General features: G+C 64.2%; 114 protein-coding genes, 1 tRNA gene, 1 other RNA gene and 1 other annotated feature (2 of these 117 only partly in view). Of the genes, 51 read left to right on the forward strand and 65 right to left on the reverse strand.

Features of this window, described 5'->3' with window-relative positions; translation table 11 throughout:
* The 8 genes from M9955_11050 to M9955_11085 all read right to left on the reverse strand — a co-directional run.
* Positions 1-1,030 carry the 5' portion of an ABC transporter ATP-binding protein gene (locus tag M9955_11050; protein ID MCO5082180.1) on the reverse strand. Its footprint begins 599 nt before the window's first position, so only the first 1,030 of its 1,629 coding nucleotides appear in the window; the start codon lies at positions 1,028-1,030; its stop codon lies beyond the left edge, outside the window.
* Positions 1,027-1,416: a type II toxin-antitoxin system VapC family toxin gene (locus M9955_11055; protein ID MCO5082181.1), complete on the reverse strand. Its 390-nt coding sequence runs from the start codon at positions 1,414-1,416 to the stop codon at positions 1,027-1,029. The genes M9955_11050 and M9955_11055 overlap by 4 nt, the downstream gene beginning before the upstream one ends.
* Positions 1,413-1,661 carry a type II toxin-antitoxin system VapB family antitoxin gene (locus M9955_11060; GenBank protein ID MCO5082182.1) on the reverse strand — a complete coding sequence of 83 codons (249 nt, stop codon included), beginning with the start codon at positions 1,659-1,661 and terminating at the stop codon, positions 1,413-1,415. Before M9955_11060 ends, M9955_11055 begins: the two co-directional genes overlap by 4 nt.
* Before the next feature lie 49 nt (positions 1,662-1,710).
* Complete coding sequence (locus M9955_11065) at positions 1,711-2,862, reverse strand: ABC transporter permease (protein MCO5082183.1); 1,152 nt, start codon at positions 2,860-2,862, stop codon at positions 1,711-1,713.
* Positions 2,859-3,956, reverse strand: coding sequence for a microcin C ABC transporter permease YejB (locus tag M9955_11070; protein ID MCO5082184.1), 1,098 nt, complete (start codon positions 3,954-3,956; stop codon positions 2,859-2,861). The genes M9955_11065 and M9955_11070 overlap by 4 nt, the downstream gene beginning before the upstream one ends.
* Positions 3,957-4,052: 96 nt before the next feature.
* Complete coding sequence (locus M9955_11075; GenBank protein MCO5082185.1) at positions 4,053-5,921, reverse strand: extracellular solute-binding protein; 1,869 nt, start codon at positions 5,919-5,921, stop codon at positions 4,053-4,055.
* Positions 5,921-7,837: an extracellular solute-binding protein gene (locus M9955_11080; protein MCO5082186.1), complete on the reverse strand. Its 1,917-nt coding sequence runs from the start codon at positions 7,835-7,837 to the stop codon at positions 5,921-5,923. Before M9955_11080 ends, M9955_11075 begins: the two co-directional genes overlap by 1 nt.
* Before the next feature lie 113 nt (positions 7,838-7,950).
* The gene (locus tag M9955_11085; protein ID MCO5082187.1) at positions 7,951-8,703 is read right to left on the reverse strand and encodes a cytochrome c family protein; all 753 of its coding nucleotides are present in this window, start codon (positions 8,701-8,703) and stop codon (positions 7,951-7,953) included.
* Between the two features lie 204 nt (positions 8,704-8,907).
* Between M9955_11085 and M9955_11090 the strand changes: the two genes are divergently transcribed.
* The 3 genes from M9955_11090 (at position 8,908) to M9955_11100 (ending at position 11,154) form a co-directional block, all read left to right on the forward strand.
* The gene (locus M9955_11090) at positions 8,908-9,636 is read left to right on the forward strand and encodes a 3-deoxy-manno-octulosonate cytidylyltransferase (protein ID MCO5082188.1); all 729 of its coding nucleotides are present in this window, start codon (positions 8,908-8,910) and stop codon (positions 9,634-9,636) included.
* A gap of 19 nt (positions 9,637-9,655) precedes the next feature.
* The gene (locus M9955_11095; protein MCO5082189.1) at positions 9,656-10,519 is read left to right on the forward strand and encodes a prephenate dehydratase; all 864 of its coding nucleotides are present in this window, start codon (positions 9,656-9,658) and stop codon (positions 10,517-10,519) included.
* 86 nt (positions 10,520-10,605) lie between these two features.
* Entirely contained in the window at positions 10,606-11,154 is a 549-nt protein-coding gene (locus tag M9955_11100; protein MCO5082190.1) for a dihydrofolate reductase family protein, read from the forward strand.
* A gap of 7 nt (positions 11,155-11,161) precedes the next feature.
* Here M9955_11100 and M9955_11105 read toward each other — a convergent pair whose 3' ends face one another.
* From M9955_11105 to M9955_11115, 3 genes are read right to left on the reverse strand one after another with little or no spacing between them, the layout of a single operon-like run.
* Positions 11,162-11,503 (reverse strand): Dabb family protein, encoded by a 342-nt coding sequence (locus tag M9955_11105; protein MCO5082191.1) that lies wholly within the window; start codon positions 11,501-11,503, stop codon positions 11,162-11,164.
* Between the two features lie 13 nt (positions 11,504-11,516).
* Positions 11,517-12,458, reverse strand: a complete 942-nt coding sequence (gene nudC / locus M9955_11110; protein MCO5082192.1) for an NAD(+) diphosphatase — start codon at positions 12,456-12,458, stop codon at positions 11,517-11,519.
* Positions 12,459-12,485: 27 nt separating this feature from the next.
* Positions 12,486-12,905 (reverse strand): HIT family protein, encoded by a 420-nt coding sequence (locus M9955_11115; GenBank protein ID MCO5082193.1) that lies wholly within the window; start codon positions 12,903-12,905, stop codon positions 12,486-12,488.
* Between the two features lie 167 nt (positions 12,906-13,072).
* On the opposite strand from M9955_11115, the gene ffs reads away from it, so the two are divergent.
* The 6 genes from ffs to M9955_11145 all read left to right on the forward strand — a co-directional run bounded on the left by ffs (position 13,073) and on the right by M9955_11145 (position 18,826).
* An RNA gene (ffs, locus tag M9955_11120) (signal recognition particle sRNA small type) lies at positions 13,073-13,170 on the forward strand.
* A 144-nt stretch (positions 13,171-13,314) separates the two neighbouring features.
* The gene (locus M9955_11125) at positions 13,315-15,186 is read left to right on the forward strand and encodes a DNA polymerase III subunit gamma/tau (GenBank protein ID MCO5082194.1); all 1,872 of its coding nucleotides are present in this window, start codon (positions 13,315-13,317) and stop codon (positions 15,184-15,186) included.
* A 9-nt stretch (positions 15,187-15,195) separates the two neighbouring features.
* The gene (locus M9955_11130) at positions 15,196-15,519 is read left to right on the forward strand and encodes a YbaB/EbfC family nucleoid-associated protein (protein ID MCO5082195.1); all 324 of its coding nucleotides are present in this window, start codon (positions 15,196-15,198) and stop codon (positions 15,517-15,519) included.
* Positions 15,520-15,862: 343 nt separating this feature from the next.
* Positions 15,863-16,858 carry a cell wall hydrolase gene (locus M9955_11135; GenBank protein ID MCO5082196.1) on the forward strand — a complete coding sequence of 332 codons (996 nt, stop codon included), beginning with the start codon at positions 15,863-15,865 and terminating at the stop codon, positions 16,856-16,858.
* A 98-nt stretch (positions 16,859-16,956) separates the two neighbouring features.
* Positions 16,957-17,562: a recombination mediator RecR gene (recR, locus tag M9955_11140; GenBank protein MCO5082197.1), complete on the forward strand. Its 606-nt coding sequence runs from the start codon at positions 16,957-16,959 to the stop codon at positions 17,560-17,562.
* A 58-nt stretch (positions 17,563-17,620) separates the two neighbouring features.
* Positions 17,621-18,826: a lytic murein transglycosylase gene (locus M9955_11145; GenBank protein MCO5082198.1), complete on the forward strand. Its 1,206-nt coding sequence runs from the start codon at positions 17,621-17,623 to the stop codon at positions 18,824-18,826.
* A gap of 4 nt (positions 18,827-18,830) precedes the next feature.
* Here M9955_11145 and M9955_11150 read toward each other — a convergent pair whose 3' ends face one another.
* Positions 18,831-19,832 carry an LLM class flavin-dependent oxidoreductase gene (locus M9955_11150; GenBank protein ID MCO5082199.1) on the reverse strand — a complete coding sequence of 334 codons (1,002 nt, stop codon included), beginning with the start codon at positions 19,830-19,832 and terminating at the stop codon, positions 18,831-18,833.
* 190 nt (positions 19,833-20,022) lie between these two features.
* Here M9955_11150 and M9955_11155 point away from each other — a divergent pair, with 190 nt between their 5' ends.
* Positions 20,023-20,448, forward strand: a complete 426-nt coding sequence (locus tag M9955_11155) for a DUF6481 family protein (protein ID MCO5082200.1) — start codon at positions 20,023-20,025, stop codon at positions 20,446-20,448.
* Positions 20,449-20,602: 154 nt separating this feature from the next.
* Here M9955_11155 and sugE read toward each other — a convergent pair whose 3' ends face one another.
* Positions 20,603-20,917 carry a quaternary ammonium compound efflux SMR transporter SugE gene (sugE, locus tag M9955_11160; protein MCO5082201.1) on the reverse strand — a complete coding sequence of 105 codons (315 nt, stop codon included), beginning with the start codon at positions 20,915-20,917 and terminating at the stop codon, positions 20,603-20,605.
* Positions 20,918-21,261: 344 nt separating this feature from the next.
* On the reverse strand, positions 21,262-22,506 hold the full coding sequence (locus tag M9955_11165; protein MCO5082202.1) for a DNA recombination protein RmuC: 1,245 nt from the start codon (positions 22,504-22,506) through the stop codon (positions 21,262-21,264).
* Between the two features lie 104 nt (positions 22,507-22,610).
* Here M9955_11165 and def point away from each other — a divergent pair, with 104 nt between their 5' ends.
* The 4 genes from def to truA all read left to right on the forward strand — a co-directional run bounded on the left by def (position 22,611) and on the right by truA (position 25,443).
* A complete protein-coding gene (gene def / locus M9955_11170; GenBank protein MCO5082203.1) occupies positions 22,611-23,141 on the forward strand; it encodes a peptide deformylase in 531 nt (176 codons plus the stop codon).
* Positions 23,142-23,255: 114 nt separating this feature from the next.
* The gene (gene fmt, locus M9955_11175) at positions 23,256-24,191 is read left to right on the forward strand and encodes a methionyl-tRNA formyltransferase (protein ID MCO5082204.1); all 936 of its coding nucleotides are present in this window, start codon (positions 23,256-23,258) and stop codon (positions 24,189-24,191) included.
* The gene (locus M9955_11180) at positions 24,188-24,688 is read left to right on the forward strand and encodes an N-acetyltransferase (protein ID MCO5082205.1); all 501 of its coding nucleotides are present in this window, start codon (positions 24,188-24,190) and stop codon (positions 24,686-24,688) included. The genes fmt and M9955_11180 overlap by 4 nt, the downstream gene beginning before the upstream one ends.
* A 2-nt stretch (positions 24,689-24,690) precedes the next feature.
* Positions 24,691-25,443 carry a tRNA pseudouridine(38-40) synthase TruA gene (truA, locus tag M9955_11185; GenBank protein MCO5082206.1) on the forward strand — a complete coding sequence of 251 codons (753 nt, stop codon included), beginning with the start codon at positions 24,691-24,693 and terminating at the stop codon, positions 25,441-25,443.
* Here the strand turns inward: truA and M9955_11190 are convergent.
* The 5 genes from M9955_11190 to dapD all read right to left on the reverse strand — a co-directional run bounded on the left by M9955_11190 (position 25,428) and on the right by dapD (position 28,930).
* Positions 25,428-26,033, reverse strand: coding sequence for a transporter (locus tag M9955_11190; protein MCO5082207.1), 606 nt, complete (start codon positions 26,031-26,033; stop codon positions 25,428-25,430). The genes truA and M9955_11190 overlap by 16 nt on opposite strands.
* A gap of 5 nt (positions 26,034-26,038) precedes the next feature.
* Positions 26,039-27,226, reverse strand: coding sequence for a succinyl-diaminopimelate desuccinylase (gene dapE / locus M9955_11195; GenBank protein ID MCO5082208.1), 1,188 nt, complete (start codon positions 27,224-27,226; stop codon positions 26,039-26,041).
* Between the two features lie 60 nt (positions 27,227-27,286).
* Positions 27,287-27,658, reverse strand: a complete 372-nt coding sequence (locus tag M9955_11200) for a DUF805 domain-containing protein (GenBank protein MCO5082209.1) — start codon at positions 27,656-27,658, stop codon at positions 27,287-27,289.
* A complete protein-coding gene (locus M9955_11205) occupies positions 27,651-28,007 on the reverse strand; it encodes a DUF805 domain-containing protein (protein MCO5082210.1) in 357 nt (118 codons plus the stop codon). Before M9955_11205 ends, M9955_11200 begins: the two co-directional genes overlap by 8 nt.
* 68 nt (positions 28,008-28,075) lie before the next feature.
* Entirely contained in the window at positions 28,076-28,930 is an 855-nt protein-coding gene (gene dapD, locus M9955_11210; protein ID MCO5082211.1) for a 2,3,4,5-tetrahydropyridine-2,6-dicarboxylate N-succinyltransferase, read from the reverse strand.
* A gap of 145 nt (positions 28,931-29,075) precedes the next feature.
* Here dapD and M9955_11215 point away from each other — a divergent pair, with 145 nt between their 5' ends.
* Positions 29,076-29,927, forward strand: a complete 852-nt coding sequence (locus M9955_11215) for an LOG family protein (GenBank protein MCO5082212.1) — start codon at positions 29,076-29,078, stop codon at positions 29,925-29,927.
* Positions 29,928-29,948: 21 nt separating this feature from the next.
* Here M9955_11215 and M9955_11220 read toward each other — a convergent pair whose 3' ends face one another.
* Entirely contained in the window at positions 29,949-30,656 is a 708-nt protein-coding gene (locus tag M9955_11220) for a pyrimidine 5'-nucleotidase (protein ID MCO5082213.1), read from the reverse strand.
* Positions 30,657-30,789: 133 nt separating this feature from the next.
* Between M9955_11220 and M9955_11225 the strand changes: the two genes are divergently transcribed.
* The gene (locus tag M9955_11225; protein ID MCO5082214.1) at positions 30,790-31,548 is read left to right on the forward strand and encodes a GGDEF domain-containing protein; all 759 of its coding nucleotides are present in this window, start codon (positions 30,790-30,792) and stop codon (positions 31,546-31,548) included.
* Here M9955_11225 and M9955_11230 read toward each other — a convergent pair.
* From M9955_11230 to hrcA, 4 genes are all read right to left on the reverse strand, one after another.
* The gene (locus M9955_11230) at positions 31,545-32,177 is read right to left on the reverse strand and encodes a trimeric intracellular cation channel family protein (protein ID MCO5082215.1); all 633 of its coding nucleotides are present in this window, start codon (positions 32,175-32,177) and stop codon (positions 31,545-31,547) included. The two genes, M9955_11225 and M9955_11230, sit on opposite strands and share 4 nt — an antisense overlap.
* Positions 32,178-32,253: 76 nt before the next feature.
* Entirely contained in the window at positions 32,254-32,895 is a 642-nt protein-coding gene (gene grpE / locus M9955_11235) for a nucleotide exchange factor GrpE (protein MCO5082216.1), read from the reverse strand.
* A gap of 85 nt (positions 32,896-32,980) precedes the next feature.
* Positions 32,981-33,319, reverse strand: coding sequence for an MmcQ/YjbR family DNA-binding protein (locus tag M9955_11240; GenBank protein MCO5082217.1), 339 nt, complete (start codon positions 33,317-33,319; stop codon positions 32,981-32,983).
* A 4-nt stretch (positions 33,320-33,323) separates the two neighbouring features.
* Complete coding sequence (gene hrcA / locus M9955_11245) at positions 33,324-34,394, reverse strand: heat-inducible transcriptional repressor HrcA (GenBank protein ID MCO5082218.1); 1,071 nt, start codon at positions 34,392-34,394, stop codon at positions 33,324-33,326.
* Between the two features lie 137 nt (positions 34,395-34,531).
* On the opposite strand from hrcA, the gene rph reads away from it, so the two are divergent.
* From rph to M9955_11270, 5 genes are all read left to right on the forward strand, one after another.
* Positions 34,532-35,248 carry a ribonuclease PH gene (rph, locus tag M9955_11250; GenBank protein ID MCO5082219.1) on the forward strand — a complete coding sequence of 239 codons (717 nt, stop codon included), beginning with the start codon at positions 34,532-34,534 and terminating at the stop codon, positions 35,246-35,248.
* Between the two features lie 13 nt (positions 35,249-35,261).
* Positions 35,262-35,672, forward strand: a complete 411-nt coding sequence (locus tag M9955_11255) for a VOC family protein (GenBank protein ID MCO5082220.1) — start codon at positions 35,262-35,264, stop codon at positions 35,670-35,672.
* On the forward strand, positions 35,673-36,320 hold the full coding sequence (gene rdgB / locus M9955_11260; protein MCO5082221.1) for an RdgB/HAM1 family non-canonical purine NTP pyrophosphatase: 648 nt from the start codon (positions 35,673-35,675) through the stop codon (positions 36,318-36,320). It abuts the gene before it with no gap.
* The gene (gene hemW / locus M9955_11265) at positions 36,317-37,486 is read left to right on the forward strand and encodes a radical SAM family heme chaperone HemW (GenBank protein MCO5082222.1); all 1,170 of its coding nucleotides are present in this window, start codon (positions 36,317-36,319) and stop codon (positions 37,484-37,486) included. Before rdgB ends, hemW begins: the two co-directional genes overlap by 4 nt.
* Positions 37,487-37,636: 150 nt before the next feature.
* Positions 37,637-38,068 (forward strand): EamA family transporter, encoded by a 432-nt coding sequence (locus M9955_11270; protein MCO5082223.1) that lies wholly within the window; start codon positions 37,637-37,639, stop codon positions 38,066-38,068.
* 4 nt (positions 38,069-38,072) lie between these two features.
* On the opposite strand, the gene M9955_11275 is transcribed toward M9955_11270, so the two are convergent.
* Together M9955_11275 and M9955_11280 are read right to left on the reverse strand one after the other, a co-directional pair.
* A complete protein-coding gene (locus M9955_11275) occupies positions 38,073-38,267 on the reverse strand; it encodes a hypothetical protein (protein ID MCO5082224.1) in 195 nt (64 codons plus the stop codon).
* 118 nt (positions 38,268-38,385) lie between these two features.
* Positions 38,386-39,597, reverse strand: coding sequence for a penicillin-binding protein activator (locus M9955_11280; GenBank protein MCO5082225.1), 1,212 nt, complete (start codon positions 39,595-39,597; stop codon positions 38,386-38,388).
* Between the two features lie 124 nt (positions 39,598-39,721).
* Here M9955_11280 and rsmI point away from each other — a divergent pair, with 124 nt between their 5' ends.
* The 4 genes from rsmI to M9955_11300 all read left to right on the forward strand — a co-directional run bounded on the left by rsmI (position 39,722) and on the right by M9955_11300 (position 42,605).
* Positions 39,722-40,588 carry a 16S rRNA (cytidine(1402)-2'-O)-methyltransferase gene (rsmI, locus tag M9955_11285; GenBank protein ID MCO5082226.1) on the forward strand — a complete coding sequence of 289 codons (867 nt, stop codon included), beginning with the start codon at positions 39,722-39,724 and terminating at the stop codon, positions 40,586-40,588.
* Complete coding sequence (locus M9955_11290) at positions 40,585-40,989, forward strand: YraN family protein (GenBank protein ID MCO5082227.1); 405 nt, start codon at positions 40,585-40,587, stop codon at positions 40,987-40,989. The genes rsmI and M9955_11290 overlap by 4 nt, the downstream gene beginning before the upstream one ends.
* Positions 40,990-41,069: 80 nt before the next feature.
* Entirely contained in the window at positions 41,070-41,888 is an 819-nt protein-coding gene (locus M9955_11295) for a cyclase family protein (protein MCO5082228.1), read from the forward strand.
* Positions 41,889-41,945: 57 nt separating this feature from the next.
* On the forward strand, positions 41,946-42,605 hold the full coding sequence (locus M9955_11300) for a peroxiredoxin (protein MCO5082229.1): 660 nt from the start codon (positions 41,946-41,948) through the stop codon (positions 42,603-42,605).
* A 49-nt stretch (positions 42,606-42,654) separates the two neighbouring features.
* On the opposite strand, the gene M9955_11305 is transcribed toward M9955_11300, so the two are convergent.
* Positions 42,655-44,028 carry a cytochrome P450 gene (locus M9955_11305; protein ID MCO5082230.1) on the reverse strand — a complete coding sequence of 458 codons (1,374 nt, stop codon included), beginning with the start codon at positions 44,026-44,028 and terminating at the stop codon, positions 42,655-42,657.
* 101 nt (positions 44,029-44,129) lie between these two features.
* On the opposite strand from M9955_11305, the gene M9955_11310 reads away from it, so the two are divergent.
* A complete protein-coding gene (locus M9955_11310) occupies positions 44,130-46,751 on the forward strand; it encodes a caspase domain-containing protein (GenBank protein MCO5082231.1) in 2,622 nt (873 codons plus the stop codon).
* A 146-nt stretch (positions 46,752-46,897) separates the two neighbouring features.
* Positions 46,898-49,372: a DNA topoisomerase (ATP-hydrolyzing) subunit B gene (gene gyrB / locus M9955_11315; protein ID MCO5082232.1), complete on the forward strand. Its 2,475-nt coding sequence runs from the start codon at positions 46,898-46,900 to the stop codon at positions 49,370-49,372.
* A 61-nt stretch (positions 49,373-49,433) separates the two neighbouring features.
* On the opposite strand, the gene M9955_11320 is transcribed toward gyrB, so the two are convergent.
* The 7 genes from M9955_11320 to mutS all read right to left on the reverse strand — a co-directional run bounded on the left by M9955_11320 (position 49,434) and on the right by mutS (position 62,096).
* Entirely contained in the window at positions 49,434-50,522 is a 1,089-nt protein-coding gene (locus M9955_11320) for a 3-deoxy-7-phosphoheptulonate synthase (protein ID MCO5082233.1), read from the reverse strand.
* 221 nt (positions 50,523-50,743) lie between these two features.
* Positions 50,744-51,613: a DMT family transporter gene (locus tag M9955_11325; protein ID MCO5082234.1), complete on the reverse strand. Its 870-nt coding sequence runs from the start codon at positions 51,611-51,613 to the stop codon at positions 50,744-50,746.
* A complete protein-coding gene (locus M9955_11330) occupies positions 51,610-51,936 on the reverse strand; it encodes a hypothetical protein (protein MCO5082235.1) in 327 nt (108 codons plus the stop codon). Before M9955_11330 ends, M9955_11325 begins: the two co-directional genes overlap by 4 nt.
* 93 nt (positions 51,937-52,029) lie before the next feature.
* Entirely contained in the window at positions 52,030-53,637 is a 1,608-nt protein-coding gene (murJ, locus tag M9955_11335) for a murein biosynthesis integral membrane protein MurJ (protein MCO5082236.1), read from the reverse strand.
* Positions 53,634-56,435, reverse strand: a complete 2,802-nt coding sequence (locus M9955_11340) for a [protein-PII] uridylyltransferase (GenBank protein MCO5082237.1) — start codon at positions 56,433-56,435, stop codon at positions 53,634-53,636. Before M9955_11340 ends, murJ begins: the two co-directional genes overlap by 4 nt.
* A 109-nt stretch (positions 56,436-56,544) precedes the next feature.
* Positions 56,545-59,238: an EAL domain-containing protein gene (locus tag M9955_11345; GenBank protein ID MCO5082238.1), complete on the reverse strand. Its 2,694-nt coding sequence runs from the start codon at positions 59,236-59,238 to the stop codon at positions 56,545-56,547.
* Between the two features lie 197 nt (positions 59,239-59,435).
* Entirely contained in the window at positions 59,436-62,096 is a 2,661-nt protein-coding gene (mutS, locus tag M9955_11350) for a DNA mismatch repair protein MutS (GenBank protein ID MCO5082239.1), read from the reverse strand.
* A 218-nt stretch (positions 62,097-62,314) separates the two neighbouring features.
* On the opposite strand from mutS, the gene M9955_11355 reads away from it, so the two are divergent.
* Both M9955_11355 and M9955_11360 read left to right on the forward strand, forming a co-directional pair.
* Positions 62,315-64,603, forward strand: a complete 2,289-nt coding sequence (locus tag M9955_11355) for an NADP-dependent malic enzyme (GenBank protein MCO5082240.1) — start codon at positions 62,315-62,317, stop codon at positions 64,601-64,603.
* A gap of 8 nt (positions 64,604-64,611) precedes the next feature.
* Complete coding sequence (locus M9955_11360) at positions 64,612-65,205, forward strand: class I SAM-dependent methyltransferase (GenBank protein MCO5082241.1); 594 nt, start codon at positions 64,612-64,614, stop codon at positions 65,203-65,205.
* A 57-nt stretch (positions 65,206-65,262) separates the two neighbouring features.
* Here the strand turns inward: M9955_11360 and M9955_11365 are convergent, their stop codons facing one another.
* From M9955_11365 to M9955_11395, 7 genes are all read right to left on the reverse strand, one after another.
* Positions 65,263-65,940 (reverse strand): MBL fold metallo-hydrolase, encoded by a 678-nt coding sequence (locus M9955_11365; GenBank protein MCO5082242.1) that lies wholly within the window; start codon positions 65,938-65,940, stop codon positions 65,263-65,265.
* A 244-nt stretch (positions 65,941-66,184) separates the two neighbouring features.
* Complete coding sequence (locus tag M9955_11370; GenBank protein ID MCO5082243.1) at positions 66,185-67,036, reverse strand: GNAT family N-acetyltransferase; 852 nt, start codon at positions 67,034-67,036, stop codon at positions 66,185-66,187.
* A gap of 139 nt (positions 67,037-67,175) precedes the next feature.
* Entirely contained in the window at positions 67,176-69,479 is a 2,304-nt protein-coding gene (locus tag M9955_11375; protein MCO5082244.1) for an ATP-binding protein, read from the reverse strand.
* A 90-nt stretch (positions 69,480-69,569) separates the two neighbouring features.
* On the reverse strand, positions 69,570-70,559 hold the full coding sequence (locus M9955_11380) for an oxidoreductase (protein MCO5082245.1): 990 nt from the start codon (positions 70,557-70,559) through the stop codon (positions 69,570-69,572).
* A gap of 59 nt (positions 70,560-70,618) precedes the next feature.
* Positions 70,619-71,107 carry a signal peptidase II gene (lspA, locus tag M9955_11385; protein MCO5082246.1) on the reverse strand — a complete coding sequence of 163 codons (489 nt, stop codon included), beginning with the start codon at positions 71,105-71,107 and terminating at the stop codon, positions 70,619-70,621.
* Positions 71,104-71,952, reverse strand: coding sequence for an RNA methyltransferase (locus tag M9955_11390; GenBank protein ID MCO5082247.1), 849 nt, complete (start codon positions 71,950-71,952; stop codon positions 71,104-71,106). The genes lspA and M9955_11390 overlap by 4 nt, the downstream gene beginning before the upstream one ends.
* On the reverse strand, positions 71,949-73,007 hold the full coding sequence (locus tag M9955_11395; protein ID MCO5082248.1) for a class I SAM-dependent rRNA methyltransferase: 1,059 nt from the start codon (positions 73,005-73,007) through the stop codon (positions 71,949-71,951). Before M9955_11395 ends, M9955_11390 begins: the two co-directional genes overlap by 4 nt.
* 128 nt (positions 73,008-73,135) lie before the next feature.
* Between M9955_11395 and M9955_11400 the strand changes: the two genes are divergently transcribed.
* Entirely contained in the window at positions 73,136-74,905 is a 1,770-nt protein-coding gene (locus tag M9955_11400) for a caspase family protein (GenBank protein ID MCO5082249.1), read from the forward strand.
* Between the two features lie 51 nt (positions 74,906-74,956).
* Here M9955_11400 and M9955_11405 read toward each other — a convergent pair whose 3' ends face one another.
* The 5 genes from M9955_11405 to sppA form a co-directional block, all read right to left on the reverse strand.
* Positions 74,957-75,367: a cupin domain-containing protein gene (locus M9955_11405; protein ID MCO5082250.1), complete on the reverse strand. Its 411-nt coding sequence runs from the start codon at positions 75,365-75,367 to the stop codon at positions 74,957-74,959.
* Between the two features lie 27 nt (positions 75,368-75,394).
* On the reverse strand, positions 75,395-76,360 hold the full coding sequence (locus M9955_11410; GenBank protein ID MCO5082251.1) for an ornithine cyclodeaminase family protein: 966 nt from the start codon (positions 76,358-76,360) through the stop codon (positions 75,395-75,397).
* A gap of 23 nt (positions 76,361-76,383) precedes the next feature.
* A complete protein-coding gene (locus M9955_11415) occupies positions 76,384-76,722 on the reverse strand; it encodes a DUF1049 domain-containing protein (protein MCO5082252.1) in 339 nt (112 codons plus the stop codon).
* A gap of 39 nt (positions 76,723-76,761) precedes the next feature.
* Positions 76,762-77,046 (reverse strand): integration host factor subunit beta, encoded by a 285-nt coding sequence (locus M9955_11420; GenBank protein MCO5082253.1) that lies wholly within the window; start codon positions 77,044-77,046, stop codon positions 76,762-76,764.
* A 78-nt stretch (positions 77,047-77,124) separates the two neighbouring features.
* Positions 77,125-78,078, reverse strand: coding sequence for a signal peptide peptidase SppA (gene sppA, locus M9955_11425; GenBank protein MCO5082254.1), 954 nt, complete (start codon positions 78,076-78,078; stop codon positions 77,125-77,127).
* 301 nt (positions 78,079-78,379) lie between these two features.
* Between sppA and lptC the strand changes: the two genes are divergently transcribed.
* From lptC to ptsN, 6 genes are all read left to right on the forward strand, one after another.
* Positions 78,380-79,093 carry an LPS export ABC transporter periplasmic protein LptC gene (gene lptC, locus M9955_11430; protein MCO5082255.1) on the forward strand — a complete coding sequence of 238 codons (714 nt, stop codon included), beginning with the start codon at positions 78,380-78,382 and terminating at the stop codon, positions 79,091-79,093.
* Positions 79,080-79,616: an LPS ABC transporter substrate-binding protein LptA gene (locus M9955_11435; GenBank protein MCO5082256.1), complete on the forward strand. Its 537-nt coding sequence runs from the start codon at positions 79,080-79,082 to the stop codon at positions 79,614-79,616. The genes lptC and M9955_11435 overlap by 14 nt, the downstream gene beginning before the upstream one ends.
* A 77-nt stretch (positions 79,617-79,693) precedes the next feature.
* Positions 79,694-80,431 carry an LPS export ABC transporter ATP-binding protein gene (gene lptB / locus M9955_11440; GenBank protein MCO5082257.1) on the forward strand — a complete coding sequence of 246 codons (738 nt, stop codon included), beginning with the start codon at positions 79,694-79,696 and terminating at the stop codon, positions 80,429-80,431.
* A 176-nt stretch (positions 80,432-80,607) separates the two neighbouring features.
* The gene (gene rpoN / locus M9955_11445; GenBank protein ID MCO5082258.1) at positions 80,608-82,119 is read left to right on the forward strand and encodes an RNA polymerase factor sigma-54; all 1,512 of its coding nucleotides are present in this window, start codon (positions 80,608-80,610) and stop codon (positions 82,117-82,119) included.
* A gap of 251 nt (positions 82,120-82,370) precedes the next feature.
* Positions 82,371-82,952 carry a ribosome-associated translation inhibitor RaiA gene (gene raiA / locus M9955_11450; protein ID MCO5082259.1) on the forward strand — a complete coding sequence of 194 codons (582 nt, stop codon included), beginning with the start codon at positions 82,371-82,373 and terminating at the stop codon, positions 82,950-82,952.
* A 61-nt stretch (positions 82,953-83,013) separates the two neighbouring features.
* Positions 83,014-83,478, forward strand: coding sequence for a PTS IIA-like nitrogen regulatory protein PtsN (gene ptsN, locus M9955_11455; GenBank protein MCO5082260.1), 465 nt, complete (start codon positions 83,014-83,016; stop codon positions 83,476-83,478).
* A 173-nt stretch (positions 83,479-83,651) separates the two neighbouring features.
* On the opposite strand, the gene M9955_11460 is transcribed toward ptsN, so the two are convergent.
* Both M9955_11460 and M9955_11465 read right to left on the reverse strand, forming a co-directional pair.
* Positions 83,652-83,906, reverse strand: a complete 255-nt coding sequence (locus M9955_11460; GenBank protein MCO5082261.1) for a DUF1150 family protein — start codon at positions 83,904-83,906, stop codon at positions 83,652-83,654.
* 73 nt (positions 83,907-83,979) lie between these two features.
* Positions 83,980-84,405 carry an Hsp20 family protein gene (locus M9955_11465; protein ID MCO5082262.1) on the reverse strand — a complete coding sequence of 142 codons (426 nt, stop codon included), beginning with the start codon at positions 84,403-84,405 and terminating at the stop codon, positions 83,980-83,982.
* A gap of 130 nt (positions 84,406-84,535) precedes the next feature.
* On the opposite strand from M9955_11465, the gene M9955_11470 reads away from it, so the two are divergent.
* Positions 84,536-85,480, forward strand: a complete 945-nt coding sequence (locus M9955_11470) for a nucleoside hydrolase (GenBank protein ID MCO5082263.1) — start codon at positions 84,536-84,538, stop codon at positions 85,478-85,480.
* A gap of 6 nt (positions 85,481-85,486) precedes the next feature.
* Here M9955_11470 and M9955_11475 read toward each other — a convergent pair whose 3' ends face one another.
* The 5 genes from M9955_11475 to M9955_11495 form a co-directional block, all read right to left on the reverse strand.
* Entirely contained in the window at positions 85,487-86,098 is a 612-nt protein-coding gene (locus M9955_11475) for a LysE family translocator (protein ID MCO5082264.1), read from the reverse strand.
* Between the two features lie 19 nt (positions 86,099-86,117).
* Positions 86,118-87,575 (reverse strand): amidase, encoded by a 1,458-nt coding sequence (locus tag M9955_11480; protein ID MCO5082265.1) that lies wholly within the window; start codon positions 87,573-87,575, stop codon positions 86,118-86,120.
* Positions 87,576-87,584: 9 nt separating this feature from the next.
* On the reverse strand, positions 87,585-88,487 hold the full coding sequence (locus tag M9955_11485) for a ribokinase (protein ID MCO5082266.1): 903 nt from the start codon (positions 88,485-88,487) through the stop codon (positions 87,585-87,587).
* A 56-nt stretch (positions 88,488-88,543) separates the two neighbouring features.
* On the reverse strand, positions 88,544-89,440 hold the full coding sequence (locus M9955_11490) for a bifunctional helix-turn-helix domain-containing protein/methylated-DNA--[protein]-cysteine S-methyltransferase (protein ID MCO5082267.1): 897 nt from the start codon (positions 89,438-89,440) through the stop codon (positions 88,544-88,546).
* 73 nt (positions 89,441-89,513) lie between these two features.
* Positions 89,514-90,005 carry a DUF2244 domain-containing protein gene (locus M9955_11495; GenBank protein MCO5082268.1) on the reverse strand — a complete coding sequence of 164 codons (492 nt, stop codon included), beginning with the start codon at positions 90,003-90,005 and terminating at the stop codon, positions 89,514-89,516.
* Between the two features lie 22 nt (positions 90,006-90,027).
* On the opposite strand from M9955_11495, the gene nth reads away from it, so the two are divergent.
* Together nth and M9955_11505 are read left to right on the forward strand one after the other, a co-directional pair.
* Entirely contained in the window at positions 90,028-90,813 is a 786-nt protein-coding gene (gene nth, locus M9955_11500) for an endonuclease III (GenBank protein ID MCO5082269.1), read from the forward strand.
* A 37-nt stretch (positions 90,814-90,850) separates the two neighbouring features.
* Positions 90,851-91,084, forward strand: coding sequence for a YdeI/OmpD-associated family protein (locus M9955_11505; protein ID MCO5082270.1), 234 nt, complete (start codon positions 90,851-90,853; stop codon positions 91,082-91,084).
* A gap of 7 nt (positions 91,085-91,091) precedes the next feature.
* Here the strand turns inward: M9955_11505 and M9955_11510 are convergent, their stop codons facing one another.
* On the reverse strand, positions 91,092-91,805 hold the full coding sequence (locus M9955_11510; protein MCO5082271.1) for a sulfate transporter family protein: 714 nt from the start codon (positions 91,803-91,805) through the stop codon (positions 91,092-91,094).
* A gap of 156 nt (positions 91,806-91,961) precedes the next feature.
* Between M9955_11510 and M9955_11515 the strand changes: the two genes are divergently transcribed.
* On the forward strand, positions 91,962-92,954 hold the full coding sequence (locus tag M9955_11515; GenBank protein MCO5082272.1) for an adenosine kinase: 993 nt from the start codon (positions 91,962-91,964) through the stop codon (positions 92,952-92,954).
* A 154-nt stretch (positions 92,955-93,108) separates the two neighbouring features.
* Positions 93,109-94,665 carry a magnesium-protoporphyrin IX monomethyl ester anaerobic oxidative cyclase gene (gene bchE / locus M9955_11520; protein ID MCO5082273.1) on the forward strand — a complete coding sequence of 519 codons (1,557 nt, stop codon included), beginning with the start codon at positions 93,109-93,111 and terminating at the stop codon, positions 94,663-94,665.
* Positions 94,666-94,676: 11 nt separating this feature from the next.
* Here bchE and M9955_11525 read toward each other — a convergent pair whose 3' ends face one another.
* From M9955_11525 to yihA, 4 genes are all read right to left on the reverse strand, one after another.
* Complete coding sequence (locus M9955_11525; GenBank protein MCO5082274.1) at positions 94,677-94,937, reverse strand: DUF2442 domain-containing protein; 261 nt, start codon at positions 94,935-94,937, stop codon at positions 94,677-94,679.
* Positions 94,921-95,163: a DUF4160 domain-containing protein gene (locus M9955_11530; protein MCO5082275.1), complete on the reverse strand. Its 243-nt coding sequence runs from the start codon at positions 95,161-95,163 to the stop codon at positions 94,921-94,923. Before M9955_11530 ends, M9955_11525 begins: the two co-directional genes overlap by 17 nt.
* 9 nt (positions 95,164-95,172) lie before the next feature.
* Positions 95,173-96,066, reverse strand: coding sequence for an acetylglutamate kinase (argB, locus tag M9955_11535; protein MCO5082276.1), 894 nt, complete (start codon positions 96,064-96,066; stop codon positions 95,173-95,175).
* Between the two features lie 88 nt (positions 96,067-96,154).
* The gene (gene yihA, locus M9955_11540; GenBank protein MCO5082277.1) at positions 96,155-96,736 is read right to left on the reverse strand and encodes a ribosome biogenesis GTP-binding protein YihA/YsxC; all 582 of its coding nucleotides are present in this window, start codon (positions 96,734-96,736) and stop codon (positions 96,155-96,157) included.
* Between the two features lie 612 nt (positions 96,737-97,348).
* Here yihA and M9955_11545 point away from each other — a divergent pair.
* Positions 97,349-97,963, forward strand: coding sequence for a hypothetical protein (locus M9955_11545; protein MCO5082278.1), 615 nt, complete (start codon positions 97,349-97,351; stop codon positions 97,961-97,963).
* A 15-nt stretch (positions 97,964-97,978) separates the two neighbouring features.
* A protein-coding gene (locus tag M9955_11550; protein MCO5082279.1) for an IS3 family transposase occupies positions 97,979-99,207 on the forward strand; the annotation gives its coding sequence in 2 pieces (ribosomal slippage) (positions 97,979-98,267 and positions 98,267-99,207; 1,230 coding nt in all).
* Positions 98,260-98,376: a sequence feature (AL1L pseudoknot), on the forward strand. (Overlaps the previous gene by 117 nt.)
* Positions 99,208-99,243: 36 nt before the next feature.
* Here M9955_11550 and M9955_11555 read toward each other — a convergent pair.
* The 3 genes from M9955_11555 to M9955_11565 all read right to left on the reverse strand — a co-directional run bounded on the left by M9955_11555 (position 99,244) and on the right by M9955_11565 (position 101,940).
* The gene (locus M9955_11555; GenBank protein MCO5082280.1) at positions 99,244-99,711 is read right to left on the reverse strand and encodes a hypothetical protein; all 468 of its coding nucleotides are present in this window, start codon (positions 99,709-99,711) and stop codon (positions 99,244-99,246) included.
* Between the two features lie 429 nt (positions 99,712-100,140).
* Positions 100,141-101,288, reverse strand: a protein-coding gene (locus tag M9955_11560; GenBank protein MCO5082281.1) for an IS3 family transposase whose coding sequence is annotated in 2 segments (ribosomal slippage) — positions 100,141-101,039 and positions 101,039-101,288 — 1,149 coding nt in all. Because the reading frame shifts where the segments join, the coding sequence is not laid out codon by codon here.
* 412 nt (positions 101,289-101,700) lie between these two features.
* Complete coding sequence (locus M9955_11565) at positions 101,701-101,940, reverse strand: DUF6471 domain-containing protein (protein MCO5082282.1); 240 nt, start codon at positions 101,938-101,940, stop codon at positions 101,701-101,703.
* Positions 101,941-102,042: 102 nt separating this feature from the next.
* Between M9955_11565 and M9955_11570 the strand changes: the two genes are divergently transcribed.
* The gene (locus M9955_11570) at positions 102,043-103,011 is read left to right on the forward strand and encodes an IS1595 family transposase (protein MCO5082283.1); all 969 of its coding nucleotides are present in this window, start codon (positions 102,043-102,045) and stop codon (positions 103,009-103,011) included.
* 1,102 nt (positions 103,012-104,113) lie between these two features.
* Here M9955_11570 and M9955_11575 read toward each other — a convergent pair.
* From M9955_11575 to rpmH, 4 genes are all read right to left on the reverse strand, one after another.
* Entirely contained in the window at positions 104,114-104,506 is a 393-nt protein-coding gene (locus tag M9955_11575; protein MCO5082284.1) for a PPOX class F420-dependent oxidoreductase, read from the reverse strand.
* Positions 104,507-104,577: 71 nt separating this feature from the next.
* Entirely contained in the window at positions 104,578-106,380 is a 1,803-nt protein-coding gene (gene yidC / locus M9955_11580) for a membrane protein insertase YidC (GenBank protein MCO5082285.1), read from the reverse strand.
* Positions 106,381-106,398: 18 nt separating this feature from the next.
* Positions 106,399-106,752 (reverse strand): ribonuclease P protein component, encoded by a 354-nt coding sequence (gene rnpA, locus M9955_11585; protein MCO5082286.1) that lies wholly within the window; start codon positions 106,750-106,752, stop codon positions 106,399-106,401.
* A gap of 13 nt (positions 106,753-106,765) precedes the next feature.
* Positions 106,766-106,900 (reverse strand): 50S ribosomal protein L34, encoded by a 135-nt coding sequence (gene rpmH, locus M9955_11590; protein ID MCO5082287.1) that lies wholly within the window; start codon positions 106,898-106,900, stop codon positions 106,766-106,768.
* Between the two features lie 288 nt (positions 106,901-107,188).
* Here rpmH and M9955_11595 point away from each other — a divergent pair, with 288 nt between their 5' ends.
* From M9955_11595 to M9955_11625, 7 genes are all read left to right on the forward strand, one after another.
* Positions 107,189-108,679 carry a HAMP domain-containing histidine kinase gene (locus tag M9955_11595; GenBank protein MCO5082288.1) on the forward strand — a complete coding sequence of 497 codons (1,491 nt, stop codon included), beginning with the start codon at positions 107,189-107,191 and terminating at the stop codon, positions 108,677-108,679.
* A gap of 209 nt (positions 108,680-108,888) precedes the next feature.
* A tRNA-Arg gene (locus M9955_11600) sits at positions 108,889-108,965 on the forward strand.
* Between the two features lie 195 nt (positions 108,966-109,160).
* Positions 109,161-109,517 (forward strand): phage tail assembly protein, encoded by a 357-nt coding sequence (locus M9955_11605; protein ID MCO5082289.1) that lies wholly within the window; start codon positions 109,161-109,163, stop codon positions 109,515-109,517.
* Positions 109,518-109,664: 147 nt separating this feature from the next.
* Positions 109,665-111,578 (forward strand): hypothetical protein, encoded by a 1,914-nt coding sequence (locus tag M9955_11610; GenBank protein ID MCO5082290.1) that lies wholly within the window; start codon positions 109,665-109,667, stop codon positions 111,576-111,578.
* A gap of 74 nt (positions 111,579-111,652) precedes the next feature.
* Positions 111,653-111,892 carry a hypothetical protein gene (locus M9955_11615; GenBank protein ID MCO5082291.1) on the forward strand — a complete coding sequence of 80 codons (240 nt, stop codon included), beginning with the start codon at positions 111,653-111,655 and terminating at the stop codon, positions 111,890-111,892.
* Positions 111,889-112,062, forward strand: a complete 174-nt coding sequence (locus tag M9955_11620; GenBank protein MCO5082292.1) for a hypothetical protein — start codon at positions 111,889-111,891, stop codon at positions 112,060-112,062. Before M9955_11615 ends, M9955_11620 begins: the two co-directional genes overlap by 4 nt.
* 71 nt (positions 112,063-112,133) lie before the next feature.
* On the forward strand, positions 112,134-112,401 hold the start of the coding sequence (locus tag M9955_11625) for a S49 family peptidase (protein ID MCO5082293.1). The gene runs 797 nt beyond the window's last position; 268 of the gene's 1,065 nt are visible here — the first part of the coding sequence; the start codon lies at positions 112,134-112,136; its stop codon lies off the right edge, out of view.

Raw genomic sequence — 112,401 nt, forward strand, 5'->3', positions numbered from 1 at the left:
AGTGGATCTCGCCGGTGGACGAGATCATGCGGCAGAGCGCCAGCCCGAGCGTGGTCTTGCCGGAGCCGGACTCGCCGACCACGCCGAGCGTCTGCCCAGCCTCGACATGCACGTCGATGCCGTCGACTGCCTTCACGTGGCCGACGGTCTTGCGCAGGAATCCGCGCTTGATCGGGAACCATACCTTGACGTCATGGCCTTTCATCACGGTTTCGGCGTTGGGATCAGGAGCCGGCGGGCGCCCCTTCGGCTCGGCGGCGAGCAGGTGGCGCGTGTATTCGTGCGTCGGATTCCTGAAAAGCTGTTCCGTCGGTCCGCTTTCCACGATCTTGCCATGGGTCATGACGCAGACGCGGTCGGCGATCTTGCGGACGATGCCGAGGTCGTGGGTGATGAACAGCATGGACATGCCGTTCCTCTTCTTCAAACCGTCGAGCAGTTCGAGGATCTGCGCCTGAACCGTGACGTCGAGCGCCGTTGTCGGCTCGTCCGCGATCAGGAGCTGCGGCTCGTTGGCCAGCGCCATGGCGATCATGACGCGCTGGCGCTGGCCGCCGGAAAGCTGGTGCGGATAGGCGCCGAGCCGGCTCTCTGGGTCGCGTATGCCGACTTCCTTCAGGAGTTCCAATGTACGCGCACGGGCGGCGCGGTCGCTCATCGCCTGATGCAGCTTCAGCACCTCGACGATCTGCTGCTCGATCGTGTGCAGCGGATTGAGCGAGGTCATCGGCTCCTGGAAGATCATGGTGATCTTGTTGCCGCGCACCTTGCGCAGGTCGCGCTCGTCGAGCGCCATCAGGTCCTTGCCGTCGAAGAAAATCTGCCCCGATGGATGACTCGCGGCCGGATATTGCAGGAGCTTGAGCACCGAGAGCGCCGACACGGATTTGCCGGAGCCGGATTCGCCGACCAGCGCCACCGTCTCGCCCTTGCCTATGTCGAAGGAGATATGGTCGACCGCCGTCGTCGTCCGGCCGCCCTGCGTGAAAGCGACGGAGAGATCGCGGACGGAGAGGAGGGGAGCCGTCAAAGGGCCGCCTCGACGTCGGTCTGCCGGAAATCGTCGCCCTTGAAGAGCAAAGGTTCGTTGCGCGCCTTGGAGAGAGCGTAGGCGAAACAATCGCCGAGATTTAGCCTGGCAGGGTGATTGCCCTTGCCGAACGTCTTGTAGGCCTCCCGGGCGAGGCGCGTCTGATGGACAGAGGGTGGAGAGACTTTGATGCCGCTAACACGGATGATTTCGTCAAAGGCCGCCGACACCGTCTCGCCTTGCTTGTCCGCCCGAATTGCAGCTTCCACAAAGTTGATCGGCGAGATCAGAAGATCCTCAAGCTCGTCCGCGATCGCGCGACTGAACTTGTCCGCATCGCTTTCGTTCAGAAGGATGGCGAGCAATGCAGATGCGTCGATTATCATGCAGGCAACCCGTCATCGTCGTAGAGATCGGAATGATCACTCGTCACACCCTGAGGTACCGGCGGCAGGCTGGAGACGATTTCTCTGATGCGCTGATAGCGATATTCGCGCTCCGCATGTCGATGTATCCGCATCAATTGATCTTCCAAGGCTTTCTCGACGGCGGAGGTCATGCTCATTCCGGTTTCGCGGGCCAGTTCGCGGGCCAGTTCGTGGGCGCGTTCGCTCTTTATGTTCAGGCTCATCGCAGCCTCCGTGGTAGAAAATCAGAAAAATTTATACCACGGCCCCCCTCTACCGAAAAGTCTTCCGCGGATCGAAGGCGTCGCGCGTCGCCTCGCCGATGAAGATCAGCAGGGAGAGCATCAGCGAAATCACCACGAAGCCCGAAATGCCGAGCCACGGCGCGTTGAGGTTGCGCTGGCCCTGCCGGAGCAGCTCGCCGAGCGAGGCGGAGCCGGGCGGCAGGCCGAAGCCGAGGAAGTCGAGCGATGTCAGCGTGGTGATCGAGCCGTTGAGGATGAAGGGCAGGAAGGTGAGCGTCGCCACCATGGCGTTGGGCAGGAGGTGTCGGAACATGATGGTGCGATTCGGCACGCCGAGCGCCCGCGCCGCATTCACATACTCGAAGTTGCGGGCGCGCAGGAATTCCGCCCGCACCACGCCGACGAAGCCGACCCACGAGAACAGAAGCATGATGCCGAGCAGGATGAAGAAGCCCGGCGGCAGCACGGCGGCGATGATGAGGATGAGGTAGAGGACCGGAATAGAGGTCCAGATCTCGATGAAACGCTGGAAGAGAAGATCAGTCCAGCCGCCGAAATAGCCCTGGACCGCGCCGGCCGATACGCCGATGACCGCCGATGCGACGGTGAGCACGAGGCCGAACAGCACCGAGATGCGGAAGCCGTAGATGACGCGCGCCATGACGTCGCGCGCCTGGTCGTCGGTGCCGAGCCAGTTCCAGTTGCCGACGACGCAGTTGGGATCGTCGGCGCCCATCGGATAGCGTTGGCAGCGCTCTTCCTTGGTGAAGCGCCAGCTCGGCCTTGCGGGCGCGGCCTCCGGTATCTCGTTGTTGACGGTGCGATAGGAATAGCGGATCGGCGGCCAGATCATCCAGCCATTAGCGTTGATCTCGTCCTGGATCACCGGATCGCGATAGTCGGTGACGGCATAGAAGCCGCCGAACTTCTCCTCCGGATAGTCGATCAGGACTGGGAAAAGGATTTCGCCCTTGTAGGAGGCGAGGATCGGCTTGTCGTTGGCGATGAACTCGGAGAGCATCGAGAGCAGAAACAGGACGAGAAAGATCCAGAGCGACCAGTAGCCGCGCCGGTTTGCCTTGAAATTCTGCCAGCGGCGCTGGTTGAGCGGCGACAGCCATGGCCGCGCGGTCCGCTCCCGCACCTGCTCCACCTCGGCCTTGAGCTGGATCTCGCTCAAACGTCTCTCCGGTCGAAGTCGATGCGCGGATCGATCCACGTATAGGTGAGATCGGAGATCAGGCTGACGAACAGCCCGAGCAGTGAGAAGATGTAGAGATTGGCGAAGACCACGGGGTAGTCGCGGTCGAGCACCGAGCGGAAGCCGAGCAGCCCGAGCCCGTCGAGCGAGAAGATGTTCTCGATCAGCAGCGATCCGGTGAAGAAGGCAGAGATGAAGGCGCCCGGAAAGCCGGCGATGACGATCAGCATGGCGTTCCGGAAGACGTGGCCGTAGAGCACGCGATGCTCGGAAAGCCCCTTGGCGCGGGCCGTCACGACATATTGCTTGCGGATTTCGTCGAGGAACGAGTTCTTGGTCAGCAGCGTCGTCGTCGCGAAGGCCGACAGCACCATGGCTGTCAGCGGCAGCGTCAGGTGCCAGAAATAGTCGAGGATGCGGTCCGGCCACGACATTTGCGACCAGTTCTCCGAGGTCAGGCCGCGCAGCGGGAACCAGTCCCAGAAGGAACCGCCCGCGAACAGCACCATCAGCAGGATGGCGAAGAGGAAGCCGGGGATGGCGTAGCCGATGATGACCACGCCGCTCGTCCAGATATCGAAGGCGGAGCCGTCCTTCACCGCCTTGCGAATGCCGAGCGGGATGGAGATCGCGTAGGAGATCAGAGTGATCCAGAGACCGAGCGAGATCGACACCGGCATCTTCTCGACGATGAGGTCGAGTACCGAGATGTCGCGGAAATAGCTCTCGCCGAAATCGAAGCGCAGATAGTCCCACAGCATCTTGCCGAACCGTTCGAGCGGCGGCTTGTCGAAGCCGAACTGCTTTTCCAGCTTGGCGATGAATTCGGGGTCGAGTCCCTGCGCCCCGCGATATTTCGAGCCTTCGCCGCCGGCGTCGAAATTCTGGCCGGCATCGCTGCCGCCACCGCCCGATATGCGCTCGCCGGCATCGCCGCCCTGTCCGGTGATCCTGGCGATCACCTGCTCCACCGGGCCGCCGGGCGCGAACTGGATGACGGCGAAGGAGATCGCCATGATCCCGAGGATGGTCGGGATCATCAGCAGGATGCGGCGCAGGATATAGGCGGCCATCAGGCGCGAACCTGCATCACGGGTCGCCCGGCCCTACGCCTGCGCTTCGGGCGTTCATCGCTCGAAAAGCCGGATCGTTGGCCTTTCGTCCCCTTTTCACCCCTTCCCAATCGCCGTCGCCTTGTCCCTGTCGAACCACCACAGCGTTTCGGTCGCGAAGCCGTAGTCTGGTTTCGGCTCCCTGAAGCCGAACATGTCCCAGAACGCCACGCGGTGATTCGCCGAGTACCAACTTGGAATCCAGTCCAGCCGCGCGCGCAAGACCCTGTCGAGCGCGTTGAGCACCGTGACCAGCTCCGCGCGGCTCGATGCGCCGGCAATCGCCCCTACCAGCGCGTCGACGGCGGGATCGGCGGTGCCCGGCAGGTTGCGCGAGCCCTGCAGACTGGCGGACTTCGAGTGGAAGATGCCGTCCATGCCCTCGCGCGTCGGCGTCGGGCTGAACAGCAGCGCCATGCCGATCATGTCGAAGTCGAAACTCGACTGCCGGGCCTGATGCTGCGCGGAATCGACCATGCGCAGCGAGGCGTCGAAGCCGATCGCCTTGAGACTCTCGATCCAGGGCGAATAGATGCGCACGAAACCCTCGTCGTCGACGAGGATTTCCAGCCTGAACGTCTCGCCCTTGTCGTTGCGAAAAACGCCGCCCTCAGGCTTCCAGCCCGCTTCGGTCATCAGCTTGCGCGCTTCGCCGAGCAGTTTTCGGTCGCGGCCGCTGCCGTCGGAGGATGGCAGCGAATAAGGTTCGCCGAAGACCTCCGGCGGCAGCTTGTCCCGAAGGGGCTCCAGCAGCGCCAGTTCGGCCGGCGACGGCGCGCCCGCCGCCTTGAACTCCGAACGCTCGAAAGAGGATTGCGAGCGGTCGTAGAGACCGTAGAACAGCGACTTGTTCGTCCATTCGAAGTCGAAACAGAGCGCGATGGCGCGGCGCACGCGCACGTCCCGGAACCGCTCGCGCCGCAGATTGACGGCCATGGCCTGCATCGCCGGCCGCTTTTCGGACGGGAACTCGCGCTTCACGACCTTGCCGTCGTTGATCGCCGGAAAATCATAGCCTGTCGCCCAGATGCGCGACGTCGCCTCCTCGCGGAACAGCACCTCGCCTTTCTTGAACGCCTCGAACGCCGCCTGCCGGTCGCCGTAGAACTCGATCCGCAGCCGGTCGAAATTGTAGATGCCCCGGTTCACGGGAAGATCGCGGCCCCAATAGTCGGCGACGCGTTCATATTCGATGGTCTGTCCTGGCCGCACGAGCCCGACCTTGTACGGGCCGGAGCCCAGCGGCTGCTCCATGCGCGAACTGTCGAACGGCACCTTGTCGAAATAGGCTTTGGACAGGATCGGGAAGGTCGCGGCGTCGAGGATTGTGCGGTCGGACTGTTTTCCGGAAAAGGTGAGGCGCAGCGTGTGATCGTCGACGGCGACGGCTTCGCTGAGTTCCGTCAGCGTCAGCAGAAGGTCAGGATAGCCCTTGTCCTTGAGCAGAAGATAGCTGAAGGCCGCGTCATGCGCCGTCAGCGGCGAGCCGTCATGGAAGCGCGCTTCGGGCCGCATGGCAAAGGTGAAGCTGTGCCTGTCCTCCGAAATGGTGACGCTTTCCGCCGCGAGCCCGTAGATCGAATCCGGCTCGTCCATCGCCCCGGTCATCAGCGAATCGAAACAGATCTCCATGCGCGGCGGCGCGTCGCCCTTGGCGACGAAGCTGTTCAGCGTGTTGAAGGTGTAGGGGTTCTGATTGTATAGCCACTGCGACGGCCCGTAGTTGAACGTGCCGCCCTTCGGCGCGTCGATATTCACATAGTCGAAATGTTTGAAATCAGCCGGGTATTTCAGCTCGCCGAAAGCCGAGAGCCCGTGCAGCGGCACGCCGGCCGGGGTGGAGGCGAACGCCGCTCCCCGAACGAACGGGGCAGCAACCGCTGCGCCGGCTCCCGCGAGAAAATGGCGTCGCGAGAGCGCCGCCATCAATTGGCGCCTTTGTATTTGGCGGCCAGCGCGGCTTCCTTCTCCGGATCGATCCACCAGGAATCGATGTCCGGGCCGACATAATCCGGCTGTTTCTCCGGGATGCCGAACTTGTTCCAGTAGGCGAGCCAGACCACGGCCCGGTGGTATTGCGGCACGGCATAGAAGTTCCACAGAAGCACGCGGTCGAGCGCATTCGTCGCGGCGACGAGATCCTCGCGGTCGGTGGCGAAGATGACGCGGTCGATCAGCGCGTCCACCACCGGGTTCTTGATGCCGGAGAGGTTGCGCGAGCCGGGCGAGTCGGCTGCTCTCGACGACCAGAAATCGCGCTGCTCGTTGCCCGGCGAATCCGACTGGGCCAGCACCGTGGTCAGCATGTCGAAATCGAAATTGTTGACCCGGTTCACATACTGGCTCGGATCGACGATCCGCAGCGTCGCCGTCACGCCGATCTTCTTCAACTGGTTGATATAGGGGTTGGCGATGACCTCGTCCGTATCGTTGTTGCCGAGGATCTCGATGGTGAAGGGCTCGCCCTTCTCGTTCGTCATCCTGCCGTTCTGGATCTTCCAGCCGGCTTCCCCGAACAGCCTTATCACCTCGCGCAGGATGGCGCGTTCCGGTTGCGGCGGGCTGGCCGGGGCCTTCGCATCCGCCTGATCCCCGGTCTTGGGCTGCTCGTAGACCGGCAGCTTGTATTCCGTGGTGAAGACTTCCGGCGGCAACTGATCCTTGTACTGGTTCAGAATCTCCAGTTCCTTGCCTTGCGGCAGTCCGTGCGCGGCGAGTTCGCTGCCTTCGAAGAAGCTGTCCGTGCGCGTGTTGAAACCGTAGAAGATCGTGCGGTTCATCGTCTCGAAGTCGAAGGCGTAGGTCAGCGCCTGCCGCACTTTCCGGTCATGGAACAGCGGTCGGCGGGTATTCATGACGAAACCCTGGAACGAGGCGCGGGAGGTGGCCGGGAACTCCTTCGTCACGACGTCGCCGGCCTGGAACGCCGGAAAATTGTAATAGGTGGCCCAGCGTCGCGAGCTGTTTTCCGAATGTATGTCCTCGAAACCGCCCTTGGTGAAGGCCTGCCACGCGGCGTTGTCGTCCTGGATGTAGACATACCGGCGCTTGTCGAAATTCTCGCGGCCGATCTTCACCGCCAGCCCGGCGCCCCAATAGTCCGGCACGCGTTCCCAGACGATTTCCTGCCCGGGCTTGAAGCTGGCGATCCTGTAGGCGGCGGACCCGAGCGGCGGCTCCAGCGTCGGCTGCGTGATGTCGCGCTTCTTGCCCTTGGCGTCCGTACCCTCCCACCAGTGCCTGGGCAGGACGACGAGGTCGCCCATGATCTTGGGCAATTCGCGGTTGCCCTTCTGGTCGAAGCGGAACTCGACTTCGCGGTCGTTCAGCGCCACCGCTTCCGTCACGTTCTCGTAGTAGCGGTTGTACATCGGGCTGTTGGCCTTCAGAACGTTGAAGGACCAGATCACGTCGTCGACCGTGATGGGCTGGCCGTCATGCCACCGCGCGGCGGGATCGAGCCTGTAGGTCGCGGAGGAATAGTCTTCGGGGAACTTGTAGGCATTCGCGATGAGCGGATGGCTGACGCTCGGCTCGTCAATCGATTGCTCCATCAGCGTGTCGTAGAGCAGGCCGCCGCCAAAGGAACCGAATCCCGCCGCCGGACTGCCCCGCACGATATAGGGGTTGAAACTGTCGAACGTGCTGCCGGCGACGCTGTTCAGCGTACCGCCCTTCGGGGCGTCGGGATTGACGTAGTCGTAGCGCTGGAAGTTTTCGCCGTATTTCGACTCGCCCATGAGGGAGGAAGTCGTGTGCCACTCCTGGGCGGAGGCCTGGCCGATCGCGAGGGTGGCTGCGAGACTGAAGGCTAGACCGGTCACCCTGAATGAAATCGACATCCTGCTCCTCGTGGCTGGTCGCAATTCCGGCGTTTCGCCGTCATCCAGATGCCTCATAGCAAAAAAGCCGGGGAGAACCCGGCTTTTTCGTGAAATGCGAGATTACTTTTTTGTCACTGAGCCGGTGCGGGTTCGGCGGGCGCTGCCGGTGCAGGCTCGGCCGGTGCCGCCGGCGTCTGCTCGGCAGGCGCGGGGGCCTGCTCGGCGGGAGCCGCCTCTCCGGACGGGGCCTCTTCTGCGGGCGCCGCACCGCCTTCTGCCGGCGTCGCGGTTTCGCCGCCCGTGGCCGATGCGTTCTCGGGCGCCGGAGCGGCAGCTTCCGGCAGCGGGGCCGGATTGTCGGACAGGGTGCGCAGATAGGCGATCAGGTCGGCGCGTTCCTGCGTCTTCTTCACGCCGGCGAAGCCCATCGCCGTGCCCTTGATGAAGCCTTTCGGCGAGGTCAGGAACTTGTCGAGATGCTCGTAGTCCCACTTCACGGAGCCGCCCTGCGAGAATTCCTTCATCGCGGCCGAGTAGCCGAAGCCTTCATGAGAAGCGAGCGGACGGTTCACCACGTCCCAGAGGTTCGGGCCGGTCTTGTTGGCGCCGCCCTTCTCCGTCGTGTGGCAGGCGACGCACTTCTTGTGCACGGCCTCGCCGGCCTGGACATTGGCGCCGGCGAGCAGCGGCAGGACGGATTCCTCGGCGGCCGGGCCACCGGCTTCAGCGCCGCCCCCGGACCCTTCTGCGGCTTCGATGGCATAGCCGGGTTTCTCCGGATGCGGCGCGGCGAAGATCGAATCGGAGACGATCGCGATGGACATCACGACGAAGCAGGTCCCCAGGAACCCTGCCAGATATTTGTTCAGTTCAGACGAATCCATACGCCCCCGAGGCTCCATGTTCCGGCGAAACCGGATGAAAAGTGCCGCCTATCGTACTGCCCCAATCGTACGGCTGGGGCATCCGTGGTCAAGGCGCGGCAAACCGCGCGGAAACTAGGTCTTTTGCCCAATCCTTGCAACACCTATAAGGGCGCTTTCCTGTGAGACGTTTTGACACCTTTTGACGCCCTTCCGCCCGCTTCGATGACCACGCTGATCCTGATTCCCGCCCGCCTGGCGTCAACGCGCCTGCCGAACAAGCCGCTGGCCGACATCGCCGGGGTGCCGATGATCGTTCATGTCGTGCGGCGGGCGGCTGAAAGCGGCCTCGGCAGGGCGGTGGTCGCGACCGATGCGCCGGAAGTCGCCGCTGCCGTCACGGATCATGGATTCGAGGCGGTTATGACCGGTGCGCACCACCAGTCCGGCTCCGACCGCATCTTCGAGGCGTTGCAGGCGCTCGACCCGGAGGGCAGGGTCACGACGGTCGTCAATGTGCAGGGCGACCTGCCCACGATCGAGCCGCAGCTCATCCGCGCCGCCGTCGAGCCTCTCGCGGACAGGACGGTGGACATCGCCACGCTGGGCGTCGAGATCGTCCGCGAGGAGGAAAAGGCCAATCCGAACGTCGTCAAGATCGTCGGTTCGCCGCTGTCGTCCTCCCGGCTGCGGGCGCTTTATTTCACGCGCGCGACCGCGCCCTGGGGCGAGGGGCCGCTCTATCACCACATCGGGCTTTATGCGTACCGGCGTTCCGCGCTCGAGCGCTTCGTTTCGCTGAAGCCGTCCGTCCTCGAGCTGCGCGAAAGGCTGGAACAGCTGCGCGCGCTCGAAGCCGGAATGCGCATCGACGCCGAAATCGTCCATTCCGTCCCGCTCGGCGTCGATACGCCCGAAGACCTCGAACGCGCCCGCGCCATGCTGGCCCGCTGAATCCACGAAACGAAGCAACATGATCCAGAAGACGAACCGCATCTCCTTCCAGGGCGAGCCCGGCGCCAATTCCGACACGGCCTGCCGCAACATGTTCCCGGACATGGAGCCGCTGCCGTGCCCGACTTTCGAGGATGCCTTCAACGCGGTTGAGGCGGGCAAGGCCGACCTCGCCATGATCCCGATCGAGAACACGATCGCCGGGCGGGTGGCCGATATCCACCATCTTCTGCCGGAGTCGAAGCTCAGCATCATCGGCGAGTATTTCCTGCCGATCCACTTCCAGCTCATGGTTCTGCCCGGCGTGGCGCGCAAGGAAATCAAGACCGTCCACAGCCACATCCACGCGCTCGGCCAGTGCCGCAAATACATCCGCAAGAACGGCTGGAAGCCGATCGTGGCCGGCGATACGGCCGGCGCCGCCAAGCTCGTCTCCGAGATCGGCGATCGCACCATGGCGGCGCTCGCGCCGAAGCTGGCCGCCAGCCTCTACGGCCTCGATATTCTGGAGGAGAATGTCGAGGACACCGATACCAACGTCACCCGCTTCGTCGTGCTGACGAAGGAGAAGCGCTGGGCTGAACGCCCTTCGCCAGAGGCGAAGATGATGACGACCTTCATCTTCCGCGTCCGCAACGTGCCGGCCGCGCTCTACAAGGCCATGGGCGGCTTCGCCACCAACGGCGTCAACATGACCAAGCTGGAAAGCTACCAGCTCGGCGCCTTCACCGCGACGCTCTTCTACGCCGACATTGAGGGGCACCCAGAGGACCCCAACGTCAAGCTGGCGCTGGAGGAACTGCGCTTCTTCTCCAAGGAGATGCGCATCGTCGGCGTCTATCCGCGCAGCGATTCGCGCGAGGAATGGAAGCTGGCGGATTAGGATACGCGCCGCACCGCTTGCAATTCGATAGCGGTTTCGATATATGTTGAAACCGGTTCAGAAATGCAATCGGTTGGAGAAGAGCGATGTCGAAACTGATCGTCTGGAACCTCATGACGCTGGATGGCTATTTCGAGGGCGGACAGCCCTGGGACCTTTCCTTTCATGAAAAGGTCTGGGGGCCTGAGCTGGAGGAGCTCAGCAACACCTTCGGCGAAAAGGCCGATACGCTGGTTTTCGGACGGCGCACATACGAGGGCATGGCCTCGTACTGGAAAACGGCCGAACCGGGCACGATTACGACCTACATGAACGCGCTGCCGAAGCTGGTGGCGTCACGCACCTTGACGGAGCCCGACTGGAACAACACGCGCATCGTGGCGGACATCGCCGGCGCCATCCGCCAGCGAGAGGCGGAGGCCGACAAGGACCTCTATGTCTTTGGCAGCGCCGAACTCGTCGATTCGCTGATGGACAACGGGCTGGTGGACGAGATCATGCTCTGCGTCGTGCCCGCCGCGATCGGCGACGGCACGCCTCTCTTCAAGAAGGGCCGAGTCGCGGATTTCCGCTTGCTCGAAACACGCCCGCTGCAGAACGGCGCCGTGATCCTGAGGTACGAGGTCGCCGCGTAGGCGAAGCTCAGGCTGTCCGACCGGGCAGGCCCTGCCGGGGTTTCCGCACAGGCTGGCGGCCGAGCGGGACGTAGTCGATCTCCATGAACGCCTCGACCTCGGGCACCCAGCGGTCGCGCACGAAAGCGACATGGTCCGGATGGCCATTGTAGCCGTCATAGGCGGCCTGGTCGCTGAATTCCATGGAGAAGCCGAACGTGTAGTCGTTCTTCGGGCTCACCTGTTTCAGTTGCTCGAACTTCCTCACGCCCGGAATGTCGGCCAGCGCCTTAGCGGCATCGAGGAAGCCCTTTTCGGCGGCGGAGTAACGTTCGTGCCTCAGCCGGAAGACGACGGTGTGGCGGATCATCGAAAGACTCCTTTCAGCCGTTCTCTGCCCAGTTCCGGATCAGGAGGCTTGCGATTGCCGCCGTGGGCGGCACGAAGATGCCGTCGGGGTGCCTGCCTTCGATCATCGCAAAGACTTCGTCGCGCGTGAACCAGCGGCAGGCTTCCAGTTCGGCCGTATCGGCCGTGATGTCCTCGTTCAGCGCCTCGCCATAGCAGCCGATCATCAGCGAATAGGGGAACGGCCACGGCTGGCTGGCATGATAGACGACGCGGCCGAGCCGGATGCCGGACTCTTCGAGGGTTTCGCGCCGCACAGCATTCTCGATCGTCTCGCCGGGCTCGATGAAGCCCGCGAGCGCCGAGAACATGCCCGGCGCGAAATGCCGTCCGCGTCCGAGCAGGCAGCGCTCGCGCGTCACCGCCAGCATGATCGCCACCGGATCGGTGCGCGGAAAATGCTCCGCGTCGCAACTCGGACAGGCGCGCTTGTAGCCGCCGATCCGCATCTCGCTCTTCGTGCCGCACCGGCTGCAATAGGCGTGGCTGGCGTGCCATGCGAGCAGCGCGGCGCCCTGCGCGAGCGCGCCGGCGGCCGCAGGATCGATCAGACCCTGAACGTTGATCGAGCGATAGTCGATCGCCTTGATGCCGTCGGGCAGGGCCTCGGGTTCGAGCCCGCCGGGCGCCGCCACCACCGGCCCGTCAGCATCGACGCCGAGCAGCACCGCTTCGGAAAGCACGGCTCCCAGGGTCTCGGCTTCGGCGAGGCTGAAATAGGGCTGGAACGTCTCGCCGGCCAGTTTCAGGTAGCAACGGCCGCCGCGCATCAGCATGAGGCGCGCGGAAGGTTGCGCCAGCGCCCTGACGGTGACGTCGTCGCTGCGGTGCTCGGCCTGCCGGTCGATCATGTTGCCGCCGAAGCCGACGAACCGGCTCGGCTCCTGCTGGGGCGCGTCGAAAAGAGGGAAGGTCATGAGATCCGTAGGCTGATGAACGATATACTACAGTGCGGCGCGGATGGTGTCCGCGACGCGATTGAGTTCCGAGGGTCGATAGGGCACGCGCGGACCGTGGCCCCATACCGGTCCCGGCCATGCGGAATCGCCCTCGTTGCGCGCCACCACATGGACATGAAGCTGCCGGACGATGTTGCCCAGCGCGCCGGTGTTGATCTTGGTGCAGCCGGTGGATTTCTTGAGGCCCTGCGCGACGAGGTTGGTCTCGAAGGTCAGCATCGCCTGGTCGAGCGGCGTCAGGTCGTGCATTTCCTCGATTCCCGGCCGCTGCGGCACGAGGATGAGCCATGTCCAGCGGCTGTCGTTCATGAGGCGCAATTCGCACAGGCCGAGCCACATGACGTGCTCGCTGTCGGTTTCGAGCCGCACATCGAGTTCGAACCCGGCCTTCGTGCCCGGCAGCATGGCGTTTCCAGTCCGAAAATTTTGGTGCGGATGCACTTTCTGCTGAAGCTAAAGGGCGGTTTCGCAGCCTGCAAGCGATTCGTTGCGATTGTTCGCATCGGGCCGTCGCCCGCGCCGGCGCGGCGAAGCCCTTGCATTTCCCTCCCGGATTGCCGATATGGATCGCGGGAGGTTGGTGGTGGACGATCCACTCGCCAACCGGGTCAGGTCCGGAAGGAAGCAGCCCTAACGAGCCACGGAACGGGTCATTGTTCCAGCCTCCCGCCTCATCGTCCTTCATGCGGCTTCGTCGCCTCCGTCGGAAGGCATGCTGCCGCGTTGACGGCCTGTCGGGTCATGGGCGACACTCGGTCCCGAACGCAAGGACGGGACCTCGGATGGGTCGTGCCGTAGGGAACAGATCGGGCGAATGAACGACGCCGGCAGCATCGACAAGGGCAAGGCGGCCGGCGCCTACCGGGTTCTGGCGCGAAAATACCGTCCGTCGAATTTCTCGGAACTGATCGGCCAGGAGCCGATGGTCCGCACCCTCACCAACGCCTTCTCCACCGGGCGCATCGCTCAGGCATGGATGCTGACCGGCGTGCGCGGCGTCGGCAAGACGACGACCGCGCGCATCCTCGCGCGGGCGCTCAACTACAGGACCGAGAGCGTCAACCAGCCCTCGGTGGACCTGACCGTCCCGGGGGAGCATTGCCAGGCCATCATGGAAGGCCGCCACGTCGACGTCATCGAGATGGACGCGGCCTCCCACACCGGCATCGACGACATCCGCGAGATCATCGAGCAGGTGCGCTATGCACCGGTCGCCGCGCGCTACAAGGTCTATATCATCGACGAGGTCCACATGCTGTCGACGCAGGCCTTCAACGGCCTGCTGAAGACGCTGGAAGAACCGCCGCCGCACGTCAAATTCATCTTCGCCACCACCGAGATCCGCAAGGTTCCGATCACCATCCTGTCGCGCTGCCAGCGCTTCGACCTGCGCCGCATTTCGGCGGACGCGCTGGTCGGGCATCTGCGCCGCATCGCCGATCTCGAGGCGATCGACGTGGAGGACGAGGCGCTGGCCATGATCGCGCGGGCGGGCGAGGGCTCGGCGCGCGATTCGCTTTCCATCTTCGATCAGGCGATAGCCCATGGCGGCGGCGCCGTTGCCGCCGAGGCGGTTCGCGCAATGCTCGGACTGGCCGACCGCGCGCGCATCGTCGACCTTTTCGAGAAGCTCATGGCCGGCGACATAGCGGCCGCGCTCGGCGAGTATCGCGCGCAATACGATGTCGGCGCCGATCCGGCCGCCGTGCTCACGGACCTCGCCGAGTTCAACCATCTGGTCACGCGGCTGAAATTCGTGCCTGCGGCGGTGGAGGATGCCTCCATATCGGAGGAGGAGCGCCGACGGGGCGCGGAACTGGCGCAGAAGCTTTCCGTCCGCGTTCTTTCGCGGACCTGGCAGATGCTGCTCAAGGGCATTCCCGAGGTGCAGACCTCGAACCGCCCGGTCAGCGCCGGCGAGATGGTGCTGATCCGCATCGCCCATGCGGCCGAGCTGCCGACGCTCGACGAGGCGCTGAAGGCGCTGGCCGACGCGCCGTCCTCCGCCTCCAGCGGCGGCGGTCGTCCGGCTGCTTCGTCTGCAAACGGCGCGCCTCCCGTTTCTGCGTCGGGCGTTTCGGCCATCTCGCAGACGCGTATGGCGCCGGGCGGTCAGGGTGCGGCGACAATGCGGCTGGTGCAGGCTGAGGCAGCCGCGCTGCCTGACGCTGTTTCCGCGCCGGCCCCGGTTGCCGATGAGGAAGCCCGCGCCGAGACGCAGCCGGCTCCGGTCAAACCCGCGCCGGACGTCCAGAAGCCGGCGATCCGTTCGCTGGAGGATATCGTCGCTCTCGCCGACAGGCATCGCGACGGCCTGATGAAGGCGCAGATCAGGCGTTCCGTCCGGCCGGTGCGGATCGAGTCGGGACGCCTCGACGTCAGCCTTACCGACGATGCGCCGCGCACGCTGCTCAACGATCTTGCCACCCGGCTTCAGACCTGGACCGGCATGCGATGGGTGGTGTCGCTGTCCCGCGAGGAAGGCGGCAGGACGCTGGCGGAAGAGGAAGCCAGCCGTCGCGAGACGGCTTTCATGGATGCGCGCAACGATCCGGCGGTCGCCGCCATCCTGTCGCGTTTCCCCGGTGCGAAGATCATCGACGTGCGTCTCCCCGGCGCGCCCGATGTCGACGAGGCAGAGACTGAGACGCCGCCGGACCCGGTGGCAGATGACGATGACGAATAGGAGAGTTCGATGAAGGATCTTCTCGGCCTGATGGGCAAGGCGAAGGAGATGCAGGCCAAGTTCGAGGCCATGAAAGAAGAAATGGCCGGAATCGAGGCCATGGGCCAGTCCGGCGGCGGCCTCGTGAAGGTGACGCTGAACGGCAAATTCGACATGAAGAAGCTTGACATCGATCCCTCGCTTTTCAAGGAGGACGACGTCGAGATTCTGGAAGACCTCATCCTTGCCGCCCACAACGACGCCAAGGCCAAGGTCGAGGAGACGATGCAGGAAAAGACGAAAGCGCTGACTGCGGGTCTTTCGCTGCCGCCCGGTCTGAAACTGCCATTTTGACGCAGGCGTGCTGAAATCCTGCAGATCGGCGCCTGATTTGGCAACCATCCGTTAACCATAGAACGAAGATGGTTAATCGAAAATAGCATTTTGAAAACAAATATTTAAGTTGATTTGAACGATGTTCGGCCGGCTTGCGTCCGCCGGTCGTGAAAAGCGTTAACCACGATCAGGCCATGATTTCGCCCGAAAGCGGCACAATCCTGCCGCCAGGGGAAATCGGAAGTTTCGGATGCGGATCTTGACGCGCGGCCCTGTGCCGATTGCCGCCATGTTCGTCGCGCTTGCTGCGGCGGCGGGTTGCAGCCAGAGCACCTCCAGCGTGAGCAGCAGCTTCAGCAGCATGAAGTCCATGGTCATGCCGACCCGGGCTGGTCATGCCCACGGCTATCGCGCCAGCGAGCGCGAGCGGGAATGTCTCGCCCGCGCCATGTTCTTCGAATCCAACCGTTCCAGCCGCGACGGCCTTGTCGCCGTCGGTTCGGTGGTGATGAACCGCCGCGACAGCGGCAAGTGGGGCGACGACATCTGCGACGTGGTCGGCGCGAAGCGCCAGTTCGCACCCGGCGTGCTCAGCCGCCCGATGAATTCCAAGGCCTTGCCCGACGTGATGGACGCCGCCGACGCGGTGCTGAAGGGCGAGCGGCATCCGAAGGTGTCGAAGGATGTGATGTTCTTCCACACGGCGGGCCTGAAGTTTCCCTACAAGAACATGCGTTACACGACCGTGGCCGGCGGCAATGCCTTCTACTACAAGGCCGGGCGCAAGCAGGATCGCCTGCCGGTGAAGCAGGATGACGCGCTGCCCGGCATGCAGCCGGTGATGGTGGCGCAGGTCGAACAGCCAAGAGCGCAAGCGAAGGAACTGCCGGGCGTCGCTGCCGAAACCGCGCAGCCGTTCGAGCCCGTGCAGGTGGCGTATGCCGGCGACACGCCGGCCAAGCCGCAGCGCACCAGCCTGTTCGGCAAGCGCAAGGCGCAACCCGTCGAACAACCGGCGATCCGCTCGCTCGCCGCCGAGGAAGCGCTCCAGCAAGACGACAATGTGCAGGTCGCACTGGCCGACGAGGCGCCGATCCCCATGGCCGCACCCTCGGAACAGGTGGCGTTCGCCGCCGTGCCAGAACCGGATGAATCGGTTCCGGCGCGTCAGACCAGAAAACTCAAGGTGAAGCGTCCTCAGGCTGAAATCGTTCAGGAAGCGTCATATGAGGCGCCTTCCGAGGAGCGCTTCGGCGGCGCCATGCCGGCCTATGCCGGCGGCAGCGACACCGGCCTTTCCGCCGGCGACGACATAGGCACCGGCGTGCTCGGCCAGTTGCTGATCCAGAACGACTAGCGACTGCCTGCTGGATCAGCAACTCTGCCTTCCGCCGGGTGGCATGCCTGCGGCGGATCACTCTACTCGCCATTCCCCATTCGCTTTATAGGACTCCCATGTCCAAGCGAATCGCCGGTCCGGAGATCGAACGCCTGATCCAGCTTCTGGCCAAGGTGCCGGGCCTCGGGCCCCGTTCGGCGCGCCGTGCGGCGCTGCACCTCATCAAGAAGAAGGAAGCGCTGCTCCAGCCCCTGTCGACGGCGATGGCGGATGCGGTGGAGCATGTGACGGTCTGCTCCACCTGCGGCAATATCGACACCGTCGATCCCTGCACCATCTGCACCGATCCGCGCCGCGACGATGCCACGCTGATCGTGGTGGAGGATGTCGGCGACCTCTGGGCGCTGGAGCGGGCCGGCGCCATGAATGCGCGCTTCCATGTGCTGGGCGGCACGCTGTCGCCGCTGGACGGCATCGGGCCGGACCAGCTCAACATCCGCCGGCTGGTCGAACGTGTGGCGGAAGGCGGCATTCGCGAGGTGATTCTGGCCGTCAATGCGACGGTCGAAGGCCAGACGACGGCGCACTACATCACCGACCAGCTCGCCGATTTTGAGGTGAAGGTGACGCGGCTTGCGCATGGCGTGCCGGTCGGCGGCGAACTCGACTATCTGGACGAGGGAACGCTGTCGGCCGCGCTGAAATCGCGGACGGAGTTTTGACGAGATTGGAGGGCAAGCAGCGAAGATGATCGATGCTCGGAGTTGCCTTTTGTTTCTCATGCTGCTGCTCGTGCTGCAGGCATCTCCTGTTTCCGCCGCTTCCATCGATAAACAGTTTCGCGACTGGCTTGAAACCTCGCTCTGGCCGGAAGCGAAGTCGAACGGCATTTCGCGAAAAACCTTCGATGCGGCTTTTGACGGCGTGAAGCCGAATCTCAAGCTGCCCGACCTCGTCATGCCGGGCGAGAGACCGAAGACGCCGAAGAAGCAGCATCAGGCGGAGTTCAATTCGCCATCAGGCTATTTCGCCGACAAGACGCTCAATCCGGTGATCGCGGGCGGTCGCAGCCGCGCGGCGAAATACGCAAAGACGCTCGCCGCGGTCGAAAAGCGCTTCGGCGTGCCGGGGGAGATCGTGCTTGCAATATGGGGTCGCGAGTCGGGCTATGGCGCTGCGAAAATCCCCTATGACGCTTTCGAGGTGCTCGGCACCAAGGCGTTTCTCGCCACCCGCAAGGAGATGTTCCGCAACGAGGTTTTGGCCGCGCTCGAAATGGCGGAACGCGGGCTCGCCACGCCGGACCAGATGAAATCCTCCTGGGCCGGCGCGCTCGGCCAGCCGCAGTTCCTGCCGTCGTCCTTCCTCAAGCATGCGGTCGATTTCGACGGCGACGGCCGCGTGGACATCTGGAACTCGATGCCGGATGTGCTGGGCTCCATCGCCAACTATCTCGACCATTATGGCTGGCAGAAGGGCCGCGACTGGGGCTTTGAGGTGGCCGTGCCGGAAAGCGTGTCCTGCGCGCTGGAAGGACCGGATCGCGGCAAGAAGATTTCCGACTGGGCCAAGCTCGGCATAGAGCGCGTGACCGGCAAGGCGTTTCCGGCGAAGGAGGCGAAGGCCGAGGGCTTTCTGCTCATGCCTGCCGGTCGCAGCGGCCCGGCCTTCATCGTCACGCCGAATTTCTACGTGCTCAAGGAGTATAATGAGAGCGACCTCTATGCTCTCTTCATCGGCCACGGCGCGGACCGCATCGCCGGTAGCGAAATGGCCTTTGCCGGCCAGTGGGGCAAGGTCGGCGGGCTCTACCGCTCCGATGTCGCCGCGATGCAGCGCGGACTGGAAAAGCTCGGCTACGACGTCGGCGGCGCGGACGGGCTGCCGGGCTTCAAGACGCGGCGCTCGATCGGCGAATGGCAGGCGAAGAACGGCGCGACGCCGACCTGCTATCCGAGCCGCGCCATCGTCGACGCGCTCGGCTGAGGTGTCAGGCCGCCTTGCTCAAAGCCTGCTGCGCGGCCATCAGGATCTCGAAGGAGCGCTTGCGCTTGCCGTGATCGAACACCTGAGCCGTGACCATCAGCTCGTCCGCGCCGGTGCGGCGCACGAAGGCATCAAGCTCGCGCTCCACGCGTTGCGGTGAGCCGACGATGGCGCAGGACAGCGCGTGGTCGAGCATTGCCCTCGCCTGTGGATCGAGCGTGGCCTCGAAATTCTCGACCGGCGCCGGCAGGCGGCCCGGACGGCCGGTGCGCAGGTTCACGAAGGCCTGCTGCAGCGAGGAGAACAGGAAGCGCGCTTCCTCGTCGGTTTCCGCCGCCACGACGTTCAGCCCGAGCATCAGATGCGGCTTCGGCATGGCTTCGGTCGGCTGGAACCGGGAGCGATAGATGTCGATGGCGTGCTCCATTTCCGCCGGCGCGAAATGCGACGCGAAGGCGTAGGGCAGGCCGAGCATGGCGGCCAGTTGCGCGCCGTAGGTGCTCGATCCGAGCACCCAGACCTCGACCTGTTCGCCTTCGCCCGGCACCGCGCGGATGCGCTGGCCGGGTTCGGCGGGCGCGAAGTAATTGATGAGCTCGATGACGTCCTGCGGGAAAGTGTCGACGCCCGCGTCGAGATTGCGGCGCAGCGCCCGCGCCGTCAGCATGTCGGTGCCCGGCGCGCGGCCGAGGCCGAGATCGATGCGCCCCGGATGCAGCGCGGCCAGCGTGCCGAATTGCTCGGCAATGACCAGCGGCGCGTGATTGGGCAGCATGATGCCGCCGGCGCCGATCCGCATGCGGGACGTCGCCGTCGCGACATGCGCGATCACCACCGCGGTCGCGGCGCTGGCGATGCCCGGCATGTTGTGATGCTCCGCCAGCCAGTAGCGGTGATAGCCGAGAGCCTCGGCATGCTGCGCCAGATCGATCGTGTTGCGCAGGGCCTGGCCGGCCGTGGCTCCCTGCGGCACCGGCGCGAGATCGAGGACGGAAAGCACGGCCATGAAGACACCTTGGAGGAAACGGCAGGGCACCGGATATAGGAACGGCGCGCCGCGGCCGCAATCGCCGGCCCGGGAATGGACGCGTATCGCGCAACGCTGTCGAAAATTGGCGTTTCCTGCCGCGCGACGACTTGAACTCTGTCTCTCGATGAGTATCTAAGCGACGCGGAATCACAGCAAGGACGCAACTTTGGCAATATACAGGGAAAAGGACTTCGCGGAGCGTCGCAACGCCGCCAGCGACGCGAAACAGGCACTACTGGCGAAGTTCAAGTCAAGACCGAACGCCGACGATCCGTCGGTGTTGGCGCGGCAGGCAGAACGCAAGGCAATTCTGGAAGCCCGCGCGATTCGCGAGGCCGAGAAAGCCCGTCTCAAGCAGGAGCGGCTCGCCCGCGAGGCCGCCGAGGCAGAGACCCGGCGCAAGGCCGAGGAAGAGGCACGGCTGAAGGCCGAGGCCGAAGCGGCTGAATTGGCGCGCATCAAGGCGGCCGAAGAGGAAGAGATGCTGTCGGCGAAGATGGCGCTCGAAGCCGCCCAGAAGGCGAAGCGCGACGCGCGCTATGCGGCGCGCAAGGCGCGCGGCGGCCGGCTGCCGCCCGGCTTTAAGGCCTGAGCGGCATTCGCTTCAAGGATTGACGACCGGCAGGGTCTCGCAAGCGAGGCTCCGCACGGTCGTTTCTGCGCGTCCAGATTCCGGCGCGCGCCAAGGCGGCAACCTATACGGCGTCTGTCTTCTTTCTCATGCGGCGCAAGGTTGTCTGGACCGCCTACGCCAGCACCTTGAGCCCGACGATGCCGCAGACGATCAGCGCGATGCAGGCGAGTCTGAGCGCGGTCGCCGGTTCGCCGAGCAGCAGGATGCCGAGCAGCGCAGTGCCGACGGTGCCTATTCCGGTCCATACCGCATAGGCGGTTCCGACCGGCAGCGTCTTCAGGGCCAGCCCCAGCAGGCCTAGGCTGACGATCATCGAGGCAAGGGTGAGGATGGTCGGAACCGGCCGCGAAAAGCCGTCCGTATATTTCAGGCCGATTGCCCAACCGATCTCGAAAAGGCCTGCGAAGAAGAGAAAAATCCACGACATCGAACGCTCCGTCCAAGGCGGGTCGTCCCGGCCGCAAGATTTTCAGCTGAAGGCAAGGTCGTCCTTGCCGCCCTCAAATAGGCGCGCATCATCCGGCAGGCAAGCCCGTTCGGCCGAGCCGCCCGACCGGAACGACGCCACGGCGCTCCTATTTTTCCTTGATGCGGATCGCCTGAACCGGGGTCGCCTTGATCGTCGGCGCGGCGGCCGGCTTCTTGGCGTCCTTCTTCGGCTTGCGGGCCTCCTTGCCCGGTCTCATCGCGCCTTTTGCCATCGTCTGTTCCTCCAGAAGCAGAGTCTTATCAAACAACAGATTCGGGCGAGCGCAAGGCCTGTCGCGACCTTCAGTCGCCTTCATCGACAACCCGCAGGCGCAGATGTCCCGTCTTGGAATCCACCACCCGCATCGTGTCGCGAGCCGGCGCTTCTTCCGCCTCCGGAGCCTCGTCGTCGCCGAACTCCAGCGATTCGATCTTGCGGCTGCGTTTCGTCACCTTGTCGGTGGAGGTCAGGATCTGCTCTATGTCCTTCTGCGTCAGCGAGAAGTGCCCCTGCAGCTTGCGCACGCGGTCGTCGAGACGGTTGACGTCGTCGAGCAGCCTGATCACCTCGCCCTGGATGACATGCGCCTGCTCCCGCATGCGGGCGTCCTTGAGGATTGCCTGCACCACCTGGATCGACAGCATCAGCAGAGACGGAGAGACGATCACGATGCGGGCGCGGTGCGCCTTCTGCACCACGGCTTCGAAATTCTCGTGGATCTCAGCGAAGACCGATTCGGACGGCACGAACATGAACGCCGTGTCCTGCGTCTCGCCGGTGATCAGGTATTTTTCCGAGATGTCGCGGATATGCAGCTCGATATCCCGCCGGAACGCCTGCGCGGCGTATTTCTGGGCGTCCGCGCCTTCCGCCGCGCGAATGGCGTTCCACGCCTCCAGCGGAAACTTCGCGTCGACGACGAGGCCCGGCGCGCCGTTCGGCATGCGGATCACGCAGTCGGGTCGGTAGCCGTTCGACAGCGTCGCCTGGAATTCGAACGCGCCGGGCGGCAGCCCGTCCGCGACGATCGCTTCCATCCGCGACTGGCCGAAGGCGCCCCGCGTCTGCTTGTTGGAAAGGATCGCCTGGAGTTCCACCACCTGCCCGGCAAGCGACTGGATGTTGCCTTGCGCCTTGTCGATGACCGCAAGGCGCTCCTGCAGCTTCGTCAGGCTCTCATGGGTGGAGCGGGTCTGCTCCGTCATGGTCTGGCCGATGCGGCCGGTCATGGCGTCGAGACGCTGGCCGATGGACTGGTTGAGTTCCGCCTGCCGCGCGCCGAACACCTCGGCGATGGTGCCGAGCCTGCCCTGCATTTCCGACTGGGCGCTGAGGATGCCCATCAACCGCTCGTCGGCCTGCCGCGCTCGCTCCGCAGCTTCGGCTGCCAGCGCCCGCCTTGCCCGTGCGGCTCGCAGCAAGCCGATGCAGAGGAGGCCGACGATAAAGGCAACCGCCAGACCGGCGGCGACCACCGCCTGCCCGAGCGTGACCGTCGTCGCGCCGAACTGCGCGACGGGCTGCGCGAGAAGTGTTGAGGCATCCATGGCGGCGACCATACGCGATTCTCGTCGTGATGGAAGATCAAAACGTGAACGTCGGCGCAGCCTTCCTGTTGACGCTTGGGGGGCGAGCGCATAGGTGAAGCGCTATGTCGATCAAGCCGCTCGTCATCCTTCCCGATCCGATCCTTCGCCAGGTTTCGAAGCCGGTGGAAAGGATCGACGATTCGCTTCGCAAGTTCGCCGACGACATGTTCGAGACCATGTATGACGCGCTTGGCATCGGCCTTGCCGCCATTCAGGTCGGCGAACCGCTGCGCATGCTTGTCATGGATCTCGCCAAGGAAGGCGAGACGCCTGCGCCGCAGGTCTTCATCAATCCCGAACTTGTCGAAAGCGGCGATGAGCGCTCCGTCTATGAGGAGGGCTGCCTCTCCATTCCCGACTATTATGCCGAGGTCGAGCGCCCCGCGAGCGTGCGGGTGCGTTATCTCGACCAGTTCGGAAAGCAGCATGAAGTGCTTGCCGAAGGACTGCTCGCGATCTGCCTCCAGCACGAGATGGATCATCTGAACGGCGTGCTGTTCATCGACCATATCTCGAAGCTGAAGCGCGACATGGTGGTGCGCAAGTTCAGGAAGCTGGCGAAGGAAAAGGCCCCAAGCCGTCTGGCGGTGTGATCCGCGCGGCTGTTCTCGTTGGCGCACTTGACCTGAAGCCGCTGAACCCGTTTTGAGACGTGGACTCGCGTTGTCCTGACCAGACCCCCGAATGCTGCCTTTGGCGGAGACCGCATGCCGTTTCGTGTCATCTTCATGGGAACGCCGGATTTTTCCGTGCCTACCCTGCGCGCGCTTGCTGAGGCAGGCCACGAGATCGTCGCGGTCTACACGCAGCCGCCCCGGCCGGCCGGCCGGCGCGGGCTGGAACTCACGCCGTCGCCGGTGCAGCGTGAGGCCGAACGGCTGGGCGTCGAGGTCAGGACGCCGGTTTCGCTGAAGCCGGAGGCGGAGCAGCAGGCGTTTCGTGATCTTGGGGCGGATGTGGCGGTGGTCGTCGCCTACGGGCTGCTGCTGCCGCGACCGATCCTCGAAGGAACACGCCTCGGCTGCTACAATGGCCATGCCTCATTGCTGCCGCGCTGGCGCGGGGCCGCGCCGATCCAGCGGGCGATCATGGCCGGCGATGCCGAAACGGGCATGATGGTGATGAAGATGGATATGGGGCTGGATACCGGACCCGTCGCGCTGACCGCGCGTGTTCCGATCGAACCCGACATGACCGCCGGTGAACTCCACGACGAACTCATGGGCGTCGGTGCGGATCTGATGGTCGAGGCGCTGGACAGGCTGGAGCGCGGTGGACTCACGCTGACGCCCCAGCCGGAGGAGGGGATTCTCTACGCCGCCAAGATCGACAAGGCCGAGACGCGCATCGACTGGACGCGGCCGGCAGTCGAGATCCACAATCATATACGTGGTCTGTCGCCGTTTCCGGGCGCCTGGTGCGAGGCAGCTGTCGGCGGCAGGGTGGAGCGGTTGAAAATCCTTCGTTCGGTGCTGGTTGCGGGCACGGGCGCGCCCGGCACGGTGCTTGATGACCGGCTGACGGTGGCGTGCGGTGACGGCGCCGTGCGCCTCACCGAAGTGCAGCGGGCTGGCGGCAGGCCTGTCCCGGCCGCAGAGTTTCTGCGTGGGGCGAAGATGGAACCGGGAACGATGCTGGGATGATCGATATTGTCGTCAGGCTCGCAACGCTGGCCGATCACGCGGCGATCAGGCAGATCGAGACGGATGCCTTCGCCGGAACGGGCGAGGCCGATCTGGTCGAGGCGCTGCGTGCATCGGGCAGCGTCGTGCTCGAACTCGTGGCGGTCGCTGGCGGTCGCGCCGTCGGCCATGTCCTCTTCTCCCGCCTTCTGGTCGAAAATCGGGGCGCGCCCTTTCTGGCGGTCGCGCTTGCGCCTCTCGCAGTTGCCGGCGCGATGCAGAGAAAGGGCGTCGGCACGGCGCTGGTCGGCGAAGCGCACCGGTTGCTGAAACCGCGCGAAAACCTGTCGGTGGTCCTCGGCGAGCCCGGATATTATGGCCGCTTCGGCTACGAGCACGCCCGCGCGGCGGGCTTCAGCAGCGCTTACCAGTGCGAGGCCTTGCAGGCGCTGTCATGGAGCGAGGAAGCGCCTTTTGCCGGGCGGCTTGTCTATGCCGCGGCGTTTGCGGGGTTGTGACCGTGCCGCGCTACCGCCTCGACATCGAATATGACGGGACCGCCTATGCCGGCTGGCAGCGGCAGGCGGATCAGCATTCCGTGCAGGCGGCGATCGAGCAGGCGATTCTCGCCTTTTCCGGGGAAACCGTCACGATCCGCGGCGCGGGACGGACCGATGCGGGCGTGCATGCGACCGGACAGGTGGCCCATTGCGATCTGGAGAAGGCTTGGCCGGCGAACACGGTCGCCAACGCGCTGAACGCTCACCTCGCGCAGGTCGGCGAAAGGGTGGGCATCATTGCCGTAGCGGTGGTGGACGAGAATTTCGATGCGCGTTTCTCTGCGACTGCCCGGCATTATCTCTACCGCATCGTCAATCGCCGCGCGCCGCTCGCGCTCGATTTCAACCGGGCCTGGCGCGTGGTCCGGCCGCTGGATGCGGCGATCATGCACGAGGCCGCGCAGCTTCTGCTCGGCCGGCATGATTTCTCGACGTTTCGTTCCGCGCATTGTCAGGCCAGCAGTCCGGTCCGGACGCTTGCCCGCCTCGACGTGACGCGGATCGGCGACCTCATCGAGATCCGGACGTCCGCGCGGTCGTTCCTGCACAATCAGGTGCGCTCCATGGTGGGCAGCCTGAAGCAGGTGGGCGAAGGCAAATGGTCGCCGGCCGATCTGAGGGCCGCGCTCGACGCCCGCGACCGTGCCGCCTGCGGGCAGGTCGCGCCGCCGGACGGGCTCTATCTGATCCGCGTCGACTACGCTGGCATCTGACCGGAGGGCGTGAGCCCCAGCAGGCTCTGCAAAACGATCAGCACCGCGAGCGCGGCGACGAACATGGCCACGAACAGCGCCGTTGCGACGGCCGGCCCCTTGTTCAGCGCGACGTTCGTCTGCCGCCAGGTGAGCACGAGCGATGCAAGGAACAGCAGCAGCGACAGCAGCGTGGCGACGTCGGCCGTCTGCGGAAGCACCAATCTGAGGATGGTTGGCGGCAGCATCATCCAGACGAGCAGCGCCGAGGCCCAGTTCCCCGAAACGACATAGTGCACGTAGCGATCGGCGATGCCCGCGCGGCCGGCGACGAGCGCCAGCCCGACAAGCGGCAATATCCATACCGACATGTCGATCACGGCGAGCCGCAGCATGACGCCGAAGCGAGAGGCGGTCGTTTCATAGGCCACGAAGTCATTGGCGCTGGAGATCCAGCCGATGGCGAGGGCCGGCGCGGCGACTGCGATGGCGAAGAAGGAGTCCCAGAAACCCTCCGCCGTGGTGTCCAGAAGGCGCATGCCATCGGCGCGGCCGGTCATGACGCGCCACGCGCCGGTCATGTTGCGCTGGATTTCGGCGGCGTCGAGCATGGCTGTCAGCCGAACCAGTCTTCGAGGAAACGCTGGTAGATCCGCGTCAGCGTCTCGAGATCGTCGAGCGCCACGCGCTCGTCGATCATGTGCATGGTCTGGCCGACAAGTCCGAACTCGACCACTGGGCAATAATCCTTGATGAAGCGCGCGTCCGACGTGCCGCCGGATGTCGAGAGCTTCGGCTGCCGCCCGGTGACGGCCTCGACGGAGGCGGAAAGGCCGGCGATCAGCTTCTCGTCGCGCGTCAGGAAGACGGGGCTCGGCCGGTCCTTCCAGACAAGATCGAAGCTGACGGGCTCGTCGCGATCCTTGCGGTATCGGTTGCGCGCGGCGGCGCGGTCCAGCCGATTGTGGATCTCGGCCTGCAGGGTCTCGGCCGTCCAGGTGTCGTTGAAACGCACGTTGAAGGTCCCCGTGGCGCGCGCGGGGATCACGTTCGATGCCGGATTGCCGACATCGATGGTTGTGATTTCCAGATTCGAGGGCTGGAAATCCGTCGTTCCGTCGTCGAGCGGCGTGGCGATCAGCGCGTCGGCGAGCGCCATCAGCCCGCGCACGGGATTGTCCGCCAGATGCGGATAGGCGACGTGGCCCTGCCTGCCCTGTACCGTGACGGCGCCGGTGATGGAGCCGCGCCGGCCGATCTTGATCATGTCGCCGAGCGTTTCGGGATTGGTCGGTTCGCCGACGATGGAGGCGTCCCACGTTTCGCCCCGCGCCGCCGCCCATTCGAGCAGCTTGCCCGTGCCGTTGATCGACGGACCTTCCTCGTCGCCCGTGATCAGCAGCGAAATCGATCCTTTTGGCTGGCCCTTGTTCTGGACATGCCGGGCGACCGCCGCGACGAAACAGGCGATGCCGCCCTTCATGTCCACGGCGCCGCGCCCATACATCATGCCGTTGGCGACCTCGGCGGAAAAAGGCGGATGCGTCCAGGACGATTCGTCCCCGGGCGGCACGACGTCGGTATGTCCGGCAAACATCAGATGCGGCCCGTTCCCGGAGATGCGGGCATAGAGGTTTTCCACGTCGGCCGTGCCGTCTTCGCGGAAAACCGGCCTCTCCACCGAGAAGCCGAGCGGCTTCAGCATGGCTTCGAGCGTGGAGAGCGCGCCGCCTTCGGCGGGCGTCACGGAGGGGCAGCGGATGAGGGCGGCGAGATTGGCGGCCGGATCGATGGTCTGCGTCATGGCGCAAGCGATAGTGGAATCCGCGCGGCCTGTCACGACCGGCGTGACGCTTCGCGGCGCTCAGTCAGGCGAATCGGCGAGCCTGCCATACATGTTCGGACCGGCCGTTCCGGGCGTCACGCAGAGATAGATGAACGCGATGATCGAGATCACCGGAATGAACAGGCTCAGGCTCATGAAGCCGGTCCTGCCGAGATCGTGAAACCGCTTCACCGTCATGGCGACGTGCGACCAGAGCGCGGCGAAGAAGGCGATGCCGAAGACCAGCGACCATGCCTGTGCAGCCGGCGCCTCCTCGGGAAAACGCATGAACTGATAGAGCGGAAACGACACCGCTATCATCATGAACAGGAAGCCGAGAAAGTAGGCCGCGCGTCCGACGCGGCCCCTGAGCTTGAAGAAAAACCAGAAAAACGTTTTGGAATCAGCCAAGCGGGTCCGGTCCGAATCTGTTTGCGCCGCGTGTGCCTTCCAGGATGCCGCATTCGACCAGGAACCATATGCCGCCGATGAAGGGCACCAGAATGATCAGTGTCCACCACCCCGACTTGTCGCGGTCGTGCCAGCGCTTCGCATAGAGCGCGAAGGCCGGGTAGAGCATGACAAGCGTGGCAAGCGCATAGAGCCATCCATAAGGGATTTCCGGGCTGAAGTTCAACCCGAGCAGGTTGTCGAGGATCATTGCGACGATCATGACCACGAACATGACGCCGATGCCCGCCCAGAACTTGGCGCGGTTGATGCGTCCGTCAAAGCTGGTGAAAAGCCATTTCCAGTCCATCTTTCACCCCTCCAGAAAGGCGCGTCAGTCTGCGCCCGTGCGGAAGGTGCGTCCGCGCGGCGAAAAGATCAATCTCTGAGCAGTTCGTTGATGGAGGTCTTCGACCGGGTTTTTTCATCGACACGCTTGACGATGACGGCGCAGTAGAGGCTCGGTCCCGGTTCGCCGTTGGGCAGCGGCTTGCCGGGCATTGTACCGGCGACGACGACGGAACCTGCCGGCACCTCGCCATAGAACACCTCGCCCGTGGCGCGGTCGACGATCTTGGTCGACTGGCCGATGAAGACGCCCATGCCGAGCACCGCGCCTTCGCGCACGATGCAGCCTTCCACCACCTCCGAACGCGCGCCGATGAAGCAATTGTCCTCGATGATGGTCGGTCCGGCCTGCAGCGGCTCCAGCACACCGCCGATGCCGACGCCGCCCGACAGGTGCACGTTCTTGCCGATCTGGGCGCAAGAGCCCACCGTCGCCCATGTGTCGACCATGGTGCCGCTGTCGACATGGGCGCCGAGATTGACGAAGGACGGCATCAACACCACGCCCGGCGCGATATAGGCGGAGCGGCGCACCACCGCGCTCGGCACGGCGCGGAAGCCGGCCCGCTCGAAATCCACGGCGCCCCAGCCGCTGAACTTCGAGGGCACCTTGTCCCACCAGGACGCGCCGCCCGGGCCGCCTTCGATGATCTCCATGGCGTTGAGGCGGAAGGAGAGCAGCACGGCTTTCTTCAGCCACTGGTTGACCTTCCACTGGCCGTCCGCCTGCCGCTCCGCGACGCGCGCCTCGCCCCTGTCGAGCAGGTTGAGCGCGGTCTCCACAGCGTCGCGTACCTCGCCACCCGTGGAAGCGGAAATCCCGTCGCGCGCGTCGAATGCCTTTTCGATGGCCTCTTCGAGGCTGGCAAGATCGGGCTTCGCCATGGCAAATACTCCGTTAAAGGTGGCGTTAAGACGCGGACGGGTAAGGTGTTCTGGAACCGCGCGGACCCTAGTATGTCAAGGATCGGAAAGGGTCAATCGCGCCGGCGACACGGGGCGGCGTAAGCTGAACGGACGGGGTAAGAGTATGAAACCAATGGAGAATGCCGGCTGGACGCCGCTGCCGCATTCGGACGAGGATCTGGAGCGCGCGCAAAGCGTGCCGGATACGCCGCAGACGCGCGCGCCGACCTATCGGCTTGCCTGGAACGATGCGGACTTCATGACGCGCCGGGAGACGCGGTCGATCCGGCTGCAACTCGAGCTTCTGAAGCCGGAGATGATCCTGGCCGAACGTGGCATCCGCTCGACGGTCGTGATGTTCGGCGGCGCCCGCCTGCCGGAACCAGGCGGCGCCGCCTGGGCCGCAAAGAACGAGACGCAGAAGCGCAACCTCCTGAAAAACAGCAAGTACTACGACGAGGCGCGCAAGTTCGCGCGGCTCTGCTCGCAGCAGTCCGCGGCGTCCTACTACCGCGAATACGTCGTGGTCACCGGCGGCGGGCCGGGCGTCATGGAGGCGGGAAACCGCGGAGCCGACGATGTCGGAGCGCCGTCGATCGGCTTGAACATCGTGCTGCCGCACGAGCAGGCGCCGAACGAATACGTCACGCCGGACCTCTGCTTCAACTTCCACTACTTCGCCGTCCGCAAGATGCATTTCGTCATGCGCGCCAAGGCGGTCGTGGTTTTTCCCGGCGGCTTCGGCACGCTTGACGAGTTCTTCGAGACACTGACGCTCATCCAGACCGGGCGCATGGAGCGCGTGCCGGTCATCCTCTTCGGCAAGGAATTCTGGCACGGCGCCCTCAATCTCGACTATCTGGCGGAACAGGGCACGATCTCGCCGGGCGATCAGGACGTCATCGACTACGCCGAGACCGCGGACGAAGCGTGGGCCATCATCGCGAAGTTCTACAAGCTCTCGGAAGCCGCCTGAGATCGCATATCACCCGGTGCGTCAGCCCGCCGCCGGCGCGATCGTCCGCAGAAACGCGGTCAGGTCGTCCGTGACATAGTCGACATCGTCGTCCTGCGCGGCGTCGCGCTCCCATATCTCCGCGAATGTCGGCTCGAAATTGCGCGGCACGACCAGCACGGTCTTCATGCCGAGCGCCTTCGGGGCGATCAGGTTGCGCGCCAGATCCTCGAACATGACGGCGTTCGGACCCGCCACCTCGTGCAGCGTCAGGAACTTGTCGTAGGTTTCGCGGGCCGGCTTCGGCGTCAGCCCGGCGGCGACGATGTCGAAGATATCGTCGAAATGGTCGAGGATGCCGAGCTGGCGCGCGGTCCGTTCCGCGTGGCTCCTGCTGCCGTTCGTCAGGATGAATTTTCGCCCGGGCAGGGCCTTGATGGCGTCGCCCAGCGCTTCGTCGGGCTTCAGCCAGGTGTAGTCGATGTCGTGCACCTTTTGCAGGAAGTCGTCGGAATTGATGCCGTGCCGCGCCATCAGGCCGGCGAGCGTCGTGCCGTATTCAAGATAAAGCTCCTTCTGGAGCTTGCGCGCATCCTCGCGCGGCAGCTTGAGCAGGTCCGACACATACGCGGTCATGCGCACGTCGATCTGCGAGAACAAATTCGTGTGATGCGGATAGAGCGTGTTATCGAGGTCGAAGACCCAGTCGGTGACATGGCTGAATTGGTGAGGCTCTGGATGGTTCGTCATCCGGCTCTTATGCCATGAAACGCCACGTATACCACATGGCGAAGCGGCGGCGGCGCAAATATCAGATTTGTTAGAATCTTTCGCGGCACCGTAACGATATGTTTCCTGTCCGGATGCAGTGTCGCCCGACATCATGCAGAAAATCGTTCTTCAGTCGCTGCTGACCACATTGCTTTCCGTGATCGGCTCGGTCCTCGCGGCCGCCTCTGTCGTGCCGGCGTTCGGCGGTTCGCTCGATGGCAACGGCCTGCTCATGTGCATTCTCTGCCCGATCGTCGTCGCCGGACCTGCGAGCGCCTACACGTTCTGGCAGCGCGACCGGTTGAAGATCGCACACGATGCGCTGGAGGAGGCGCATCGACAGCTGGCGAGAACGCATGCCGAGCTGCTGGAGAAGTCGCGGCACGATTTCCAGACCGGTTTCCTCAACCGGGAGAGCTTCCTTGACGAACTCGCCGGACAGGGGGAGATCGGCGGCGGCTCGCTGCTGATCATCGATGCCGATCACTTCAAGCGGATCAACGATCGCTACGGCCATCTGGTTGGCGATGAGGCGTTGCGCGAAATAGCGGCGGCGATCGGGCGGGCCGTGCGCGCCGGCGACATCGTGGGCCGCATCGGCGGCGAGGAGTTCGGGGGAATCCTGATCGGCGCCGGCCGCGACGAGGCGATCGCGATCGCGGAACGCGTCAGGCGGGAAGTCGAGCAGTTGAAGTTCTTCCCGCAGCAGGGCGTCATGCTGCCGTTGACCATCAGCATCGGCGGCGCCGAACTGCGCAGGGGCGCGAGCGTCAGCGATCACATGCGCGCGGCGGATGCCCGGCTCTATGCGGCCAAGAAGGGGGGCCGCAATTGCAGCGTCTTCGATCTCGATGCGAAGGTGGCTGCTTAGGGTATGTCTTCGGGACGTCGGCCGGGGCGCCCCTTGTAGTCCGGCAGGCTCCAGCCGTAGCGCAGCGCGCCGCCGCGTATGCCGAACGCCACGAGGAAAGCCAGCGTCGCGGAGGCGTACATCGGCAGGCCGGCTATCTCCAGCACCGTGTAGACAGCCGCGCCGGCAAGTGCGGCCGTCACATAGATTTCGCGCGTCAACAATACCGAACGCTCGCTGGCCAGCAGGTCGCGCAGCACGCCGCCGAAGGTCGCGGTCAGCATGCCCATGACGATGGCGACGGGAGCCGAGCCGGTGACGGTCAGCCCCTTCGCCGCGCCCATGACGGCGAAGGCCGCCATACCGACGGCATCGAGCCAGAGCAGCAGCTTGTAGCGCGACTCGATACGGTGCGCCGTGAAGAACACCAGCACCGACATGATGACGCAGATGAAGATATAGTCGGTGTTGCCGATCCAGAAGACCGGGATGTTCAGGATCACGTCGCGGAACGTGCCGCCGCCTATGGCCGTCGCGCTGGCGAGAAAGAGAAAGCCGATGATGTCGAGCCGCTTCCGGGAGGCCGCCAATGCGCCGGTCGCCGCGAACACGGCGACACCGGCATAGTCGAGGAGCTGGATCAGCGGCATGGGACGTGAACAGTGATCCGTGAACGCTGATCAGTATTGACGCAGTTTCTCAGCTTTGGCGAGAACCGCTCACCACTCAGGCATCCTTCGCGGCCTCGTCGCTGACAGGCCCCGGCTCCGGCTTGGAATCGTTGGCCGGCGCGTGCTTCGGACCTCCGGTGGAGACGCCGACCATAGCCGGCCTGAGCACGCGGTCGCCGATCGAATAGCCGGGCTGCACCACCTGAAGGACGGTGTTCGCCGGGACGCCCGGATTGGGGATCTCGAACATCGCCTGATGGAAGTTGGGATCGAATTTCTCGCCTTCCGGCGCCAGCTTCTTGACTCCGTGGCGTTCCAGCGCCGCCAGCATGGCGCGCTCGGTCATCTCGACGCCTTCGGCCAGCGCCTTCAGCCCGGCGTCGGCAGCCGCCTTCGCCTCCGCCGGGATCGCCTCCAGCGCGCGGCGCAGATTGTCGGAGACGGAAAGCATGTCGCGGGCGAAATTCGATACCGCATAAGCGCGCGCATCCTGCACATCGCGCGCGGTGCGGCGGCGCAGGTTCTCCATCTCGGCGGCGGCGCGCAGGGCGCGGTCCTTGAGTTCCTCGTTTTCCTTCATCAGGCGCGTCAGCACTTCGAAGTCGCCTTCTGCCGCCTTCGATGTTTCGACGTTCACCGTCTCCGACGTATCGAGCAGGTCTTCGACGGGGCGTTCTTCTTTTGGCATGTCGTTCATCATCTGTCCGTTGGTCCGGGAGCCACGAATTTGCGCCCGATATCGAGGTTCGGAGGGCAAAAATCAAGGCATGACGATGCTTCAATCAGGAGCGCCGGCGAGCCGGCGCCCTTTTCTCGGGCAGCGCATGCCGCCAGGCTATCTGGAGTGCGGCCTGAAGTTCCTCTGACGTCAATTCGGAAAGGATGCCGGTCGTCCAGCCCATTCGGCCCCAGCCCTTCGGCACGGGTGCGAACGCTCCCGGATTGACGAGGCATTTGAGTTCCTGCTCGTCGAGGCTGAACTTGAAATTGGCCGAAAGCCCGTCGGCGGCCAGAGTCGCATAGGTGCGGGCCACCTTGAACGCCCTGCGGTCCATATGCGGGGCTTCCACCGTCCCCTCAAGAGCTAGCGCCGCGCGGCGGAAATCGTCGGCCGTCGCCATGGCGTCAGCGCAGCATGCGGCTGATGAGCTGGGCCGTGTAGTCGACCATCGGCACGATGCGGGCGTAGTTGAGGCGCGTCGGCCCGATCACGCCCAGCGCGCCGACCACCCGCGCGTCCTTGTCGCGGTAGGGCGCGACAACCAGCGACGATCCCGACAGCGAAAACAGCTTGTTTTCCGAGCCGATGAAGATGCGCACGCCCGATCCGCCCTCGGCCAGATCGAGGAGCTGGATCAGGCCGTCCTTCGTCTCCAGATCGTCGAACAGGTGCCGCAGCAGTTCGAGGTCGGCCTGTTCCGTGACGTTTTCGAGCAGGTTGGCGCGTCCCCGCACGATCAGCCGCGCCGGCAATCCGCTTTCGGACCCGGCCCAGACCGCAAGCCCCTTGCTCACCAGTTCCTGCGAGAGCGTGTCGAGGGCCTGCCTCGTCTCGTCCTTGAGCCGCTCGATCTCGCCGCGAGCCTCGGCGAGCGTGCGTCCGCGAATATGCGCGTTGAGGAAATTGGAGGCCTCATGCAGTTGCGACGTCGTCACGCCGGCGGGCAGCTCCACCACCCGGTTCTCGACGTCGCCGTTCTGCGACACCAGCACGACGAGCGCGCGCATCGGGTCGAGCTGGATGAACTCGATGTGCTTCAGCGGCAGTTCGTTCTTGGCGGTCAGGACCAGCCCCGCGCCGCGCGACAGGCCGGAGAGCATCTGGCTTGCCTCGGTCAGCATATGCTCCACCGATGCGCCCGAGCCCGATGCTCTCACCTGCGCGTCGATATTGCGTCTTTCCTCTTCGGTGAGGTCGCCGAACTCCATGAACGCGTCGACGAAGAAGCGTAGCCCGCGCTGTGTGGGCAGCCGTCCGGCCGAGATGTGCGGCGAATAGATGAGCCCCAGATGCTCAAGGTCACTCATCACGTTGCGCACGGTGGCCGGCGACAATGAGGACGGCAGGAGCCGCGACAGATTGCGCGAGCCGACCGGCTCGCCGTCCCTCAGGTAGGATTCGACGATGCGCCGGAAGATGTCGCGCGACCTCAGGTCAAGTGTCTGCAATGTCGGATCGGTGATGGGCTTCGTCATCGCGTCAAAAACCTCGACCGGGAATATAGAGGCCGCAGGCCGGAACACAACATGGCGATGCGCGGGCTTTTCCTTTGCGCCGCCCGCCGCGTACGGTTACAAGCCGGCCAAGAATCCCGCGCCAGACAGAGGCCTTGATGCGTCCTTCCAAACGTCAACCCGACGAGATGCGAGCCATTTCCTTCGAACGCAACGTGTCGAAGCATGCCGAGGGCTCCTGCCTCGTCAAGTTCGGCGACACGCATGTGCTGTGCACGGCGAGCCTTGAGGAGAAGGTGCCGGGCTGGATGCGCAACACCGGCCGGGGCTGGGTCACGGCCGAATACGGCATGCTGCCGCGCGCCACCGGCGAGCGTATGCGCCGCGAGGCCTCCGCCGGCAAGCAGGGCGGCCGCACGCTGGAGATCCAGCGCCTGATCGGCCGATCGCTGCGCGCCGTGGTCGACCTCCAGGCGCTCGGAGAGCAGCAGATCACGGTGGACTGCGACGTCATCCAGGCCGATGGCGGCACGCGCACCGCCTCCATAACCGGCGGCTGGGTCGCGCTCTACGACTGCCTGCGCTGGATGGAGGCGCGGCAGATGACGAGCGTCTCGAAGGTGCTCAAGGATCACGTCGCCGCCATTTCCTGCGGCATCCACAACGGCCAGCCGGTGATCGATCTCGACTATCTGGAGGATTCCTCCGCCGGCACCGACGCCAATTTCGTCATGACCGGCAAGGGCGGCATCGTCGAAATCCAGGGAACGGCCGAGGGCGAGCCGTTTTCCGAGGAGCAGTTCGGCCAGCTTCTGGGGCTCGCCAGAAACGGCATCAAGCGCCTCGTCAGCCTTCAGCAGATGGCGGTGGGATAGTCCCGGCATTCCCATGACCCCCTCTGCCATCCTCGAATCCGCGCTCTACGTCACCGATCTCGATGCGGCCGAGGCGTTCTACGCCGAAATCCTTGGCCTTTCCGTCATCGTCAAGGTGCCCGGCCGGCATGTCTTCTTCCGCTGCGGCGACAGCGTGCTGCTGCTTTTCAACGCCGAAGCCACGAAGATTCCGCCGGCGCCCGATGCGAAGCTGCCGGTTCCGCCGCACGGCACGGTGGGAGAGGGGCATCTGTGCTTTTCCGCGACCGCCGAGGAGATCGGACGCTGGAAGTCGCATCTGGAATCGCACAAGATTGCCATCGAGGCGGATTTCGAATGGCCGAAGGGCGGCCGGTCGATCTACTTCCGCGATCCGTCCGGCAATTCGATCGAGTTCGCCGAACCGCGTATCTGGGGCATCTGAATGCGAGACCTGAAGGGCCGGATGCTTGTCGTCGCCAGCCACAATGCCGGCAAGCTGCGCGAATTCGCGGACCTGCTTGGACCGTTCGGCATCGACGCGAAGTCGGCGAAGGAGTTCGGCCTGCCGGAGCCCGATGAAACCGGAACGACATTCGAGGAGAACGCCTATATCAAGGCCTTCGCGGCGGCCAGCGCGACCGGCCTGCCAGCCATGTCGGACGATTCCGGGCTCGTGGTCGACGCGCTCGATGGCCAACCGGGCGTCTACACCGCCAACTGGGCGGAAAAGGCGGATGGCGCGCGCGACTTCATGATGGCGATGGAAAAGACGGAAAAGCTCCTGCAGGAGCGCGGCGCCACCGATCCTGCTGCGCGGACGGGTCGCTTCGTCGCCGTCATCTGCCTCGCATGGCCGGACGGCGAGGCCGAATATTTCCGTGGCGAGTCGGAGGGCCATCTGGTCTGGCCGCCGCGCGGCACGAGCGGCTTCGGCTACGATCCGGTCTTTCTCCCGGTCGGCCACACCCGCACCTTCGGAGAGATGGCCGCCGAGGAGAAGCACGGCTGGAAACCGGGCCAGCCGGACGCCCTGTCGCATCGTGCCCGTGCCTTCCAGAAATTCGCCCGCGCACGTCTGGGCTCCGCTTGAACCGGCTCCTGCCCATCGACCGCGATCCGGGTTTCGGGATTTATGTCCACTGGCCGTTCTGCGCGGCCAAGTGCCCCTATTGCGACTTCAACAGTCATGTCCGCCATCAGGGCGTCGATCAGGAGCGCTATGCGAAGGCGTTTCTGATCGAGCTGGCGGATCGCCGCCGCCGCACAGGGCCGCGCACCGTCACCTCGATCTTCATCGGCGGCGGCACGCCCTCGCTGATGAAGCCGGAGACGGTGGGCGCTATTCTGGAGGGCATCGCCGCCAACTGGTCGGTGCCCTCCGGCATCGAGGTGACGCTGGAAGCCAATCCGTCATCGGTCGAGACGGAGCGTTTCCGTGGCTACCGCGCAGCCGGCGTCAACCGCGTCTCGCTCGGCGTGCAGGCGCTGAACGACAAGGATTTGCGCTTTCTCAGCCGGCTGCACAATGTTGAGGAGGCGCTCAAGGCCATCGGGCTTGCGCGCGAGATTTTCCCACGCCTGTCCTTCGACCTGATCTACGCTCGCCCCGGCCAGACGCCGGAAGCGTGGGCCGAGGAATTGAAGAGGGCCATCGGCCATGCCGTCGATCACCTGTCGCTCTACCAGTTGACCATCGAGGAAGGCACGCGCTTCCACGATCTCCATGCCGCCGGCAAGTTCGCTATCCCGGACGCCGATGCGGCCGCTGACCTCTACCAGGTCACGCAGGAGGTGACGGCCGCGCATGGCCTGCCGGCCTACGAGATTTCGAACCATGCGAAGCCCGGCTGCGAGAGCCGCCACAACCTCACCTACTGGCGCTATGGCGAATATGTCGGCGTCGGCCCCGGAGCGCATGGACGCTATGTCGAGGACGGCCGGCGGGTCGTCACCTTCACCGAAAAGTTTCCGGAAGCGTGGTTGAAGCTGGTGGAGGAGAAGGGTCACGGCCTTACCGGCGGCGAGGTTCTGACCCGCTCCGAGGAAGCCGACGAATTCCTGATGATGGGATTGCGCCTGGTCGAGGGTATCGACCTGACGCGCTACGAAGCCCTTTCCGGCCACACTCTGCCGTCGCGCCGCGTGTCGATCCTGCGAGAGGAAGGCCTTGTTACGCCGGTCGGCAATTCCGGCCTGCGCGCGACACCGGCAGGCATGGTGGTGCTCGACGCGCTGGTCGCCGATCTTGCGCGGTAACTCGCCCTGCACCACGATAGGATGATTTCTCAAAGCGTGTCGCGTTGAACCGGAATCAGGTGACACGCTTTAAGTTCTTGTTTTTTCGCATGTCGTTGTCCCGAAACCGGTTCCCACTTTCGGGCGACATGCCTTTTCGAGGTTCGCGTGGTGGAATATACGTCTTCCTGGCTGTTCTGGGCGCTGCTATCGGCCGTGTTTGCGGCGCTGACAGCGATCTTCGCCAAGGTCGGGGTGCACGACATCGATTCCGACCTCGCCACGCTTATCCGCACGGTGGTCGTCTTCGCCGTACTCGCGGCGCTGCTCGCCGCGACGGGGCGGCTGCATGCTCCGTCGGCGATTTCCGGCAGGACCTGGCTGTTTCTGGTGTTGTCCGGCCTGGCGACCGGCGCGTCGTGGGTTTGCTATTTTCGTGCGCTGAAGCTTGGCGCCGCCGCCCAGATCGCACCGATCGACAAGCTGAGCGTCGTGCTTGTCGCTGTCTTCGGCGTTGTCTTCCTCGGCGAACGCCTGAGCCTTATCAACTGGCTCGGCGTGCTTCTCATCGGCGGTGGCGCCATCCTTGTAGCCCAACGCTGATAGTTCAGCTGCGAGGTGGAGATTCTTTCAACAATGCGGGCCGCTCCACGGGAGCGGAGGTCTTGAGGCCGGCCACGATCAAGGAGCGTTTGGCCCGCAACCGCCGGATTTCACGACGTTCGACGCGGATCGTGACTTCGATTTCCTTTTCCGGATCGAAATAGGGCGTGAATGTGTCCTGGATTTCGAGCTGACCCATGGCGTCCTCCGCTGTCGGGAAAGAACCGGTAGCTGCCTGTTTTGTTCCCAATGAGTCCAAAAACCGGGCAGGCGCGCACCTTCGCGCCTGACGCCAGCCTTCGCATTCACAAATGATGCTACGCGCCGCCAAAACTCGTCGGCGAAGGGCTGACGATCTTGCGGCCACCTCCCGGCTGCACCTCGTAAACCGTATAGGCGCGCTGGTTGGAGCCGTCCGAGCCGAAGCGGAAGACGCCGCCATAGCCGGTGAAGCCCGCGCGTGCCTCGATCACGGCAGGCGTGAAGCCGACCGGCCCGTAGTGCCGCACGATACCCACGGCTAGCGCCACGCTGTCATAGCCGAGCACGGCATTGGTGGAGGGTTCTGTGCCGAATTTCTGCCTGTAGCGCGCCTTGAACTCGCCGATCCGGGCCTGGTCGACATCGGCGAACCACGCGCCGGTCAAAGCGGGATCGCCCAGCGACGCGCTGTTCCAGAGACCTGTGCCGAGCAGCTTCTTGGTAGCAAGGTCGACGCCGTTGGAGCGTAGCGCCGCTGCGATCGCGTTCGGGCTCGGGCCTCCGTCGGGAATGAAGATCGCCTGCGCCTCGTTGGCCTTGGCGGCGATGGCGGAGGCGGCCGTCTGCACCGAGGCGTCGTTTGGATCGTAGCGCTCGACCTGCAGCAGCGATCCGCCCAGAGTCTGCAAGGTCTGCTGCAACTGGCGCTCCGCAACGGTGCCGGCGGCTCCGTTGGGCACCAGCGCGACGAAGCTCTTGTAGCCCTGTGCGAACGCATAGGCGGCGGTGCGGTCGACCACACCTTGTGGCAGGAAGGAGTTGAGATAGACGCCGCTGCCCGCGACCGACTGGTCCGACGAAAAGGCGATGGCGATCTTGCCGGCCTGCCTGAGCACGGTCGCGGCCTGCGCCACTTCCGGCGCGAAGACGGGACCGAGCACCACCGACGATCCTTCGGCGGTCGCTTCCGTCGCCATGGCTAGCGCGCGCGAGGGCTGTCCGGCGGTGTCCTTGACAACGATCTGGAGCGATTGCTGGCCGAAATCGTCGATGGCGAGTTGTGCGGCATTGCGCAGTTCGAGCCCGATCTTGCCGCCATTGCCGTCGGCGCCCAGCGGCAGCAGCATTGCCACGCGCACCGGCCCGGAACCGATGATCTCGCCATTGGCGGTCGGTAACGCCTCGGTCACGACCGGCATCTGCCCTTCCGGCTGCGGGGACGGCAGACCTCCCGGCACGGATTGGCAGCCGGCCGCCAGCGCCATCGGCGCGAGCGTCATGCTGGAAAGCCCGGCGAGAAGCCGGCGGCGGGTGAGAAGGAGGGTCATAGCCTGTCTTCGCTGCGTGATCGCGCGCTTTGCAACCGGCGGTCTGTCATGTCAATGCTTGCCCGCGCGGATCGATCCGTGCGGCATCGATGGAGAATGCGTGGAAAATCGGGCGGCAAGCTATATGGTCGGCGGGACCGAGATCGCCGCGCGGCCGCTTGAGCCGGCGCTCTATCTGGTGGCGACGCCGATCGGCAACCTCGCCGACATCACGCTGCGGGCGCTGGAGACGCTGGCCGCCTGCGACGTGCTGGCCTGCGAGGACACGCGCGTCACCCGCATCCTGCTCGACCGCTACGGCATTCGCCAGAAGCCCGTCGCCTATCACGAGCACAATGCTGAGGAGGCAGGACCACGCCTGATTTCCGCCATTTCCGAGGGCCGCAGCGTGGCGCTGGTCTCCGATGCCGGCACGCCGCTGGTGTCAGACCCCGGCTATCGTCTGGTCGAGAAGGCGCGGGAAGCCGGCATCCGGGTCGTCCCCGTTCCCGGCCCTTCCGCGGTGCTCGCGGCATTGACCGGGTCCGGCCTGCCCTCCGACGCCTTCCTGTTCGCCGGTTTCCTGCCGGTGAAGGACGGCGCGCGGCGTTCGCGGCTGGAGGAACTGAAGGCGGCCCCGGCGACGTTGATCTTCTTCGAATCGCCGCGCCGCTTGGCCGACACGCTCGCCACGATGTCCGACGTGCTCGGCGACCGCCCGGCGGCGATCGGCCGGGAACTGACCAAGACCTTCGAGGAGTTCCGCACCGAACGCCTCGCCGCGCTGGCCACGCATTATGCCGCTGCCGACACGCCGAAGGGGGAAGTCGTGATCTGCGTCGGCCCGCCGGTGCCGGGCGGGGCCGACGAGCACGACATAGACCGCCTGCTTCTGTCGCTCGCCGCCGAGATGCCGGCCTCCAAGGCGGCCGGCGAGGCGGCGCGCATGACCGGCGCGAAGAAGCCCGACCTTTATCGCCGCCTGCTCGAATTGCGGGAGGAAAAGGGTTGAAGCGTCCGGCCTTGCGTCCCGTATCGACGGATGCCCGGCGCGACCGGCGCTTTGCCGCCTACCGCCTCGGCCATCGCAGCGAATGGCTGGCGGCGCTCGCGCTGATGCTCAAGGGATACCAGATCGTCGCCTGGCGCTACCGCACGAAGCTCGGCGAGATCGACCTGATCGCCCGCCGCCGCGATCTGGTGCTGATCGTCGAGGTGAAGGCGCGGCCGACGCTTGCCGAGGCGATGGAGGCCATCGGGCACATATCGGAACGGCGGATCGACGGCGCGGCGGATCTCTGGCTGGCGCGCCAGCCGGACTATGCCCGGCTTTCGCTGCGTTTCGACATGGTGGCCGTCCTCCCGCGGCGCTGGCCGGTCCATGTGGAAAATATTTTCCAGGGACGGCGGTAAGGCGAAGGAATTTTCTCTTGCCGGCGAAGCGTCGCCGGAACACTCTTCATTCACCACCAATTGGCGAGGGAGTCCCGGCAATGTGCCATCATTGCGTCATCGACAGCGTCAAGCAGAGCATGCTCAGCCGGCGCAGTTTCTTCACCGGCGTCGCCGCTGCGGCTGCGGCGGGCGCCGTCGTTTCGACGGTTTCCTCTCCCGTGCTGGCGCAGTCCGCGACCAAGGCGGAAGATCTCACCCATGATCTGGTCGAGAATTTTCCGACCTATTTCGGCAGCCAGCAGTTCTTCATCGACAAGCTGAACGACTTCGCCAAGGACGGCTTCAACATCTCGCAATGGCGGATTGTCGAGCACACCGGCACCCATATCGACGCGCCATTGCATTTCACCGCTGACGGCAAGGGCGTCGGCGAACTCCCGGTCGAGGATCTGGTCGCGCCGCTCTCCGTGATCGACATCCGCGCCAAGGCGGAGAGCGATCCGGACGCGCAACTGACGCCCGACGACATCAAGGCGTGGACCGACAAGAACGGGCCGCTGCCGGAAGGCGGGGTCGTCGCGCTTCTGTCGGGCTGGGGCGCGCATGTCGCGACGGACAAGTTCCGCAATGTCGGCGGCGACGGCAAGACGCAGCACTATCCGGGCTTCCATGTCGAGGCTGCCCAGCAGCTTCTGGAGACGACCACCAAGGCGATCGCCGTCGACACGCTTTCGCTGGATTTTGGCGCGTCGCCGGACTTCATCGTCCACAAGACCTGGCTGCCGGCCGGCCGCTACGGGATCGAGGGCGTCGCCAATCTCGATCGCCTTCCGGCCAAGGGCGCGACCATCGTTGTCGGCGCGCCCAAGATCAGCAAGGGGAGCGGCGGCCCTGCAAGGATCATTGCGCTCGTATGAGCGTTTTCGCCAGGATGCATGAAGCATCCGGCACTCGAACGAACCAGGAAAGAATCCATGAGCCTCCGCATCAACGACACGGCGCCCGATTTCACCGCCGACACGACCGAAGGGACGATCCACTTCCACGAATGGATCGGTGACGGCTATGCCGTCCTGTTTTCGCATCCAAAGGATTTTACGCCCGTCTGCACGACGGAGCTGGGCCTGATGGCGGGCCTGAAGGGCGAATTCGCCAGGCGCAACGCCAAGATCATCGGCATTTCCGTCGACTCCGTCGAAAGCCACAACAAGTGGAAGGGCGACATCGAGAAGGCGACCGGGCACGCCGTGAACTATCCCATGATCGGCGACGGCGAACTGAAGGTGGCCAAGCTTTACGACATGCTGCCGGCGAGCGCCGGCGATACCTCGGAGGGCCGCACGCCCGCCGACAACCAGACCGTGCGCTCGGTCTTCGTCATCGGACCCGACAAGAAGGTGAAGCTGACGCTGACCTATCCCATGACGACCGGCCGCAACTTCGACGAGATTCTGCGCGCCATCGATTCCATCCAGCTCACCGCCAAACACAAGGTGGCGACGCCTGCGAACTGGAAGCAGGGCGAGGACGTGGTCATCACCGCCGCCTTCTCCGACGACGAGGCAAACGAGAAGTTTGGCGGTTTCGACCGCGTGCTTCCCTATTTGCGCAAGGCAAAACAGCCTCAGGACTGATCGTCGGCAGTGCCGACACAAGCTTTCGAGCCTCTTGTGGCCTCCGCCGCTATCTGCGCGGCGATACCGCCATCGGCAGGCCGCCTTCCGGCTGCGTCGTCAGCCTCTGCACCGGCCAGGGGTTTGTTTCGGCGACGGTGTCGAACCGGTAACGCGAGAGCAGCACGGCCAGCGCTATGATCGCCTCCTGCATGGCGAAGGCCGCGCCGATGCAGACACGCGGTCCCGCTCCGAAGGGCAGATACTGGAAGCGGTCGATCTTCTCGCGGTTTCCCGGATGGAAGCGCGACGGCATGAACGCGTCGGGCTGATCCCACAATTTCCGGTGCCGGTGGATGATCCAGGGCATCACCAGCACAGCCGCGCCCTCGCGGATGTAGAGGTCCTTGTAGGTCTCCGGCACGATCGGCTCACGGTTGATCGACGGGGCGGGCGGATAGAGCCGCAAGGCTTCCTCGAAGGCCGCGCGCGTCAGCGGCATGGCGTCCAGCCATTTTGAAGGATCGCTCTCGCGCGCCAGCACCGCGTCGATCTCGGCCTCGACCTTGTCGCGTTCCCATGGCGCTTCGGCAAGGCAGTAGATCGTCCAGCCGAGCGCACGGGCCGTCGTCTCATGGCCGGCGCCGATGAAGGTGATGATATTGTCCTCGATCTCGGCGCGGGTAAGCCCGTCCGGGCCTTCGGCGCGCAGGAGCAGCGTCAGGAAATCGTTGGGCGCGCTGTCGGGATCGCGTCTCAGCTTTTCGATGCGCATCTCCATCGTGTCGCGCACGATCTGGCGGAAATAGTCGAGCGTTTTCCTCCCCCTCAGCCGCGTGAGGCGCGGCAGCCATGTCGGCGCGCGCAGGAGGTCGAGCGGATCGACCCTTCCCATCGTTTCGAACAGATGCTCGATCTGTTCGGGGAAGGAGCCGGATTCGCCCGCGATCTCTCCCGAGAAAAGGGTTTCGGCGAGGATTTCGTAGGTCAGCGCGGTCATGTCATCGGCGATATCGACCGTTCCCGCCATGTCCTCGTATTTGCGGGCGAAGTCCTCCGAGCGCGTCAGCATCGGCCGGGCGAAGCCGAAGATGTTGCGCGGGGTGAAGACGGGCGCCATCGCCTTGCGCGAGCGCTTCCAGACTTCGCCTTCCGCCGTCAGAAGCCCGTCACGCAGGATCGGCCGCAGGACGAGCTGGCGGACGATCGCCATGCGATAGTTCTTCGCATTATCGACGAGAATGTGGCGGATGAGGCCCGGATCGTTGGCCAGGACCAGCGGTCCGGCAATGCCGGTGACGCTGATCCATGGCTTGTTGTAGGAAGGCTCGCCCCAGAGTTCGAGCGGGTTGCGGCGGATGATCCGCATCAGCTCCAGCGTCGAGGGCGGACTCGTGCGCGGTTTCGGCGCGGGCGGGACGAACGGTGCGGGCGACGTGTCCATGGGAGAAATCTAGGCCTCTGGCCGAACGCCTTCAATGCGGGAGGCTGGTCTTGTGCCCGCCACAAAGCCGTGAAAGCGTGCGGTGGCTTTGGGTTTTGGGCATGCCGAGGTTTCTACTCGTCCTGATGATGGCCTGTCTGGCGGCGTTTCCGGCTTTCGCCGAACGCCGGGTCGCGCTCGTCATGGCGGCGGATGCCTACCGGACGCTCCGGCCGCTGCGCAACGCATTGAATGACGGCCGCGCCGTGGAAGCCGCGCTGCGCGGCCTGGGTTTCGAGGTGATCTCCGAAACCGACCGCGACCTGCGCCGCATGCGTCGCGCGATGGAGGATTTTCGCGAGGATGCGAAAGATGCGGACGTGGTCCTCGTCTATTTCGCCGGCCATGGCGTCGAGATTTCCGGCGACAACCGCCTGCTTCCTGTCGATGGGGACGCGTCGACGCTCGATGCTCTGAAGGCGTCCAGCCTGCCGCTGGAGGAAATCCGCAACGCGGTCGCCAGCGCCGGCCGCATCGGCCTCGTCCTGCTCGACGCCTGTCGCAACGATCCTTTCGGCACGGCGGCAGAAGATGGGCGCGGCGCCGTGGCGCTTTCGGCTGACGTTTCGGATGCGGTCAGGCCCGGCCTCGGCCGTGTCGGGCGCGCGGAAAACATGCTGTTCGCCTTCGCCGCAGCTCCCGGCGAAACGGCTTCCGACGGCGATGACGGCCATTCGCCCTTCGCCGCGGCGCTGGGTAAATATCTGGCGACGGACGGGCTGGAAATCCGCTCGGTGCTCACGCTCGTCCAGCAGGAGGTCTATGAGCGCTCCGGCGGCCGGCAGCTTCCCTATGTGGAAAGCGGCCTGCCGCAACTCTTTTTCGCCTCGAAGACCCGCGCCGACCTTCCCGAGCGCGAACGCCTGCTGCTCGCCATGGCCGATGTGACGCCGGATCTGCGCGCCGAGGTCGAGCAGATCGCGAACGACGCCGACATGCCGCTGGCGCCGCTCTACGGCGCGCTGATCGGCTCCGACGCGGGCGCGCTGGACGAGGCTGAGCGCAGTGCCCGCCTCCGCGAGGCCGCAGCCGCCTTCGTCAAGGTTCGCGACGAGCTGCGGACGCTGGGCGCCGCCGACCCGGAGGTCGCCGCGCTGCGCGACGAGGCCGGAAAATTCCTTGCAGACGGCGCTTTCGAGGCAGCGCGCGAGAGGCTGGCGGCGGCGGCCGACATCGACAGCCGCTCCCGTGAGACCCTGAAAGTCAATGTGAAGGAGCGCACCCTCTCGGAGGCGGCGACCCGCGTGCTCTCCGGTGGCGCTGCCCGCGCCGAGCTGAAATATCGCGAGGCGATTGCCGATCTGGAGCGCGCGCTCGCGCTGTTCGACGAGGCTGGAGGCGTTGCCCTGGGGCGCGAGCAGGCCGAACGCCGCCTCTCCGTTCTGCAGAATCTCGGCGATCTCTATACGACGGTGGGAGACGTCACCGCGGCAGGCCGGTCCTTCGGCAGCTTTGTCGACGGCCTCAAGCAACTGCCCGGTTTCGCCGCAGGCGACCCGGTCGTGCTCCATGATACCGCGGTGGGATACACCCGGCTCGGCGACACCGAGCTTCTGGCCGGCACTCTGGATAAAGCCTTCGCAAGCTATGTGGCTGCCCGGGAGATCTTGCTCGAACTCACAAGGAGCGACCGCAACCCCGAATGGCTGGACTCGCTCGCGCGCCTCTACGACAAGGTCTCCGAACTTCGGATCGCCGCCGGCGAGCTCGACGGGGCTATAGAGGCCACTATGGACGCGCTGGAAATCAAGTTCGGCCTGGCCGAACAGTCGCCGGGCGACGACGCGCGGCAGCGCAGCCTTACCATCACCCACGACGCGCTTGGCGACCTCGCACGGCAGGTCGGTGACCTCGCCATGGCACGGCAGTCTTATGAGAAGAGCCGAGACGCGCGGGAAGGTATCGTCGCGCGTCACCCTTCCGATCCTGAGGCGCTCCGCGACCTGTCGATCAGCCACGACAAGATGGGCGATCTGATGCGCGAGGAAGGCGACCTTGCAGGCGCGCTCGCGTCTTACCGCGCCAGCCTCGCCATCGTCGAGGATCTCGCGCAGCGCGATCCCAACGACTCCAACAAGCTGCGAGACCTTGCGCTGACCCGGGCAAAGATCGGCAATGTCGAGCGCGACGGCGGTGAGATCCAGGCTGCGCTGGTGTCGTACCGGACCTCGCTTGAGATCGTGGAGCAGTTGGCACGCGGCGATCCCAACAACCTCCTCTGGCAGCGCGACCTCTCCATCTCGATCGAGAAGGTGGCTGACATCCACCGCCGCCTCGGCGACGAGCGAGAGGCGCTGGAGCAGTATCAGCGCAGCTTGAAGATCACGGCGTGGCTCGCCCGCGCCGATCCGGCGAATGCGGAATGGCTGCGCGACGTCTCGATCACGCTGGCGGAGATCGGCAATCTCAAACTCCGCGCCAAGGATTACGAGGGCGCCAGGGATGCGCTCGCCTCAAGCCGGAACATACGGCAGCAACTCGCCGCGACCCAGCCCGGCAACATGGTCTGGCAGCGCGACCTGATGCTGGCGCACAACGATTTCGCCTATGTTTCCGACGATCCGAAGCGCGATCTCCGCGAGGCGATTGCGATTGCAGAACGCCTCGCGGCGAAAGGGCTTCTGTCGAGCGGTGACCGCAAGCTGGCCGACCAGATGCGGCGGCAGCTCGCAAAGCTGAAATAAGTCGCCAAAAGCCCGGTTTTCCTGAGAAAAATCAGCCTCCGGATTTGGAGATTCGGGCCGGAAAGCCTATATCTTGGGCATCAGTCAGGGCGCGATTCGGCCGTATTCCGGCTTTATTCGTGCGGGGTTCCCAACGAAAGTTTTGCATGAGCGACGAGATAGAGAACGGCAGCGGCGGCAACGCCGAATATGGCGCCGAATCCATCAAGGTTTTGAAGGGCCTGGACGCCGTCCGCAAGCGGCCCGGCATGTATATCGGCGACACGGATGACGGTTCCGGCCTGCATCATATGGTCTACGAGGTGGTGGACAACGCCATCGACGAGGCGCTTGCCGGCCACGCCGATCTCGTTTCCGTGACGCTCAATCCCGACGGTTCCTGCACGGTTATCGACAACGGTCGCGGCATTCCGACCGATCTGCACCCGACCGAGGGCGTCTCGGCGGCCGAAGTCATCATGACGCAGCTCCATGCCGGCGGAAAATTCGACCAGAACTCCTACAAGGTCTCCGGCGGCCTGCACGGTGTCGGCGTGTCGGTGGTGAACGCGCTTTCCGTCTGGCTCAGGCTGAAGATCCGCCGCGACGGCAAGATCCACGAAATGGCGTTCACGCATGGCGACGCGGATGCGCCGCTTGCCGTCACCGGCACCTACGAGCCGAACCGGCAGCCCGCCACCTATGAGGGTCGTTCGGGCACCGAAGTCACCTTCATGCCGTCGAGCGAGACCTTTTCCATGGTCGAGTTCGACTACAACACGCTGGAACACCGGCTGCGCGAACTCGCCTTCCTGAATTCCGGCGTGCGCATCGTGCTGACCGACAGGCGTCATGCCGACATCAGGCAGGCCGAGCTGATGTATGAAGGCGGGCTGGAAGAGTTCGTCAAATATCTCGACCGCGCCAAGAAGCCGTTGATCGACAAGCCGATCGCCATCCGCGCCGAGCGGGACGGCATCACCGTCGAGGTCGCCATGTGGTGGAACGACAGCTACCACGAAAACGTGCTGTGCTTCACCAACAACATCCCGCAGCGCGACGGCGGCACCCATCTGGCCGGCTTTCGGGGTGCGCTGACGCGGCAGGTCACCGGCTATGCGAACACATCCGGCATCTCCAAGAAGGAGAAGGTGGAACTGACCGGCGACGACTGCCGCGAAGGGCTAACCGCCGTCCTTTCCGTCAAGGTTCCGGACCCCAAATTCTCCTCCCAGACCAAGGACAAGCTGGTGTCGTCCGAGGTTCGCCCGGTGGTGGAAAGCCTCGTCAACGAGGCGCTCGGCTCATGGCTGGAGGAGCATCCGGCCGAGGCGAAGACGCTGGTCGGCAAGGTGGTCGAGGCCGCCGCCGCCCGCGAGGCCGCCCGCAAGGCGCGCGAACTGACGCGCCGCAAGGGCGTGCTCGACATCACTTCGCTCCCCGGAAAACTGGCCGACTGTCAGGAGCGCGACCCGGCGAAATCCGAACTCTTCATCGTCGAGGGCGATTCCGCCGGCGGTTCGGCCAAGGGCGGGCGTTCGCGCCAGAATCAGGCGATCCTGCCGCTGCGCGGCAAGATCCTGAACGTCGAGCGCGCGCGCTTCGACCGCATGCTCTCTTCCGAGATGATCGGCACACTGATCACCGCGCTCGGCACCGGCATCGGCAAGGACGAGTTCAACGTCGAGAAGCTGCGCTATCACAAGATCATCATCATGACGGACGCCGACGTCGACGGTGCCCACATCCGCACGCTGCTGCTCACCTTCTTCTTCCGCCAGATGCCGGCGATCATCGAGGGCGGCTATCTCTACATCGCCCAGCCGCCGCTCTACAAAGTCACGCGTGGGAAGAGCGTGCAGTATGTGAAGGACGAGATGGCTTTCGAGAACTTCCTCATCGAAACCGGCCTGGACGAGGCGTCGCTGGTGCTCGGTTCCGGCGAGGTGCGCGTTGGCCACGATCTGCGCGCGGTGGTCGAGGATGCCCGCGCCGTCCGCCAGCTCATCAACGGCCTGCATTCGCGCTACAACCGCTCCATCGTGGAGCAGGCGGCGATCGCGGGCGCGCTCAATCTTGAAAGCGTCACCGATCTTGCCCGCGCCAATGCCATGGCGGAGGCTATCGCGAAACGCCTCGACGTGATTGCGGAGGAGACCGAGCGCGGCTGGCAGGGCCGGCTGTCGACGTCCAACGAAGGCCCCGGCGGCTATACTTTCGAGCGCACCGTGCGCGGCGTGAAGGAAGTGGCGCAGCTCGACATGGCGCTCATCAATTCCGCCGATGCGCGCGCTCTGGACCGTCACGCGGGCCGTCTGGCAGAGGTCTACAGCACGCCGCCGCTGCTGCGCCGGAAGGATCTCAACGAGACGATCTCCGGGCCGCTGGCGCTGCTCGACACCGTGTTCAACGCCGGCCGCAAGGGTCTCACCATGCAGCGCTACAAGGGTCTCGGCGAGATGAACGCCGAGCAGCTTTGGGAAACCACGCTCGACCCCAACGTCCGTTCGCTGTTGCAGGTGAGGGTCAATGACGCGACCGACGCCGACTCGCTCTTCTCCCGCCTGATGGGCGACGAGGTCGAGCCGCGACGCGAGTTCATCCAGGAAAACGCGCTGTCGGTGGCGAATCTGGACGTTTGAGGAGAGGCGGGAGTGATGTCGCCGTCACTCTCCACCTCGTCGATCCGACTCTCTTCGGCCCCTACGCTGCCCCCTTCTCTCCGACACGCGCCTTCTTCGCCGCACGTCGCTTCTCGACCGCATCCGCCAGCGTACGCAGCACGGCGATCGACGTCTCCCAGTCGATGCAGCCATCGGTGATGCTCTGACCGTAGGTAAGCGGCTTGCCCGGCACGACGTCCTGCCTTCCGGCAACGAGATTGCTCTCGATCATGACGCCGACGATGCGGTCGTCGCCCGCTGCCATCTGCGCGGCGATGTCGTCGACGACCGCCGGCTGGTTCTCCGGCTTCTTCGCGCTGTTGGCGTGGCTGGCGTCGATCATCACCACCGGCGCGATGCCCGCGCCGGACAGTTCCTTGCAGGCCGCGTCGACGCTCGCCGCATCATAGTTCGGGGCCTTGCCGCCGCGAAGGATGATGTGGCAGTCGCCGTTCCCCGCGGTCGCCGCGATCGCCGAGCGGCCGTCCTTGGTCACGGCGAGGAAATGATGCGGCTGCGATGCCGACTTCACCGCATCGGCCGCGATGCGGATGTTGCCGTCCGTGCCGTTCTTGAAGCCGACCGGGCAGGAGAGGCCCGAGGCCAGTTCGCGATGCACCTGGCTTTCGGTCGTGCGCGCGCCGATCGCCCCCCATGAGACGAGATCGGCGAGATATTGCGGCGTCGTCATGTCGAGGAATTCGCAGCCGGCCGGCAGGCCGAGATTGTTGACCGCCGCCAGAACGTTGCGGGCGAGCCGCAATCCCTTGTTGATGTCGAAGCTGCCGTCGAGATCCGGATCGTTGATGAGGCCCTTCCAGCCGACGGTCGTGCGCGGCTTTTCGAAATAGACGCGCATGACGATCTCGAGTCGGTCGGCAAGCTCTTCGCGCAGGGCCGCGAGCCGTGAGGCGTAGTCCATGGCCGCCTTCGGGTCGTGGATCGAACAGGGGCCGATGACGACCAGCAGCCGGTCGTCGGTCCGCTGCAGGATCGACCGGATGGCGTTGCGCGACGCGGTGACGGTTCGCGTCGCGGTCAGGGTGCGCGGAATTTCCCGCGTGACTGCGTTGGGAGGGCTTAGTTCCCGGATTTCCCGGATGCGGAGATCTTCAGTTGTGCTCAACACGGCTTTGGTCCTTTTGGATGGCCGGCGGCACAAAAAAGCCGCCAGGTCTGGCGGCTGTTCGGATGGTCTATCTGGTAACTTCAGATCGAGCGAAATCCTCCCACCGCCGGTGAGCCCGTAAAGCTAAAGTACCAATAGTTGGCGGCGAGGTGGATCATTCCGCCCCTATAGCGCGCCGCTGCTGGCTTGTCACCTCGAATCTGCGCCGGCCGGGTATCGGCCTAGATCGGTTGCGGCGATGCCACACTCCTGCGCGCCCCGGCGACGATATGCGCCATGACGGCGGCGAAGACGATCAGCCCGCCGGCGAGCGTCGCCCGGCCCGGCGCTTCGTGGAAGAAGAGCCACACCCAGAGCGGCGCCAGCGGCGCGTCCAGCGCCCCGATCAAGGCCGTCTCGATGGCCGGCAGCAGCCTTGCGCCGACTGTGAACAACGCCAGCCCCAGCGCCGAATTGACGGCGCCGAAGGCCGCGAGCAGCCAGAGTTCTCCACCGGTAACGGCCATCGGATCGCCGAGCGGCCAGCAGAACAGTCCGGAAACCAGCGCCGACAGGCAGGCAGCCGGCATGGTCGGTATGTCGCGCCAGCGGCGCGCGATGACCATCATCAGCGCCACGCAGACAGTCATGGCGACCGCCAGCAGGTCGCCCAGCAGGCCGCCTTCGATGCTGAGGCCGACCATCACGGCAACGCCGATCAGCGCGAAAAGGCTCGCGGCAAGGGCGCTTTTCGGCGGCTTTTCGCCGAGAAGGAGGACGCCGAAGCCGGCGGCAATGAAGGGGACGGTCGCATAGATAACGGCATTGTGTGCGACTGTCGTATGTCGCAGCGACGTGATGAAGAATACCATGCCCGCCGCGGACACCAGCGCGAAGGCCAGCCCCGGCCAGCCCATGCGGCGGAAGCTCGCAAGGAAATTCCGGCGTTCGATCGCTGCGATCAGCAGTGCGAGAGAGACAGCGCCGAACAGCCCGCGCCAGGCGAGCATCGTCCACGCGTCGAGGTGGATCATGCGCGTGAACAGGCCTGCCGTGCTCCACGCGACCGTGGAGGCGATGACGAGGACGAGGCCGAACCGGTAGCTGGTCATGCCGCCGCCGCGACCGCGAAGGGAGCGCCGGTGGACGCTGCGAAAGTCGACGCAATGCCGACGACACGCCGCACCCTGATTGCCGGGCGCAGGCTTCCCTGGGCGTGGAAGATCACCTGCATGGCGCTGTTCAGCATTGCCGCGTCGTCGGGCAACTGCATGCGGACATCGACGATGTCGGAGCCCGCCGTCCCGCACTGGAAGCGCGCATCTGGCACGGTCGCCGTCACATCCTCCATGATCTCGCGGAGATCGAGGGCGGGAGCACGGAACGTCACGAGAAGCGTCTGTTCCCAGCCGGCTGCACACCGATTCGGTTCCATCACGAGCCCTCTTTGAGACATTCTGTGCTGTCCTTGTAGCACCGTGCTCCTGACAGCACTCTGTCAGCATGTGTCAGGCTGGAGCGAAGGTCTTCAGAACTCGTCGGAAAGGGGTGGAGATGCAGGCTTTCCGCCCTTCGGACGCCTTATGCTGCGCCGGATCACGCCGAGGCTTGCGCCCCCCGTTCCGAAGGCGACGGCGAAGTAGATGAGCATTGCGCCCGACACGATCGCCGCCAGCGCAATGGCTTTGGCCGCGATGGGCGAGCCTGCCGCCAGATAGGGCGCGGCGACGGTGTTCTGGACATACCATATGGCGGCCGCCATCACGGCGGAGGCGAATATCAGACGCGGGATGCGGGTCAGCAACGGCAGGTCGCCGCCCCAATGGCCGCGCTTGATGAGCACGCCGAGCAGCAGCGCCGCATTGACCCAGCCGGCGACGGCCGAGGCGATCGCTATTCCCGGACCGCCCATCGAAGGGAAGATGGCAAGCGCGATGCCGAGATTGATGGCGACCGAGATCGCCGCGAAATACATCGGGGTGCGCGTGTCCTCGCGCGCGAAATATCCCGGCGTGAAGGCCTTGATGAGCACGAAGGCCGGCAGCCCGAGCGCGAAGATCGCGAGGATCGAGGCCACCGTCGGCGTGCTGTTGTCGGCGGCGAACTGGCCGCGCTCATAGAGGAAGCGGATGATCGGTTCGGCCATCACCAGAAGGGCGGCCGAGGCCGGCAATGTCAGGAAGAGCGTGAACTCGACCGACCGGTTCTGAAGGTTCGACGCCTCCTTCGTGTCGCCGGCTTTCAGCGCCCGCGCCAGTTCGGGCAGGAGCACGATTGCGACCGCGATGCCCACAACGCCGAGCGGCAACTGGTAGACCCGGTCAGCGTAGCCCAGCGACGACACGGTGCTGGGCTTACCGGAAGCGATCGCCGTGCCGATCAGCTGGTTGATCTGCGTGATGCCGCCGGTGATCGCCGCAGGAAAGGCCAGCCAGAGCAGGCGCCTCACATTCGGCGTGAAATGCGGCATGCGAAGCTTGATTGTCACGCCTGCGCGACGGACGGCGAACCAGACGATGCCAAGCTGCACCACCCCGGCCGCCAGCACGCCCCAGGCGAGCGCATAGCCGACGCGGCGTCCATCATGCCCCTCGTACCATGCATAGGCCAGCACGCCGATCAGGATGATGTTGAGAAACACGGGCGCGACGGCGGCCGCGAAATATTTCCTGAGCGAGTTGAGCATGCCGCTCATCATGGCGGCGAGCGACATGCACATCAGATAGGGGAACATGATCGTCGCCAGTCCGACGGTCAGCTCGAACTTTTCCGGATTGCTCGAAAAGCCGGGAGCGATCACGGTCGACACCAGGAGCGGCATCGACAATTCCATCAGGATCGTCAGGCCGATCAGTACGGTGAAAAGGACGCCGAACACCTCGGAGGAGAAGTCGCGCGCGCCCTGCAGCCCATTGGCCTCGATCTCCTTGGCGAAGAGCGGCACGAAGGCCGTGTTGAACGCGCCTTCCGCGAAGAGCCGGCGAAACGTGTTCGGGAACTGGAAGGCGGCGTTGAACGCATCCGCCACGGGACCTGTGCCGAGCGCGGCCGCCATGAACATCTCGCGCGCAAATCCGAGCATGCGGCTCATCATCGTGCCCGAGGCGACGGTGGCGAACTTCTTCAGCAGGCTCATTCAGCGGCGGCCTTGTCCTGCTGGTTGCGGTAGTGGCCGTCCGGATCGAGCACGGCAAGCAGCTGGTTCTGGATGGTCTTCTGCCTGCCGGGACTTTCGATCTTCTGCCAGGTGAGATCGGTCACGTAGAACGTGTCGATGACCTTCTCACCGAACGTCGTGATGTGGGCCGAAGCGATGTTGAGCGACAGGTTCGACAGCGTACTGGTGATCTCGGACAGGAGGCCCGGCCGGTCGAGACCCGTCACCTCGATCACGGAGAAGCGGTTCGAGAGCGCATTGCGGATTTCCACGCGGGGCTCGATACGGAAGATCCGTGCCCCCCGCTTCGGCTTGGTGCGCTTTTCGAGGATGTCGGAGAGCCAGGCCTTGCCGGAAAGGGCGTCCTCGATCAGCTTGCCGACGCGTTCGGCCCTGCGCCGCTCGTCTTCGTCGCGGTCGAATTCGCGGCTGATCATGATCGTATCGAGCGCGCGGCTGTCGGACGTGGTGAATATCTGCGCGTCGACGATGTTGCCGCCGGCCGCCGCGCAGGCCCCGCTTATGATGGAGAGTAGGCGGGGATTGTCGGGCGCCAGCACGGTGATCTCGGTCACTGCCTCGAAGGCGCGCGGATTGACCATCGTCGCGAACTTCTTGCCCGCCCTGTCCACCTCGCGGATGAATTCGGCATGGCGGATCTGATCTTCGAGATCGACCGTCAGCATGTAGTTGCTGTAGTGCAGGTCGACGAGCCGTGCGCGTTCCCTTGCCGGCCATTCCGCCAGCGCCTTCTCCAGCCGCTCGCGCGCGACCTTGGTCCGCTCCACACGCGAGACCTCGGAAAAGCCGCCCGTCAGCAGCAGTTCGGTCTCGTAGTAGAGCGTGCGCAGAAGCTGTCCCTTCCAGCCATTCCAGACGCCGGGCCCGACGCCGCGTATGTCGCAGACGGTAAGGATCAGCAGCAGCTTCAGCCGCTCGACCGACTGCACGACGGCGGCGAAGTCGTCGATCGTCTTGCGGTCGTTGAGGTCGCGCATCTGCGCCGTCATCGACATGACCAGATGGTTCTCGACCAGCCATGCCACGGTGTCGGTATCGGCCTTGGACAGCCCGAGATGCGGGCAGATGCGCCGCGCGATCTTCGCCCCGGCTTCCGAATGGTCCTCCGGCCGGCCCTTGGCGATGTCGTGCAGCAGCACGGCGAGATAGAGCAGATCGCGCTGGCCGCGCAGGCTGGGCATCAGCGAATGCGACAGCGGATGCAGCTTCTCGCCGTCGCCATGCTCGATCTCCGACAGTACGCCGATGCAGCGCAGCAGGTGCTCGTCCACCGTGTAGTGGTGGTACATGGAGAACTGCATCATCGCGACGATGCGGCCGAACTCCGGAATGAGCTTGCCGAGAAGCCCGGCCTCGTTCATGCGGCGGAGATTGAGCTCCGGATTGCGGTCCGAGGTGAGGATGTCGAGGAACAGGCGGTTGGCTTCCGGATTGCGCCGCAGCGTCTTGTCGACGAGGCCGAGCGAGCGGGTCAGGAGCTTCAGCGCGTCCGGATGATATTCCAGACCGTGCTTGTCGGCGAACCAGAACAGCCGCAGCATGTTCACGGGGTCGCGTTCAAAAACCTTGTCGTCGGCGATGTTGATGCGATGATTGTCGACGATGAAGTCGCTGGTGCCGGCGAGCTTGCGCTTGCGGCGCGAGAAGCCCGAAAAGAGCCGATTGAAGCCCGGAACTTGCTTGGCCTGCTCTTCTTCCAGCGCCGCGCAGAAGATGCGGGTGAGGTCGCCGACATTCTTGGCGATCAGGAAGTAGTGCTTCATGAAGCGTTCGACCGCGGAGAGGCCCGGATGGCTCGTATAGCCGAGGCGGTCCGCGATATCGCGCTGGATGTCGAAGTGCAGCCGCTCCTCCGCCTTGCCGGTGAGGAAATGCATGTGGCACCTCACCGCCCACAGGAAGTCGTCCGCCTTCACGAACTGGTTGTATTCGGCCCGCGTGAACACGCCTTTGCCGACCAGTTCCTCCGCGGTGCGCACGCGATAGAAATACTTGCCGATCCAGAACAGCGTGTGCAGATCCCGCAGGCCACCCTTGCCGTCCTTGACGTTTGGCTCGACCAGATAGCGGCTTTCGCCGGCCTTGGCGTGGCGGGCGTCGCGTTCGGCGAGCTTCGCCTGCACATATTCCGGTCCCGTGACCTTGACGACTTCCGTGTCGAAACGCTCGATAAGGTCGTCATAGAGACTCTTCTCGCCCCAGATCAGGCGAGCCTCGAGGATGGTCGTGCGGATCGTGATGTCGGCGCGCGCCTGCCTTATGCATTCGTCAATGCTGCGGGTCGCGTGGCCGACCTTCAGCTTCAGGTCCCACAGCACATAGAGGATGTACTCGACGATCTGCTCGCCCCAGGGCGTCTGCTTGTAGGGCAGCACGAACAGGAGATCGATGTCGGAGCCCGGCGCGAGCGTACCGCGCCCATAGCCGCCGACGGCGACGATCGCCATGCGCTCGGCGGCGGAGGGGTTCTTGGAACGGTAGACATGCGTCGCGGCGAAATCGTAGAGCGCGCTGATCACTTCGTCCATCAGGTGCGACAGGCGGTGGGCGCAGGCGAGCCCGCCACCGTCGGCTTTCAGCATCTCCTCGGCGGTCCTGCGGCCGTTCTCCAGTGTTTCGCGCAGAAGGGAGACCGCGGCGGTGCGGATAGCGGAAGAGGAGCCGTCGCCGTCCGTACCGGCGGTGAGCGCCGTCAACGCATGCCGCAGCGCCTTGCCGTCGACAATCCGATCCAGATGCAGTGCGATATGCGCCATTGAAGATAATCTGGCCGCGTGGGGGTTCAGGGCGGGCTCTATAGCCTGATTTCCGGCGGGTGAACACTCTTGGCGACGCCGGCCTTGTCCTGCGCCGGATAGGAACGCTCTACGAGGCCTTGGCGGGCATGCGCGCCTTCATGAAGGCGGTGAAATAGTCGGCGCTCATCGGTCGCGCGAAGGCATGCCCCTGGAGCGCGTTGCAGCCGAGTTCCGCGAGAACGCGCGCGTGCTGCATCGTCTCCACGCCTTCGCCGAGCACGTCGATGCCGAGCGACCGCCCGATCTCGATGATGGAATGCACCAGCTTGCGCTGCGGCGCGGAATGGACCACCGGCATGACGAGCTGCCGGTCGATCTTCAGCCGGTTCGGCTGGAGCTTGAGCAGAGAGACGATCGATGCGTGGCCGGTACCGAAGTCGTCGATCTCGACATCGATGCCGAGGGCCTTGATCTGCTCGACGTTCCAGGTGACCAGCTCGTCATGTTCGTCGAGGAAGATCGATTCCACCAGCTCGAACGCGACGCGGCCCGGCGCGATGTTCAGACGGCGCAGGTTGCGGATGAGTTCGTCGTCGTGAAGCCGCCGCGCCGATACGTTTACGGAGACCTTCGGGACCTTCAGGGAAAGCCCGTCCCATTGTTGCATCTGCGCGAGCGCCTGCTCGAGGATGATGCGGTCGATAGCGGCGAGGACGTTCAGCTCTTCGGCCGTCTTGATGAAAGCCTGCGGCGCGAGCACCCCGCGCGTCGGATGCCGCCATCTCGCCAGCGCCTCCGCTCCGATCACCTCATGCGTGATGGCGTCGAATTGCGGCTGGTAGTAGGCCACGAATTCCTGACGTTCGAGACCTGACAGGATTTCGTCGGCGACGCGCTTGGTGGTGATGATCTCGGCCTGCAGCGCGTCGTTGAAGAACTGGTGGCGGTTCCGTCCGCGGCTCTTGGCGCGGTAGAGCGCGATGTCCGCATGAACCAGCAGGTCGCGCGGGCTGCCGTCGACCTCCATGTTGGTGGCGATGCCGATGCTGACGCCGAAGCGGCATTCGTGGCCCTTGAAGAAGACCGGCTGATGCATCTGGGCGATGATCCCGTCCGCCAGCGCGGCAAGCTCGGCATTCCAGTTTTCCGTCGCCGTGTCCGCAGACGCGGCGCGGATGACGACGAATTCGTCGCCGCCGACGCGAGCCACGAAGTCGTCGCTGCGGAGATTGGCCTTGAGCACCGCGGCCGCATGCACCAGCATGGCGTCGCCGGCCGCGTGGCCGAGCGTGTCGTTGATCTGCTTGAAGCGGTCGAGGTCTATGTGCAGGAGCCCGACGCGCTCGCCGGCGTGGTCGAAGTAACGGGGATGCCTGTCGAGCACGTCGTCTAGGTAGCGACGATTGGGCAGCCCGGTGAGAGAGTCGTGAAGCGCATTGAATTCGATGCGCGCCTTCGCAGCTTCCAGTTCCGAGTTGCGCGCTTCCGTCAACGTGTTCGCCTGCGTCAGGTGCTCGCGCAGCTTGACGTCGTCGGTGACGTCCCAGTTGACGCCGACGATCTTCGTCGGTTCGCCTGGGTCGCGATAGGCTCTCGCGCTTTCCCGTATGTGGCGGACCTCGCCGTTGACGACGAGCCGGTATTCGATCTCGACGTCGCCGTCCTGCGCATCCGGATCGGGTTGCGCCGCGGTGACGCGGGCAATGTCGTCGGGATGGATGTGGCGCGCCCAGTCCTCGTAGGTACGGCGCCCGTCATCGGCCGGGTAGCCGTAGAGTTCGTTCATCCGGTCGTCCCAGAAAAGCTCGTTGGTCTCGACGTTGAGCTCCCATACGCCGATGCTGGAACTGTCGAGCGCCAGTTCGAGCCGCCTCGAAAGCCGGCTGAGATCGCGTTCGCGGCGCTTGAGCTCGGCGACGTTGCGGGTGCGCTCCTCGATCAGCTGCCCGGACAGCAGGATCGGCACGATGATCAGCGCGCCGGCCGCCGAGACGATCAGCCACAGCATCAACGTGTTCGGCGGCCATGCCGGCCATCCGCCCTTGGGGATAGCGGCGATCCTCCACGTGCCGGAAGGCACGATGACGTCCGTCGTGACAGGATTCCGCTTCAGGATCTCGGCGTCGCCATAGAACAGCTCGCCCGCGGTGCCGAGCGCATCGCGGCCGACAATGGCGACATCGACCGGCAGTTCCGTATCCAGCAGTCCGCTTTCCCCGTAGAGCCTTTCCACGTCGATGACCGCGGAGACGATGCCCCAGAAGCGGTCCGCGCCGTCCTGCTTGATGTAGACGGGGAAGCGGCCGATAAACCCCTGACCGCCCTGTACGAGATTGACCGGTCCTGCGAAGACCAGATGGCGGGTGTCGCGGGCGCGGAACGCGGCCTCGCGCTGCTGCGGGTTGTTGCGGAGATCGAACCCCATCACCTGCTCGTTGCCCTTGACGGGATAGAATGCGCGCACGACGAAATCCGGCGCGGCGGCAATGTTGCGGATCTGCGATTGCTCGTTAATCAGCGCCGAGGCCAGTTCGGCAAAGCGCGCCTGGTCCATCTCCGGCTCGGTGGTAATGGTGGCGACCAGACCGCGTATCAGCTGGATGTTGCCGTTGACGTTGCCTTCCAGCTTGGCGCGCAGCACGCTGGCTTCCCGCAGCACGGTGGCGCGGAGATCCTGTTCGTAGACGGTCTGATTCAGGCGATGTGCGTAGATCCCCGCCGCCGTGACCACGGCGAAGGCTACGATCGCGGGAACATTCGTTCGCCGGAAAATGGAGCACGCCAATCGCCACAGGCGGCTTTGGCTACTCTGAACGTGCATTATTTGACCGCGAATCCCTTTCACTGGAGACACAAGGCTATCCGCGGCTGCTTAACTTTGCATTGAGAGCGGAACTAAACCTTGAACACGATGAAGAACCTGCGCCCGCACGCGCAATTGCTTTCTGGTGTGAAAGTAACCTGACGCAACGTCAAATACTGCGCCGCATCGCTGTGATCCGGCGCGTTCGGAAGAAGCTATGAACGGCTTTCCGATGCCATCTTCTTCAGCCTGTAAAGCACGTCCAGCGCCTCACGCGGCGTCATTTCATCCGGGTTGAGCGCCTGCACCTCCCTCGACACTGCGTCGCCGGTGGCCGGCGCGGGCGGCGCCTCCCGCCGGAGCGCAGCCGAGAACAGCGGCAGGTCGTCGATCAGGCGGCTCGCTCTGTTCGACGTTTCGCCGGCCTCAAGCTGCGCCAGCACTTCGCGGGCGCGCGACACCACGGCGTCCGGCAGGCCCGCCAGCCTCGCCACCTGCACGCCATAGGAGCGGTCGGCCGCGCCATTGCCGACCTCGTGCAGGAAGATGACGTCGCCTTCCCATTCCTTGACCCGCATGGTGACGTTGTGGAGGCGCGGCAGCTTACCGGCGAGCGCGGTCATCTCGTGGAAATGCGTGGCGAAGATCGCGCGGCAGCGGTTTTTCTCGTGCAGATACTCCACCGCCGCCCAGGCGATGGACAGGCCGTCGAAGGTCGCCGTGCCGCGTCCGATCTCGTCGAGGATCACCAGCGAGCGCTCGCCCGCCTGGTTGAGGATCGCCGCTGTCTCCACCATTTCGACCATGAAGGTCGAGCGTCCGCGGGCCAGATCGTCGGATGCGCCGACACGGCTGAAAAGCCGGTCGACCACGCCGATACGCGCCGATTTCGCCGGCACGAAGGAGCCCATCTGGGCGAGGATCGCGATCAGCGCGTTCTGGCGCAGGAATGTCGACTTTCCGCCCATGTTCGGGCCGGTCAGCAGCCATATCGCGCCGTTCCTGCCGGTCGGTTCGGGCGACAGGTCGCAATCATTGGCGACGAAGGCGCTGCCGTCCTGCCGCCTGATCGCCTGTTCGACCACCGGATGGCGGCCGCGCTCTATGGCGAAGTTCAGGCTGGCATCGACCGTCGGCCGGGCGAAATTCTCCCCGCCGGCGAGTTGCGCCAGCGCTGCCGATACGTCGATCGCCGCGAGCGCGCTGGCTGCCGCGCGGATCAGTTCGGCATGGCCGGTCACCTCGGCCACCATCAGGTCGAAGATTTCCAGCTCGATCGCCAGCGCGCGGTCGGCGGCGTTGGCGATCTTCGTCTCCAGCCCCGCCAGTTCCGTCGTGGTGAAGCGCATGGCGTTGGCCATGGTCTGGCGATGGATGAAGCGCGCCTTGGCAGCATCCGTCCCGTTCATCACCGCCTGATTGTTGGCGGTCACCTCGATATAGAAGCCGAGCACGTTGTTGTGCCGGATCTTGAGCGACCGGATGCCGGTCTCCTCGATCAGGCTCCGCTCCATCTCCGCGATGACGCGCCGGGATTCTTTCGCCAGCGCCCGCATCTCGTCCAGTTCCGGATCATGACCGCTGCGCACGAAGCCGCCGTCGCGCTTCAGGAGCGGCAGTTCGTCATCCAGCGCCTGGCTCAAATTCTCCAGGAGCCGCGCCGGCAGCGCCTTGAGATCACGCTCGGCCTGCCTCAGCTCCTCCGGCAGTTCGCCCGAGGTCAGCACCTGCGCCATCGTCAGCGAGGCCTGCAGGCCGCCTGCAAGCGCGCCGAGGTCGCGCGGGCCGCCACGGTTGAGCGCCAGCCGCGACAGTGCCCGCATCATGTCCGGCGCGCCCTTCAGTACCTCCCGCGCAGCCTCGCGCAGACGCCCTTCGAGCCGGAAGAAGGAAACAGAATCGAGGCGTTTCGCGATCTGTGCGGGATCGGTCAGGGGCGCGGTGAGGCGGTCGGCCAGGAGACGCGCGCCGGCCCCGGTGACGGTGCGGTCTATTGCCGAGAACAGCGATCCTGTCCGGCTTCCCGACAGCGTCCGCAGGAGTTCGAGATTGGCGCGTGTCGCCGGATCGATGAAGAGCGTCGAGCCGGAATCCTCGCGCTGCGGATGCGAAAGAGGCGGGCGTTCGGCCTTCTGCGTCTTCTCTACATAGGCGATCGCGCCGGAGATCGCCGACAGCTCCGCCCGACTGAACGATCCAAAACTGTCGGGCGTCGCCACGCCGTAGAATCGCGCGATACGGCTGGGCGCGGTGGCGGATTCGAACAGGCTCGGCGGTTGCGGGCCTGCCACGCGCCCGAGGAAATCGAAGGCCGGCTTCAGTTCCTCGTCATGGTATACCGGCTCCGCGACGATCAGTTCCCGCGGGTCGATGCGTGATATATCTGCAAGAAGCCGTTCCGCGGAAGTCTCGCAAACCCTGAAGATTCCTGTTGATATATCAATCCACGCGAGTGCGTAGGCATTGTCGGCTCCGCCCTTCACGCGCCCGAGCGACATCAGGAAGTTGCTTTCGGAAGGCGCGAGAAGCTTGTCCTCGGTGATCGTGCCCGGCGTCACGAGCCGGATCACGTCGCGCTTCACCACGGCCTTGGAACCGCGCTTCTTCGCTTCCGCAGGATCCTCGATCTGTTCGCATACGGCGACACGGAAACCCTGGGCGATCAGCTTCTGCAGATAGTCGTCCGCCGCATGCACCGGCACGCCGCACATCGGAATGTCGGCGCCCTGATGCTTGCCGCGCTTGGTCAGCACGATGCCGAGCGCCTTCGATGCCTGTTCCGCGTCGTCGAAGAACAGTTCGTAGAAATCGCCCATGCGATAGAACAGCAGCGAGTCGGGGTTCGCCGCCTTGATCTCGATGTACTGCTCCATCATCGGCGTGACGGCCGCCCTGGCCTCGGCCTTCGGAGCCGGGTCCGTCCGCTCCTGCGGATCGGCGTCGTCGTCCGGTCGATATGCCGTCTGCTCGTTCAAGGGTCGCTCGACAAAAACACGCACCGCAAGGTCCTTGCCGGTTTACGCGGGCAAATTGTAGCCTTAATCGGAAACACTCCACAAAAGAAGAAACGTCCCCTCAGGAAACGCACCCAGCCATGGCATCCCCTAGCAAGCCGACCCGCACGCGTCCGTCCGTCAGTCCCGACGAGGCGCTCGAATTTCATGCGATGGGCCGGCCCGGCAAGCTGGAGATCAGCCCGACCAAGCCGATGGCGACGCAGCGCGATCTGTCGCTCGCCTATTCTCCCGGCGTAGCGGTGCCGGTCAAGGCGATCGCGGAGGACCCGGCCAAGGCCTTCGACTACACCACGCGCGGCAATATGGTGGCCGTCATCTCCAACGGCACGGCGATCCTCGGTCTTGGCAATCTCGGCGCGCTGGCGTCGAAGCCCGTGATGGAGGGCAAGTCGGTGCTGTTCAAGCGCTTCGCCGATGTCGATTCCATCGATCTCGAGGTGGATACCGAAGACGCCGACGCCTTCATCAACTCGGTGCGCTATCTCGGGCCTTCCTTCGGCGGCATCAATCTGGAAGACATCAAGGCGCCCGAATGCTTCATCATCGAGCAGCGCCTGCGCGAGCTGATGGACATCCCCGTCTTCCATGACGACCAGCACGGGACGGCGATCATCGCCGCCGCCGGCCTGATCAACGCGCTGGAGATCACCGGCCGCGACATGTCCACCACGAAGCTGGTCTGCAACGGCGCCGGCGCCGCCGGCATCGCCTGCATCGAACTGGTGAAGTCGATGGGCTTCGCGCCCGAAAACGTCATCCTGTGCGACACCAAGGGCGTCGTCTACCAGGGGCGCACCGAGGGCATGAACCAGTGGAAGTCGGGCCATGCCGTGAAAACCGACAAGCGCAGCCTCGCCGATGCGATGGAGGGCGCCGACGTCGTCTTCGGCCTGTCGGCGCGTGGCGCTTTCACGACGGCCATGATCCAGTCCATGGCGAAGAACCCGATCATCTTCGCCATGGCCAATCCCGATCCGGAAATCACGCCGGAAGAAGTGGCCGAGATCCGCACCGACGCCATCATGGCGACCGGCCGCTCCGACTACCCGAACCAGGTCAACAACGTTCTGGGTTTTCCCTACATATTCCGGGGCGCGCTCGACGTGCGGGCCACCACCATCAATGACGAGATGAAGATCGCCGCCGCCCGCGCGCTGGCCGACCTTGCCCGCATGGACGTGCCGGACGATGTCGCCGCCGCCTATCAGGGCAACCGCCCGAAATTCGGCCCGAACTACATCATCCCCGTGCCCTTCGACCCGCGTCTCATCTCGGCCGTGCCGGTCGCCGTCGCGAAGGCCGCGATGGATACCGGTGTCGCCCGCCGCACGATCCCGGATCTCGGCAAATACGCCCAGCAGCTTTCCGCCCGGCGCGACCCGATCGCCTCGACGCTGGCGCGCATCTACGACCGCGTCCGCCGCCAGCCCAAGCGCACCGTCTTCGCCGAGGGCGAGGAGGAGCAGGTGATGCGCGCCGCGGTTTCCTATGTGAACCAGAACCTCGGCACCGCGATTCTCGTCGGCCGAGAGGATATCATCCGCGAGAACGCGCAGGCCGTCGGCGTGGACCTCAACCGCCCCGGCATCGAGATCATCAACGCCCGCCTTTCGCGCCGCAACGCCGTTTACGCGGACCATCTCTACGAGCGCATGCAGCGCAAGGGTTTTCTGTTCCGCGACTGCCAGCGCCTCATCAACAATGACCGCAACCACTTCGCGGCGACCATGCTCGCGTTGGGCGACGCCGACGCCATGGTGACGGGGGTCACGCGCAACTATTCGACCGTGCTGGAGGATGTCCGCCGCGTCATCGACGCAAGGCCGGGCCACCGCGTCATCGGCGTGTCGATGGTGCTGTCGCGCGGCCGCACGGTGATCGTCGCCGACACGGCCGTGCATGACATGCCGAACGCCGAGCAGATCGCCGACATCGCCGAGGAAGTGGCCGGCTTTGCGCGCCGCATGGGCTACGAGCCGCGTGTCGCCATGCTGGCCTATTCCACCTTCGGCCACCCGCAGGGCGAGCGTTCCGAGCGCGTGCAGGAGGCGGTGAAGATCCTCGACAAGCGCCGGGTGGATTTCGAGTACGATGGCGAGATGGCGGCCGACGTGGCGCTGAATCATAAGCTGATGCAGCAGCAATACCCTTTCTGCCGCCTGTCCGGCTCGGCCAATGTGCTGGTCATGCCTGCCTTCCACTCGGCGTCGATCTCCACCAAGATGCTGCAGGAACTCGGCGGCTCCACCGTCATCGGGCCATTGCTCGTCGGGCTCAACAAGCCCGTTCAGATCGTCGGGCTGAACGCCAAGGACAGCGATATCGTCAACATGGCCGCGTTGGCGGCGTTCAGCGCGGGAAACTGAGGCCGGATATGTCGGACAAAGGAAGCTTCGCGCTGCCGGTGGAGGAAGGCGGTCGCTTTCACTTCACCAAGGACTACATCACCCCTTACATTCCATTCTACAAAGCCCATCTCGCCGAATTCAAAGGCAAGCCAGACGTGCATTTCCTCGAAGTGGGTACTTATGAGGGCCGTACGGCGTTGTGGTTCCTCGACAATATTCTCACCCATCCGACATCGACGATGACGATCGTCGACTTCTTCGAGGATACCGGATACGAGCCGCGCTTCGATCACAACCGCGCCGTTTCCGGCCATGCCGGTCGCTGGGAGAAGCTCAAGGGCCTTTCGCATGATGTCCTGCCGACGCTGGCCGGCAGGACGTTCGACGCGATCTATATCGATGGCGGCCACACGGCCGACGAGGTCTACAGCGACGCGGTGATGTGCTGGCCGCTGCTCAAGGTCGGCGGCGTGGTCTGTTTCGACGACTACGAATGGCGACTGCATCGGCCGGTCGAAAAGCGTCCGCAGCAGGGCATCGACAAGTTCCTCGACGAACATCGCGACGAATTCGAAATCCTGCACAAGGCCTATACGGTGATGGCGAGGCGCATCCGCTGAGCCGCCGGAAGGTCGGGTCAGGCCGAGAGCCTTGTTTTCCCGAACCCGTGTAGCCGCTCAGCTCTTGTACCACTCGCCCATCACGACCTCCGTGTCCGGCGCGGCAGCCTTCACCTTGTCCGCGAAGGCCTGCGTGTCGCTGCCCTGGTAGTGATAGGGATAGACGAAGGCCGGCTTGAACTCCGCCACGGCCGAGCTCGCCTGCGTCTCGTCCATCGTGTAGGGCAGGTTGATCGGTACGAAGGCGATGTAGATGTCTTTCAACGCCCGCATTTCCGGAATGTCCTCGGTGTCGCCGGCAATGTAGACGCGGCGTCCGTCCACCGACAGCACATAGCCGTTGTCTCGTCCCTGCGGATGATACTTCTTGCGGTCCTCGGTGGTGTTGTAGGCCGGCACCGCCTCGATCTCCAGCGTGCCGACCGTCGTCTTCTCGCCGTTGGCGATTGCCGTGGCCTTCGCCTTCAGATCCTCCGGCAGCTTTTCGAACACGGACGGATTGGTCACCAGTCGCGTTTCCTCGCCGACAATGGCGGCGAGCGTCTCGGGATCGAAATGGTCCTGATGCTCGTGTGTGACGAGGATGAGGCCGGGCGCGGGATGCCCGTCATAGAGTGCCTTGCCTCCGACCGGGTCGTTGTAGACGACGAGGCCGGGAACCCGCATCACGAAGCTCGCATGCGAGATCGGGCTGATGAGGATCTGTCCACTATCGGTCGCGTAGCTGTCGCCCATGTCCTGGCTCCGCGCAGCAAAAGGCATGATCGTCGTCACACCCAGGCTGGCGGTGCCTGCGAGGCCCAGTTGCAAGGCTCCCCGTCGCGTCAAGTGCATGTCGTTTCCTCCGCTCGCTGTTTGTTTGCCGGCATCTCTTGCTGCCGAAGGCAAGTATGCCGGCAGGCTCCGGCGTCAACTCGACTCGCGAATTCGTGTTTGCAGGCACCGGTGGAGGACGTATCGCGCCCCTCCCGTATCGCCGCTAGGCGGCGAAGCGCGTCGCGTCCGGCGAATAGTGGCTCACATAGCGCGCATCGAGGCTTTTCACCGGCAGTACGATGCAGACGTCGACCGTGCCGAATTCATGGTCGATCACGCAGCCTTCGCCGATCCTGGCGCCAAGTCGCAGATAACCCTTGATCAGAGGCGGCATGGCGTTCATCGCAGAACGCAGGCCCACCGCCTCGACCGGCATCAGATCCATCGGCTGATAGCGGCCGGGAACCGCGCGGATCGCCCAGTCTTCCTCCGCGCGGCAGTGATGCGCCAGGAAGGAAAGCGCCTCGGCATGCGCGGCCGGCACCGTGCCCTGAAACGACGCGCAGCCGGTCATCACGTCGATGCCGTAGTGGTTCACGTAAGCCCAGCAGCCCTGCCACAGCACCTCGATGGTGCGCTTGCCGCGATAGGCGAGCAGCACGCAGGACCTCCCCAGTTCGAGAAAATGCGTGCCGGGATGCCGGGCGACGAGCCCGCGCAACTCGAACTCGTCCTCGGAATAGAAGCCGCCTGCGGCCAAGGCCACGTCCTGCCGGAGCAGCCGGTAGGTGCCGACGATCTGATCCTTCTCCGGTCCCGGCAGGGCGGTATCCAGGACCAGAAGGTGGTCGCAGATCGCGTCGAAACGGTCGACGTCGCGGTTCTCGGCATGACGGTCGTCGAGGCGTCTCGCGCCAAGCTCCTCATAGAACACGCGATAGCGGATTTCCTGCGCGGCGCGGATTTCGTCCTCGTCGCGCGCCAGCCGCACTTCGAGCGAGCCTATCCGTCCGAGCACCGCGCCGGGCGCGAGCGGTTCGCGTTCCAGCCGCACGAGTGCGCCGGCTTCACGAATGACGGATGCGGGCGGGGCGTTCACGTTATGATTCTCCTTGCCCTCTCATCGAAGCACATAGGCGGAATCTGCTACACTAATATGACACACTCCCGCGGGTTTGTCTGCAAAGCGCATTCGGGCGGGAATGTGAGCCGGCTCAGGGCAACGCCATGTCGTACCGGATGGTGATCTGGTCCTCGACCGCCCGCACGAGCTGTTCCGGATCGAGCGGCTTCGTCAGGAAGCCGGAGGCGCCGTGCGCCAGCGTCGAGTGCCGCGTCTGCTCCTGACTGTCGGCCGACAGCACCATGATCGGCACGGGTGCGATGCCCGTCTCTTCCTCATGCCTGCGGATCAGCGAGATCGCATCCAGCCCGTCCATCACCGGCATGTGAAGGTCCATCAGCACCACGTCGTAGCGGCGGCGGTGGATGGACGCCTCGAGCGCCTCGACGGCCGCCTTGCCGTTGTTGACCACGTCGACCCTGTAGCCGGCCTTTTGCAACGCGCTGCGCGCCAGGATCGCATTGATCTCGTTGTCCTCCGCCACCAGCACGCTGTGATCGATCCGCGACGGCTGCGATTTCTGCTCCGCCTCGGACGCCGGAGCGCCGATGCTCCTTTTCGACGGCTCGCTGAGCATCACCCTGAGCAGCGTCTCGCCGCGTATGGGACGCGCGAGGAACGTCGCATAGCCGTTGGCGCGGTACTCCGCCAGCAGGCTGCGCTCGCTCGGTGCGATGAGCGTGATCGCCTCGGCCGTCGCCAGGCCGCTGTTGCGCAGCCTGTTGATGAGCCGGCCGTCCGGCGTTTCCAGCGACGCGGAAATCAACACCGTGTTGACGCCGTCCGCGCTGGCGATCGCCTGCTCGGCCGTGGTGACCGTACCGGCGGTTCCGCCGTGGGCGCGGATAGCCTCGGCGAGCGCTTCCGCCTCCACCGCGTTTCTGGAGAGGATCAGGACCTTGCGGTGGCCGAGCACGTTTTCGCGCGATGCTGAAAGGGGCTGGACATCGCGCACGGGCACCTCGAAGCTGAACTCCGAACCCACCCCCGGCGTGCTCTGCACCCAGATCTTGCCTCCCATGGACTGCATGATGCGTCTGGAGATGGCGAGGCCGAGGCCAGCGCCGCCATGCCGGCGCGTTGACGTGCCGTCCGCCTGTTCGAATTCCTCGAAGATGCGCTCGCGATCCTTCTCCAGAAGTCCGGGGCCTGTATCCCTCACAGAAAAGGACAGCACCATCCCGGTCTCCCTGTTGCTTGCCGCCATGCGCACGGTAATGCCGCCGACATCGGTGAACTTGATGGCGTTGCCGATGAGGTTCAGCAGCACCTGCCGGATGCGGCCGGGATCGGTCTTCACCATCTGCGGCACGTCGGGAGCCACGACGCAGGCGAGGTCGATGTCCTTGGCGAAGGCCCGCGCGGCCAGAAGTTCCACGACATTGTCAACGAGCTCGCGCGGCGACACGTCCTGAAACTCGGGTTCGAAACGCCCGGCCTCGATCTTGGAATAGTCGAGCAGGTCGTCGATCAGGGCGAGAAGCGCGCTTGCCGAGGTGGAGACGGCACCGACATAGGTGCGTTGCTCGGGCGTCAGCCTGGTGTCGGCGAGCAGCTTCGCCATGCCCATGATGCCGTTCATGGGCGTGCGGATCTCGTGGCTGACGGTAGCAAGGAACTGCGACTTGGCGCGGCTGGCGAACTCGGCGCGCTCCCGCGATGCGATCAGCGCCGTCTCGGCGCGTTTCCTGCTGGTGATGTCGCGCGCGATGGCCCGGTGCGAGACGTCGGCGCTGAGCTTGTCGCGTACCGACAGCTCGATCCAGGAGAACCAGCGTATGCCGGAGGCCGAGCGGATGGCGACGTCGGTCGAGCTCAGGCACTCGCCGTCGGAGAACGCGGCGTCCGGCACGAGGCCGATCTCGATGCCGAGTTCGCCCAGCGTCTTGCCACGCAACTGGTGCGGCTCCAGCGACATCAGGTTGGCGAAAACCTTGTTCGCATAGACGATGCGGCCTTCGCGGTCGCGATGAATGACGAGGTCGCCCAGCGCGTCGATCAGGCCACGGAACCGTTCCTCGCTTTCCTGCAGCTCCCACAGGCGGTCGGCCAGCGTCTCGATCTTCGCGCGGCTGTCGGCGTCGGTCTCGCTGAACATGGAGACCATGCGTTCTTCGCTGTCGACGGTCCGGTGGAGCATGTAGAGCGCCATCAGCGCACAGCCGAAAAGGCCGGCGGAGATATAGTTCGGCGCGCCCATCATGTGCGCGAGGCCGGTCAGGATGAAGACGGCGAGAATGAGCGGCAGGCCCCAGACGCGCAGGTTGCGGGGGTTGAGACGTTCCCGGCGCGGCGGCGCGTTGAGCGGCATGAAGACGCGCCGCTCGGTCGCAGGATCGATCGTCTGGAACGACGCTGCGTCGACGGCTTGGTTTCGCACAGGCTCCCCGACCATGCCGTTCCATAGCGCAGGAACGCTTAGGGAAGCTTTTGGCCGGTTAGAGCAATTTTAATGAACAGCCGACTTTAGGATCAGGCTCCGACCTTACAGCGTCACGACCACGCGGCCGCGTATCTTGCCGTCGAGAATGTCCTGCCCTGCCTGGATGATGTCGTCGAAACCGATCCTCGTGGAAAGCGCTGCGAGCTTCGAACGGTCGAGTTCCGTTGCGAGACGCCGCCACGCTTCCAGACGCAGCGTTCTCGGCGCCATCACGGAATCGATGCCGAGCAGCGAAACGCCGCGCAGGATGAAGGGGGCGACGCTGGCCGGCAGGTCCATGCCCTGCGCGAGGCCGCAGGCTGCGACGGCGCCGCCATAGGATGTCATCGACAGGACGTTCGCGAGAGTGGTGCTGCCGACGGCGTCGATTCCGCCGGCCCATCTTTCCCTGGCAAGCGGCTTTGCCGGTCCCGACAACTCGCTGCGGTCGATGATTTCGGCTGCACCCAGATCCTTGAGAAATGCGGTTTCGGACACGCGGCCGGTGGAGGCTACGACGTGGTAGCCGAGCCTGGAGAGGAGGGCGATCGCGACGGTGCCGACGCCGCCCGACGCGCCGGTCACGACCACCGGGCCGCGATCCGGCGTGATCTCGTGCCGTTCGAGCGCCATCACGGCGAGCATAGCGGTATAGCCGGCCGTGCCGATCGCCATGGCTTCCCCGGCGCTCATGCCCTCGGGCAGAGGCACCAGCCAGTCGCCCTTGACGCGCGATTTCTCCGCATGGGCGCCGAGATGCGTTTCCCCCGTGCCCCAGCCGTTGAGGATGACCTTGTCGCCCGGTTTCCAGTCGGGATTGTCGGAAGTCAGCACCGTGCCGGCGAAATCGATGCCCGGCACCATGGGAAACCGCCTGACGACGGGCGCCTTGCCGGTGATGGCAAGACCGTCCTTGTAGTTGACGGTCGTGGCCTCCACCTGCACCGTGACGTCCCCGTCCATCAGGTCAGCGTCACTCAGTTCGCCGAAAGCCACGGACTGCACCTTGTCCTCGCCGCGCGTGATGACGATGGCTTTGAACGTGTCGGGCATCGAGGACCTCTGGAGCTTGCGGTACGGGTGCGGGAATGTGTTGCGGCGTGTCCTGCCGGTCAACTGCCTATGGCGCGTTCGTTGCGGTCGCGTCGCCATTGCAGGAATTCTTCGAGGATGACGAGCGCCGCGCCGACCGAGATGAAGACATCGGCCAGATTGAACACGGCGAACGACCAGACCGGCGTGTGGAACAGGAAATAGTCGATCACATAGCCCAGCATCGAGCGATCGATCAGATTGCCGATCGCCCCGCCGACGATCAGCGCGAAGCCGAGGCGTGCGACGATCTGGCCGGGCCGTGAGCGGGACGCGAGAAACAGCACGAAGGCGACGACCGCGATGGAAAGGATGATGAGCGGCAGGTCGCCGGCTTCCGAGAACATCGAGAAGGCGACGCCCGTATTGTAGGTGCGGTAGAGCGCGAAGAAGGGGAGGATATCGATCTGCTCGTGCATGACGAGATTGGCCTCGACCCATATCTTGGCCCACTGGTCGAGCGCCACTGCGGCCGCCGCGATTGCCGAATAGCCGAGCAGCGCCTTCATGCGTCACCGTCGAGCGAAAGGGCGCCGCGCCGGATCTCGAACAGCATCACGCCCGTCGCCACCGCCAGATTGAGCGAATCGGCGCGGCCGGCCTGAGGGATGCGCAGGAGCTTGTCGCAGGTTTTGGCGAGTTCGTCCGGCAATCCCTGCTGCTCGTTGCCCATCAGCAGCAGCACCGGCTTGCCGTCATAGCGCACGGAGCGGTAGTCGACCGCGCCCTTGAGATGGGTCCCGGCCAACAGTCCGGAGAACCCCTTTCGCCAGTCCAGGAATGCGTCGACGCTCGTCTTCACCAGCGGCACGGCGAAGACCGAGCCCATGGTGGCGCGCACGGTTTCCAGCGAGAAGGGGTCGGTGGTGTCGCCGATGAGGATGACGCCTCTGGCGCCCACGGCGTCGGCGGTGCGGATGATCGTGCCCAGATTGCCCGGATCGCGCACGCGGTCGAGGCCGATCCAGACATCGCTGCCTTCAGGCCTGACGGATTTCAGCGGCAGGAAGCGCTGCGTGAACACGCCGACGACGATCTGCGGATTGTCGCGCCGCGTGATGGCCGAAAGCACCTTCTCCGACACTTCGAGCACGGTCCCGCCGGCTGCAACGGTGCGTGCGGCCACCTTCTCCACCGTCGGGTTGCCGATTGCCGACTTGGCGAAGATCAGCGTTCTGATCGTCCAGCCGAGATCGAGCGCGTCGATGACGAGCTTCAACCCTTCCGCCATGAAAGCGTTCTGCTGGTCGCGGAATTTCTTCAGCGCCAGCGCCTTGATGTCCTTTACCAGCGGATTGGCCAGGCTGGTGACTTCCTTGACCTGCCCCACGCGGCCTGTCTCGCGCTGGCTCATGCCGCCACCCACCGGGAGAACAGCGAGGTCGAGAGCGCCCGGCCCGCGGCCTTTTCGCGGATGATGAGTTCGCCCGATTCCACCGTGCCGCCCATGCCGGCGAAGGTGTCGCGCATCAGCGCGTGGATGGAGAAGAACGACGCGCGGATCGAATAGGCCGTCAACACGACTGCCAGTGGTTTCGGCGAAAGGATGGCGCGGCAGAGCGCGGTGAGGCGGGGAAGATCCTCGAACAACTGCCACACCTCGCCCTTGGGGCCACGCCCATAGGCAGGCGGGTCGAAAAGCACGATGTCGTAGCCATTGCCGCGCCGTTCCTCGCGCTCGGCGAACTTCATGGCATCCTCGACGATCCAGCGTATGGGCTTGTCGGAAAGCCGCGCCATTTCCTGGTTCTCCCGCGCCCAGCCGATCGCCTTCTTCGAGGCGTCGACATGCGTCACTTCCGCCCCGGCGCGCGCCGCCACCAGCGACGCGAGGCCGGTATAGCCAAAGAGGTTGAGCACCTTCACCGGACGTTTCGCCGACGCGATGAGGCCCGCCATATGATCCCAGTGGGACGCCTGTTCCGGGAAGACGCCGACATGGCGGAAAGAGGTGAAACGCCCGAGATAGTCGATGCCGTTATGCCGCATCGGCCACGTTTCGCCGAGCGCGGCCTTCGGAAAGCGCCAGCGGCCCATGCCTTCCTCGTCCGTGTCGCCGGTGAAGACGGCATCCGCCTGCCGCCACTCCCGTTCCGGTAGCGCGGGCTGCCAGATCGCCTGACCCTCCGGCCGTACGATGCGGTATGGGCCGTATTGTTCCAGCTTCTGGCCGCCGCCGCTGTCGAGAAGGGCGTAGTCGGCGTTGGGCAGCACTTCGAGGATCAGCGGAACCCGCTCGGCGGGCAGCGCACCCGACGGTCGCGGCAGCGGTGCGGGCTTCGCGGTGTCCGGCTGCAGCCTTTCCGGGCGCCGCGCCGCCTGCTTCTGCTCGTTCCGCAAAGGCCGTTCGCGCCCCGCCTGCGGCCGATCCGGACGCCGGTCGCTCTTCCTGTCGCGAAAGGATTTCAACTTGCTCTGCGGCTCCTGCTCAGGCTGACCTGCTTCTGCCACAGTGACCGGGTAGGGGCAAGTTTGAAGGGTGTGCTCGCCTTGCTCGCCGTCGCCTGCTGGGCTAGCGTTTGCCGGGGCTTGAAACCATGTCTGGCAAGTCGTCGTCTGCATCGTCGCCATTCTGGCGTGTTCTGGCATGCTGCGCCTTTTTTCTCGGCGCGGCGGCGGCGTTTGCGCCGGTATCCTTCGCCGGCGTTGAGCTGCCCGGCGACGAGTTGGCCACCCGGCGCGCAGCCGATCTGGACATGTTGAGGCAGGAGCTTTCGGGGCTGCCTCCAATCATGCCGGGCGCGCCACCGACGGGAAAACGGCGGGCTTTCGTCGTTGGCAACGACGAATATGCGGAAATCGACCGCCTTCAGAAAGCCGAGGGCGACGCTCGTTCCATTGCCGAGGCGCTGAAGGCGCTGGATTTCACGGTATCGCTGCACGAGAACCTGAAGCGCGACGACTTCGACGACGCCCTCGAAGCGTTCTACGGAACGCTGCAGGAAGGCGACACCGCGGTCTTCTTCTATTCCGGACACGGGATCGCGCTCGACGGCGTCAACTACCTGCTGCCGGTGGACATGCCCGCGATCGAGGCGGACGATGCGCGCAAGGTGCGGCGCGAGGCGGTGGATGCGACGGAGATCGTCGGCACGCTTGCCGACCGTGGCGTGCAATTGGCGCTGGTGGTGCTCGACGCCTGCCGCGACGATCCTTTCGCGCGCGACGGCACACGCGGCGCGGCGAAGATCGGCGGACTTGCGCCGATCCAGCCGAACAAGGGCGTCTTTGTCATCTATTCGGCCGGAGTCGGCGAAAAGGCGCTGGATCGTCTCGGCCCCGGCGATGCCGATCCGAATTCCATATTCACGCGGAAATTCATGCCGATCCTCGAGACGCCCGGTCTGCCGCTGGTCGACATCGCCAAGCGCACGCAGGTCGAGGTGCGCGCCCTTGCCCAGCAGGTGCGGCACACCCAGGCGCCGGCCTACTACGATCAGGTCGTCGGCCAGTATTATTTCCAGCCACCGAGCCCCAAGCTCTACGGTATCGCCATCGGCATCGACGAGTATGTCGGCTATCGGTTGCGGGGCGCGGTCAACGATGCCGAGCGGGTCGCGCGCGCCATCGAGGCGCTGGGCGCGGAAAAGATCGTGCGGCTTTTCGACCGCAACGCCAATGTCCAGTTCATCGACTATGTCTGGCGCGATATGCTGGAGGATGCCAATCCCGGCGACACGATCGTGCTGTCCTACGCGGGCGCCAGCCTGCAGATGCCGGACCCGACCGGCGAGGAAGAGGATGGGTGGCAGGAAGCGCTCACGCTCGGCAACTTCGATTTTCCCGCAGCCCGCGCCGACCGCTCCTCGGTCGATCCGGATTCGGTCATTTCCGATGATGAGCTGACGCGCTGGATGGCGCTGGCGGCCGACAGGAACGTCAATGTCGTGCTCTTCGTCGACGGCTGCGACGCCGGCGGTCTGCTCGACCGCGAATTCGCCAATGTTTCCTTCATCGGTTCGAGCGCCGAGGGCGAGGTCGTGAAGGAGTATGAGGTCGAGGGCAGGGCGCACGGCCTTGCCAGCGTCGCCTTCGCGGCTGCTCTGGAAGGCGCGGCCGACTACAATGGCGACGGCTTCATCACCCAGCGCGAACTTTATCACCATGTCGCGGATGGCGTGTTTCAGGGTGCGGGTCTTCAGCAGAATCCGCAATTCCTGCCGGTCCTGAACGGCGAGGCGAAGGACGGAAGCGATCGCGCCACCGACATGGCGCTTTTCCGCCTGCCGGTCGACGTTGCCACGCGCGTCAAGGCTGCCTTAGAGGTGCCGTATCCAGGCGACCGGAACGGCGTCGGGACGCGATAGGGCGGGGACTGCCCCGCCCTGATCCGAGCTCCGGACTCGGCGTTTGACGAATCAGGCTCGTTTCAGACGTGGGGCGCTGCCGACCGGCACGGCCTTGAAATCGGGCAGGTTCTTCAGGTCGCGCTCGGCTCCGCCCGGATTGTAGATGGCGAGCAGCACCAGCGGTTCCCAGCCGGTGTTCACCGTCGAATGGTAGATGGCCGTCGGGATATAGATCGTGTCGCCCGCGCGTACCTCGAACTCCGGCTTGTCGTCCACCATCTGGCGGCCGGTGCCGGAGAGCACGTAGAGGATTTCCTCGGAAGTCGGATGGTTGTGTCGGGTATGGCCTTCGCCCGGCAACAGCACGACCTGACCGAACGTTATGTTGGCGCCCGGCGTGTTGTCGGGGCTCACCAGCCACTTGATGACGCCCCAGTCGAAGGTCTGGGTCTCGTATTTCTTAGGATCGACTGCGCTCAATTTTTCCCTCCCTTTGCCCCGTTGGCGCTACCCGCGCATCTTCTCATAAACGGCGATGCCCGCCGCCAGATCCTCGATCGCGGCTCCGACGGACTTGAACAGCGTGATCTCTTCCGCCGTCTTGCGGCCACTCGCATTGCCGCGCGCGAGATCGTAGAGATCGCCCGCTATATCTTCCGATTTCAGCACGCCGGACGCCAGCGGCTGCACGATGTCGCCGGCCTCCTTGGTGGCGCCGCCGCGCGTATCCACGAACACGGTTGCGCGGCGGATGGCGTCGTCGTCGGCCTCGCGCATCGCCGGTGTGAAGCCGCCGACCAGGTCGAGATGGGCGCCCGGTTTGAGCCGCGCACCCTTGACCAGCGGCGTGCTGGTTATCGTGCAGCACGATATGATATCGGCCTCGGCCACCTCCGCGTCGAGATCGTCGACAGCCTGCGCGGCTATACCTCCGGCGCGCAAGTCGGCCGCCACCTTCTCGGCGTTTTCGGCCGTCCGGTTCCATATGTGGATTGAGGAAATTGGCCGCACCGCCGCATGCGCCTTGGCCAGAAAGCGCGACAAGGCGCCCGCGCCCACGATCAGCAGGCGCGAGGCGTCTTCGCGGGCCAGATAGGTCGCCGCGAGCGCCGAGGCGCAGGCGGTACGCCATTGCGTCAGCCGCTGGCCGTCGATCAGCGCGCAGGGTTCGCCCGTTCTGCCGTCGAGCAGCAGGTAGAGGCCCATGACCGCCGGCTTGCCGATCTGGTTGTTGTCGGGCGACACGGTGACGATCTTGACGCCGACATAGCCGCCCGCAGACGTACCGGCCGCGTTCAAATCGTTCCATGCCGGCATCAGCAGCAGCGTGGAAGCTGCGCCGTCAGGCCGCTCCACCGTATGGTGATGACGCACCGGCTGTACGGCGCCATCACGGAACGCCTTGCGAAGCGTCTCCACCAGACCATCGAAAGTCAGCGCGCGGTCGACATCGGCGGCGGAAAGGGTGAGCATCGTCGCTATGCCGGACGCCGGCCTCAGGCCGCCGGTTTCGGCAGGCTCGGGCCTGTCGCGGAAACCGTCTGCAAATTCTTCTTCTGCGTTGCGCGCAGCGTCTCGGCTTCCGCCCCGCGTTGCCGGGCGAGCTTGCGATAGTGGCCCTGCTTCAGCCAGGTGGCGAAGCTGCCCAGCAGCACCCCGAGAGCCATCGCCGCGAACAGGAAGACGAACAGCGGCAACTGGATGGTCAGCGCCGGATTGCCGGGGTGGAAGGGGTCTAGCGTGAACGGCACCCACGACCGGTTGGCGACCGCCAGCGCGATCAGCACGATGGCGATCGGGACGATGATGGCGATGAGAACGATGCGATTGATCATTGATTCATCATGACGCTTGGAAGCGGCGGCGTGAATGGCCTATTTCGCCGCGTTCAGCCGCTCGCGCAATTCCTTGCCGGTCTTGAAGAACGGCACCCACTTCTCCTCGACATCGACCGTTTCGCCGGTGCGGGGATTGCGTCCTGTGCGTGCCGGTCGGTTCTTGACGGAGAATGCGCCGAAGCCGCGCAGCTCGACCCGGTTGCCGTCGGCCAGGGCTTCCGCGATCTCGTCGAAGATCGCGTTCACGATGTTTTCGACATCCCGCAGGAACAGGTGCGGGTTCCGGTTTGCGATCAGCTGTACAAGTTCGGATTTGATCATTGAGCGCGTTCCCCGCTTGCTTTCGGTAAGCATGACGTAGGCAAATGTTTTTATTGGATTTTCGGTACGCAATCCGGCTCAGTTAGGTTGCCAGACCGACAACAGCCCGTCAAGGAACAACCGCTCCGCGCCGAGTTCCCGGATGATTTCGCCGCTGCCGGCCGGGTAGCCCAGCGCCACCGCGATCCTGTCCAGCGCCGACTGCGAAAAGAACAGGGACCCGTTGGCGTTCCTCGGCTTCCACTCGATAACGTCCAGACCGGTGTCCACGCCTTTCGTACCCAGCCAGTCGATGGCCTTGTCCTCGCCGCCGACCGCGTCGATCAGCCTTTTCTGAAGAGCCTGCCTGCCGGTGAAGACGGAGCCGTCCGCGAGCGTCAGCACTTCCGCCCGCGACATTGCGCGCCGCTCGGCGACCAGGCCGACGAACCAGTCGTAGCTGTCCATGATCATGGTCCGCAGCATGGCGCGCTCGGGCTCCGTGGTCGGGTTGAAGGGCGACGGTTCCGCTTTCAGCGGCGCCGACTTCACCTCGTCCAGCGTCACGCCGATCTTGTCCATCAGGCCCGAGACGTTCGGGAACTGCACCAGCACGCCGATCGACCCGACGATCGAGGACTGGCGTGCGACGATATGATCCGTCGCCGTGGCGATCATGTAGCCCGCCGACGCGGCCAGCGTGCCGACCTGCGCCACCACCGGCTTCTCGGCGGCGAGCTTGCGCAGTTCCTCGTAGAGTGCCTCGCCGCCGACTGTCGTGCCGCCGGGCGAATCGATCGAGACGATGACGCCCTTGACGCTGCCGGCCTTGCGGATGTCCTCCAGCCTTTCGAGCAGCTTGTCGTCCTCCGTGATCGTGCCCTCGATCTTTATTTTGGCGATGTGATCCGCGGAGATTCCGCGGAATTCCTCTCCGCCGGCGAGATAGATAGCCGCGACGATGGCGACCGCCGCCGCCGCGAGCGTCGCAACCCGCCAGAATGTCAGCTTTCGGCGCAATCTCTGCCTTTCGATCAGGTCATCAACTCGCATGGCCGCTCCATCCTCGAAGCCCGGTTTGAAGGGGCGGTTGTAGAGCATGCCACCCCGCCGTGCCACCATGAAGAATTTGCGGTGTCGTCGACCCGCTGGTAACGGATCGAAAAATGACCATATTATTCGTGAATAGCTCCCGCGCATGGTTCCCTGCGGCGCGTTCGGAGCGCAATTGTGCGAATTGAGACTTGGGGTGCTCGCGGTCAAGAGGGCGGTGTCGCGAGCGAATCGACTGCAGCTGTGACAGTCTGCCCGACGCGCCGTTGCGCGTGCAATTCGATCTGGGCATAGGTTTTACATGTTGGCGCCGACCACGACCACGAAAGAAGACGAGCTGATCGCCGACCGCGCGTCGCAGAGCGTACGCTCGCGCGAGGCGGACTTTCAGCGCGCGCAGGCCCATTCGAGCAAGGTGCGCATGCTCAAATGGTCGCTGCCCACACTGGGTCTCGCGCTCGCGCTGGCCTTTGGCGGATACACCTTCCTCTCCCGCGTGCCGCAGCTCACCTACGATATCGCAAGCGTCGCCTACGCCGACGGCAAGCTCGTCATGGCGAATCCGAAGGTCAATGGCGTGACGGCGGAGAACCGCCCTTATTCCATGACGGCGGCGCGCGCCGTCCAGGACCCCGGCAAGCAGCATATCGTGGAGCTCGAGGGCATAGACGCCGTCATCCCGATCGACGTCGAGAATTCGGCCGCCATCGTTGCCGAGCGCGGCGTCTACGACAGCGAGACGAATATCCTCAACATCGACAGCCCGTTTTCGGTGACCGCCAGCAACGGCGTCGCCGCCAAACTCGTCAACGCCACCGTGAGCATAGACGAGGGCACGATGAAGACCGACAAGCCGGTCGAGATCACCCGGAACGGCAGCAAGATCACGGCCGACTCGCTCTCCGTCCTTGAAAATGGGAAGGTGATCGTGTTCGAGAACAGGGTACGTCTCATCATCATGCCGGACGCGCTTCAGCCGGGCGGCAAATCTGGAGAGCAACATGCGGGGAACTGATCTGCTGGCCTTCGCCTTGCTGACCTTGGCGGCGGGCCCGGCATTCGCACAGACGAGCAGCACCGGTATCAAGCTGGACGGCGACAAGCCGATCCAGATCGAAAGCGACAGGCTGGAGGTGCGCGAGCAGGAAAGCAAGGCGATCTTCACCGGCAACGTCACCGTGGTGCAGGGCCCCACGCTTCTCAAGGCCGGCGTCATGACCGTCTTCTACGTCAAGGGCGCCGGGGACAACGCCAACTCGACGGGCTCGCAGCAGATCGACCGGCTCGAAGTCTCCAACAAGGTCTATATCAAGTCGGAAAACCAGGTCGCCACCGGCGACGAGGGCACGTTCGACGTCAAGAGCAGCACCTTCACCTTGAAGGGCAAGGAAGTGGTGCTCACCGACGGCGGCAACGTCGCTCAAGGGTGCAGCCTCACCGTCAACACCACCACCGGCCGCTCGCAGCTCGACAGTTGCGGCAGCGGTTCGGGCGGCCGCGTGAAGGTCCAGCTTGCGCCCGCCAACCAGGGCAATTGATGGTGGATGCTTCGCCCGCACAGCCGGCCGCCTCGCGGTCGGCGCGCAACAACCACGCCGCCTCACGTAGCGCGGCGATGCGCGAGGGCCTCAAGGGCACCCTGATCGCGCGCGACCTGACCAAGAGCTACAAGGGCCGGCAGGTGGTGAAGGGCGTGTCGCTGGGCGTGAGGGCCGGCGAGGCCGTCGGCCTGCTCGGGCCGAACGGCGCAGGCAAGACGACCTGCTTCTACATGGTCACCGGGCTTGTGCCCGTCGACAAGGGGTCGATCGAAATCGACGGCTTCGACGTCACGTCCATGCCGATGTACCGGCGCGCCCGTCTCGGCATAGGCTACCTACCGCAGGAAGCGTCGATCTTCCGTGGCCTCTCCGTCGAAGACAATGTCCGCGCGGTGCTGGAGGTCGTCGAGAAGAGCCGCAAGCAGCGCGAGATCGCGCTCGACGCGCTGCTTGAGGAGTTTCACATCGCGCATCTGCGCAAGGCGCCTTCGGTGTCGCTCTCGGGCGGCGAGCGGCGACGCCTCGAAATCGCCCGCGCCCTCGCCAGCAAGCCGAGCTACATGCTGCTCGACGAGCCCTTCGCCGGCATCGATCCGATCGCCGTGTCGGACATCCAGCGCCTCGTTCGTCACCTGACCGCGCGCGGCATCGGCGTGCTGATCACCGATCACAATGTCCGCGAGACGCTCGGCCTCATCGATCGCGCCTACATCATCCACGCCGGCGAGGTCCTGACCCACGGCACGCCGGCCGAGATCGTCGCCAATGCCGACGTGCGTCGGCTCTACCTCGGCGAAGGCTTCACGCTGTAGTTGCGCCAGTCAGCGCTTGCGCCGGGGCAAGGCCGGCGGAATGCAACCTTTCGTAAGCGACGTTGCATGGCCGGCGCTTGACAGGCAAGAGCCGGGCCAGTTTCATGGAGTGACGGGGCGCAGCGGTCGGAAACGCTATGCCAGGGTGGAGTGGAATTCCGGAGTAGCCGCGGCCTATGGCGCTTGCGACCAAATTGCTGCTGCGTCAGGCCCAGTCTCTGGTGATGACGCCGCAATTGATGCAGTCGATACGGCTGCTGCAGCTCAGCCATCCTGAGCTGGAACGTTTCATCGACGAGGAGATGGAGCGCAATCCTCTTCTGGAGCGCGTCGACCAGCCCGATGATGTCGCCACGCCGCCCTCGCAGCCCGCCGAACCGCAGGATGCCGACGGGATCTGGGTGCAGGACGACGGCAGCTGGACCGCCCAGTCCATGTCCGAACAGCTCGACACATCGCTGGAGAACATCTTTCCGGAGGATACCGGCGCTTCGGAGCGTCTGGCGCCGGACCTGTCCGCGCAATGGAAGTCCTCGTCCGGCAGCGCGCCGGGCGGCATGTCCGGCGATTTCGACATGGAGGACCTGGCTGCCGCGCCGGTCACGCTTCAGGATCATGTGGCCGAGCAGATCGCTTTCCAGATCGCCGATCCGGTGGACCGGGCGATCGCGCGTGAACTGGCGGACGGGCTGGACGACGCCGGCTATTTCCACGGCGACCCGGACGACATCGCCGCGCGGCTTGGCGTCGACCGGCAGACCCTGGACAGGGTGCTGTCGCTCTGCCACGGATTCGAGCCGGCGGGGCTCTTCGCGCGCGACCTCGCCGGGTGCCTGTCGTTGCAGCTCGCCGCCCGCGACCGGCTCGACCCGGCCATGCAGGCGCTCGTCGGCAATCTGGGGCTTCTGGCGCGCCGCGACTATGCGGCGCTCCGCAAGCTGTGCGGCGTCGACGACGAGGATCTTCTGGACATGGTGGCAGAGGTACGGGCGCTCGATCCGCGTCCGGGGCTCGCTTTTCAGGGTGGCAGGGCGGAGTCGATCGTACCCGACATCGAGGTGCGGCCGGCGGCGGACGGTTCGTGGTCGGTGGAACTCAATCCCGACACGCTGCCGCGCGTCCTCGTCAACAATTCCTATTTCGCGCGCGTCAACGCCACGGTGAAGACGCAGCCGGAGCGTGATTTCCTGTCGGATTGCCTGCAGAGCGCGAACTGGCTGACCCGCAGCCTGGATCAGCGCGCGCGGACGATCCTGAAGGTCGCCATCGAGATCGTGAAGCAGCAGGACGCATTTCTGGCCCACGGCGTTCGTCACCTGCGGCCGCTGACGCTGAAGACGGTTGCCGCCGCGATTTCCATGCATGAATCGACGGTCAGCCGTGTCACCGCCAACAAATTCATGCTGACGCCGCGTGGCGTCTTCGAGCTGCGCTATTTCTTCACCGCTTCGATCGCGGCGGTGGAGGGCGAGGAAAGCCATTCCTCGGAGGCGGTGCGGCACCGTATCAGGGGGATGATCGCGGACGAGGACGTCTCCAACGTGCTGTCGGATGACGCCATTGTCGCACTCCTGAAATCGGACGGCGTCGACGTCGCGCGGCGCACCGTGGCCAAGTATCGGGAAAGTATGGACATTCCGTCATCGGTACAGCGGCGGCGCGAAAAGCGTGCAGTCGCGTGCCGATAAGAACTCGCTTCCGCGGCTTCGGGCGTGCTGACAAGTAGACTCACGCTTAATTGACAATGCCCGGCGAACTGACTAGAAGCCCGCCCGCAAGAGCCGGGTGGTTGTGTTCACACCGATGAAACGTCGCCCCAAGACCTGTGTTTAACCGGAAAGTTCGGACCTCGAAGCGGTGTTCAGGTCGCCGCAAAGCTTGTGTGCACCGACCACAGGTATAAACTCCCCAAAAGGGCGAACAGGAGGCCCATCCCGAAATGAGCTTACGTATCGCTGGCAAGCATATGGATATTGGCGATTCGTTCCGCAGCCGTATCGAGGAACGCGTGAACGAACTGGTTTCCAAATATTTCGGTGGGCGGTTTTCCGGACATGTCACGGTGCTCAAGGACGCATCGCGCTATTCTGCCGATTGCATGGTGAACCTGGATTCCGGCATGGCGCTGCAAGCCGCCGGGGAGGCTCACGAGCCGACGATCGCGTTCGAACTGGCGGCGGATCGTCTGGAAACCCGGCTGCGCCGGTATAAAAGGCGCCTGAAGGCGCATCCGGCGGGCGTCGGGGGCGAGTCGATCGACATTTCCTACCGCGTCATGGCGCCCGTCGCCGACGAGGAGGAAGAGGTCGCCGACGACTATTCGCCGGCGATCGTCGCCGAACTGTCGCTTGCCCTGAAGACGATGACGGTCGCTTCCGCCGTGGTCGAACTGGATACCAAGGAAAGCCCGGTTTTCGTGTTCCGGAACGCCGGCAATCAGGAAATCAACATCGTTTACCGTCGGCCGGACGGAAATATCGGCTGGATCGACCCGTCTTCGGCAAAAGTCGCACGGGCGTAACGCGACTCAGCGCTGTTGCGGGCGTCTGCCCGTGACAGTGACGGGAACAGGGGATTTGATGATGGATCTAAGCGATCTGATCGACGTTCCGGCAATCATGCCCGCCTTGCGCGCCAACTCCAAGAAACAGCTTCTCCAGCTTCTGGCGGAGAAGGCGGCACAGGTAACCGGTCTGCCGGAGCGTGAGATATTCGACACCATCCTGCAGCGGGAGCGGCTGGGGTCGACCGGCGTCGGCAACGGCATCGCCATTCCGCACGGCAAGCTGGCCGGCGTGAAGCGCATCACGGGCGTTTTCGCAAGGCTTGAGTCGCCGGTAGACTTCGAGGCGCTGGACGACCAGCCGGTCGATCTGGTGTTTCTGCTGCTGGCGCCGGAGGGGGCGGGCGCCGATCACCTGAAGGCGCTGTCGCGCATTGCCCGCGTGCTGCGCGATTCCGATACGGTCGCGAAGATCCGTGGAACGAAGGACGCGGCCGCCATCCACACCCTGCTGTCGCACACCCCGGCGTCACACGCCGCATAGGCGCGGCCGCATCGATTATCCATTTAAGGGCGGCCGGAGCCGCCCTTTGCTTTTCCGATTATCCGGTTGGAGCATTTCCAGCAAAAGTGTGACGCGGCGGTTTTGCGTCCGGAAATGCGGCTAAAACAAAGAGGTAGAGCGGTTCCACCGATTCCGTAAAAACCGGAACCGCTCTAATGAACAGCGACCGGCGTCAGATCGTTCTGGAACGCGCCGGCTACGGCCGAATCGCGCCTGTCCGACAGAAGGATCGGCGTGCCGTTCGCGGCGAACACGGCCCAGAGCTTGGTGCCCGGAGCAATTTCGGGCAGACCGGGGAACTTGGTCTTCAGGTCGTCGCTGATCATTTCGCGAACGTAGGCCACAGCCCCTTCGCCGATATGCGCCAACTGCGCCTGCGAGATATTCCGAACTTGATTCTCAGCCATTTCAGCCTCCAAGGAGCGGGGCGTCCCAATGACCAACCCGCGACAGAGCTTTCAGTTCCGGTGGGTTTGACGATCAGTCTTTCACCGAAATGTTTATTTTCCGTACCAGCCTCTGCGGCTCGGGCCTTTGCAGGTCGATCGAAAGCAGACCGTTCCGCAATTCGCATCCCGTCACCAGCATCCCGTCGGCCAGTACGAAAGTTCGCTGGAATTGCCGGGCCGCAATGCCGCGATGAAGGAACTCGCGCTCCCCGTCGTCGTTCTGCCGGCCCCGTACCACCAGCTGGTTCTCTTCGGTCGTGACGTCGAGATTCTCGTCCGAAAAGCCCGCGACCGCGAGCGTGATGCGAAGCTTGTCGCCCTGGCCCTCGGCGCAGCGGATTCGCTCTATGTTGTAGGGCGGATAGGAATCGCCGGACTTCGCAAGACGCTCGAGTGTCTTTTCCATTGTGTCGAACCCAAGCAGAAGCGGGCTCGAAAAAGGCGTCATGCGGCTCATTCCATCTGTCCTCGAAGAGCGACCGAAAAGGAAAAGACCCGGATGGCGTCCTTTCCTTGGTTCCTGATATGGTCTGCCGCCGCAGCGAGTTCAAGGCTCCACAGAGGGTCGCCCAACAGACAAGGAAACGATGGCTTTGGCGCAGAAGATCATTATCGACACCGACCCCGGCCAGGACGACGCCATGGCGATCCTGCTCGCGCTCGGCAGCCCGGAACTGCACGTGCTGGGCATAACCGCCGTTGGCGGCAATGTGCCGCTCGCGCTGACGGAGAAGAACGCCCGCAAGATCTGCGAACTCGCCGGCCGCCCGGACATCAGGGTGTTTGCCGGCGCCGGCCGGCCACTGGTCCGGAAACTCGTCACCGCCGAACAGGTGCATGGCAAGACCGGCCTCGACGGGCCGGACCTTCCGGAACCCACCATGCCGCTGCAGAAGCAGCATGCGGTCGATTTCATCGTCGAGACGCTGATGCGGGAGGAAAGCGGCACGGTCACCCTCTGCACCCTCGGGCCGCTGACCAATGTCGCGCTTGCATTGAACCGCGAGCCGAAGATCGCCGGGCGCATCAGGCGGATCGTGCTGATGGGCGGCGGCTTCTTCGAGGGCGGCAACACGACGCCGGCGGCCGAGTTCAACATCTATGTCGACCCGCACGCCTGCGACGTCGTGCTGAAGTCGGGCATCGCGATCACGATGATGCCGCTGGACGTCACGCACAAGGCCCTTACCACGGCAACGCGCGTGGCGGCGTTTCGTGCGCTCGGTACGCGCGTCGGCCGCGCCGCGGCCGAGATGCTGGAGTTTTTCGAGCGCTTCGACGAGGAGAAATACGGTACCGATGGCGGTCCGCTGCACGATCCCTGCGTCATCGCCTATCTGCTGAAGCCGGAGCTTTTCAGGGGCCGCGAGTGCAATGTCGAAGTCGAGATCGCGTCGGAACTCACCATGGGCATGACGGTGGTCGACTGGTGGGGCGTCACCAGACGCAAGAAGAACGCCATGGTGATGCGCGACATCGACGCGGATGGTTTCTATGCCCTGCTGGCCGAGCGCCTCGGCAGGCTGAACTGACGCGTTCTATGCTTTCGAGGTGGCCAGCCAGACGCCGCCGCCCACCAGAAAGCTGCCGCTGATGCGCGACAGGAGCTTGACGCGTCTGGCGGACAGCAGCCGACCGGCGCGCCCGGCGGCGAGCGCATAGGCGCTGTCGCTGACCGCCGCGCACACCATCGCCGTGGCGCCCATGATTATGATCTGGACGGCGTGATTGCCGGCGGGATCGATGAACTGGGGAAAGAACGCGCCGAAGAAGATCAGCGTCTTGGGGTTTGACAGAGCCACGACAAGGCCTTGAAGGAAGAAGCCGCCGCGCGGCCTTCTCGCCGTTCCGTCGGGATTGAGGACGCCCTTCGAACGGAACATCCGGACGCCGATCCATATCAGATATGCCGCGCCCAACAAGCGCACCCACTCGAACCCATGGCCGATGCCCTCCATCAGCGAGGTGAGTCCGACACCCACGATCGCGATCATGATCGTCAGGCCGGCCTGCGTGCCGACGACATTGGCGAGACCGGCCCGCGCGCCGTGGCGGATCGAGTTGGCGATGATCAGCGTGACGGTAGGGCCGGGCACCAGGATGATGATCAGGCATGCCAGCAGATAGGCTGCGTAGAGTTCAAACGACATCGAAACTTTCCGAAAATGGTCAGTGCGAAGCTCCCGCCGGCCAGTCCAGCAGGCTTTCATAAAGAGCGGCCGCCCGCAAGACAGCGGCGTCGCCGCGCGGCGGCCCGATCAGCTGTATGCCCATCGGCCGTCCGTCGGCCGAGAAACCGGCGGGCACGTTGGCGGCCGGGCAGCCGGCCATCGAGGCATAGGCGGTCACTTCCATCCAGCGATGATAGCTGGTCATGTCTTTGCCGCCGACCGTCTCCGGCCAATGCGTGGCGACGTCGAACGGAAACACCTGCGCGCTCGGCAACACCAGCAGGTCGAAACGCTCGAACAGGCGCAGAATGGTCCTGTACCAGTCGGATCGCACCACCGAGGCCGCGTGGATTTCCGGCGCTTTGAGCGCTAGCGCGCCTTCGATTTCCCACACTGTTTCCGGTTTCAGCAGCGCGCGCCTGGCGGGATCGTCGTAGAGCGGTTTCAGACCGCTGCCGCTCGTCGCGTGCCGCAGCGTGACGAAGGCGCGCCAGAGCCGCTCGTAGTCGAAATCCGGCACGAAAGGCTCCACCTGCCAGCCGGCGTCGGCGAAGCGCCGCACGGCATTTTCGCAAAGCGGCAGCACGCCGGGCTCGGTCGGCAGATGACCGCCCAGGTCGCCGAGCCAGGCGATCCGTCCAGGCGCCGTCCTGCCGATGCCCGACAGAAAACTGCCATCGGTACGAAGCGAGAGCGGCGCGCGGTCGTCATAGCCTGCCATCACGTCGAGCAACAGGGCAAGGTCGCGCACATTTCGCGCCATCGGGCCCTCGACGCCGATCTGGGTCAGGAACAGATCCTTCTCCGGCCCGGAAGGCACGCGGCCCTGCGAAGGGCGCAATCCGTAGACATTGTTATACGCGGCCGGATTGCGCAGCGAGCCGCCATAGTCGCTGCCATCGGCGAGCGGCATCATGTCGAGCGCCAGCGCCACCGCCGCGCCGCCGCTCGATCCGCCTGCGGTAAGCGCCGGATCGAAGGCGTTTTGCGTCGGCCCGAACACCTCATTGTAGGTTTGCGAGCCGAATCCGAACTCCGGCGTGTTCGTCTTGCCGATGACGATGGCGCCAGCCGCCCGGATGCGCTCGACGAAGATCGCATCCTCCTGCGGCACGAGATCCGCGAAGGCCAGCGAGCCCCAGGTGGTGCGGAGCCCCTTCGTCTCGGCGAGGTCCTTGATGGCGATGGGCAGGCCGAACAATGGCCCCGCTTCCCGGCCGGCCGCGAGCAGGGCGTCCTTCCCGTCGGCATCGCGCAGGATGTCATCGCGGTCGCGCAGCGACACGATGGCGTTCACGCACGGATTGACGGCCTCGATCCGGTCGAGAAACGCCGAAACGACCTCCCTCACGGCGAACTTTCGCGATTTGATGCGTTCGACGAGTTCAGTCGCCGGAAGACGGCAGATCGCGCCGGCCGGCGGGATATCGTGCCGGGTTCGCGGCCTTCTCGTCATGGCCGCCTCTCAGGCCTTCGACAGCGCGGCATCCACGTCGGCCGCGAGCGGAATCGCCGGCTGCGCCCCCGATTTCAGGCATGCCAGAGAACCGGCGGCGGCGGCTCGCCGCAACGCCTCCTCCAGCGGGCGGCCCTGTGCGAGCGCCGCGCCGAGATAGCCGCAGAATGTGTCGCCAGCACCAACCGTGTCGATCGGCGTGATCTTCATGGCGGGAACCGTCGTGAAGCCGCCGGGCGTTGCCGCCATGACGCCGTCTCCGCCGAGCGTCACGATGATGGCGCGGCCCGTCGCCGCCACAAAAGCCTTCATCCGCTCGGACCGCGTCGTGCCCGCCAGCGAAAGCGCATCCGCGAACAGGTCGAACTCCGTCTCATTGGCCACCACATAGTCAGCCTTGGCGAGCAGCGGCGCGGCTTCCGGCCGGAATGGAGCGGTGTTGAGCAGCGTCACCGCGCGTGCGTTGCGCGCGGTGTCGAGCACCTTTTCCACGGTGACGAGCGGGATTTCGTGCTGGAGCAATATGTGCTCGCCCGGCGCGAAGCGGAGATTTTCGACAGCCTGCGCGTCCATCGTCGCATTGGCGCCGGGGATGATGGCGATGACGTTCTCGCCGTCGCCGCCGACGAAGATCACCGCGATGCCGGTCGCCGTGTCACGCTCCGCCACGAGGCTGAGATCGACACCCGCCTCCCTGAGCATCGCCAGGGCCTCCGGCGCGAAGGAATCCTGGCCCACGGCGCCGACCATGCGCACTCTGGCGCCTGCGCGCGCTGCGGCGAGCGCCTGATTGGCGCCCTTGCCGCCGGCGGCGGTGCGGAAACTGTTTCCCGGCACCGTCTCGCCCGGCAGCGGCAGCCGATCCATCGCGGCGATGAGGTCGAGATTGATGGAGCCGACGACGGTGATCATGAAAAAGGCCTCCCGCATGAGCGGGAAGCCTTACTCCGTCGCGATGCGACCGGCAATCAGGACGGCGAGACCTGTCCCGCTTCCCAGCCCAGAATGGCGCGTTTACGCGTCAAGCCCCAATGATAGCCGGTCAGTGCGCCCGATTTGCCCAGCGCCCGGTGGCAGGGCACGACGAAGGACATCGGATTGGCGCCGACCGCCGCGCCCACCGCACGGCTTGCCTTGGGCGCGCCGATGCTCTCGGCGATCGCAGAATAGGTGCACGCCTTGCCCATCGGTATGCGCAGCAGCGCCTCCCACACCCGGATCTGGAAATCCGTGCCGATCAACACCACCCGCAACGGCTGGTCGGAGCGCCATTTCGCCGGGTCGAAGATGCGCGCGGCATAGGGCGCGGTGGCCGAAATATCCTCGACATAGGTCGCATTCGGCCAGCGGCTTGTCATATCCTCCAGCGCCGCCCGTTCGTCACCCGGATCGTTGAAGGCGAGGCCCGCGAGGCCGCGATCCGTCACCATCAGCAGCGCGATGCCGAAGGGCGAGATGTGGAAGCCGTAGCGGATCGTCAGGCCGGCGCCCCGCGTCTTGTAGTCGCCGGGGGACATCGCCTCATGCGTCACGAACAGGTCGTGCAGCCGGGCTGGTCCCGACATGCCCACTTCATAGGTCGCGTCGAGCACGGAAAGGCCGGCATCCAGAAGACGGCGGGCATGGTCGAGCGTCACAGCCTGCAAAAAACCCTTCGGCGACAGGCCGGCCCAGCGCGTGAACAGCTTTTGCAGGCCATTGGGCGTGTCGCCGGAGGCTTCGGCCAGAGCCTCCAGTGAGGGCTGGTCGCGATAGTCGAGGCTGATCTTCTCGATCACCCGGCGCACGACCTCGTAGTCGCTGCCTTCCGGCGTAATGTCGGTTTCGAGGGCGATCGAGGCTTTCGTCTGCATGAGGGCGTTCATAGCGAATATCTCCTTCGCCGAGAATATCGCTACTCGCGACCGCGCTTCCCACCCGAAACTTGCCTTGTGGAATTCAGCTCTTCGCCTTTACCAGCGCTTGCGAGAAGGCCTTGGCGAAACTCTCCCGATCGTCCGGATTGAGGAAGCCGCCGATCGGCACGCGTCTACCCTGGCCTTCCACGGCCATTTGCGTGATGCCGATTTCATCATGGCGCGATACGGCGAATTTCGCCCAGAACGGGTTGAAGCGATAGTCTTGAGATTTGCCTGACGGCGCTGTCTTGCGGATGTCGAGCGCGGTGCGCGAGACGGAAACCTCCTCACGCGCCCGCGCGGCCCGGTAATTCATGCGGAAGGCGACGTAGAGCAGCACGACGTCGAGGCCGAAGAAGCCGAAGACCGGCCATGCTCCGCGGCTGAGGAAGAATGCGCCCGTCACCAGCCAGCCGAAGGTCAGCGTTCCCATCAGGACGAGGAAGCCGGTTCGCCCGAGCGACCGGTGCGGGGTCAGCAACGCCCTGAAGAACGGCTCGTCGGCGGCAAGTCCGGTGTTTGTGTCGCTCATGCCCCGGAATTATAGAGGGTCGATGACCAACCCCAAATCACAAAAAATAGCATCCGCAAATAAGTCGGTGGCGAAGGCCCCGGCGCGCAGGTCGGCGCGACCTCGCTATTCGCCGGCCGAGGTGCGGGAAATCTTCCGACGTTTCGCCATCCAGCGCCCGGAGCCGAAAGGAGAACTCGAACACATCAATCCCTTTACGCTGCTTGTCGCCGTGGTGCTTTCGGCCCAGGCCACGGATGCGGGGGTCAACAAGGCGACGCGGGCGCTCTTCAAGGTGGCGGATACGCCGCAAAAAATGGTGGAACTGGGCGAGGCAAGATTGGGCGACTACATTCGCTCCATCGGTCTCTGGCGCAACAAGGCGAAGAACGTCATCGCGCTGAGCGAGGCGCTCATCCGCGACTATGGCGGCAAGGTGCCGGACGAGCGCGACGCCTTGACGAAATTGCCCGGCGTCGGCCGCAAGACCGCCAATGTCGTGCTGAACATGGCGTTCGGCCAGCCCACCATGGCCGTCGACACCCATATATTCCGCATCGGCAACCGTCTCGGACTGGCGCCGGGCAAGACGCCGGAAGAGGTGGAGGAGGGTCTCGTCCGTATCATTCCGCCCGAATACATGCGCCACGCCCATCACTGGCTGATCCTGCACGGCCGCTATGTCTGCAAGGCGCGCAAGCCCGAGTGCCCGCGCTGCGTGATCGCCGATATCTGCAAGGCGGAAGAGAAAACGACAGATATTCCCGCGCCGCTCGTGGAACTGAAACCGCTCGATGCGAATTTCGAGGAGCCGGCGCCCGGTTCGTGAGCCGCCGGCATCGAACGGTAACGCGGCGGAGTATTCCATGGCCGATCTGAAGCGCGCGCTGAATCCGATGCCCGAGGACGTGCGGGCCGCGCTGGTGAAGGCGGATCTGGTCGAGGTCTACGAGGCGCGGCCGCCTTATCAGCGCAACGACTATCTCGGCTGGATCGGCCGCGCGAAGCGGGAGGAGACGCGGGCAAAACGCCTGCGTCAGATGATGGAAGAACTCCGCAAGGGCGACGTCTACATGAACATGAAATGGAACGGCGGCTGAAGCGATGTTATCGCCTCAACGTTGCTCCACGCCGCGTGATCGCCTTGAAAAGGTGGACCATCATCGCTGCGGCGAAGAGCGGCGTCAGCAGATTGACCAGCGGGATCGCCAGAAATGCCGCGATCGCCAGCCCCGCGAGGAAGATCGTTCCGGCATTGCGGCTTCGCAATGCCTTCGCTTCCCGTTCCGGCATGTGCCTCATGGCCGCGAACTCGAAGAATTCCCGCCCCAGCAGATAGCCGTTGACGAGGAAAAAAGCGGCGATGTTGATGCCGGGCACGAGCAGCAGCAACAGCGCCACGATGTTGCCGAGGATGACGACGCCGAGGAATTTCAACGACAAAACCAGTGACCGGATGGCGGGCAATGCCCGGCCGGGTGGGTCGCCCGGATAGTCCGCGCGCTCGATCACTTCGGCTATGTCGTCGAGGAAGATGCCCGCGACCAGCGCGCTGATCGGTGCGATCAGCAGGGCTAATCCAAGCGCCAGAACGATCCCGGCGGCGATCGCGGCGACGGGACCGAGCCAGTCGGCCCAATTCGGCAGGTCGGGCGCGAAACCCGTCAGCCAGGGCAGGGCCAGCCACTCGAAAATGCCGCTGAGGCCGAACCACAGCGCGACAAGGGCGAGCAGCGTCAGGCCGAGGGTCTTGAGGAAGACCCAGCGGAACTCGGCGGTGAAAAGGCGGGCGAGCGCGGCGCTCGCGGCGTCGAGGATCATGGGTCTCTCCTGAGGCCGCAGATAGTTGCGCCATAACGTATCGGCAAGTGCCGCGAAGCGGCGGGGTTGCAAACTGGCCGGAAGCCTGTAAACCCGCGCGCGACCCCGTATGCCGGAAACATGCGGGACTTGCTTCTGCGGGGAAGGCCAGTCTCGATGAGTGACTACGATGTGCTGTGCATCGGCAATGCGATCGTCGACATCATCGCGCAGTGCGACGACGACTTCCTGGTCGAGAACGGCATCATCAAGGGAGCGATGAACCTTATCGACGCCGACCGTGCCGAACTCCTCTACAGCCGCATGGGTCCCGCCATCGAGGCGTCGGGCGGCAGCGCCGGCAACACGGCCGCAGGCGTGGCGAGTTTCGGCGGCCGCGCTGCCTATTTCGGCAAGATCTCGAACGACCATCTGGGCGGCATCTACACGCACGACATACGCGCGCAGGGCGTCGCCTTCGATACGAAACCGCTGACCGGTGAGCCGCCTACGGCGCGCTCGATGATCTTCGTCACCCCGGATGGCGAGCGTTCGATGAACACCTATCTCGGCGCATGTGTCGAACTTGGCCCGGAGGATGTCGAGACGGAGAAGGCGAAGGGCGCCAAGGTCACCTATTTCGAAGGCTACCTCTGGGACCCGCCGCGCGCCAAGGAGGCGATCCGCCTGACGGCCGAGCACGCCCATGCCGCCGGGCGTGAGGTCTCCATGACGCTTTCGGATTCCTTCTGTGTCGACCGCTACCGCGACGAATTCCTCGATCTCATGCGGTCCGGCACCGTCGATATCGTCTTCGCCAATGAAAGCGAGTTGAAGGCGCTATACCAGACCTCCTCCTTCGAGGCGGGGCTGGAAGCGATCCGCCGGGACTGCAAGCTCGCCGCCGTGACGCGTTCCGAACTTGGTTCGATAATCGTCTCCGCCGCCGGAACCGTGCCTGTCGATGCAATCGAGATCGAAAAGCTGGTCGACACGACGGGAGCAGGCGATCTCTACGCGGCTGGGTTCCTGTTCGGCTACACGGCCGGCCGCTCGCTCGCCGATTGTGGCAAGCTCGGCTCGCTGGCGGCAGGCCTCGTCATCCAGCAGATAGGCCCCCGCCCGCGTACGAATCTTCGGGCGGCCGCGCAGGAAGCGGGTCTTCTGTAGCCGTCACATCCAGTCATGACCAGCGGCCGGGCGCACATCCGACCGTCCGTGCTTTCCCGCCTTATTCTGCGGCGCCCCTGCGGCAAAACTGCTGAAGGCGATCATTCTCGGGCGCTGCAAGGTTTCTAGGAAGCCTCCGAACAAGGAGGCGTCTATGAAATTCGTGCTTGTCAATCCGCCGCATACCGCCATCGGCAGTCGCGTGCCGGACGATCACCTGCCGCCGCTCGGGCTTCTGGCCATTGGCGGACCGTTGCTCGATGCGGGACATGGCGTGCGTCTGGTCGACGCCGAATTCGGACCCATGTCGCTGATGCAGATCGTGCGTTCCGCCCTCGCCGACGGACCGGATTGCATTCTGATCGGCCATTCCGGCTCGACCTCAGCGCATCCGACCGCCGTCAGAATAGCCGAGATGCTGAAGGCGGAGGCTCCTTCCATCGTCATCATCTACGGCGGCGTGTTCCCGACCTACCACTGGCGCGAGGTGCTCGCGGAAACGGCCGCCTTCGATATCGTCGTGCGCGGCGAGGGGGAGAGGACGATGGTCGCACTCGCCTCGTCGATGGCGGATGCTTCGCCGCTGCATCTGGTCGAGGGCATTGCCTACCGCGACGGTCGCGGCAGCCCGGTGGCGACAAAGCCGGCCCGCACCATCGCAAGGCTGGACGACTATCGCGTCGGCTGGGAACTGATCGACCATAGCCGCTACAGCTACTGGGGCGGCAAGCGCGCGGTGGTCATGCAGTTTTCGCGCGGCTGCCCGCATCTCTGCAATTATTGCGGCCAGCGCGGCTTCTGGACCCGCTGGCGGCATCGCGATCCGGCGCTCTTCGCGAAGGAGATCGCCCGGCTGCACCGGGAGCACGGCGTCGAACTGGTCAATCTCGCCGACGAGAACCCCACATCGTCAAGGAAGGCATGGCGCGCCTTTCTGGAGGCGATGATCGCCGAGGACGTGCCGGTGCTGATCGTGGGCTCGACACGGGCCGACGACATCGTGCGCGATGCCGACATCCTGCATCTCTATCGCAAGGCCGGCGTCATCCGCTGGCTGCTCGGCATGGAAAACACCGACGAGGCGACGCTGAAACTCGTGAAGAAGGGCGGCAGCGTCGCATCCGACCGCGAGGCGATCCGGCTCCTGCGTCGCCATGGCATCCTGTCCATGGCGACCTGGGTGGCCGGCTTCGAGGAGGAGGGCCCGGCTGATCTCTGGCGCGGCTTCCGGCAACTGCTCGCCTACGATCCGGATCAGATCCAGGCGCTTTACGTCACGCCGCACCGCTGGACCCCGTTCTTCCGCATTGCGAAGAACCGCATCGTCATCCAGGCCGACACGCGCAAATGGGACTACAAGCATCAGGTCCTCGAGATGAAGCGCCTCAGGCCGTGGATGCTGTTCTTCGCCGTCAAGCTGATAGAGGTGGCCGTGCAGGCGCGTCCCAGCGCGCTTTGGCGCATCCTCTTCCACCCCGACCCGGAGCAGCGGCATTCCATGCGCTGGTACACGAAGATGGGCCGCCGCGTCTGGTTCCGCGAAATATGGCAGTTCCTGTTCGAGGACCGGCACATCGTGAACGGGCCAAGCCTCGCGGCGTTCTGGGGCGCGCCGCAGGACGCAGAGGAAGAGTCGATGGCGGTCGGCCGTCGCGTCGCGATATTTCCGGAAGCAATGCCGGCAAACAATGACAACGCAAATGCCGCTTGATGCCGGGTTCCCTACTCAGCGGCGGCGGGTACCGGCGGGCGCGTCTGGTCGCCATGCCCGGCGAGCAGTCCTGCTATGGAGATATCTTCATCCAGAGCGTCCCAATGGAGACCGCGACCACTGATGGAAACGGCTTCCCGCTCGGCTCTCGAAGCCCGCAGCAGACGCGGGAACCATGCCAGCGGCACACCGAGCGTTCGGCCGTCCGAAAGCTCGACCCACATGCTGTCGTCATCGAAAGACACTTTCGTCGCCTTAACCAAAGAACTCATGCCATGCCTGCTCGATCTCTTCGCGGCGGTTCTCGATAATCGCGGTCAATTCGCGAAGCGTTCTGGCATTGAAGCCGTCATTGTAAGCTACCACGACTTCCGGACGTAGCCAAAACTTGGCGTCTATGCCGTCCCTGAGTACATGGATGTGGGGCGGTTCCCTCGGATCTCCCTCATTCGAGTAGAAATGGAACTTGAAGCCGTTGTATCGGAAGACGGCCGGCATTCCGCTGCCTCACGGCACGATGAGCGTGCCGGCGCCGTGCTCCGTGAACAGTTCCAAGAGCACCGAATGGGGCGTCTTGCCGTTGAGGATGACGACGCCCTCGACACCGCGCTCGATCGCCTCGATGCAGGTCTCGACCTTGGGGATCATGCCGCCCGAGATGGTGCCGTCCTTGATCAGCTTCTTCGCCTGGCTGACGGTCAGCTCATCGATGAGGTTCTTGTCCTTGTCGAGCACACCCGGCACGTCGGTCAGGAACAGCAGGCGCGTGGCGCTGAGCGCGCCAGCGATGGCACCCGCAAAAGTGTCGGCGTTGATGTTGTAGGTGTGGCCGTCGCGGCCGGGCGCAACGGGCGCGAGGACCGGGATCATCTCCGAGCGCGCCAGAAGATCGAGCAGCGTGCGGTCGACCTCCACCGGCTCGCCGACGAAGCCGAGATCCAGCACCTTCTCGATGTTGGAATCCGGGTCGATCATGGTCTTCTTGGCCTTTTCGGCAAAAACCATGTTGCCGTCCTTGCCACACAGGCCGATCGCCCACTCGCCCTCGGCATTGATAAGCGCGACGATCTCCTTGTTGATGGAGCCGGCCAGCACCATCTCGACGATCTCGACCGTCTTCTGGTCGGTGACGCGCAGTCCGCCCTCGAACTTCGATTCGATGCCCATCTTATTGAGCATCGCGCCGATCTGCGGGCCGCCGCCATGCACGACGATCGGATTGACCCCGGACTGCTTCAGGAGCGCGATGTCGCGCGCGAACGCCTTGCCCAGCGCGTTGTCGCCCATGGCGTGGCCGCCATATTTCACCACCACCGTCTTGTTTTCGTAGCGCTGCATGTAGGGCAGCGCGCGCGACAGCAGGGCGGCCTGCGCTTCGGCGGATTGGGGGATGTCCGTCATGGGTTCTTTTCCGAAGGATGATGGTTTGGCGGCCTCTTATCGAGAAGAGACCGCAGGGGCAATGTTCTTGCTGGCGGAAAGACCGTCTTCAACCACCGCTCGCTGCAAGCGCTATCGCCTCGCGCAGCTCGGCGATGCCGCTGTCCTTCTCCGATGAGGTGACGATGATCCCGGGAAACGCGGCGGGTCTCTTCCTGATCTTCGCCAGCGTGTCCTCGGTGAGCTTCGCCACGCCGGCCGGCTTGATCTTGTCCAGCTTGGTCAGCACGATCTGATAGGAGACGGCCGCCTTGTCGAGCAGCGACAAGACCTCTTCGTCGTTCTTCTTGATGCCATGGCGCGCGTCGATCAGCACATAGACCCGCTTCAGCGTGACCCGGCCGCGCAGATAGTCGAAGATCAGCTTCGTCCATTGGTCGACCTGGCCTTTTGGCGCTTCGGCATAGCCGTAGCCCGGCATGTCGACCAGGGCGATCGGCGGCAGGTCGCCGGCCTCGCCCGAAAAGCCGTCGGGCACGAAATAGTTCAGCTCCTGCGTGCGGCCCGGCGTGTTGGACGTGCGCGCCAGTCCTTTCTGGCCCACCAGCGCGTTGATAAGCGACGACTTGCCGACATTGGAGCGGCCGGCGAAGGCGATCTCAGGCGGCCCTTCCGGCGGCAAAAACTCCATCGCCGGTACGCCCCGTATGAAGACCCATGGCGTCTCGAAGATCGCGGCGGTGACGTTGTTTTCGTTCAAGCGGAAATCTCCTGACGCATGGCTGCGGGTGAAGGTTGCGGCATCCGCCGCGCCCGCAGGCCTCGTTTCCGCCGTGATGACATTTGAGGCGAGGGCATTCAAGGGCCGGGCGCGTTCCCTCGTTGCCACGCCTGCCTTCGCATCTGGCCATTGTCAAAGAACTGGGAAAACGGGCGATCCTCGGACCGCTCGTAAGTTAGCAATGTGCGATCCTCGGATCGCCCGTTCGGCATTCTTCCGGATCAACGCGGCTGTCGCCTGGAGGTCTCGGCTCCCTTTCGGGAACCGAAGGGCCTGACCAACGGCTTGACCCGTTGACCGTCCGCGCCGCCGCATTACCGAGCGACGCAGGCTGCGACAAAGCAGACCCTTTCCGTGCACATCCGGCCGCCACCCGCGGGACACGTTCCCCCGCGACCAACGGCGCCGGCCCATCTCCGCGCAATCACCGTCATGACCGGCGTTCCCGCAAGAACGGCCTTATGTATCAAGAGCACCAAGCGGTGCGGGTACGTAGGCCGATCCTCGGGGAAGGATCGCGCTATGCGCGCATTGATGGGATTAGCTTTTGGCCTCGCCATCGCCTTGTTCGGCTTTGACGCGCAAGCGAGCGTCTTCAACACGAAAATGGAGGACGCCTTTCGGGGCTCGCTTCTTTCTATAATTGACCGGATGGGCGTCGATTACGGCAGAGAGGGACAATGGGAAGTCGTGCTTCTGTCCGAACACGTCACGCCAACTTACCGTGAGGTCAAACCCGATTTCGTTGCCGGTTTGAAAGGTGTCGATTTTCATCTCACCTTCATCTTCTTCAATGAGAGGAGCGAAGGAGTAGTCCCAGCTAAACCAAATCTCGTCGATGACACTTCCATTCGACCTTATTGGCTGGAAATGCGCCGCCTCTTCGCCGGAATAAACCCACGAATGGACCCGCGGCATGTTGGGCAAGCCGCCTACGCCATTAACGTAAGCCGTGCCGATCATAACAACTTCGCTGGCGGGAGACTGGCCAGTGTTAGCAAGCTCAACGGCAGCCGAGAGGCCGTCTTTTCTTATGTGGTATTTGGCCGATTTGCAGAACAAGTAAGCGCGGACCTGGGCCTCTCCCAAGTCGCGTGTCTGAACCGCCCCGGGTTTGCCGGAGGCTCCAACTCCTGAGAAGGTGGAGCCATCATGAGCAAGACGACGAACAAGTTTTCCCCCGAAGTGCGCCAGCGAGCCGTGCGGCTGGTTCTTGATCACGAGCCCGAGCATCCGTCGCGCTGGGCGGCGGTATCATCGGTGGCGGCCAAGATCGGCTGCACGGCGCAAACTCTGAATGAGTGGGTGAAGAAGTTCGAGGTTGATGCCGGCAAGCGGGCCGGTGTGCCGACGGACATGGCAGCGAAGCTGAAGGCTCTGGAGCGGGAGAACCGTGAGCTTCGACAGGCCAACGAGATCCTGCGCAAGGCGAGCGCTTATTTTGCCCAGGCGGAGCTCGACCGCCCTTTCAAACGATGATTGCGTTCATTGACGATCACCGCGAGGTTCACGGGGTCGAGCCGATCTGCAAGGTGCTGCCGATCGCCCCGTCGACCTACCGCAACCATGTCGCCAAGCGGGTCGATCCCGAGAAGCTCTCGGCGCGGGCGAAGCGGGACATGGCCTTAAGGCCGGAGATCGAGCGCGTCTTCGCCGAGAACTTTGAGGTCTATGGCGCGCGCAAGGTCTGGCGGCAGATGCTGCGCGAAGGTTTTACCGTCGCGCGCTGCACCGTCGAACGTCTGATGGCCGGCCTGGGCCTTCACGGCGTCATCCGCGGCAAGGCCATCCGGACTACGGTGCAGGACAAGGCGGCGCCATGTCCGCGCGACCATGTGAACCGGGTCTTCCATGCTCCGGCGCCGAACCGCCTCTGGCTGTCGGACTTCACCTATGTCAGCACCTGGTCGGGTTTCGTCTACGTGGCCTTCGTCATCGATGCCTATGCCCGCCGGATCGTCGGCTGGCGGGTGAGCAGGACCGCCCATGCGGGCTTCGTCCTCGATGCTCTCGAACAGGCTCTGCACGAACGGCGGCCCATCCATCGCGGCGGTCTGGTGCACCATTCCGATAGGGGCTCTCAATATGTCAGCATCCGCTACACCGAGCGCCTGGCCGAAGCCGGCATCGAGCCCTCCGTGGGCAGCGTTGGAGATTCCTACGACAACGCTCTCGCAGAGACGATCAACGGGCTATACAAGGCCGAGGTCATCCATCGACGCGGACCGTGGCGAAGCTTCGAGGCCGTCGAGTTTGCCACGCTGACGTGGGTCGACTGGTTCAACAATCGCCGGCTGCTGGAGCCCATCGGCAACGTCCCGCCGGCTGAAGCCGAGGAGCGCTACTACGCCATGCTGGAAGAACCAGCCATGGCAGCGTGACCCAAACGAAACGGCCTCCGGCAAACCCGGGGCGGTTCATGTCACATCAACGGCATCTTGCGCGGCCTTAGTGGCGTTCTTCGCTTCCAAAACAGCCGCGCCGGCATGTATGGCGGCATCTCGCGTGTGCAGCAGAGTACGCCAGATCAAAACGACACCGACGCCAGTCAGGACAACAGAGAGAGCCGAAGCGACGAACATCCAGAAGGCCCAAACAGCCATGCTCTGTTGGGCGCGCAAATCGGCATCATCGCGCTCACGCTCGGCGTCAGCTGTTACCTTATCTTCCTCGGCTATCAGCTCGCGAATAGCGGGCTCGATGCGTTCGACCGCAGTCAAAAAGCGCTCGGCATAACCTGGCTCTGGAGCGGGATTGCCATCGCGTGCGGCGGCGGCGGTGCTTTGATCGCTGGCGGCTTCTGGCTGGCCGTTGGTGGCGGGTTGCTGGGTCTCCTGCGCGCCTGCGCTGGAAATTAACGCGATGAACGCCACAATCAGCCACACCCGCATAGCGCTCCCCTCAACCTGCGTACATGGTGAGCGAAGCAGGGTCACTACACAAGCGCTTGCTGCTAGTGTTAGGTGCCTTACATGTGGGGGGTTCTATCCAAGACTATGCTTCGGTTCTGGGCCTGCGTGGGTGTGGTCAACACCCTCGTTGGGTTCGCCGGCGTTCCCGACGACCTGTCAACGTGGGAACGATGGATCGACAAAATGGTGAGGGACCCTCTTGTTCTTTCGCTTGCAAAGGACGCGGTAGCCATCGCTCAATTTGTGAACCAAGGATGGTTCAGGGTGGGGCTTGTGATAGTCGGCATTCTGATGATCATATGGCCCTTGCGGTGGTTTTGGCGCATTCGTCACAGAATCATTTTTCGCTGGAGGCGCACTTTGGCAGAACGTTGGCCTGCTGCCGGTTTTTCGGACACGAGGTTAAGCTAACATAGCTTTCTCCTCGAACTCGACAGGACTCAGGTAGCCCAGTGTCGAGTGCCTCCGTCGGGGGTTGTAGAAGCGCTCGATGTAATCGAACACATCTGCCCTTGCGTCGTCCCTTTTCCTGTAGACCTTGCGGGCTGTCCGCTCGGTTTTCAGCGACGAGAAGAAGCTCTCCATCGCGGCATTGTCCCAGACGTTGCCCGACCGGCTCATCGAACAGGTGATGCCATGGTCGGCCATCAGGCGCTGGAACTGCTCGCTTGTATATTGCGATCCCTGGTCCGAGTGATGGAGCAGGCTGTCGGGTTTGCCTCGGCGCCAGATCGCCATGATGAGGGCGTCGGTCACGAGCTGGGCCGTCATCTCTGCCTTCATCGCCCAACCCACGACACGGCGGGAGAACAGGTCGACGACGGCGGCAACGTAGAGCCATCCCTCGGCGGTCCAGATGTAGGTGAAGTCGGCGATCCACTTCTGGTTCGGCGCCGATGCCTCGAATGCGCGGTCAAGCAGGTTGTCCGACACGGAGGCTCGCTCGCCCGTATCCTTCGGCAATCCACGGCGTCGGGGCCGAGCACGCAGCCCGTTCTCCCGCATGAGCCTTTCGACACGATGAAGGCCGCAGGAGAAGCCTTCGGCCAGCACGTCATGCCAGACACGACGGGCGCCATAGGTTCGGTCGCTGCTCTTGAAGCTGCGGTCGATCCGGGGAATGAGCACCTCGTCGCGCCGCGACCGGGCGCTGGGGCTGCGGTTGAGCCAGGCATGGAAGCCCGAGCGGGAGACGTCCAGCGCACTGCACAGCCATGCCACCGGCCAGATCGAACGGTGCTTCGCGATGAAGGCGAATCTCATATCGCTTCCCTCGCGAAGTAGGCTGCGGCCTTTTTTAGGATGTCGCGTTCCGCCTTCAGCTTCGCCACTTCCTTGCGCAGCCGGTCGATCTCCTGCTGCTCTGGCTTCATCTGACCATGGCCGGGAAACGCATGCTGTCGATCGGCAGCGAACTCCCTGACCCACTTGCGCAGCACGTTCTCGTGGAGATCCAGATCACGGGCAGCCTGCGCAACAGCAACGCCTCGATCCTTCACCAACCTCACCGCCTCAAGTTTGAACTCGCGGCTGAACTTCCTTCTCTGCATTCCCACTCTCCAGTTCCGTCAAACACCTTATCTCGGTGTCCACGAAACCGGCAGCAGGCCACGTGTATGGATTGCACATGATGATGCAATCGGCGTTATTAAGGAAAGCTCATGGGGCCGCCTCAAGGCGCCGAACATTGTTCGAACTGTCAGCGTTTTGGACTCCATCGCGCTGTCTCTAACTAAAGAGAGAACCGTATTCGGAATGTCCGAATCTCAAAAGAAATTGTTGAAGTATGATGTGTTCGTGGACAGGACACTTGATCAGTTCTGTATTTCTAATGAGGCGGCGTGCCGGATTGAAGAAGGCCAAAAGCAGGTGGACGAGACGGCGCTCCAAGCGTTCCTTCGACGCGCAATTGACGACGAAATCAACGATGAATTTGGGGCGGTTCCAAACTTCAAAGTCACCTTAAGTGAGTCTCAAGTCGTTAGCGCCAATGGCCTCTAGGCATTGAAGCAAGAACGCCGCACTGAATCCCCCTCGGCTGATCTTGTTGTTCAGATTACGTTCTGTCTCATGAATGTCCATAGCGGCCAATCTTTCCGCTAACAGCGCATAGGTCATGCCTTTGCGCTTCAATTCCGCTTTGAGAAGATTCTTCGCACGGTTTTCAAACTCAATGGTTTGAGGGTCATTCTTCGCTGCCACGCCGTATCCTTAAAATATCATCATATACGATGATATAAATCCTTGACTTCGATGATTCAAGTCCTCATATACGATGTATAATATCATCGGATATGGAGACAAATGGCGCAACACTTCCTTCTCTCGGCTGAATCGCGGACTCTTTCGCTGAAGGAGATTTATCGCAGTGGCGAGGAAAAGGCTTACGACACGTTTAAGCGGCTCCGCTGGTCGGAGACGAAAGGCGAGCCTGTTTGCCCGAAGTGCGGGTGCCTCGACCACTATGACATTCCGACCCGCCGCAAGTTCAAGTGCGCGGCCTGCCATGCCCAATTCAGCGTTACGAGCGGCACGATGTTCGCTTCGCGCAAACTGTCTTTCACGGACTTGCTGGCCGCGATCTGTCTGTTCGTAAACGGCTCCAAGGGCATGTCGGCAGTCCAATTCTCCCGCGATCTGGACGTGCAATACAAGACGGCTTTCGTTCTGGCGCACAAGCTGCGTGAGGCGCTTGCGGCTGAAACCGTGACGGAAATGCTGGACGGCGAAGTCGAGATCGACGGTGCCTATTTCGGCGGTCATGTCCGTCCTGAAAACCACATAGAGGACCGTAAGGACCGCCGCCGTAGCGAGAACCGTTCCGAGCGCCGCCGTGTTGTCGTGGCGCTTCGCCAGCGCTCGGGCCGCACTCTGTCATTCGTTCGCATGAGCGAGGCTGATGGCGTTGAGATCGCCCGCGCCCGCATGATCGCCGGAGCCAAACTATTTGCCGATGAGGCAACGCATTGGGACGCGCTGGAAATGCAGTTCGACTCCACCCGCATCAACCACAGCCTTTCCTACAGCGACGGTCACGGCAAGCATACGAATTGGGTGGAAAACTATTTCAGCCGCCTTCGCCGCATGGTTCGTGGGCAGCATCATTTCGTTTCGCACAAGTACCTGTATCAGTACGCCAATCACGCTGCTTGGCTGGAAGATCACCGCCGCCGTTCCAATGGCGGGAATGCGATGGCACTGCTCGGTGGCTCACTCAACCATCCTGTGAGCCGTATATGGGCAGGGTACTGGCAGCGATCGATTGCCGGTTAGGATGTCTGTTTGACAATCAGTGTTAGGAGTACGCCGAAACCGGACCATATCAGCACGGTCATAGGCAGCATTCTGCGCTCGAAGCGCCTCATGACCTCTTGAAGGTCTTTCTTTGTTGCCGGTCCTTCCATTTGCATATCATGTCACGGGCGGGCCTGTCTCGCAATGACACTTGCATCCTTGCCGCAGCGCTTCACTCCAACATTCATCATGTCAGTCGCCATAGATAGCCGGTATCTCCATTCTGAAAGTTCGCACGATTCTGGCTTTTGAGTTTGCTCAGCGCCCGACTTACCTTGTCCGTGAGCGCTACCATGAATGGCTTTTCATCTACTGCCCAACCTTTGTCGCGAGCGATGACAAGGGCAATTGCCGCTGCTTGTAACCCTTCCGGACTGGCGCGAAGGATCGTCACGATAAGGCGGCCCAACTCCTTTCGATGGAATAGGCCAGAGGAACAAGCTCTACGCACGGGTAAAGAGGCTTGATCGCCAGTGTAACCCATAATCCGTAGCGCCGCGTCCAAATGACGAAGATCCAAGCGAAGTCTGGATACCTTTGTTTCAAGATGGCCTATCGCGCCAACAACCTCTGAGCGGCGGCGGAGTAGGGCGTGAATGCCAGGATCGTTTTCCATGCGGCAAGTTTAGTTGATCTGCCGCCGCCAAGCACCATATTTTGTGGTGCCGTTGATACATAAGGCCGCGCAAGAAGGACGAGGGCATTATGGCGGGGAACCGGCGAACGGGGAGAAGATTGCGGGGAGGATTCGTGGAAGTGACTGATGTTGCTGGGAGAAAGTTTCGAGAGGCGGCGGATTTGTCCCCGCGTCCGACGCGATATCCGCCGCCGTCCCTTCCTTCTCCCCTTGTGGGAGAAGGGAGCGCGCTTTTCGCCCAGCGTCTCATCCGTCCACAGCGCTCAGGCATGGATCCTATGGTCGCGCTCCGCTTCGCTGCGCTTGCCATAGGATGACGAAGGGAGAGAAAAGGCATGCTGGCGGCATCACCCGGCCGGGTCCCCGCCGCTTCGCAGCGTCCCGGCGTTCGCTGGCCTTTCATCGTGCCACTGGCACGATGAATTCACTTCGTGAACCGGCCGCTCACCCCATCGTGCCGATCTTTTCGGGCCTGATGCGGTAGGTGACGCGGACTTCGCCGGGCCTCCGCCAAGGATACGTGTCCTGCCCGATGTATTTTTTGGCCAGAGCGTCGATCTGCGCTTCGGCGCCCTCGGTGGTGATGTCGATGACACGCCCGCGCACCATAAGCGCGCGATAGGCGTTGTCGGGATCGACGGCCGAAACCGCCACGCGCGGATCGCGGCGGACATTCTTATCCTTCACCCGCCCGACAGCCGAATTGATGAGGATATCGTCGCCTTCGACGTCGACCCACACCGGGCTCGTCTGTGGGCTGCCGTCGGCCATGACCGTGGTGAAGTGCACGAGCACCGGCTGTTTGAGGATGGTTTTCCAGTTTTCCGGCAGCGACATGGGCGGTTCCTCTTGTCCAAAGAACGTCTGCCGTCACTCTACGGCGACGGCAGGAGGCAGACAAGCGCCTGCTACTCGGCCGGTTTGGGCTTTCGCTTGAACAGGCCGGCGAGATTGTCCCAGAGCTCGATCTTGGCGCCCTGACGCTTCATGATGACACCCTGCTGGATGATCGAGAGCGTGTTGTTCCACGCCCAGTAGATGACGAGACCGGCCGGAAACGAGGCCAGCATGAAGGTGAAGATCACCGGCATCCAGTTGAAGATCATCGCCTGTGTCGGATCGGGCGGCGTCGGGTTCATGCGCATCTGCAGGAACATGGTGACGCCCATGATCAGCGGCCATACGCCGATATGCAGGTATTGCGGCACCATGAAGGGCAGCAGGCCGAACAGGTTGAAGATCGAGGTCGGGTCCGGCGCGGCCAGATCCTGGATCCAGCCGAAGAACGGCGCGTGCCGCATCTCGATGGTGACGTAGAGCACCTTGTAGAGCGCGAAGAAGACCGGGATCTGCAGCAGCACCGGCCAGCAGCCGGCAATCGGATTGATCTTCTCGGTCTTGTAGAGCTCCATCATCGCCTGCTGCTGCTTCATCTTGTCGTCCGCGTATTTTTCGCGGATTTCCAGAAGCTTGGGCTGCACCATCTTCATGTTTGCCATGGACTTGTAGGATTTGTTGGCAAGCGGGAAGAAAACGAGCTTTACGGCCACGGTGGTGGCCAGAATGGCGAGGCCGAAATTGCCGAGCAGTTTGTAGAACCAGTCGATGAGGTGGAACATCGGCTTGGTGATGAAATAGAACCAGCCCCAGTCGATCAGCAGGTCGAACTGCCGGATCTGCCGGTCGGACTCATAGGCCTGCACCTTGGCCACTTCCTTGGCTCCGGCGAAGACCAGCGTCTCGATCGTGTCGGACGCGCCGGGCGCGACGGTGATCGTGTCGGTGAGGAAGTCGGACTGATAGCGGGTGCGGCCGTCCTCAAGATAGCTGAAGCGCGGCTGGAAGGGCTGCTTGCCGGAAGGCACCAGCGCCAGCGCCCAGTATTTGTCGGTGATGCCCAGCCAGCCATCCGTGGACTTGCCCGGCACGACAGCCTTGTCGTCCTCGATCGTCGCGTACTTGATCTCCTGCAGGCCTTCCTCGCCAGTGACGCCGATCAGGCCTTCATGCAGCACGTAGATGGATGCGTGGGTCGGCTTGTCGAAACGCGTGACGCGCCCGTAGTTGTTGAGCGACACCGGCCCGCCGCTGCCGTTGGTGACCGTGTCGGTGACCGTGAACATGTAGTTCTGGTCAACCGAGATCTGGCGATTGAAGGTAACGCCCTTGTCGTTGGTGTAGGTGAGCACCACCGGCGTGGCGGGCGTCAGCGTCGGCGTGCCCTCGACCGTCCAGACCGTGTCGGGACCCGGAACCGCGCCGCTGTCGGCGCCGCCCACATAGCCGATCTCGGCGTAGAAGCCGTTGGGCAGCGACGAGGGATTGAGCAGCTCGATGTTCGGCGAATCCTTCTCGACCGTCAGGCGGTAGGCCTTGAGCTTCACATCGTCGATGCGCGCGCCCTTGAGGTTGATGGAGCCGGAAATGCTCGGCGTGTCGATGGCGATGCGCTGCGAGCCGGCAAGAGCCTGCTGGCGGCTTTCGACCGTGGCGCCGTCGGTGCCGGGCACGGTCGTGCCGGGTGCGGCCGGCGTCGTGGTGGTCTGGCCCGGGGCCTGCTGGCCGGGATTCTGCTGCTCGACACGCTCGGCTTCGATGCGGGCCTGCTCGCGCTCCTTCTCGATGCGCGGATTCATGTAGAAAACCTGCCACAAGGTCAGGATCAGCACCGAAAGAACGATGGTGATGAAGAAGTTGCGGTTGTTTTGCATCATGACCTTGTCTCTGCGCTATCGGCGGCCGCGGATGCGCCGAGAGAGTTCCGCCGCGATTTCGGTGAAAGGGGCGGAGACCAGCTCCGTCCGTCCGACGATCACATAGTCACTGCCGTCCGACATGTCAGCGGCGGCATGAAGGCGCACGGCCTCGCGCAGCCGCCGGCGGATGCGGTTGCGCGCGACGGCGTTGCCGGCCTTCCTGGTGACCGTATAGCCGACGCGTGGCGCATTCGTATCGCCGCGGTCGAGCACTTCCAGCAGGAAAAGCCGCCCGCGGCGCTTCTCGCCACCGCGGACGGCCAGGAATTCGGCCCGCTTGCCGAGCCGCTTCGGCAGCGGACGCACAGGCGTGCCGTTATCCGGCAAGGGATATGCCCGCTCAGGCGGACAAACGCTTGCGGCCGCGGTTGCGGCGCGCGGCGACGACGCCGCGTCCGCCCTTCGTGGCCATGCGTGCACGGAAGCCGTGACGCCGCTTGCGGACGAGCTTGGATGGTTGATAGGTGCGCTTCATTTATTTGATACCGCGGGGTGCGGCCCTTCTTGGTTCTGTCTCGATGAACAGGAGCGTTGTCCGGTCTGCGGTGGCGCAAACGAAATTTGCGCCGGAGCCATCGGCCCGAACGTGCGGCGGCTTATAGAAAGAAGGTCCGCCAGTGTCAATTCGCCCCGTCGCTGCCCGATTCGTGCGCGAGGTGTCGTTTTCCGCTGTTTCAATTGGCAAATCGGCCGCCTTGTCCTATTGCTTTCCGCATGCGGGTCGTCAGGCGGGGCTGGCTCCCGCCCGATGTGGAAAGGAAGAATGGACGCCAGCCCGTCCACCGAAAACGGCAGCCGCGACCGCGGGCAGGACCCGACGGTGCCGCTGGCGCGCGGCCTTTCGGCCAAGCTGCTGGTGCTCACCGTCATCTTCGTGCTGGTCGCCGAAGTGCTGATCTTCGTCCCCTCCATCGCCAATTTCCGGCTGAGCTGGCTCGAGGAGCGCCTCGCAACGGCCGCCGCGGTCAGCATCGTGCTTCTTCAGAACGAGGCGACGGACGCCCAGCCCACCCTGCAGAAGGACGTGCTGATGGCGATCGGCGCCAAGGCCATCGCCGTGCGCGACGAAGACGGCGTGTCGCGACTTCTGGCCGTGTCGGAGATGCCCAAGGAGGTCGACGAGCACATCGACCTGCGCGCCGGCACGCTGCTCAACTCGATCGGCCCGGCGCTCGACACCATGCTCTCCGGCGGCAAGCGCATGATGCGCGTCTATGGAACCGTGGGCGACAGCGACAAGGTGTTCGAGATCGTCATGCCCGACTGGCGCCTGCGCCGCGCCATGCTCCTCTATTCGTGGAACGTGGCCGTGGTTTCGCTGCTCATCTCGGTGTTCACGGCGCTCCTCGTCTATACCGCGATCGACCGCATCATGATCCGCCCCATCCGCGGCATGACGGCCTCCATGCTCGCCTTTTCCCGCGCCCCCGAGGAAAGCACCGGCATCATCAGGCCGGAGCCGCGCACCGACGAGATCGGCGTGGCCGAGCGCGAGCTGGCCGGCATGCAGACCTCGCTGCAGAAGATGCTGGCCGAGCAGCGCCACCTCGCCGATCTCGGACTGGCCGTGTCGAAGATCAACCATGACATGCGCAACATGCTGTCGTCGGCCCAGCTTCTGTCGGACCGCCTGCGCTCGATCAAGGACCCTGCGGTGCAGTCGCTGGCGCCGAAGCTGGTGCGCACGCTGGACCGCGCCGTCGCCTATTCGAGCGGCGTTCTGGCCTATGGCCGCACGCAGGAGCCGCCGCCGGCCCGGCGACGCGTAAAACTCTTCCAGCTCGTGGATGAGGTGGAGGATGCGGTCGGGGCCGAGGCATCGGGTATCGACTTCGTCAACGCCGTCGACCCGGCCTTCGAGGTCGACGCCGATTCCGACCAGCTCTTTCGCGTGCTCTCGAACCTCTGCCGCAACGCCGTGCAGGCCATGTCGGGCGACGACGACGAGGCGGTTGTCCGCCGCCTCACCGTTTCCGCCGAGCGCATCGGCAGCGTCAGCCGCATCCTCGTCACCGACACCGGTCCCGGCCTGCCCGCGAAAGCGCGCGAAAACCTGTTTACCGCTTTCCGCGGCTCGGCGCGCAGCGGCGGCACGGGCCTCGGCCTCGCCATCGCGCAGGAGCTCGTCCGCGCCCATGGCGGCACGCTTGAGCTGGTGGAGAGCATCGGCGGCCGCACGGTCTTCGCGGTTTCCATTCCGGATCAGCCCGTCAGTCTGGAACAGGCGCGCGGCGCGCTGCGACGTCCGGCTTGATGAGCCTGGCCGTACGGTCGCGGCCGGTGAGGCGCAGGCAGACCCAAGGACTCCGAGCCGGAGCACGTCTTCAGCCTGCGAGCACGCGGTTTCCGGCGCCGGACGATTTGCTGTCATTTGCACTTGCAATTCGACCGGCGGCTCGCTAGGTAGCGCCTCTGTTCGGTGGCTGGCCTTTCGCTGGTCATCGAGGCCGTCTTGACGGCCTTGCGCCCGTAGCTCAGCTGGATAGAGCACCAGACTACGAATCTGGGGGTCAGGAGTTCGAATCTCTTCGGGCGCGCCACTCACAAGTCATTGAATTTCCTAAGAAAATTGATCTCGCGGCTTAGCGCCATGTGTTTCCCGTTTGGGCGTCGTGGGTACAGCGTGGGTACATCAGCCTGAAGGCGGGTGCGCTTAGGCATCCCATTTTTCGTTATGTTTTTCCGCTGCTTGGTCGGTCATTTGTTGTGTCAGACAACAACTCGAGTAGTCCGACATGACCGACGAACCCGCCCTCAAGCCTGAAGCCCGCATCGTTTCCGACAAGCCGCGGTCGACCACCGTCGCGCTGGTCCATCCCGTCGAGTTCGACGGCAAGCTCTATGAAAGCGTCACCATCCGCCGCGTGACCGGCAAGCAAGTCGACGACTTCATTCGCGCCAGCGCCGCCCTGAAGGAAGACGAGCCTCAGCCTCAGCTTCCGTGCCTCGACTTCCCGCGTGAAGTTTATGACGAGATGGATGACGACGATCGGCTGCGGGTGGAGGAGGCCCTTCTCCCTTTTTTGCCCCGGCGGTTGATGCTGGGGGCCGCATTCGCCCAGGAGACGTCCGCAGCTACGTCCGCACTGTAGCCCGTCGCTACAGCACACCGCTACCGGACGTCCTCGCTATGGATTGGCTGGAAATCATCGAACATGCGCTCGCTGCGAGCCACGAAGAGTATCTTGAGAAGATGCTCGACGTGAAGCTCGCCGGCGCCAAACTTATTGGGTGAACGCATGGCCCGGACCCTGGTCGGCCAATTAATTCTGAAACTTCGCGCCGAAGGACTCGGCGAAGCCGACAAGGTCGCGCGCACGCTACGTGACATTGACAGCGCCGCCCGGACGCTCGGAAAGGTGCGCGCCGGCGATTGGGGCGCGGCCTTCGGCAAGCAGCTTGCCCAGCTCAAGGCCACTCCCGCCGAGATTGAAGCAGTCCGTCGTTCCTGGACGAACCTCGTTGCGGATCTCGACAATAAGAACATCACGAAGGCGCTGCGCAAGCAGAAGATCTCGACGTGGAAGACCGCGACCATCTCTCATCTGGCCGCAGTCCGGGCTGAAGCGCAGGAGACCGAAAAGCGCATCGTGGCCATGCACCGGTCGCTCGGCTACGGGCTCAAGCCTCTCATGGTCATGGGCGGCGGCTACACCGGAGCCTATCTCGGCGGCGTCATGGGCCGTGAGGCGCTGATCGCCGCATCGAATGAACGGCGGGTGCAGGCCGAAGCGAAGTATGCCGGCCTCGACGTCGGTGAACGCGGCAAGATCGACACCCGCGCCGACGAGCTCGCTGAGCGGTATCGGCTGCAAAAGTCCGAGATCTACGATGTTCTCAAGGAAGCGTCCCTGTCGATGCCCTCGACGGAGGCGGCCCTCAACGTCTCCGAGGAAATGGCAAGGGCATACCTTGTTCTCTCGAACATGATGGGGCCGGAAGGTGCGCTTGGTGGGCTGCGCCAGTTTAACAAGGCGCTCGACAACATCGAAAGGGTGACGCCGGAGGAGTACCGGTACGGCCTTGAGAATTTTATCAAGGCGCAGCAGATCGTCGGGCGTGACATCGATCCGACGGCCTTCGCCGAAGCGATCAAGTACGCCCGCGCCGGCGGCAAGGTGTTCGGCGACGAGTTTCTGTTCCAATGGCTGCCGATGCTTATCGCCGAGAGTGGCGGGAGCGATAGCGGCACCCAACTTCGCGCCGCCTTCGATCAGTTTATCGTCGGTCGCGCTTCAAAGGCGGCCTTGAGCGAGCAAGAGGCACTCGGGCTTCGCGACGAGGCGGGGCGCTTGCTCAATCAGGAGAAATTCACGGAAAATCCGCTGACGTGGATATGGGATACCATGCTCCCAAAACTCCGCGAAAAGGGCGTCGACACTGAGAATGAGACAGAGCTGGCCCGCGTTGTGGGCCAACTCACAAACAACCGGCTGTCTTCTGACCTGATCCTTCGCGCCATCCTGTCGATGGAGCAATATCGTCGGCTGGTCGAACAGAGGCTCCCCAACGCCGTCGGGCTCGATGCGGCGGACACGATCCAGGCGGACAACCCGTTTGCCGCCTTCGAGGGCTTCAAAAGCAGCATGCAAAACCTCTCCGCCGCCATCTTGCCGATGGATCACGTCAGCGCGGCGTTGAACACGTTGGCCGACGGCATCAACGCCTTGGCCGCGGCGGCACGGGAGAACCCAGCACTTACCGCCCTTGGCATCGGTGTTGGGGGCGCGGCCCTTTACGGCGCCGGCAAATTCGGCATCAGCAAGATGGCCGACATGTTCGGGCTGCGGGCATCTGCGGTGGCACTCGACGGTTCAGCCGCAGCATTGACGAGGGCGGCGATCGCGCTTGGCGGCGCAGGAGTAGCGGACGGCGCAGTTCCGGATGGATCTGGCAAAGCGAATGCCGGTGGCGCGGGGGCATTGGGGCTTCTGGGCCGTGCCGGCGGTGCGCTGGCGGTTTGGGCACTCGCGGTGCAGTCGATGGGGACACTCCTGGCGACACCTTCGAAGATCAGGTTGCGAACCAAAAGAAGGCCCGTGAAGCACTCGAAAGCACTGTGGGTGCACTGGATTGGAAGCGCCTTCTGTTCGGGGCGGCGGCAGATCCTGACTTCAATTTCCGCGACCATTTCAAGATCGAGACCGGTGTGAATGGCGGCACCTCTGCCCCTCCGGCCGCCGGCGGCCCCTCTGCCTCTCCAGCGGCTGGCGGATCGATCGACGCAATGCTGTCTGGCATGGAGCGGCTTCGCACAGAAGCGGCACAGACCGGCACCGATGTTCAAAACTCCCTCGGCGTGACCGTCCGGCCAAATATCGACAGTTCGTCGATCGACGCCTTCCTCGCGAAGGTGCGGGCGGCCTTGTGGGAGCTTGAGCGGTTGGGATCGGCTGCATCAGCCGCGGCCGGGAACACCGACCGCCAACTTCGCCGCAGCATGGCCGATTACGGGGTTGCCCCATGATCGGCGCACTCGATGTCATGGCAACCGGTATCGGCGCCATCCTGCTCTACGGGACGCTACGGCGCGGCAAATGGGATCGCGCCAATGCCCTGGCTTACGGCATGTGTGCTGTTGGCGTGTCCTGGCTGCTGATCCGGCTCTGGACCCAGCAGTTCACCGGCTCCCTCTGATCGAACTGGAGAATTCGATGCAAGTGAAAGAACTCAACCCTGCGCTGCCGACGCCGGCGATCTTCTACGACATGAATTTCGGCGCCGGCGCGTGGGCGCTCGCCGAAGACGCGCTTGGCAGCCTCATGAGCGCGGGTGAACGCGCGTTCGAGCGTTTCGCCAGAGGTGAATTTCTCGAACCAGAGGCGCTCGAGGCCTATCGCGCAACCCACCTGGTGGGAACGCGGCGCATCGGCGTGCGCGGCCGCGACACGGCAATAATCTACCTCGAAGGCACGCTCGTGAAACGCGAGACGTGGCTGTCACAACTGCTCGGGCTCCCGACTTACGAGACGCTCT

The sequence above is a fragment of the Rhizobiaceae bacterium genome, from assembly GCA_023953845.1.
Lineage (GTDB): Bacteria > Pseudomonadota > Alphaproteobacteria > Rhizobiales > Rhizobiaceae > Arvimicrobium.

Bases quoted from the DNA above. Each gene is read 5' to 3' on its own strand.
- M9955_11055 (MCO5082181.1), bottom strand. From the start codon at position 1,416: ATGATAATCGACGCATCTGCATTGCTCGCCATCCTTCTGAACGAAAGC.
- M9955_11060 (MCO5082182.1), bottom strand. From the start codon at position 1,661: ATGAGCCTGAACATAAAGAGCGAACGCGCCCACGAACTGGCCCGCGAA.
- M9955_11070 (MCO5082184.1), bottom strand. From the start codon at position 3,956: ATGGCCGCCTATATCCTGCGCCGCATCCTGCTGATGATCCCGACCATC.
- M9955_11075 (MCO5082185.1), bottom strand. From the start codon at position 5,921: ATGGCGGCGCTCTCGCGACGCCATTTTCTCGCGGGAGCCGGCGCAGCG.
- M9955_11080 (MCO5082186.1), bottom strand. From the start codon at position 7,837: ATGTCGATTTCATTCAGGGTGACCGGTCTAGCCTTCAGTCTCGCAGCC.
- M9955_11085 (MCO5082187.1), bottom strand. From the start codon at position 8,703: ATGGATTCGTCTGAACTGAACAAATATCTGGCAGGGTTCCTGGGGACC.
- M9955_11090 (MCO5082188.1), top strand. From the start codon at position 8,908: ATGACCACGCTGATCCTGATTCCCGCCCGCCTGGCGTCAACGCGCCTG.
- M9955_11095 (MCO5082189.1), top strand. From the start codon at position 9,656: ATGATCCAGAAGACGAACCGCATCTCCTTCCAGGGCGAGCCCGGCGCC.
- M9955_11100 (MCO5082190.1), top strand. From the start codon at position 10,606: ATGTCGAAACTGATCGTCTGGAACCTCATGACGCTGGATGGCTATTTC.
- M9955_11105 (MCO5082191.1), bottom strand. From the start codon at position 11,503: ATGATCCGCCACACCGTCGTCTTCCGGCTGAGGCACGAACGTTACTCC.
- nudC (MCO5082192.1), bottom strand. From the start codon at position 12,458: ATGACCTTCCCTCTTTTCGACGCGCCCCAGCAGGAGCCGAGCCGGTTC.
- M9955_11115 (MCO5082193.1), bottom strand. From the start codon at position 12,905: ATGCTGCCGGGCACGAAGGCCGGGTTCGAACTCGATGTGCGGCTCGAA.
- M9955_11125 (MCO5082194.1), top strand. From the start codon at position 13,315: ATGAACGACGCCGGCAGCATCGACAAGGGCAAGGCGGCCGGCGCCTAC.
- M9955_11130 (MCO5082195.1), top strand. From the start codon at position 15,196: ATGAAGGATCTTCTCGGCCTGATGGGCAAGGCGAAGGAGATGCAGGCC.
- M9955_11135 (MCO5082196.1), top strand. From the start codon at position 15,863: ATGAAGTCCATGGTCATGCCGACCCGGGCTGGTCATGCCCACGGCTAT.
- recR (MCO5082197.1), top strand. From the start codon at position 16,957: ATGTCCAAGCGAATCGCCGGTCCGGAGATCGAACGCCTGATCCAGCTT.
- M9955_11145 (MCO5082198.1), top strand. From the start codon at position 17,621: ATGCTGCTGCTCGTGCTGCAGGCATCTCCTGTTTCCGCCGCTTCCATC.
- M9955_11150 (MCO5082199.1), bottom strand. From the start codon at position 19,832: ATGGCCGTGCTTTCCGTCCTCGATCTCGCGCCGGTGCCGCAGGGAGCC.
- sugE (MCO5082201.1), bottom strand. From the start codon at position 20,917: ATGTCGTGGATTTTTCTCTTCTTCGCAGGCCTTTTCGAGATCGGTTGG.
- M9955_11165 (MCO5082202.1), bottom strand. From the start codon at position 22,506: ATGGATGCCTCAACACTTCTCGCGCAGCCCGTCGCGCAGTTCGGCGCG.
- def (MCO5082203.1), top strand. From the start codon at position 22,611: ATGTCGATCAAGCCGCTCGTCATCCTTCCCGATCCGATCCTTCGCCAG.
- fmt (MCO5082204.1), top strand. From the start codon at position 23,256: ATGCCGTTTCGTGTCATCTTCATGGGAACGCCGGATTTTTCCGTGCCT.
- M9955_11180 (MCO5082205.1), top strand. From the start codon at position 24,188: ATGATCGATATTGTCGTCAGGCTCGCAACGCTGGCCGATCACGCGGCG.
- M9955_11190 (MCO5082207.1), bottom strand. From the start codon at position 26,033: ATGCTCGACGCCGCCGAAATCCAGCGCAACATGACCGGCGCGTGGCGC.
- dapE (MCO5082208.1), bottom strand. From the start codon at position 27,226: ATGACGCAGACCATCGATCCGGCCGCCAATCTCGCCGCCCTCATCCGC.
- M9955_11205 (MCO5082210.1), bottom strand. From the start codon at position 28,007: ATGGACTGGAAATGGCTTTTCACCAGCTTTGACGGACGCATCAACCGC.
- dapD (MCO5082211.1), bottom strand. From the start codon at position 28,930: ATGGCGAAGCCCGATCTTGCCAGCCTCGAAGAGGCCATCGAAAAGGCA.
- M9955_11215 (MCO5082212.1), top strand. From the start codon at position 29,076: ATGAAACCAATGGAGAATGCCGGCTGGACGCCGCTGCCGCATTCGGAC.
- M9955_11220 (MCO5082213.1), bottom strand. From the start codon at position 30,656: ATGACGAACCATCCAGAGCCTCACCAATTCAGCCATGTCACCGACTGG.
- M9955_11225 (MCO5082214.1), top strand. From the start codon at position 30,790: ATGCAGAAAATCGTTCTTCAGTCGCTGCTGACCACATTGCTTTCCGTG.
- M9955_11230 (MCO5082215.1), bottom strand. From the start codon at position 32,177: ATGCCGCTGATCCAGCTCCTCGACTATGCCGGTGTCGCCGTGTTCGCG.
- grpE (MCO5082216.1), bottom strand. From the start codon at position 32,895: ATGAACGACATGCCAAAAGAAGAACGCCCCGTCGAAGACCTGCTCGAT.
- M9955_11240 (MCO5082217.1), bottom strand. From the start codon at position 33,319: ATGGCGACGGCCGACGATTTCCGCCGCGCGGCGCTAGCTCTTGAGGGG.
- hrcA (MCO5082218.1), bottom strand. From the start codon at position 34,394: ATGACGAAGCCCATCACCGATCCGACATTGCAGACACTTGACCTGAGG.
- rph (MCO5082219.1), top strand. From the start codon at position 34,532: ATGCGTCCTTCCAAACGTCAACCCGACGAGATGCGAGCCATTTCCTTC.
- M9955_11255 (MCO5082220.1), top strand. From the start codon at position 35,262: ATGACCCCCTCTGCCATCCTCGAATCCGCGCTCTACGTCACCGATCTC.
- rdgB (MCO5082221.1), top strand. From the start codon at position 35,673: ATGCGAGACCTGAAGGGCCGGATGCTTGTCGTCGCCAGCCACAATGCC.
- M9955_11275 (MCO5082224.1), bottom strand. From the start codon at position 38,267: ATGGGTCAGCTCGAAATCCAGGACACATTCACGCCCTATTTCGATCCG.
- M9955_11280 (MCO5082225.1), bottom strand. From the start codon at position 39,597: ATGACCCTCCTTCTCACCCGCCGCCGGCTTCTCGCCGGGCTTTCCAGC.
- rsmI (MCO5082226.1), top strand. From the start codon at position 39,722: ATGGTCGGCGGGACCGAGATCGCCGCGCGGCCGCTTGAGCCGGCGCTC.
- M9955_11295 (MCO5082228.1), top strand. From the start codon at position 41,070: ATGTGCCATCATTGCGTCATCGACAGCGTCAAGCAGAGCATGCTCAGC.
- M9955_11300 (MCO5082229.1), top strand. From the start codon at position 41,946: ATGAGCCTCCGCATCAACGACACGGCGCCCGATTTCACCGCCGACACG.
- M9955_11305 (MCO5082230.1), bottom strand. From the start codon at position 44,028: ATGGACACGTCGCCCGCACCGTTCGTCCCGCCCGCGCCGAAACCGCGC.
- M9955_11310 (MCO5082231.1), top strand. From the start codon at position 44,130: ATGCCGAGGTTTCTACTCGTCCTGATGATGGCCTGTCTGGCGGCGTTT.
- gyrB (MCO5082232.1), top strand. From the start codon at position 46,898: ATGAGCGACGAGATAGAGAACGGCAGCGGCGGCAACGCCGAATATGGC.
- M9955_11325 (MCO5082234.1), bottom strand. From the start codon at position 51,613: ATGACCAGCTACCGGTTCGGCCTCGTCCTCGTCATCGCCTCCACGGTC.
- M9955_11330 (MCO5082235.1), bottom strand. From the start codon at position 51,936: ATGGAACCGAATCGGTGTGCAGCCGGCTGGGAACAGACGCTTCTCGTG.
- murJ (MCO5082236.1), bottom strand. From the start codon at position 53,637: ATGAGCCTGCTGAAGAAGTTCGCCACCGTCGCCTCGGGCACGATGATG.
- M9955_11340 (MCO5082237.1), bottom strand. From the start codon at position 56,435: ATGGCGCATATCGCACTGCATCTGGATCGGATTGTCGACGGCAAGGCG.
- M9955_11345 (MCO5082238.1), bottom strand. From the start codon at position 59,238: ATGCACGTTCAGAGTAGCCAAAGCCGCCTGTGGCGATTGGCGTGCTCC.
- mutS (MCO5082239.1), bottom strand. From the start codon at position 62,096: ATGATGGAGCAGTACATCGAGATCAAGGCGGCGAACCCCGACTCGCTG.
- M9955_11355 (MCO5082240.1), top strand. From the start codon at position 62,315: ATGGCATCCCCTAGCAAGCCGACCCGCACGCGTCCGTCCGTCAGTCCC.
- M9955_11360 (MCO5082241.1), top strand. From the start codon at position 64,612: ATGTCGGACAAAGGAAGCTTCGCGCTGCCGGTGGAGGAAGGCGGTCGC.
- M9955_11365 (MCO5082242.1), bottom strand. From the start codon at position 65,940: ATGGGCGACAGCTACGCGACCGATAGTGGACAGATCCTCATCAGCCCG.
- M9955_11375 (MCO5082244.1), bottom strand. From the start codon at position 69,479: ATGGTCGGGGAGCCTGTGCGAAACCAAGCCGTCGACGCAGCGTCGTTC.
- M9955_11380 (MCO5082245.1), bottom strand. From the start codon at position 70,559: ATGCCCGACACGTTCAAAGCCATCGTCATCACGCGCGGCGAGGACAAG.
- lspA (MCO5082246.1), bottom strand. From the start codon at position 71,107: ATGAAGGCGCTGCTCGGCTATTCGGCAATCGCGGCGGCCGCAGTGGCG.
- M9955_11390 (MCO5082247.1), bottom strand. From the start codon at position 71,952: ATGAGCCAGCGCGAGACAGGCCGCGTGGGGCAGGTCAAGGAAGTCACC.
- M9955_11400 (MCO5082249.1), top strand. From the start codon at position 73,136: ATGTCTGGCAAGTCGTCGTCTGCATCGTCGCCATTCTGGCGTGTTCTG.
- M9955_11410 (MCO5082251.1), bottom strand. From the start codon at position 76,360: ATGCTCACCCTTTCCGCCGCCGATGTCGACCGCGCGCTGACTTTCGAT.
- M9955_11415 (MCO5082252.1), bottom strand. From the start codon at position 76,722: ATGATCAATCGCATCGTTCTCATCGCCATCATCGTCCCGATCGCCATC.
- M9955_11420 (MCO5082253.1), bottom strand. From the start codon at position 77,046: ATGATCAAATCCGAACTTGTACAGCTGATCGCAAACCGGAACCCGCAC.
- sppA (MCO5082254.1), bottom strand. From the start codon at position 78,078: ATGCGAGTTGATGACCTGATCGAAAGGCAGAGATTGCGCCGAAAGCTG.
- lptC (MCO5082255.1), top strand. From the start codon at position 78,380: ATGTTGGCGCCGACCACGACCACGAAAGAAGACGAGCTGATCGCCGAC.
- M9955_11435 (MCO5082256.1), top strand. From the start codon at position 79,080: ATGCGGGGAACTGATCTGCTGGCCTTCGCCTTGCTGACCTTGGCGGCG.
- lptB (MCO5082257.1), top strand. From the start codon at position 79,694: ATGCGCGAGGGCCTCAAGGGCACCCTGATCGCGCGCGACCTGACCAAG.
- rpoN (MCO5082258.1), top strand. From the start codon at position 80,608: ATGGCGCTTGCGACCAAATTGCTGCTGCGTCAGGCCCAGTCTCTGGTG.
- raiA (MCO5082259.1), top strand. From the start codon at position 82,371: ATGAGCTTACGTATCGCTGGCAAGCATATGGATATTGGCGATTCGTTC.
- ptsN (MCO5082260.1), top strand. From the start codon at position 83,014: ATGGATCTAAGCGATCTGATCGACGTTCCGGCAATCATGCCCGCCTTG.
- M9955_11460 (MCO5082261.1), bottom strand. From the start codon at position 83,906: ATGGCTGAGAATCAAGTTCGGAATATCTCGCAGGCGCAGTTGGCGCAT.
- M9955_11465 (MCO5082262.1), bottom strand. From the start codon at position 84,405: ATGAGCCGCATGACGCCTTTTTCGAGCCCGCTTCTGCTTGGGTTCGAC.
- M9955_11470 (MCO5082263.1), top strand. From the start codon at position 84,536: ATGGCTTTGGCGCAGAAGATCATTATCGACACCGACCCCGGCCAGGAC.
- M9955_11475 (MCO5082264.1), bottom strand. From the start codon at position 86,098: ATGTCGTTTGAACTCTACGCAGCCTATCTGCTGGCATGCCTGATCATC.
- M9955_11480 (MCO5082265.1), bottom strand. From the start codon at position 87,575: ATGACGAGAAGGCCGCGAACCCGGCACGATATCCCGCCGGCCGGCGCG.
- M9955_11485 (MCO5082266.1), bottom strand. From the start codon at position 88,487: ATGATCACCGTCGTCGGCTCCATCAATCTCGACCTCATCGCCGCGATG.
- M9955_11490 (MCO5082267.1), bottom strand. From the start codon at position 89,440: ATGAACGCCCTCATGCAGACGAAAGCCTCGATCGCCCTCGAAACCGAC.
- M9955_11495 (MCO5082268.1), bottom strand. From the start codon at position 90,005: ATGAGCGACACAAACACCGGACTTGCCGCCGACGAGCCGTTCTTCAGG.
- nth (MCO5082269.1), top strand. From the start codon at position 90,028: ATGACCAACCCCAAATCACAAAAAATAGCATCCGCAAATAAGTCGGTG.
- M9955_11505 (MCO5082270.1), top strand. From the start codon at position 90,851: ATGGCCGATCTGAAGCGCGCGCTGAATCCGATGCCCGAGGACGTGCGG.
- M9955_11510 (MCO5082271.1), bottom strand. From the start codon at position 91,805: ATGATCCTCGACGCCGCGAGCGCCGCGCTCGCCCGCCTTTTCACCGCC.
- M9955_11515 (MCO5082272.1), top strand. From the start codon at position 91,962: ATGAGTGACTACGATGTGCTGTGCATCGGCAATGCGATCGTCGACATC.
- bchE (MCO5082273.1), top strand. From the start codon at position 93,109: ATGAAATTCGTGCTTGTCAATCCGCCGCATACCGCCATCGGCAGTCGC.
- M9955_11525 (MCO5082274.1), bottom strand. From the start codon at position 94,937: ATGAGTTCTTTGGTTAAGGCGACGAAAGTGTCTTTCGATGACGACAGC.
- M9955_11530 (MCO5082275.1), bottom strand. From the start codon at position 95,163: ATGCCGGCCGTCTTCCGATACAACGGCTTCAAGTTCCATTTCTACTCG.
- argB (MCO5082276.1), bottom strand. From the start codon at position 96,066: ATGACGGACATCCCCCAATCCGCCGAAGCGCAGGCCGCCCTGCTGTCG.
- yihA (MCO5082277.1), bottom strand. From the start codon at position 96,736: ATGGAGTTTTTGCCGCCGGAAGGGCCGCCTGAGATCGCCTTCGCCGGC.
- M9955_11545 (MCO5082278.1), top strand. From the start codon at position 97,349: ATGCGCGCATTGATGGGATTAGCTTTTGGCCTCGCCATCGCCTTGTTC.
- M9955_11570 (MCO5082283.1), top strand. From the start codon at position 102,043: ATGGCGCAACACTTCCTTCTCTCGGCTGAATCGCGGACTCTTTCGCTG.
- M9955_11575 (MCO5082284.1), bottom strand. From the start codon at position 104,506: ATGTCGCTGCCGGAAAACTGGAAAACCATCCTCAAACAGCCGGTGCTC.
- yidC (MCO5082285.1), bottom strand. From the start codon at position 106,380: ATGCAAAACAACCGCAACTTCTTCATCACCATCGTTCTTTCGGTGCTG.
- rpmH (MCO5082287.1), bottom strand. From the start codon at position 106,900: ATGAAGCGCACCTATCAACCATCCAAGCTCGTCCGCAAGCGGCGTCAC.
- M9955_11595 (MCO5082288.1), top strand. From the start codon at position 107,189: ATGGACGCCAGCCCGTCCACCGAAAACGGCAGCCGCGACCGCGGGCAG.
- M9955_11605 (MCO5082289.1), top strand. From the start codon at position 109,161: ATGACCGACGAACCCGCCCTCAAGCCTGAAGCCCGCATCGTTTCCGAC.
- M9955_11610 (MCO5082290.1), top strand. From the start codon at position 109,665: ATGGCCCGGACCCTGGTCGGCCAATTAATTCTGAAACTTCGCGCCGAA.
- M9955_11615 (MCO5082291.1), top strand. From the start codon at position 111,653: ATGCTGTCTGGCATGGAGCGGCTTCGCACAGAAGCGGCACAGACCGGC.
- M9955_11620 (MCO5082292.1), top strand. From the start codon at position 111,889: ATGATCGGCGCACTCGATGTCATGGCAACCGGTATCGGCGCCATCCTG.